At 63.4% G+C, this 114,895-nt stretch carries 98 protein-coding genes and 2 pseudogenes (1 of these 100 cut by a window edge); 57 read left to right on the forward strand and 43 right to left on the reverse strand.

What is annotated here, in order from left to right; genetic code table 11:
* Positions 1 to 281, reverse strand: a 281-nt coding sequence (locus LB545_RS22870) for an alcohol dehydrogenase catalytic domain-containing protein (protein WP_224681744.1), incomplete at its 3' end; no start/stop codon positions are given.
* 202 nt (positions 282 to 483) lie between these two features.
* Between LB545_RS22870 and LB545_RS22875 the strand changes: the two genes are divergently transcribed.
* The 3 genes from LB545_RS22875 to LB545_RS22885 all read left to right on the forward strand — a co-directional run bounded on the left by LB545_RS22875 (position 484) and on the right by LB545_RS22885 (position 7,008).
* Positions 484 to 2,496, forward strand: a complete 2,013-nt coding sequence (locus tag LB545_RS22875; protein ID WP_224705888.1) for an acetyl/propionyl/methylcrotonyl-CoA carboxylase subunit alpha — start codon at positions 484 to 486, stop codon at positions 2,494 to 2,496.
* Positions 2,497 to 2,609: 113 nt separating this feature from the next.
* A complete protein-coding gene (gene dnaE / locus LB545_RS22880) occupies positions 2,610 to 6,137 on the forward strand; it encodes a DNA polymerase III subunit alpha (RefSeq protein WP_224705889.1) in 3,528 nt (1,175 codons plus the stop codon).
* Between the two features lie 67 nt (positions 6,138 to 6,204).
* Complete coding sequence (locus LB545_RS22885) at positions 6,205 to 7,008, forward strand: potassium channel family protein (RefSeq protein ID WP_140501525.1); 804 nt, start codon at positions 6,205 to 6,207, stop codon at positions 7,006 to 7,008.
* Between the two features lie 17 nt (positions 7,009 to 7,025).
* Here the strand turns inward: LB545_RS22885 and LB545_RS22890 are convergent, their stop codons facing one another.
* On the reverse strand, positions 7,026 to 7,907 hold the full coding sequence (locus LB545_RS22890) for a DMT family transporter (RefSeq protein ID WP_140562437.1): 882 nt from the start codon (positions 7,905 to 7,907) through the stop codon (positions 7,026 to 7,028).
* Between the two features lie 179 nt (positions 7,908 to 8,086).
* Between LB545_RS22890 and LB545_RS22895 the strand changes: the two genes are divergently transcribed.
* Complete coding sequence (locus tag LB545_RS22895) at positions 8,087 to 8,593, forward strand: hypothetical protein (RefSeq protein WP_140501529.1); 507 nt, start codon at positions 8,087 to 8,089, stop codon at positions 8,591 to 8,593.
* Between the two features lie 23 nt (positions 8,594 to 8,616).
* Here the strand turns inward: LB545_RS22895 and LB545_RS22900 are convergent, their stop codons facing one another.
* On the reverse strand, positions 8,617 to 9,945 hold the full coding sequence (locus tag LB545_RS22900) for a DNA polymerase IV (RefSeq protein ID WP_140579690.1): 1,329 nt from the start codon (positions 9,943 to 9,945) through the stop codon (positions 8,617 to 8,619).
* A 65-nt stretch (positions 9,946 to 10,010) separates the two neighbouring features.
* On the opposite strand from LB545_RS22900, the gene LB545_RS22905 reads away from it, so the two are divergent.
* Both LB545_RS22905 and LB545_RS22910 read left to right on the forward strand, forming a co-directional pair.
* Entirely contained in the window at positions 10,011 to 10,598 is a 588-nt protein-coding gene (locus tag LB545_RS22905) for a GNAT family N-acetyltransferase (protein WP_140518294.1), read from the forward strand.
* 94 nt (positions 10,599 to 10,692) lie between these two features.
* The gene (locus LB545_RS22910) at positions 10,693 to 12,195 is read left to right on the forward strand and encodes a hypothetical protein (RefSeq protein ID WP_224705914.1); all 1,503 of its coding nucleotides are present in this window, start codon (positions 10,693 to 10,695) and stop codon (positions 12,193 to 12,195) included.
* Positions 12,196 to 12,341: 146 nt separating this feature from the next.
* Here the strand turns inward: LB545_RS22910 and LB545_RS22915 are convergent, their stop codons facing one another.
* Positions 12,342 to 12,641 (reverse strand): DUF3572 domain-containing protein, encoded by a 300-nt coding sequence (locus LB545_RS22915; protein WP_140501536.1) that lies wholly within the window; start codon positions 12,639 to 12,641, stop codon positions 12,342 to 12,344.
* A 236-nt stretch (positions 12,642 to 12,877) separates the two neighbouring features.
* Here LB545_RS22915 and LB545_RS22920 point away from each other — a divergent pair, with 236 nt between their 5' ends.
* From LB545_RS22920 to LB545_RS22965, 10 genes are all read left to right on the forward strand, one after another.
* Positions 12,878 to 13,249, forward strand: coding sequence for a response regulator (locus LB545_RS22920; protein ID WP_140501538.1), 372 nt, complete (start codon positions 12,878 to 12,880; stop codon positions 13,247 to 13,249).
* 33 nt (positions 13,250 to 13,282) lie between these two features.
* Complete coding sequence (locus LB545_RS22925) at positions 13,283 to 14,656, forward strand: PleD family two-component system response regulator (protein ID WP_140562440.1); 1,374 nt, start codon at positions 13,283 to 13,285, stop codon at positions 14,654 to 14,656.
* Positions 14,657 to 15,184: 528 nt separating this feature from the next.
* Entirely contained in the window at positions 15,185 to 16,678 is a 1,494-nt protein-coding gene (locus tag LB545_RS22930; protein WP_224705890.1) for an FAD-dependent monooxygenase, read from the forward strand.
* Between the two features lie 150 nt (positions 16,679 to 16,828).
* Positions 16,829 to 17,563, forward strand: coding sequence for a FadR/GntR family transcriptional regulator (locus LB545_RS22935; RefSeq protein WP_140501544.1), 735 nt, complete (start codon positions 16,829 to 16,831; stop codon positions 17,561 to 17,563).
* On the forward strand, positions 17,560 to 18,747 hold the full coding sequence (locus LB545_RS22940) for a PLP-dependent transferase (protein WP_140672723.1): 1,188 nt from the start codon (positions 17,560 to 17,562) through the stop codon (positions 18,745 to 18,747). The genes LB545_RS22935 and LB545_RS22940 overlap by 4 nt, the downstream gene beginning before the upstream one ends.
* Before the next feature lie 29 nt (positions 18,748 to 18,776).
* Entirely contained in the window at positions 18,777 to 20,054 is a 1,278-nt protein-coding gene (locus LB545_RS22945) for an ABC transporter substrate-binding protein (protein ID WP_140672724.1), read from the forward strand.
* Between the two features lie 182 nt (positions 20,055 to 20,236).
* Positions 20,237 to 21,160 (forward strand): carbohydrate ABC transporter permease, encoded by a 924-nt coding sequence (locus tag LB545_RS22950; RefSeq protein ID WP_140518289.1) that lies wholly within the window; start codon positions 20,237 to 20,239, stop codon positions 21,158 to 21,160.
* Positions 21,160 to 22,008 carry a carbohydrate ABC transporter permease gene (locus LB545_RS22955; RefSeq protein ID WP_140501552.1) on the forward strand — a complete coding sequence of 283 codons (849 nt, stop codon included), beginning with the start codon at positions 21,160 to 21,162 and terminating at the stop codon, positions 22,006 to 22,008. Before LB545_RS22950 ends, LB545_RS22955 begins: the two co-directional genes overlap by 1 nt.
* Positions 22,009 to 22,011: 3 nt before the next feature.
* Positions 22,012 to 23,079 (forward strand): ABC transporter ATP-binding protein, encoded by a 1,068-nt coding sequence (locus tag LB545_RS22960; RefSeq protein WP_140501554.1) that lies wholly within the window; start codon positions 22,012 to 22,014, stop codon positions 23,077 to 23,079.
* A 572-nt stretch (positions 23,080 to 23,651) separates the two neighbouring features.
* Positions 23,652 to 24,791 (forward strand): hypothetical protein, encoded by a 1,140-nt coding sequence (locus LB545_RS22965; protein WP_224705891.1) that lies wholly within the window; start codon positions 23,652 to 23,654, stop codon positions 24,789 to 24,791.
* A gap of 288 nt (positions 24,792 to 25,079) precedes the next feature.
* Here the strand turns inward: LB545_RS22965 and rpmG are convergent, their stop codons facing one another.
* From rpmG to LB545_RS23005, 8 genes are all read right to left on the reverse strand, one after another.
* Complete coding sequence (gene rpmG / locus LB545_RS22970; RefSeq protein ID WP_006201775.1) at positions 25,080 to 25,247, reverse strand: 50S ribosomal protein L33; 168 nt, start codon at positions 25,245 to 25,247, stop codon at positions 25,080 to 25,082.
* 152 nt (positions 25,248 to 25,399) lie between these two features.
* Positions 25,400 to 25,858 (reverse strand): hypothetical protein, encoded by a 459-nt coding sequence (locus LB545_RS22975; RefSeq protein WP_140656407.1) that lies wholly within the window; start codon positions 25,856 to 25,858, stop codon positions 25,400 to 25,402.
* A gap of 149 nt (positions 25,859 to 26,007) precedes the next feature.
* Positions 26,008 to 27,183, reverse strand: coding sequence for an MFS transporter (locus LB545_RS22980; protein WP_140501562.1), 1,176 nt, complete (start codon positions 27,181 to 27,183; stop codon positions 26,008 to 26,010).
* Between the two features lie 23 nt (positions 27,184 to 27,206).
* Complete coding sequence (locus LB545_RS22985; protein WP_140501564.1) at positions 27,207 to 27,947, reverse strand: NUDIX hydrolase; 741 nt, start codon at positions 27,945 to 27,947, stop codon at positions 27,207 to 27,209.
* A 73-nt stretch (positions 27,948 to 28,020) separates the two neighbouring features.
* The gene (locus LB545_RS22990) at positions 28,021 to 28,467 is read right to left on the reverse strand and encodes a DUF983 domain-containing protein (protein ID WP_140525403.1); all 447 of its coding nucleotides are present in this window, start codon (positions 28,465 to 28,467) and stop codon (positions 28,021 to 28,023) included.
* Positions 28,467 to 30,785 (reverse strand): ribonuclease R, encoded by a 2,319-nt coding sequence (gene rnr, locus LB545_RS22995; protein WP_140665038.1) that lies wholly within the window; start codon positions 30,783 to 30,785, stop codon positions 28,467 to 28,469. Before rnr ends, LB545_RS22990 begins: the two co-directional genes overlap by 1 nt.
* A 6-nt stretch (positions 30,786 to 30,791) precedes the next feature.
* A complete protein-coding gene (topA, locus tag LB545_RS23000; protein WP_224705892.1) occupies positions 30,792 to 33,413 on the reverse strand; it encodes a type I DNA topoisomerase in 2,622 nt (873 codons plus the stop codon).
* A 345-nt stretch (positions 33,414 to 33,758) separates the two neighbouring features.
* On the reverse strand, positions 33,759 to 34,136 hold the full coding sequence (locus LB545_RS23005; RefSeq protein WP_224705893.1) for a hypothetical protein: 378 nt from the start codon (positions 34,134 to 34,136) through the stop codon (positions 33,759 to 33,761).
* A gap of 156 nt (positions 34,137 to 34,292) precedes the next feature.
* Between LB545_RS23005 and LB545_RS23010 the strand changes: the two genes are divergently transcribed.
* The 4 genes from LB545_RS23010 to LB545_RS23025 all read left to right on the forward strand — a co-directional run bounded on the left by LB545_RS23010 (position 34,293) and on the right by LB545_RS23025 (position 39,400).
* Complete coding sequence (locus LB545_RS23010) at positions 34,293 to 35,039, forward strand: cytochrome c biogenesis CcdA family protein (RefSeq protein WP_140498969.1); 747 nt, start codon at positions 34,293 to 34,295, stop codon at positions 35,037 to 35,039.
* 157 nt (positions 35,040 to 35,196) lie between these two features.
* A complete protein-coding gene (glmU, locus tag LB545_RS23015) occupies positions 35,197 to 36,555 on the forward strand; it encodes a bifunctional UDP-N-acetylglucosamine diphosphorylase/glucosamine-1-phosphate N-acetyltransferase GlmU (protein ID WP_140525399.1) in 1,359 nt (452 codons plus the stop codon).
* Between the two features lie 174 nt (positions 36,556 to 36,729).
* Positions 36,730 to 38,553: a glutamine--fructose-6-phosphate transaminase (isomerizing) gene (glmS, locus tag LB545_RS23020; protein ID WP_224705894.1), complete on the forward strand. Its 1,824-nt coding sequence runs from the start codon at positions 36,730 to 36,732 to the stop codon at positions 38,551 to 38,553.
* 94 nt (positions 38,554 to 38,647) lie between these two features.
* Positions 38,648 to 39,400 (forward strand): DUF502 domain-containing protein, encoded by a 753-nt coding sequence (locus LB545_RS23025; protein ID WP_224705895.1) that lies wholly within the window; start codon positions 38,648 to 38,650, stop codon positions 39,398 to 39,400.
* On the opposite strand, the gene recG is transcribed toward LB545_RS23025, so the two are convergent.
* Positions 39,352 to 41,460 carry an ATP-dependent DNA helicase RecG gene (gene recG, locus LB545_RS23030; protein ID WP_224705896.1) on the reverse strand — a complete coding sequence of 703 codons (2,109 nt, stop codon included), beginning with the start codon at positions 41,458 to 41,460 and terminating at the stop codon, positions 39,352 to 39,354. The two genes, LB545_RS23025 and recG, sit on opposite strands and share 49 nt — an antisense overlap.
* Positions 41,461 to 41,552: 92 nt before the next feature.
* Between recG and LB545_RS23035 the strand changes: the two genes are divergently transcribed.
* The 3 genes from LB545_RS23035 (at position 41,553) to LB545_RS23045 (ending at position 46,859) form a co-directional block, all read left to right on the forward strand.
* The gene (locus tag LB545_RS23035; protein WP_140498959.1) at positions 41,553 to 41,840 is read left to right on the forward strand and encodes a succinate dehydrogenase assembly factor 2; all 288 of its coding nucleotides are present in this window, start codon (positions 41,553 to 41,555) and stop codon (positions 41,838 to 41,840) included.
* A gap of 11 nt (positions 41,841 to 41,851) precedes the next feature.
* Positions 41,852 to 45,349, forward strand: coding sequence for a transcription-repair coupling factor (gene mfd / locus LB545_RS23040; protein ID WP_224705897.1), 3,498 nt, complete (start codon positions 41,852 to 41,854; stop codon positions 45,347 to 45,349).
* A gap of 136 nt (positions 45,350 to 45,485) precedes the next feature.
* On the forward strand, positions 45,486 to 46,859 hold the full coding sequence (locus tag LB545_RS23045) for a class II 3-deoxy-7-phosphoheptulonate synthase (protein ID WP_140515265.1): 1,374 nt from the start codon (positions 45,486 to 45,488) through the stop codon (positions 46,857 to 46,859).
* A 44-nt stretch (positions 46,860 to 46,903) separates the two neighbouring features.
* Here LB545_RS23045 and LB545_RS23050 read toward each other — a convergent pair whose 3' ends face one another.
* Complete coding sequence (locus LB545_RS23050; RefSeq protein ID WP_140564471.1) at positions 46,904 to 47,974, reverse strand: GGDEF domain-containing protein; 1,071 nt, start codon at positions 47,972 to 47,974, stop codon at positions 46,904 to 46,906.
* Between the two features lie 326 nt (positions 47,975 to 48,300).
* Here LB545_RS23050 and LB545_RS23055 point away from each other — a divergent pair, with 326 nt between their 5' ends.
* Together LB545_RS23055 and LB545_RS23060 are read left to right on the forward strand one after the other, a co-directional pair.
* Entirely contained in the window at positions 48,301 to 48,720 is a 420-nt protein-coding gene (locus tag LB545_RS23055; protein ID WP_140560904.1) for a GFA family protein, read from the forward strand.
* A gap of 77 nt (positions 48,721 to 48,797) precedes the next feature.
* A complete protein-coding gene (locus LB545_RS23060) occupies positions 48,798 to 49,157 on the forward strand; it encodes a diacylglycerol kinase (RefSeq protein ID WP_140557810.1) in 360 nt (119 codons plus the stop codon).
* A 22-nt stretch (positions 49,158 to 49,179) separates the two neighbouring features.
* Here LB545_RS23060 and LB545_RS23065 read toward each other — a convergent pair whose 3' ends face one another.
* Positions 49,180 to 49,767 (reverse strand): DedA family protein, encoded by a 588-nt coding sequence (locus tag LB545_RS23065; protein WP_140498949.1) that lies wholly within the window; start codon positions 49,765 to 49,767, stop codon positions 49,180 to 49,182.
* Positions 49,764 to 50,324, reverse strand: a complete 561-nt coding sequence (locus LB545_RS23070) for a DUF1003 domain-containing protein (RefSeq protein ID WP_140498947.1) — start codon at positions 50,322 to 50,324, stop codon at positions 49,764 to 49,766. Before LB545_RS23070 ends, LB545_RS23065 begins: the two co-directional genes overlap by 4 nt.
* An 89-nt stretch (positions 50,325 to 50,413) precedes the next feature.
* Here LB545_RS23070 and LB545_RS23075 point away from each other — a divergent pair, with 89 nt between their 5' ends.
* From LB545_RS23075 to LB545_RS23085, 3 genes are all read left to right on the forward strand, one after another.
* Positions 50,414 to 51,130, forward strand: coding sequence for a DNA-3-methyladenine glycosylase I (locus LB545_RS23075; protein WP_140560905.1), 717 nt, complete (start codon positions 50,414 to 50,416; stop codon positions 51,128 to 51,130).
* 62 nt (positions 51,131 to 51,192) lie between these two features.
* Complete coding sequence (locus LB545_RS23080; protein ID WP_140525390.1) at positions 51,193 to 52,869, forward strand: NAD+ synthase; 1,677 nt, start codon at positions 51,193 to 51,195, stop codon at positions 52,867 to 52,869.
* Positions 52,870 to 52,918: 49 nt separating this feature from the next.
* Complete coding sequence (locus tag LB545_RS23085; protein ID WP_140525389.1) at positions 52,919 to 53,332, forward strand: GNAT family N-acetyltransferase; 414 nt, start codon at positions 52,919 to 52,921, stop codon at positions 53,330 to 53,332.
* Between the two features lie 328 nt (positions 53,333 to 53,660).
* On the opposite strand, the gene LB545_RS23090 is transcribed toward LB545_RS23085, so the two are convergent.
* A complete protein-coding gene (locus LB545_RS23090; RefSeq protein WP_224518946.1) occupies positions 53,661 to 53,813 on the reverse strand; it encodes a hypothetical protein in 153 nt (50 codons plus the stop codon).
* Between LB545_RS23090 and LB545_RS23095 the strand changes: the two genes are divergently transcribed.
* Both LB545_RS23095 and gltX read left to right on the forward strand, forming a co-directional pair.
* On the forward strand, positions 53,812 to 55,515 hold the full coding sequence (locus tag LB545_RS23095) for an ABC transporter ATP-binding protein (protein WP_224518947.1): 1,704 nt from the start codon (positions 53,812 to 53,814) through the stop codon (positions 55,513 to 55,515). The genes LB545_RS23090 and LB545_RS23095 overlap by 2 nt on opposite strands.
* Positions 55,516 to 55,714: 199 nt before the next feature.
* The gene (gltX, locus tag LB545_RS23100; RefSeq protein WP_140525387.1) at positions 55,715 to 57,088 is read left to right on the forward strand and encodes a glutamate--tRNA ligase; all 1,374 of its coding nucleotides are present in this window, start codon (positions 55,715 to 55,717) and stop codon (positions 57,086 to 57,088) included.
* Here gltX and LB545_RS23105 read toward each other — a convergent pair.
* The 3 genes from LB545_RS23105 to LB545_RS23115 form a co-directional block, all read right to left on the reverse strand.
* The gene (locus LB545_RS23105; protein WP_140525386.1) at positions 57,006 to 58,202 is read right to left on the reverse strand and encodes a DUF2865 domain-containing protein; all 1,197 of its coding nucleotides are present in this window, start codon (positions 58,200 to 58,202) and stop codon (positions 57,006 to 57,008) included. The genes gltX and LB545_RS23105 overlap by 83 nt on opposite strands.
* A 77-nt stretch (positions 58,203 to 58,279) precedes the next feature.
* A complete protein-coding gene (locus tag LB545_RS23110) occupies positions 58,280 to 60,604 on the reverse strand; it encodes an NADP-dependent malic enzyme (protein ID WP_224705898.1) in 2,325 nt (774 codons plus the stop codon).
* 160 nt (positions 60,605 to 60,764) lie between these two features.
* Positions 60,765 to 61,544 (reverse strand): SDR family oxidoreductase, encoded by a 780-nt coding sequence (locus LB545_RS23115; protein ID WP_140560907.1) that lies wholly within the window; start codon positions 61,542 to 61,544, stop codon positions 60,765 to 60,767.
* A 150-nt stretch (positions 61,545 to 61,694) separates the two neighbouring features.
* Here LB545_RS23115 and LB545_RS23120 point away from each other — a divergent pair, with 150 nt between their 5' ends.
* Together LB545_RS23120 and LB545_RS23125 are read left to right on the forward strand one after the other, a co-directional pair.
* Positions 61,695 to 62,477: a UDP-2,3-diacylglucosamine diphosphatase gene (locus LB545_RS23120; RefSeq protein ID WP_181169947.1), complete on the forward strand. Its 783-nt coding sequence runs from the start codon at positions 61,695 to 61,697 to the stop codon at positions 62,475 to 62,477.
* A 129-nt stretch (positions 62,478 to 62,606) separates the two neighbouring features.
* The gene (locus LB545_RS23125) at positions 62,607 to 63,821 is read left to right on the forward strand and encodes an MFS transporter (RefSeq protein ID WP_140498927.1); all 1,215 of its coding nucleotides are present in this window, start codon (positions 62,607 to 62,609) and stop codon (positions 63,819 to 63,821) included.
* Here the strand turns inward: LB545_RS23125 and dgcA are convergent.
* A complete protein-coding gene (gene dgcA, locus LB545_RS23130) occupies positions 63,792 to 64,775 on the reverse strand; it encodes an N-acetyl-D-Glu racemase DgcA (RefSeq protein WP_140498926.1) in 984 nt (327 codons plus the stop codon). The genes LB545_RS23125 and dgcA overlap by 30 nt on opposite strands.
* A 77-nt stretch (positions 64,776 to 64,852) precedes the next feature.
* Between dgcA and LB545_RS23135 the strand changes: the two genes are divergently transcribed.
* The 4 genes from LB545_RS23135 to LB545_RS23150 all read left to right on the forward strand — a co-directional run bounded on the left by LB545_RS23135 (position 64,853) and on the right by LB545_RS23150 (position 68,942).
* Entirely contained in the window at positions 64,853 to 66,040 is a 1,188-nt protein-coding gene (locus tag LB545_RS23135) for an ABC transporter permease (protein ID WP_140525381.1), read from the forward strand.
* 1 nt (position 66,041) lies between these two features.
* Entirely contained in the window at positions 66,042 to 66,860 is an 819-nt protein-coding gene (locus LB545_RS23140; RefSeq protein ID WP_140498922.1) for an ABC transporter ATP-binding protein, read from the forward strand.
* 14 nt (positions 66,861 to 66,874) lie between these two features.
* On the forward strand, positions 66,875 to 68,248 hold the full coding sequence (locus LB545_RS23145; protein WP_140498920.1) for an MCE family protein: 1,374 nt from the start codon (positions 66,875 to 66,877) through the stop codon (positions 68,246 to 68,248).
* Positions 68,249 to 68,342: 94 nt separating this feature from the next.
* Complete coding sequence (locus LB545_RS23150) at positions 68,343 to 68,942, forward strand: ABC-type transport auxiliary lipoprotein family protein (protein ID WP_224705899.1); 600 nt, start codon at positions 68,343 to 68,345, stop codon at positions 68,940 to 68,942.
* A 32-nt stretch (positions 68,943 to 68,974) separates the two neighbouring features.
* Here the strand turns inward: LB545_RS23150 and LB545_RS23155 are convergent.
* Positions 68,975 to 69,581: pseudogene (locus LB545_RS23155) on the reverse strand (3'-5' exonuclease).
* Between the two features lie 97 nt (positions 69,582 to 69,678).
* Positions 69,679 to 75,816 carry a kinesin gene (locus tag LB545_RS23160; protein WP_224705900.1) on the reverse strand — a complete coding sequence of 2,046 codons (6,138 nt, stop codon included), beginning with the start codon at positions 75,814 to 75,816 and terminating at the stop codon, positions 69,679 to 69,681.
* Between the two features lie 272 nt (positions 75,817 to 76,088).
* Between LB545_RS23160 and LB545_RS23165 the strand changes: the two genes are divergently transcribed.
* The 3 genes from LB545_RS23165 (at position 76,089) to LB545_RS23175 (ending at position 78,244) form a co-directional block, all read left to right on the forward strand.
* Positions 76,089 to 76,457, forward strand: a complete 369-nt coding sequence (locus LB545_RS23165) for an Hpt domain-containing protein (protein WP_224705901.1) — start codon at positions 76,089 to 76,091, stop codon at positions 76,455 to 76,457.
* 98 nt (positions 76,458 to 76,555) lie between these two features.
* Entirely contained in the window at positions 76,556 to 76,876 is a 321-nt protein-coding gene (locus tag LB545_RS23170; RefSeq protein WP_137931040.1) for a 2Fe-2S iron-sulfur cluster-binding protein, read from the forward strand.
* Between the two features lie 333 nt (positions 76,877 to 77,209).
* A complete protein-coding gene (locus LB545_RS23175) occupies positions 77,210 to 78,244 on the forward strand; it encodes an NAD(P)/FAD-dependent oxidoreductase (protein ID WP_140633137.1) in 1,035 nt (344 codons plus the stop codon).
* 11 nt (positions 78,245 to 78,255) lie between these two features.
* On the opposite strand, the gene LB545_RS23180 is transcribed toward LB545_RS23175, so the two are convergent.
* Positions 78,256 to 79,731, reverse strand: a complete 1,476-nt coding sequence (locus tag LB545_RS23180; RefSeq protein WP_224705902.1) for an MDR family MFS transporter — start codon at positions 79,729 to 79,731, stop codon at positions 78,256 to 78,258.
* Positions 79,732 to 79,972: 241 nt separating this feature from the next.
* The gene (locus LB545_RS23185) at positions 79,973 to 80,590 is read right to left on the reverse strand and encodes a DUF922 domain-containing Zn-dependent protease (protein ID WP_224705903.1); all 618 of its coding nucleotides are present in this window, start codon (positions 80,588 to 80,590) and stop codon (positions 79,973 to 79,975) included.
* A 135-nt stretch (positions 80,591 to 80,725) separates the two neighbouring features.
* On the opposite strand from LB545_RS23185, the gene folP reads away from it, so the two are divergent.
* The 3 genes from folP to folK are packed head-to-tail and all read left to right on the forward strand — an operon-like array spanning position 80,726 to position 82,451.
* Positions 80,726 to 81,577, forward strand: coding sequence for a dihydropteroate synthase (gene folP / locus LB545_RS23190; protein WP_224705904.1), 852 nt, complete (start codon positions 80,726 to 80,728; stop codon positions 81,575 to 81,577).
* Between the two features lie 3 nt (positions 81,578 to 81,580).
* Entirely contained in the window at positions 81,581 to 81,940 is a 360-nt protein-coding gene (gene folB / locus LB545_RS23195; protein ID WP_140498905.1) for a dihydroneopterin aldolase, read from the forward strand.
* Positions 81,924 to 82,451: a 2-amino-4-hydroxy-6-hydroxymethyldihydropteridine diphosphokinase gene (gene folK, locus LB545_RS23200; protein WP_140498903.1), complete on the forward strand. Its 528-nt coding sequence runs from the start codon at positions 81,924 to 81,926 to the stop codon at positions 82,449 to 82,451. The genes folB and folK overlap by 17 nt, the downstream gene beginning before the upstream one ends.
* Here folK and LB545_RS23205 read toward each other — a convergent pair.
* Positions 82,443 to 82,988, reverse strand: coding sequence for a DUF924 family protein (locus LB545_RS23205; RefSeq protein WP_224705905.1), 546 nt, complete (start codon positions 82,986 to 82,988; stop codon positions 82,443 to 82,445). The two genes, folK and LB545_RS23205, sit on opposite strands and share 9 nt — an antisense overlap.
* Before the next feature lie 12 nt (positions 82,989 to 83,000).
* The gene (locus tag LB545_RS23210) at positions 83,001 to 84,836 is read right to left on the reverse strand and encodes a monovalent cation:proton antiporter-2 (CPA2) family protein (RefSeq protein WP_140515288.1); all 1,836 of its coding nucleotides are present in this window, start codon (positions 84,834 to 84,836) and stop codon (positions 83,001 to 83,003) included.
* Positions 84,837 to 85,099: 263 nt separating this feature from the next.
* On the opposite strand from LB545_RS23210, the gene LB545_RS23215 reads away from it, so the two are divergent.
* The gene (locus LB545_RS23215; RefSeq protein ID WP_140547541.1) at positions 85,100 to 85,366 is read left to right on the forward strand and encodes a hypothetical protein; all 267 of its coding nucleotides are present in this window, start codon (positions 85,100 to 85,102) and stop codon (positions 85,364 to 85,366) included.
* 86 nt (positions 85,367 to 85,452) lie between these two features.
* Here the strand turns inward: LB545_RS23215 and LB545_RS23220 are convergent, their stop codons facing one another.
* From LB545_RS23220 to LB545_RS23235, 4 genes are all read right to left on the reverse strand, one after another.
* Positions 85,453 to 86,004 carry a hypothetical protein gene (locus tag LB545_RS23220; protein WP_140498896.1) on the reverse strand — a complete coding sequence of 184 codons (552 nt, stop codon included), beginning with the start codon at positions 86,002 to 86,004 and terminating at the stop codon, positions 85,453 to 85,455.
* A 90-nt stretch (positions 86,005 to 86,094) separates the two neighbouring features.
* Positions 86,095 to 87,216: a YcjF family protein gene (locus LB545_RS23225; protein WP_140498894.1), complete on the reverse strand. Its 1,122-nt coding sequence runs from the start codon at positions 87,214 to 87,216 to the stop codon at positions 86,095 to 86,097.
* The gene (locus LB545_RS23230; RefSeq protein WP_224705906.1) at positions 87,213 to 88,691 is read right to left on the reverse strand and encodes a YcjX family protein; all 1,479 of its coding nucleotides are present in this window, start codon (positions 88,689 to 88,691) and stop codon (positions 87,213 to 87,215) included. The genes LB545_RS23225 and LB545_RS23230 overlap by 4 nt, the downstream gene beginning before the upstream one ends.
* Positions 88,692 to 88,753: 62 nt before the next feature.
* Positions 88,754 to 89,257, reverse strand: a complete 504-nt coding sequence (locus LB545_RS23235; RefSeq protein WP_140498890.1) for a SixA phosphatase family protein — start codon at positions 89,255 to 89,257, stop codon at positions 88,754 to 88,756.
* 271 nt (positions 89,258 to 89,528) lie between these two features.
* Between LB545_RS23235 and dksA the strand changes: the two genes are divergently transcribed.
* Entirely contained in the window at positions 89,529 to 89,945 is a 417-nt protein-coding gene (gene dksA, locus LB545_RS23240) for an RNA polymerase-binding protein DksA (RefSeq protein ID WP_140498888.1), read from the forward strand.
* Between the two features lie 135 nt (positions 89,946 to 90,080).
* On the opposite strand, the gene LB545_RS23245 is transcribed toward dksA, so the two are convergent.
* Positions 90,081 to 90,818, reverse strand: coding sequence for a flagellar biosynthetic protein FliO (locus tag LB545_RS23245; RefSeq protein WP_181167579.1), 738 nt, complete (start codon positions 90,816 to 90,818; stop codon positions 90,081 to 90,083).
* Between the two features lie 244 nt (positions 90,819 to 91,062).
* Between LB545_RS23245 and cckA the strand changes: the two genes are divergently transcribed.
* Entirely contained in the window at positions 91,063 to 93,639 is a 2,577-nt protein-coding gene (cckA, locus tag LB545_RS23250; RefSeq protein ID WP_140557782.1) for a cell cycle histidine kinase CckA, read from the forward strand.
* Positions 93,640 to 93,694: 55 nt separating this feature from the next.
* Here cckA and LB545_RS23255 read toward each other — a convergent pair whose 3' ends face one another.
* On the reverse strand, positions 93,695 to 94,321 hold the full coding sequence (locus LB545_RS23255; RefSeq protein WP_140498884.1) for a TetR/AcrR family transcriptional regulator: 627 nt from the start codon (positions 94,319 to 94,321) through the stop codon (positions 93,695 to 93,697).
* Between the two features lie 49 nt (positions 94,322 to 94,370).
* Here LB545_RS23255 and LB545_RS23260 point away from each other — a divergent pair, with 49 nt between their 5' ends.
* The 3 genes and pseudogenes from LB545_RS23260 to LB545_RS23270 all read left to right on the forward strand — a co-directional run bounded on the left by LB545_RS23260 (position 94,371) and on the right by LB545_RS23270 (position 96,294).
* The gene (locus tag LB545_RS23260; RefSeq protein WP_140498882.1) at positions 94,371 to 95,213 is read left to right on the forward strand and encodes an oxidoreductase; all 843 of its coding nucleotides are present in this window, start codon (positions 94,371 to 94,373) and stop codon (positions 95,211 to 95,213) included.
* Positions 95,214 to 95,298: 85 nt separating this feature from the next.
* Positions 95,299 to 95,415, forward strand: a pseudogene (locus LB545_RS23265) (IS5/IS1182 family transposase); the annotation flags it as partial.
* Positions 95,416 to 95,571: 156 nt separating this feature from the next.
* Positions 95,572 to 96,294, forward strand: a complete 723-nt coding sequence (locus tag LB545_RS23270) for a DeoD-type purine-nucleoside phosphorylase (RefSeq protein ID WP_140498880.1) — start codon at positions 95,572 to 95,574, stop codon at positions 96,292 to 96,294.
* A 70-nt stretch (positions 96,295 to 96,364) separates the two neighbouring features.
* On the opposite strand, the gene LB545_RS23275 is transcribed toward LB545_RS23270, so the two are convergent.
* On the reverse strand, positions 96,365 to 96,670 hold the full coding sequence (locus tag LB545_RS23275) for a ribbon-helix-helix domain-containing protein (protein ID WP_140498878.1): 306 nt from the start codon (positions 96,668 to 96,670) through the stop codon (positions 96,365 to 96,367).
* A 246-nt stretch (positions 96,671 to 96,916) separates the two neighbouring features.
* Between LB545_RS23275 and LB545_RS23280 the strand changes: the two genes are divergently transcribed.
* From LB545_RS23280 to LB545_RS23290, 3 genes are all read left to right on the forward strand, one after another.
* A complete protein-coding gene (locus LB545_RS23280) occupies positions 96,917 to 97,312 on the forward strand; it encodes a VOC family protein (protein ID WP_140498876.1) in 396 nt (131 codons plus the stop codon).
* Positions 97,313 to 97,384: 72 nt separating this feature from the next.
* On the forward strand, positions 97,385 to 97,915 hold the full coding sequence (locus tag LB545_RS23285) for a gluconate 2-dehydrogenase subunit 3 family protein (RefSeq protein ID WP_224705907.1): 531 nt from the start codon (positions 97,385 to 97,387) through the stop codon (positions 97,913 to 97,915).
* Between the two features lie 48 nt (positions 97,916 to 97,963).
* On the forward strand, positions 97,964 to 99,535 hold the full coding sequence (locus tag LB545_RS23290; RefSeq protein ID WP_224705908.1) for a GMC family oxidoreductase: 1,572 nt from the start codon (positions 97,964 to 97,966) through the stop codon (positions 99,533 to 99,535).
* Positions 99,536 to 99,601: 66 nt separating this feature from the next.
* On the opposite strand, the gene LB545_RS23295 is transcribed toward LB545_RS23290, so the two are convergent.
* A complete protein-coding gene (locus LB545_RS23295; RefSeq protein ID WP_140498872.1) occupies positions 99,602 to 100,000 on the reverse strand; it encodes a hypothetical protein in 399 nt (132 codons plus the stop codon).
* Between the two features lie 314 nt (positions 100,001 to 100,314).
* Here LB545_RS23295 and urtA point away from each other — a divergent pair, with 314 nt between their 5' ends.
* From urtA to LB545_RS23325, 6 genes are all read left to right on the forward strand, one after another.
* The gene (urtA, locus tag LB545_RS23300; protein ID WP_140729213.1) at positions 100,315 to 101,625 is read left to right on the forward strand and encodes an urea ABC transporter substrate-binding protein; all 1,311 of its coding nucleotides are present in this window, start codon (positions 100,315 to 100,317) and stop codon (positions 101,623 to 101,625) included.
* Positions 101,626 to 101,731: 106 nt separating this feature from the next.
* Positions 101,732 to 103,348 (forward strand): urea ABC transporter permease subunit UrtB, encoded by a 1,617-nt coding sequence (urtB, locus tag LB545_RS23305; protein WP_224705909.1) that lies wholly within the window; start codon positions 101,732 to 101,734, stop codon positions 103,346 to 103,348.
* On the forward strand, positions 103,345 to 104,574 hold the full coding sequence (gene urtC, locus LB545_RS23310; RefSeq protein ID WP_224705910.1) for an urea ABC transporter permease subunit UrtC: 1,230 nt from the start codon (positions 103,345 to 103,347) through the stop codon (positions 104,572 to 104,574). The genes urtB and urtC overlap by 4 nt, the downstream gene beginning before the upstream one ends.
* 6 nt (positions 104,575 to 104,580) lie before the next feature.
* A complete protein-coding gene (gene urtD / locus LB545_RS23315) occupies positions 104,581 to 105,327 on the forward strand; it encodes an urea ABC transporter ATP-binding protein UrtD (RefSeq protein WP_140498864.1) in 747 nt (248 codons plus the stop codon).
* 69 nt (positions 105,328 to 105,396) lie between these two features.
* Positions 105,397 to 106,092 (forward strand): urea ABC transporter ATP-binding subunit UrtE, encoded by a 696-nt coding sequence (gene urtE / locus LB545_RS23320; RefSeq protein ID WP_224705911.1) that lies wholly within the window; start codon positions 105,397 to 105,399, stop codon positions 106,090 to 106,092.
* Between the two features lie 230 nt (positions 106,093 to 106,322).
* Positions 106,323 to 106,499 carry a hypothetical protein gene (locus tag LB545_RS23325; protein ID WP_140498860.1) on the forward strand — a complete coding sequence of 59 codons (177 nt, stop codon included), beginning with the start codon at positions 106,323 to 106,325 and terminating at the stop codon, positions 106,497 to 106,499.
* A gap of 51 nt (positions 106,500 to 106,550) precedes the next feature.
* Here the strand turns inward: LB545_RS23325 and LB545_RS23330 are convergent, their stop codons facing one another.
* From LB545_RS23330 to LB545_RS23370, 8 genes are all read right to left on the reverse strand, one after another.
* A complete protein-coding gene (locus LB545_RS23330) occupies positions 106,551 to 107,702 on the reverse strand; it encodes a GGDEF domain-containing protein (RefSeq protein ID WP_140557766.1) in 1,152 nt (383 codons plus the stop codon).
* A 508-nt stretch (positions 107,703 to 108,210) separates the two neighbouring features.
* Complete coding sequence (locus tag LB545_RS23340; protein ID WP_224705912.1) at positions 108,211 to 109,023, reverse strand: DUF72 domain-containing protein; 813 nt, start codon at positions 109,021 to 109,023, stop codon at positions 108,211 to 108,213.
* 42 nt (positions 109,024 to 109,065) lie between these two features.
* Complete coding sequence (locus tag LB545_RS23345) at positions 109,066 to 109,536, reverse strand: GNAT family N-acetyltransferase (RefSeq protein ID WP_140515304.1); 471 nt, start codon at positions 109,534 to 109,536, stop codon at positions 109,066 to 109,068.
* Positions 109,537 to 109,564: 28 nt separating this feature from the next.
* A complete protein-coding gene (uvrA, locus tag LB545_RS23350) occupies positions 109,565 to 112,486 on the reverse strand; it encodes an excinuclease ABC subunit UvrA (protein WP_140515305.1) in 2,922 nt (973 codons plus the stop codon).
* Positions 112,487 to 113,194: 708 nt separating this feature from the next.
* The gene (locus tag LB545_RS23355; RefSeq protein WP_140560963.1) at positions 113,195 to 113,476 is read right to left on the reverse strand and encodes a hypothetical protein; all 282 of its coding nucleotides are present in this window, start codon (positions 113,474 to 113,476) and stop codon (positions 113,195 to 113,197) included.
* Between the two features lie 96 nt (positions 113,477 to 113,572).
* On the reverse strand, positions 113,573 to 114,178 hold the full coding sequence (locus LB545_RS23360) for an ATP-dependent Clp protease proteolytic subunit (RefSeq protein ID WP_140498846.1): 606 nt from the start codon (positions 114,176 to 114,178) through the stop codon (positions 113,573 to 113,575).
* A 31-nt stretch (positions 114,179 to 114,209) separates the two neighbouring features.
* Positions 114,210 to 114,713 carry an SRPBCC family protein gene (locus LB545_RS23365; RefSeq protein WP_140761798.1) on the reverse strand — a complete coding sequence of 168 codons (504 nt, stop codon included), beginning with the start codon at positions 114,711 to 114,713 and terminating at the stop codon, positions 114,210 to 114,212.
* Positions 114,710 to 114,895, reverse strand: the 3' portion of a protein-coding gene (locus tag LB545_RS23370; RefSeq protein ID WP_140656346.1) for an ArsR/SmtB family transcription factor. Its footprint extends 129 nt past the window's final position; the window shows 186 of its 315 coding nt (coding positions 130-315); the start codon falls outside the window, past its right edge; the stop codon is at positions 114,710 to 114,712. The genes LB545_RS23365 and LB545_RS23370 overlap by 4 nt, the downstream gene beginning before the upstream one ends.

Here is a 114,895-nt window from a genome sequence, read left to right on the forward strand (position 1 = left end):
TGCCGGCATTCGGGCGTATAGAGCGGGATCACATGGTCGCCCTTTTTGACCGAGGTGACGCCCTTGCCGACATCGACTACCACGCCGGCGCCCTCATGGCCGAGAATGGCGGGAAACAGGCCCTCGGGATCGGCACCCGACAGCGTGAACTCGTCGGTGTGGCAGATGCCGGTCGCCTTGATCTCGACCAGCACCTCGCCCTCGCGCGGACCGTCAAGGTCGACCTCCATGATCTCAAGCGGCTTTCCGGCAGCAACGGCAACGGCGGCGCGGGTTTTCATCTGGCAATCCTCCAACGCAATTTTGCGCTCAGGCTTTCAGGTTTTGGCCTGCTCATCAACCGCCAGATGAGACGAAATATCGGCTTTCTTGACGCAGGTAGCACACCCTTGACCGCAGGCGTTCGCGCCACGCACACGGTACTTGAGACATGGCGACATAATCCATAGAACTGGACCGTCCGCCGGAGGGGAATTTGCCCGCATGTTCACCAAAATCCTGATCGCCAACCGTGGCGAGATAGCCTGCCGCGTCATCAAGACCGCGCGCAAGATGGGCATCGCCACGGTCGCTGTCTATTCCGACGCCGATCGCGATGCCGCGCATGTCGAGATGGCCGACGAGGCGGTGCATATCGGACCGTCGCCAGCCGCGCAGAGCTATCTCGTGCCCGAGAAAATCATCGCGGCGTGCAAGGCGACCGGCGCTCAGGCCGTGCATCCCGGCTATGGCTTCCTGTCCGAGCGCGCATCCTTCTGCGAGGCGCTGGAGAAGGAGGGCATCGTCTTCATCGGGCCGAAGCCGAAAGCCATCAAGGCGATGGGCGACAAAATCGAATCGAAGAAATTCGCCAACGCCGCCAATGTTTCGACGGTTCCCGGCTGGCTCGGCGTCATCGAGAACGCCGACCACGCGGAGAAGATCGCCGGCGAGATCGGCTATCCCGTGATGATCAAGGCCTCGGCCGGTGGCGGCGGCAAGGGCATGCGCATCGCCTGGAACCAGGCCGAGGTGCGCGACGGCTTCGACCGGGCGCGCTCGGAGGCCAAGAGCTCGTTCGGCGACGACCGCGTGTTCATCGAGAAGTTCATCGTCGATCCACGCCACATCGAGATCCAGGTGCTGGCCGACGCGCATGGCAACGCACTCTATCTCGGCGAGCGCGAATGCTCGATCCAGCGCCGCAACCAGAAGGTGGCCGAGGAGGCGCCATCGCCTTTCCTCGATGCCAGGACGCGCAAGGCCATGGGCGAGCAGTCGGTGGCGCTGGCCAGGGCCGTCGACTACCAGAGCGCCGGCACGGTGGAATTCATCGTCGACGCTGAGAAAAACTTCTACTTCCTTGAAATGAATACACGATTGCAGGTCGAGCATCCGGTGACGGAGCTTGTCATCGGTGTCGATCTGGTCGAGCAGATGATCCGTGTGGCCGCCGGCGAGAAGCTCGCCTTGAAGCAAAGCGACGTGAAACTGAATGGCTGGGCGGTGGAGAGCCGGCTCTATGCCGAGGATCCGTATCGCAACTTCCTGCCGTCGATCGGCCGCCTGACGCGCTATCGACCGCCACAGGAAGGGCAAGTCGGCGACGTCGTCATTCGCAACGACACCGGCGTCACCGAGGGATCGGAGATTTCGATGTTCTACGACCCGATGATTGCCAAGCTGTGCACCTGGGCGCCGACCCGGCTGGAGGCAATCGACGCGATGTCCGAAGCGTTGGACAGTTTTGTCGTCGACGGCATCGAGCACAACATCCCGTTCCTGGCGGCGCTCATGCAGCATCCGCGCTGGCGGGAAGGGCGGATTTCGACCGGATTCATCGCGGAGGAATATCCCGACGGCTTTGCGCCGATCCTGCCCGATCATGACGACAAGGCCGTGTTGGCGGCGGTCGCCACCGTGGTCGAATTGCTGCGCCGCGACCGGCTCGACCGGCTGGGCGGGCGCTTGGCGCCGCATTCGGGAGCACTCAAGCGCGACTGGGTGGTGAAGATCGGCAAGGATTATCTGTCCGCGTCCATCCTGGAGGGCATGATCTCCATTCCGATGGAAGTCGACTTGTCCATCGAGGGCGGCAAGCCGCTGACGGTTTCGTCGGCCTGGCGGCCGGGCGAACTGGTCTGGCGCGGCAGCGTCGGCGGGCACGAAATGGTGGCGCAACTGCGCCCCGCGCCGAACGGCCTTCGCATCGCCTGGAAAGGGCTTTCGGTGACGGCGCGCGCCATGCTGCCGCGCATTGCCGCGCTGGAAAGGCTGATGCCGGAAAAGCTGGCGCCCGACACCTCCAACCTGCTGCTATGTCCCATGCCCGGCCTCGTCGTGTCGATCGCCGTCGCCGAGGGTCAGGAGGTCAAGGCCGGCGAGACGCTGGCCGTCGTCGAGGCGATGAAGATGGAGAACGTGCTGCGCGCCGAGCGCGATCTCGTGGTGGCGAAACTCAACGTCAAGCCGGGCGACAGCCTGGCCGTCGACGCGGTGATCATGGAATTCGCCTGAAGCGGGGGCGGCCGGAAGCCTGTGGCCGATGTTCGTTTGTGCTGGACTGGCACAGCCCGGTGCCGGACAATACATCTTGATCGACTCAAGTCCTTCGGAAAACGCGAAAAACCATGGCGGATGACAGACTTCCACGCGACCCCTTGCTGCGCGAAGCGGCCGTGAAGGCGGCGGCGCCCGAAGCGCCGGCGCGTCCTTTCGTGCATCTTCGCGTGCATTCGGCCTATTCGCTGCTGGAAGGCGCGCTCCAGCTCGGCAAGATCATCGGCCATGCGGTCAAGGATGAGTGCCCGGCTATCGCGGTCACCGACACCAACAATCTGTTCGGTGCGCTCGAATTCGCGCAGAAGGCGGTGAAGGACGGCATCCAGCCGATCATCGGCTGCCAGATCGCGCTCGCCTTTTCCGGCGAGAACGTTGACGGCCAGCGCGACCGCCGGCGGCAAGGGCCCGAGATGCGGCCAGTCGTGCTTATCGCGGCGACCGAAGCCGGCTATTCCAATCTGGTCAGGCTGGTAAGCCGCGTCTATCTGGAGACGCCGCCCGGCGAAGCGGTGCATCTGATCAGCGAGATGCTGGAGGGCCAGACCGACGGGTTGATCTGCCTCAGCGGCGGTCCCCGCGGCCCTATCGGCGCGGCTCTGAAGGAGGATCGACGCGATCTCGCGGAGACCCGGCTGTCGACCCTGAAAGCCCTGTTCGGCGATCGGCTCTATGTCGAACTGGAACGAGTTTCCGGTTACGACCGGCTGATAGAACATTCCACGATCGATCTCGCCTATGCCCACGAATTACCGCTCGTCGCCACCAACGAGGCGTTCTTCTCCTCGCGCGACGATTATGACGCGCATGATGCGCTGATCGCCATAGCGGAGGGCTCGGTCGTCGCCGTGGACAATCGCCGCCGGCTTTCACCGGATAACTTCCTGCGTAGCCAGGCTGAGATGGCAGCGTTGTTCGCCGATCTGCCGGAAGCGATCGACAACACGGTCGAGATCGCGTTGCGCTGCTCCTACTATCCGAAAACCCGCAGCCCGATCCTGCCGCGCTTTACCGGCGGCGACGCGTCGGACAAGGACGCAGCCGAGAAGGCCGAGGCCGCCGAACTTGCCCGCCAGGCGCGTGAAGGGCTGGAGGCCCGGCTTGCCGCGCACGGACCGACGCCGGGCTATACGGTCGAGCAATACCGCGAGAGGCTCGAATTCGAGCTCGGCATCATCGAGAAGATGAAATTCCCAGGCTACTTCCTGATCGTTGCCGACTTCATCAAATGGGCCAAGTCGCAAGGCATTCCAGTCGGGCCGGGGCGCGGCTCGGGTGCAGGCTCGCTGGTCGCCTATTCCACCACCATCACCGACATCGATCCGCTGCGTTTCTCGCTGCTGTTCGAGCGCTTCCTCAATCCGGACCGCGTGTCGATGCCCGATTTCGACATCGACTTCTGCCAGGACCGCCGCGAAGAGGTGATCCGCTATGTCCAGCAGAAATATGGACGCGACCAGGTCGGCCAGATCATCACCTTTGGAACGCTGCAAGCCCGCGCCGTGCTGCGCGACGTCGGCCGCGTGCTGCAGATGCCTTACGGCCAGGTCGACAAGCTGTCCAAGATGGTGCCGCAGAACCCGGCCAATCCGGTGAAACTGGCGGACGCCATCGCCAACGAGCCGCGTTTTGCCGAGGAGGCCGAAAAGGAGCCGATCGTCCAGACGCTGCTCGACATGGCACAGAAGCTGGAAGGGCTTTATCGCCATGCGTCGACGCACGCCGCCGGCATCGTCATCGGCGACCGGCCGCTGTCGGAGCTGGTGCCGATGTACCGCGATCCTCGTTCGGACATGCCGGTCACCCAGTTCAACATGAAATATGTCGAGCAGGCCGGGCTGGTGAAGTTCGACTTTCTCGGCCTGAAGACGCTGACCGTGCTGGAGACGGCGGTGAAGCTGATACGCCGCCGCGGCGTCGACATCGACCTTGCGACGATCCCGCTCGACGATCCCGAAACCTATGCCATGCTGTCGCGCGGCGAAGTGGTCGGCGTGTTCCAGGTGGAAAGTGCCGGCATGCGCAAGGCGCTGATCGGCATGCGGCCCGACTGCATCGAGGACATCATCGCGCTGGTGGCGCTGTACCGGCCGGGGCCGATGGAGAACATCCCGACCTACAACGCCAGGAAGCACGGCGAGGAGGAGATGGCGTCGATCCATCCCAAGATCGACCATCTGGTGAAGGAGACGCAAGGCGTCATCGTCTACCAGGAACAGGTGATGCAGATCGCGCAGGAATTGTCCGGCTATTCGCTGGGCGAAGCCGATCTTTTGCGCCGCGCCATGGGCAAGAAGATCCGGGCCGAGATGGACAAGCAGCGTGAGCGCTTCGTCTCGGGCGCGGTCGAGCGCGGCGTGGCCAAGCCGCAGGCCGACTTCATCTTCGACCTGCTTGCCAAGTTCGCCGACTACGGCTTCAACAAGTCGCACGCGGCCGCATACGCCGTCGTCTCGTACCAGACCGCCTATCTCAAGGCGCATTATCCGGTCGAGTTCCTGGCGGCGTCGATGACGCTCGACATGGGAAACACCGACAAGCTCGCGGATTTCCGCCAGGATGCGCTGCGCCTCGGCATCGAGGTGGTGGCACCGTCGGTGATATCAAGCTTTCGTCCCTTCGAGGTCGGCGAGAACCGCATCTACTATTCGATGGCCGCGCTCAAGGGAGTCGGCGACGCGGCGGTGGAGCATATCGTCGCCATGCGCGGCGAGAAGCCGTTCAAGAGCCTGGCCGATTTCTGCGAGAGGGTCGATCCGAAAATCGTCGGCAAGCGCGTCTTCGAAAGCCTGATCATGGCCGGAGCGCTAGACTGTTTCGGCCATGACCGCGCCGCGATGATGGCTGGCGTCGAGCGGATGATGGGGCTGGCGTCACTGGCGCAGCAGAACGCCGTCTCAGGCCAGGCCGACATTTTCGGCGCGTCTCTAGGGGCACAGTCGCAGGCGCTCAACTTGCCCGTGATCGAACCGTGGCTCGCCGCCGACCGCCTGCACCGCGAATTCCAGGTGGTCGGTTTCTATCTCTCCGCCCATCCGCTGGACGAGTACAAGGCGGCGCTGCAGAAGATGCGGGTGCAGAACTGGGCGGAGTTTTCGGCCGCGGTCAAGCGCGGTGCCACCGCAGGGCGCCTCGCCGGCACCGTGACCACCAAGCAGGAGCGCAAGACGCGGACCGGCAACAAGATGGGCGTGGTGCAGTTCTCGGACACGTCCGGCCAGTATGAGGCGGTGCTGTTTTCCGAAGGATTGGCGCAGTATCGCGACATGCTGGAGCCGGGCCGCTCCGTGGTCATCACCGTGGCGGCGGAGGACAGGCCGGAGGGCGTCAACCTGCGCATCCAGACAGTGCAGTCGCTTGAGGACGAGGCCAGCCGCATCCAGAAGGCACTGCGCATCTTCGTCAGAAACGATGCGCCTGCCTCGATCATTCAATCGCAGCTTACCCAGCGTGGCGAAAGTCAGGTGAGCATCATCGTTATCAAGGAAGAAGCGCAGGGCGAGGTGGAGATTGCCCTGCAGGGGGGCTACCGCGTCTCGCCGCAAATCGCCTCGGCGATGCGCGCCGTGCCAGGCGTGGTCGAAGTGGAGCTGGTGTGATCGCCCCTTCCGGGGACTGGTGGCAATCCGCCGGGCGGCATCCGCCGCTCAAGTCACCGCAATTGCCATGAAGACGAAAGACAGCGACGGATTGCAGGACCGTTCCACAATGGCGTGGCTGCGCGACACGCTGCGCAAGCTCTACCACGGCCGCACGCCGGCGGCTTTTCGGTTTCAGCTGGTTGCGGTCATCATCGACCTGGCCATCATTGCCTTCTTCATCGCCACGCCCGTCATCCAGCAGTCGGCCTCATTCCTGTGGCTCGACTATGCGGTGGCGGCTCTGGTCGCCGCCGACCTGGTTGCCAGGCTGCTTGCCTCGAACGACATGCTGCGGCTGATGAAGCAGCCGACCTCCTGGGTGGACATTTTCATCCTTTTGACGCTGCTGATGCCGACGGCGCTCGCCAATCTCGGCTTTCTGCGCATCCTGCGGCTGTGGTCGCTGTCACGCAGCGGTTCGCTCTGGCGGCATTTCGAGATGCAGGGCCTGCGGCCCTGGCGCGAAGCGAGCCACGCGGTGATCAACCTCTTGACGTTCCTCTTCGTGATCACCGGTTTCGTTTACACTTTCTTCTTCCGCAGCGGAGCGGGGCTGGAAAGCTACATCGACGCGCTTTACTTCACCGTCGCGACGGTGACCACGACCGGGTTCGGCGACATCGTGCTGCCGGGAATGGCGGGGAAACTGACGGCGATCGTGACCATGATCATCGGCATATCGCTGTTCGTCAGGCTGGCGCAGGCGATCTTCCGACCGGCCAAGGTGTTCTTTCCCTGTCCGCAATGCGGCCTGCAACGGCACGAGCCGGACGCCGTTCACTGCAAGGCCTGCGGCCACCTCCTCAACATACCCGACAGCGGTGATTGAGGGGCGATTGAGGCGCGCTACGATGCCGCCGCTTGCGCCGGCTTTGGCTGCCGGCGCTGCAGGTTGAGCATATTGCCCATCAGGATCAGCAATGCCCCGCCTGCGGTGAAGGCGTCGATCTGCTCCTGGTAGAGCAGCCAGCCGATCAATGCCGACAGCGGCACGCGCAGGAAATCCATCGGAGAAATGACGGTGGCATCGGCGTAGCTCAGCGCCCAGGCCATGCAGAAATGTGACGACATGCCAGTGAAGGCGATCAGCAGGATCCACGGCCACAGCTCGAGCGACGGGTTGCGCCATTCGTAGAGCGCCGGGATCAGGCCGAGCACCGACTGGATGATCAGCATCCAGAAGATGATTCGCACAACGCTGTCGGTCCGCGTCAGCGACTTGACCAGGACCAGCGAGATGCCGAAGCACATTGCCGCGCCCAGCACGACCAGATGTCCCGGATCGACCGAGCCGACGCCTGGGCGCACAATGATCACAACACCGATCAGCCCGAGCGCCACGGCCCCGAGCTTCGGCCGGGTGAGCCTTTCGCCGAGAAAGGTGACCGCAAGGATCGCCGTCCAGATCGGCGTCGTGAATTCGATCGAGATCAGCACCGCCAAAGGGATCAGCGTCAGGGCGTAGAGCCACGCCGCCTGGCCGGTATAGTGAACCACGTTGCGCGTGACATGGGCGAGGGGGCGCCCAGTGCGCATGGCGGCAAAGCCGCCATTTTGCATGACCAGCGGCAGCAGGATGAAAAAGCCGATCACCGAGCGCAGCTCCAGCACCTGGAAAACGTTGAGCTCGGCCGTGGTGGCGCGGCCCGCGACCGACATCGCCAGGAACGAGGCGATCGACAGCGCCATCCAGAACGCGGCCTTGGGGATGGAAGGGGTGGGTGCCATTTCCGCTATGTCGCAGGCCGTGGCTTTTGCCGCAACCGCTAGCAGCCGCATTCTTCTGGGCCAGCCGGATGTTGCAAAACAGTCATGTTGAAGGCGGAACCTGGCACGGCAGGGGGCGTTGAGTTCCGAATATCGGAAGTGCTTCGCAGGTGCCTTTCAATGTCGATAGGAGAATTTCGATGAGATCATTTGCGCAATTTGCGCTTGCTGGCTGCCTGTTGGTCACGGCAGGCGCGGCACATGCCGACGAGTCCAGATTTCTCCAGTCGTTCAAGGGCAATTTCACCGGCAAGGGCATCGTCAAGGTGACTACCGACGCGCCGACGGTGAATGTGTCCTGCACGTTCAGGTCAAACGCGACGTCGACCTCATTGTCGCTCGATGGCAATTGCCGAGGGCTTATCGTGGTGACGCGCGCCATCAGCGCGGACCTGAGGACTGCCGGAGCGAAATATAGCGGCACTTATGTCGGGTCTCGTACCGGGCCTGCGCAATTGAACGGCACCCGTTCGGGCAACGCGATCAATCTCGGCATCCGTTGGGCCAAGGAGGTCAATGGTGACCGAAAGGCGCAGATGAAGGTCGAGAAACGAGGCGAGAACGGCATGCGGCTGACGGTGATCGACACTGATCCGAAAACCGGCAAGAGCATGGTGACAAGCAGGATCGATCTGCAGCGCACCTAAATCTCGACAGCTGATATCCATTATCAGTCTTCCAGCGGCTCTGGCGGGTGGGTGTCGCGGCCCTTGCCGAACGTATAGCCGGTTTCCACCGCCTTGCGGCCGAACTTGTCGCGCAGCGCGTCGATGGCGCCTTCGGCCATGGCCCGCTTGCGCGACTGGATATCGACCAGATCGGGCGGATCGGCCTTGTCATCGGCGGAAAGATCGCTGACGCCTACGCCGAGCAGCCGGTATTTGGTGCCGTCGGTTTCCTTGCGCAGCAGCTCGACCCCGGTCGAAAAGATGCGGTCGGCGAGCCGGGTCGGGTCGCCGAGCTGGCGGTTGCGGGTGCGGATCTTGAAATCCTGCGTCTTCAGCTTGAGCACCACCGTGCGCCCGGCGATGCCGGATTTCTTCAATCGGGCCGAGACCTTTTCCGAAAGGCCCCGCAGCACCGAGACCAGCTCGTCCAGCGAAGCGATATCGGTGTCGAAAGTGGTTTCGGCCGATACGCTCTTGGCGTCCTGGTCGGGATCGACGCGGCGGACGTCCTCGCCGCGCGAGAGCCGGTAGAGCCGGTCGCCCATCACGCCATAGCGGCGCATGAGGTCGCCGCGGTCCATCTTTTGGAGCTGGCCGATGGTGCGGATGCCGTCCTGTTCGAGCGTGGCGTTGAATGCCTTGCCGACACCCCAGATCATGCTCACCGGCTGTGCGGCGAGGAAGCCCAAGGCTTCCGCTTCGCCGATGACCGAGAAGCCGCGCGGCTTGCGGAAATCCGACGCCACCTTGGCCAGGAACTTACAGTAGGACAGACCTGACGAAACGGTGATGCCGATCTCCTTCTCGACGGCCAGCGCGAAACGAGCCAGCACCACCGCCGGCGGCAGGCCGTGCAGCCGTTCGGTTCCGGCAAGGTCGAGAAACGCCTCGTCGATCGAGAGCGGCTCGACCAGCGGCGTCAGCGCCTGCATCATGGCGCGCACCTCGCGCCCGACGGGCACGTATTTTTCCATGTTGGGCGGGATAACCACCGCTTCGGGGCAAGCCTCGAGCGCCTTGAACATGGGCATGGCGGAACGCACGCCCCTTATTCGGGCGATGTAGCAGGCGGTGGAGACGACGCCGCGCTTGCCGCCGCCGATGATCAGCGGCTTGTCCTTCAGCGCCGGGTTGTCGCGTTTTTCGATTGCCGCATAGAAAGCGTCGCAGTCGATATGGGCCAGATGCAGCCGGTACAGCTCGGGATGACGGGCAAGCCTGGGGCTGCCGCATCGCTCGCAGCGCCTGGCGTCGCTGCGCTGAAAGGCCAGGCAGTCGCGGCAGAAACCGTGATCAGGATTATTGACAGGAGCCGCCATCGCTGCGAACATAAAGAGAACAAACACAATGGTACGACAGTGCAAGGCTAGCGACAAGCTTGGCCTGGGGAGAACGCATGAGCACGACCATAGTGCCGCTGGCGCCTGAGCTCTGGCCTGAATTCGAAGATCTCTTCGGCAAGCAGGGCGCCTGCTACGGCTGCTGGTGCACGCATTTCCGGCTGGCGCCGGCGGCTCGTCGCGAAAGCAGCCGCGAACGCAACAAAGACCACATCAGGGCGCGCATCGAAGCAGGCCCGCCACCGGGCATGCTGGCGTTCGAGGACGGCAAGGCAGTCGGCTGGATGCAGATCGGGCCGCGCGCCGACGTGCCCGAGTGGAACAACCGGGGCCGGGGCTCGGCTCCGGTCGATCCCGCGGACGCATCGGATCCGAGCGTCTGGGCAATTTCCTGTTTCTTCATCCGCGCCAAGGCACGGGGCCGGGGCATCAGCCATCGCCTGGTCGAAGGCGGCATCGATTTCGCCCGCAGGAACGGCGCGCGAATGGTGGAAGCCTGCCCGATAGACCTGTCGAAGGATTCACGCTCCATCGGGCTGTTCGTGGGCTCGTCGCGCGTGTTCGAGAAGGCCGGGTTCGAGCGGCTCCTGGAACGCAAGGCGGGCCGGCCGTTGATGCGGCTGGTGCTGGAGCCGAGCGCCTGAACTTCGCCGTCTTGCAGTTGTGACGGTCTTTCCCTACCAGAAGTAGGAGACAATTTTGCCTTTTCGACCAAACGGAGAATTCTACGTGAACCGGATGTTGCCAATCGCCTTTACCGCGCTTCTGCTCAGCGCGCCCGCTTTCGGCCAGAGCGTCGACAGCCAGGGTGCGAAGCAGCTATCCGAGAACCTGTCCCGCTATGTCGGCAAACAGGCCCTCGACAAGGGCATCCTGAAGGTCTCGGTCGAAGGCGGCGCCTACAAGATCATGTTCGATTTCAAGGCGCTCGCCGGCACCTTGCCCGACCAGAAGCTGTTGAAATTCGACTTTGCGCCCTACGCCCTGCTGGTCAAGCCGCGCAGCGACGGGACCTGGGATGTCTCGATGGATCTTTCGCACAGCGCCTCCTTCGAGTTCAACGGGCCGCAGGGGCTGCAGAGCACGCAATTTTCTATCAAGGACGGCAAGGGTTCCGGTGTCTACGACCCCAATCTGGCGGCCTTTACCAGCGGCACCAGTTCGATGGCGGGCATGACGATGGTGTCGCAAGATGCCAAGCAGCACATGGAAGTCAGCGCCGACGGCGGCACCGCGACCATGGCCACCACCAAGGCTGCCAATGGCGGGGTCGATTTCGCGTTGTCGCAAAAAGTGTCGAACTTTGTCGAGGCGATCAAATTCGACGATCCCGAAAGCGGACTGAAATTCCCGGTCACCGTCAAATCACCGGAACTGTCGGCGGATGCCAAAGGCAAGGGCGTGCAGACCAAGCCGCTGCTCGATCTCCTGGCATTTGCCGTCGCCAATGAGAACGAAGCCACGCTGAAAGCCAACCAGGCGCAGCTCAAATCGCTTCTGCTCGCCGCGCTTCCTGTGTGGGAACGCATCGACGGGACATACGGGTTCAAGAATTTCGCGGTCGAGAGCCCGGTCGGCACGTTCGGTGCGGCGCAGCTCAGCACCGCCTTCGGAATGGATGGCGTCGCCCAGAGCGGTACGATCGGCTACGGGATCAAGGCATCTGGGTTGACCGTGCCGCAGCAGCTTCTGCCGAACTGGAGCATGGCGCTGCTGCCGACCGATATCGACCTGAACTTCGGCGGCGCCAATATCGATCTCGACAGCATGGCGAAGAAGGCAATCGAAGCCTTTGATCTTAACAAGAACCCGCCGCTGTCGGCCGAATTCGGAGAGCAGCTCAAAACCGACTTCATGGCCAAGACGCCGAAGGTCGTCATTGGCCATAGCACCATCAAGAACAAGGATACCGAAATTGCCTTGGAAGGCGAAATGACTTTTCCTGGCGAGAAGCCGGAAGCCAATGTGACGGTGGACGTGGCCGGCTTCGACAAGATCGTCGAGGGCTTGCAGGAAGCGGCGAAATCGGAACCGGAGGTGGCGCAGTACGTGCCTGTGGCCCTGATGGTGAAAGGGTTCGGCAAGACGTTGACGGACGGCCGCATGGAATGGGTCGTCAACGCCAAGCCGGACGGTTCGGTCATTGTCAATGGCGTCATGCTGAAGCCGGCCGATCCTGCCGAGGACGACAGCATTGACGATGGCGGCGACGAGACGGACCAGGCGGATCCGACACCGTAGCCACTCGGCTCACCAAAGCGCGTCGCCTTCGAACGGATTGGCGCGACGCGCCTCAAGCCTTCGTTTTATGCTTGTCGCTCAAACCGGGCGACAAGAGTCAGACTTCGCTCGACCTGGCGATCGGGGCGCCGCCTTGGGATCGTCACTCATATGGAATGCTCGTGGTTATCGTCGCCCAGCGGCAGCGCGCGCAACGCCTTGCCGACGGAGGCCGGTGGCGTGCCGGTTTCCTCGGCAAAACGCAGCAATGTGGGTTCGTGGGCGAGAACGAACTGCAGCACACCGGCCAGAAATCCCGGCTCGCCGGCAGCTTTGCGGATCGAATGCGCCTCGATGCCGGTGATCGCCAGGAAGCGAGGCAGCAGTTCGGGATCAGAGGCGACGAAGGCCAGAGCCTTCACGGCAATGGTTTCGGCCTCTTCGCGCATTGACGCTGCGTTTGCCATCATTACCTTTCAGGGTATGCGGAATGTGAGTCTCTTCCGCAGTAATGGCAAGCGTCGCTTGCGGCAAGTCGTTACCTCTTCAGTGCGGGACCCGAGGTGGAAACGGAGCAGCTTTTCTCGCCGCAGGTTTCCGTTTCGTCAATCATATTGCCGTAGAGTCGACTAGGGTTTGGTGCGTCCCGGAAGGGCGCATAACGGCCGCCTTCGAGCGGAACAGCGGCCGGGACGGGATATCGATGCCTAAGAAGGTCATGATCGTCGAGGACAATGAGCTCAACATGAAGCTCTTTCGGGACCTCATCGAAGCAAGCGGTTACGAGACAGTTCGCACCCGCAACGGTCTGGAAGCGCTCGATCTGGCGCGTCAGCACCGGCCGGATCTCATTTTGATGGACATCCAGTTGCCTGAAGTGTCTGGGCTGGAGGTGACGAAATGGCTGAAGGAAGACGACGACCTGCACGTCATCCCGGTCATTGCCGTCACCGCCTTCGCGATGAAGGGCGACGAGGAGCGCATCCGCCAGGGCGGCTGCGAGGCTTATATCTCCAAGCCGATCTCGGTGCCGCGCTTCATCGAAACCATCAAGTCTTACCTGGGTGATTCCTGATGCACCTTGCCGCCAAAGCCGGAGCCTTGTGAAATGACCGCTCGGATTCTCGTCGTCGACGACATCCCTGCCAATGTCAGGCTGCTGGAGGTTCGGCTGCTGGCCGAATATTTCGAGGTGTTGACCGCCACCAACGGCCCGGATGCGATCGAGACCTGCGAGAACGGTAAGGTCGACGTCGTGCTGCTCGACGTCATGATGCCGGACATGGACGGCTTCGAGGTCTGCCGCCGCCTGAAGAGCGATCCGGCGACGTCGCATATTCCAGTGGTAATGATCACCGCACTCGACCAGGTTTCCGACAGGGTGCGCGGGCTTGAGGTCGGCGCCGACGATTTCCTGACCAAACCCGTCAACGACCTGCAACTGATGACGCGCGTCAAGAGCCTCGTCAGGCTGAAGTCGCTGACCGACGAGTTGCGGCTGCGCGCTTCGACCACGCGCAACATCGGCATCGAAGAGTTGCTCAGCCGCAATTTCGCCTCCGAGGACACGACGCCGAAAGTGCTTCTGATCGATGAGCGCAAATCGTCGATCGAGCGCGTCCAGAAGATGCTGCGCGACTGTGCTGACCTGGATGTCGCCAGCGATCCGCATGCCGGCTTCTTCCAGGCGGCGGAGACGCCCTATGAATGCGTGATGATCTCGACGAGCTTCGCCGATTTCGATCCGCTTCGGCTCTGCTCGCAACTGCGCTCGCTCGATCGCACACGCTTCCTGCCGATCATCCTGCTGGCGGAGGAGGGCGAGGAGGAGCGCATCATCCGTGGTCTCGAACTCGGCATCAACGACTATCTGATGCGGCCTATCGACCAGCAGGAACTGACGGCGCGGTTGCGCACCCAGGTGCGCCGCAAGCGCTACAACGACCAATTGCGCGCCAGCGTGACGCAGACGATCGAAATGGCGGTGACCGACGGGCTGACCGGGCTGCACAACCGCCGCTATCTCGACAGCCATCTCCAGACGCTGTTCGACCGCGCCGTGGCGCGGCGTCGGCCGCTGTCGGTGATGATCACCGACCTCGATCGCTTCAAGTCGATTAACGACACGCACGGCCATGACGGTGGCGACGAGGTGCTGCGGGAATTCGCGCGGCGGCTGCGCAAGAACGTGCGCGGCATCGATCTGGCCTGCCGGTTCGGCGGTGAGGAGTTCGTAGTGGTCATGCCTGACACCGATGGAGCGATCGCCGAAAAGGTGGCCGAACGCATCCGCGCCGAAATCGCCCAGATGCCGTTCGTCATCGGGCCTGACGGCAAGGCCATCGAGGTCACCGTCAGCGTCGGCGTGTCGTCGGTGCTGAAGGGGGTGGATACGGTGGCGGCGCTGATGAAACGCGCCGATCTGGCGCTCTATGAAGCCAAGAGCGGTGGCCGCAACCGCGTCGTCGCCAAGGCTGCCTGACGGACCGGGTAAGAGTATCCGTCAATCCGGCAAGGTTACCCATTTACCTTAATCCAAGCGATTCACGAGGCTTGGTTAAGAAACTGTTGATTTTCATAAGCTCTTGCGCAAATGTGCGGCCACAGACAGAGCGACGCCGGCACGAGGACAGACAGCCGGGTCGATCAAAAAATACCCCATGATGCTCAGGTCCGCCGCATCTCCTGGGTCCGTGGGGTCGGCCGGCCGGCGCTGGCACATAGTGGCCTCCTCGTACCGCTGCCAAACGCCGACCGGCCCCCTTTCAAAATAGCATCAGGATTCTGCGCCAAGCTCCGGATATCAGGAGCTTTTTGCGCACAGGATATCGACAGCATTTGGGCTGTAAAAGGCGAGCCACGATGTGAAGAGCTGCGGCGCACGCTCTCTTGCCATCCGGCGGAGGGCGTTGCTCCTCACTTCATACATATGGCGCCCAAGGGGCTTGCTTCAAGCCCGGGTTCCTCCCGTAAAACCGCGGCCCTAGCCAATGGGAGCGGAGTGACGGGAATGCGTGCACCGACAGATGGATCGCGTCGAAATCATGCGGTGATTGTCGCCGGGGGCGGCCCGACAGGATTGATGCTGGCAGGCGAACTCGCATTGGCGGGCATCGACGTCGCCATTGTCGAGCGGCGCCCGACCCAGCAGCTGATTGGCTTGCGCGCGGGTGGCCTGCACGCACGCACAATCGAGGTGCTCGACCAGCGCGGGATCGCCGACCGGTTCCTCTCCCAGGGGCAATGCTTCCCGACCGTCGGCTTCCACATGATCCGTTTGGACATCAGCGACTTTCCCAGCCGGCACAACTATCTGCTGGCGCTGCGGCAAAACCACATCGAGCGGATATTGGCCGACTGGATCAGCGAATTGGGGGTGCCGATCCATCGCGGACAGGAAGTCACGGATTTCATGCAGGACGACAGTGGCGTGGATGTGGGGCTTTCCGATGGCCGACGGATGAAGGCGCAGTACCTCGTCGGATGCGACGGTGGACGCAGCACGATCCGCAAGGCGGCGGGCATCGAATTCGCTGGATGGGATCCGACGATGAGCTGGATGATCGCCGAGGTCGAGATGTCGGAAGAACCGCCATTGGGCTTTCGCAGCGACGCCCACGGAACCCATGCGATAGGCAAGATCGAGGACGGCGACCGGTTGGGCATCGTGCTGACCGAGAAACGACTGATCATCGGTGGTGAACCGACATTGGACGATCTCCGCGAGGCGCTCACCGTTATCTATGGCACCGATTTCGGCGTCCACAGTCCGACCTGGCTCTCTCGTTTCACCGATATGACGCGCCAGGCTGCCGCTTACCGCGACAGACGTGTCCTGCTGGCCGGCGACGCTGCGCATATCCATCCCCCAATGGGCGGACAGGGCCTCAACATCGGCGTGCAGGACGCGGTCAACCTGGGATGGAAGCTGGCCCAGGTCGTCAAACGGGCATCACCGGACAGCCTGCTCGACAGCTACCATGCCGAGCGCCATCCGGTCGCCGCCCGCGTGTTGCGCAACACGATGGCGCAGGTCGCGCTTCGCCGCATGGATGACCGCACCAAAGCCCTGGGCGACACCATCGCCGAACTGCTCGCCATGGATGAACCACGCAAACGAATCGCCGCAGAGATGTCCGGCCTGGGTGTCCACTACGACCTCGGGGAGGGGCACGCGCTGCTTGGGCGGCGAATACCCGACCTCGATCTGCTCACCGCCAGCGGGCCGGTGCGGCTGTTTACCTTGCTGCACCATGCCCGGCCGGTGCTGATCAACCTCGGCACGCCCGGCAGACTTGACATCAAGCCGTGGGCGGATCGGGTCCAGCAGGTCGACGCCGTGTACGACGGCGACTGGGAGCTGCCAGTTCTCGGGGCCGTCGCCGGGCCCGACGCGGTGCTGATCCGCCCCGACGGGTACGTGGCATGGGTTGGTTCCGGAAGCCAACAGGGACTGGCCGATGCGCTGACCATCTGGTTCGGGCCGCCCGCTGCTGTGGCGTAGCAGGGTCGAGGCCGGCCTGGCGCATCGCCCGCAAACGCGTGCTTGTCATGCGTTGCGAGCTTTTACGGTGCTAGGTCTCCTGACATCCCGTTGACAGGAGGTACCATCTGTGCAGAAATTGGTTGGACCATTGGACCACTTGGAACGCGCGTGGATCAAAACAGCCTGCCACCTATTCAGACGACGGCGCGTGACGACGCCGTGCTGAAGGCGTTGGTAGGCTTTGTTCGTGCCGAGGCCCTCCAGCCGGGCGAGCGGCTGCCAACGGAACGCATCCTGGCCGAGCGGCTGAAGGTCAGCCGCAACACGGTGCGCGAGGCGCTGACGCGCTGGGAAGGGCTCGGGCTGGTCGAGCGCCGGCAAGGCAGCGGCACCTATCTCAAGGCAGCCGTTTCGCCGGACATGTTGCATCTGCCGCTGACGCTTGCGGGCGGCAACGACTTCACCAGCCTGATGCAGACGCTTGAAATCCGTCGCGCGCTGGAGGCGGAAGCCGCCGCCCTTTGCGCCGAACGCGCGAGCCAGACCGATATCGCCGAAATCGAGCGCAAGCTCGACATCATGGAGCAGGCGTTCCGCACGCGCGAGGGCATGTCTTCAGAAGAGGACTGGGAGTTCCACCAGGCGATCTACAGGGTTTCCGGCAACCCGCTGTTCGAACAGATCATCGCCGCCATGCACGAATTGTTCCACCGCTTCTGGGAGCATCCGCTGGGCGTGCGCGATTTCGGCCACGCCAGTTTTCCCTATCATCGGACCATTTACGAGCGCATCGCCGCGCGCGACCCGCACGGCGCCCGCGCCGAGGCGCTCAAGCTGATCGCCACCGTCGAGGACGATCTGAAGCGCGGCGCCGCCAAACTCAAACTTTCGAGCCAGACATGAACGAGCATCCCTCAGGTTTCGATCACGACTATCTTGCCGAGGCGGCGACGCTTCTGGCGCATGACGAACCTTTCCCCGGTGGGGCGGTGGTGCCGCCGATCTACCAGACATCGCTGTTCACCTTCGCCAACTATGCCGAGATGGCGGATACTTTTGCCGGCAAACGGAAGCAGCCGATCTATTCGCGCGGCGACAATCCGACGGTGATGGAGTTCGAGGCACGCGTCGCCGCGCTCGAGGGCGCCGAGGCCGCGCGCGGCTTTTCCAGCGGCATGGCGGCGATCAGCGCCACGGTGCTCGCCTTCGTCGGCGCCGGCGAGCGCATCGTTGCGGTGCGCAATTGCTATGGTGATGCCTATCGGCTGTTCGAGCGGCTTTTGCCGCGGCTCAACATCAGGGTCGACTATGTCGACGGCTCCGATCCGGATGCGGTGGCGGCGGCCCTTCCGGGCGCCAGGCTGCTCTATCTGGAGAGCCCGACCTCGATGATGTTCGAGTTGCAGGACTTGGCTCACCTGACCCGGCTGGCGAAGGAGCAGGGCATCGTCACCACGATCGACAATTCCTGGGCGACACCGGTGTTCCAGAAGCCGATCACGCATGGCGTCGATCTGGTGCTGCATTCGGCTTCGAAATATCTCGGCGGCCATAGCGATACGGTCGCCGGCGTGGTGGCAGGCTCGGCCGCCCACATCAAGCACATCAACGAGCAGACCTATTCCTATCTCGGCGGCAAGCTTTCGCCCTTCGAGGCCTGGCTCTTGCTGCGCGGGCTGCGCACGCTGCCGCTGCGCCTGCCGCATCACATGAAGAGCGGGCTTACCATCGCCGAGCGGCTGAAGGCGCATGGCAATGTCGAGCGCGTGAACCACCCCGCCTATTCGAACCATCCGGGCAAGGCGACGCTTGCTGGTTACGCGGGGTTGTTCTCCTTCGAGGTCACCGAGGATATCGACATCCCCGTCTTCGTCGATGCGTTAAAATATTTCCGCATCGGCGTGAGCTGGGGCGGCCATGAGAGCCTGGTCGTGCCGGCCAAGGCGTCGCTGGAGCAGACGCCGGGACTGAATTCGATGGCGCGCTTCGGCGTCAGCCCCCGAACAATCCGCTTCAATGTCGGATTGGAAAGTGTCGAGGACCTGTGGGCCGACGTGGCGCAGGCCTTCGAAAAAGCCAGAAAATAACAAGCCGCTTCAAAATGGGAGTCTTGAAGATGAAAAAACTGACCGTCATGCTTGCCACAGCCGCGGGATTGGCGATTTCCGCCGGAAACGCGCTGGCCGATTCGACCCTGAAAATGGTCGAAGTCATCACCAGCCCGCCGCGCACGGAGTTCCTGAAGAAGCAGATCGCCGAATTCGAAAAGGCCAATCCCGGCATCAAGGTCGAGCTGATCTCGCTGCCCTGGGGGCAGGCTTTCGAAAAGTTCCTGACCATGGTGCAGGCCGGCGATACGCCCGACGTGGTCGAGATGCCGGAACGTTGGATGGGCCTCTACGCCAACAACGCCCAGCTCGAGGATCTCGGCCCGTACATGGCCAAGTGGGACGACGCCAAGACGCTCGGGGAGCGCGCCAAGCAGTTCGGCTCGACCGTCAACAACACCCAGTTCATGATCCCTTACGGCTACTATGTGAACGCGCTGTTCTGGAACAAGAAGCTGTTCAGGGAAGCCGGCCTCGACGGCCCGCCGGCCACGCTCGACGAGTTCGTCGCCGATTCCAAGAAGATCTCGGCGTTGCCCGGCAAATACGGCTACTGCCTGCGTGGCGGACCCGGCGCCTTCAACGGCATGCACATGTTCATGAACATCGCCGCCGGCAAGGGCGGCTACTTCAACGAAGACGGCACCTCGACCATAAACGAGGAGGGCTCGGTCAAGGGCCTGCAGATGCTGGCAGACATGTACAAGCAGGGCCTGGCGCCCAAGGACGCGGTGAGCTGGGGTTTCAACGAAACCGTCACCGGCTTCTATTCCGGCACCTGCGCCATGCTCAACCAGGATCCGGATGCGCTGCTGGGCATCGCCGACAAGATGAGCGCAGACGACTTCGCCGTGGCGCCGCTGCCGGTCGGGCCGAGCGGCAAGTCCTATCCGACGCTCGGCTATGCCGGCTGGGCAATGTTCGCCAATTCGCAGCACAAGGACGACGCCTGGAAGCTGATGGCGACGCTGCTCTCGCCCAAGGACAATCTGGAATGGGCCAAGGAAGTCGGCGTCGTCCCGATCCACAACGGCGCCGACCAGGATCCGCATTTCAAGACCGAGCAGTTCAAGGGTTGGTTCACGGAGCTCAGCGACAGCGCCAAATATGAAATGGTGACGCCCCCGACGCATCTGGAGAACCTCGGCAATTTCGTCGACCAGGTGGCGATCAAGAACTTCCAGGAAGTATTGCTTGGCCAAAAGGCGGCCAAGGAGGTTGCCGACCAATGGGCCGCCTTCCTGACCAAGGAACAGCAGGACTGGATGGCGAAGAACAAGAAGTAGTTTTTTCTTCCTTCTCCCCGTTCACGGGGAGAAGGTGGCCCGATAGGGCCGGATGAGGGGCGGCGCTACGTTCTGTCAGCCTGGCGCTGCCCCTCATCTGCCTGCCGGCATCTTCTCCCCGTAAGCGGGGGAGAAGGGTGCTGTCGCCTTCGCCGGCACCCACTCACCACTGTTGAGCCCAAATGACCTATGCCGTTTCCGAAATACGACCCGCCGGGAGGCCGCGCCGCAAGCGGCTGACGCACGCTGCCACCGAACCCTGGCTTTATCTCAGCCCGGCGATCATCCTGCTGGTCGTGGTACTTTTGGTGCCGCTGGTCATCGGCATCAGCTATTCGTTCCGTAAGTTTTCGGCCTTCAAGTCGGAATATGTCGGGCTCGGCCAGTACCAGGCGATGCTGTCGGATGCCGTGCTCGGCCAGGCGCTGGTCAATACGTTGTGGTGGACGCTCTCCAGCCTGTTCTTCCAGTTCTTCCTCGGCCTTGGCCTGGCGCTGCTGCTCGACAAGCCGTTTCGGGGCCGCAAGGTGGTGCAGGCGCTGGTGTTCCTGCCCTGGGCGGTGCCGTCCTTCCTGTCGGGCCTGACATGGGCATGGCTGTTCAATCCGATCATCGGGCCGCTGCCGCACTGGCTGTTCGCGCTGGGGCTGAAGGCCGAGCCGACCAACGTTCTCTCCGATCCCTCGACCGCCATGTGGGGGCCGATCGTCGCCAATGTCTGGTTCGGCATCCCGTTCTTTGCCATCACGTTGCTGGCGGCACTGAAATCCATTCCCTCGGAACTGCATGAGGCGGCAGCGATCGACGGCGCCTCGCCCTGGCAACGCTTCACCAAGGTGACGCTGCCGTTCCTGGCGCCGACCATCGCCATCACGGTGATGCTGCGTACCATCTGGATCGCCACTTTCGCCGACCTAATCTTCGTCATGACCGAGGGCGGGCCGGCCGGGTCGACCAACACGGTGCCGGTCTACATCTATGTCAGCGCCTTCAAGTCGCTGGACAAGGGCTACGCATCGGCGGTTGCCGTGCTGCTGCTCGTCCTGCTCATTGCCTATGCGATCGCGCTGATCGCCATCCGCCGCTCCCTGGTGAGGCACGTCTGATGATTGCGGGACGCTCATCTTCGCAGCGCTTCTTCGGCGGCGTCGGGCTCTATGCGGCCATCGCGGCCTATGTGATCTTCGCCCTGTTCCCGATCTTCTGGACGCTGAAGATATCGGTTACGCCGGAACGGCTTCTCTATTCCGAAGGCATCACCTTCTGGCCGTCGCAGATGACGTTGCAGAACTTCGTCACCGTGCTCGAGGCGACCGACTTTCCGCGCTATTTCCTCAACAGCGTCATCGTCTCGGTTTCGACGGCTGCACTGGTGACTGTCATCGCGACGCTTGCCGGCTATGCCATGTCGCGCTTCACCTTTCGCGGCAAGGCGGCACTGGCGCTGATGCTGCTTTTGACCCAGACTTTCCCGCTAGTCATGGTCATTCCACCGATCTATCGCGTGATGGGCCAGATCGGCCTGATCAACAGCCTGACCGGGCTGATCATCATCTACACCGCCTTCAATACCGCGTTTGCAACCTTCCTGATGCAGTCCTTCTTCGACGGCATACCGAAGGACCTGGAGGAGGCGGCGATGATCGACGGCTGCACACGCGCGCAGGCGATGCGCCGGGTGATCGTGCCGCTGACGCTACCCGGCATGGGCGCCACGCTCGGCTTTGTCTTCACCGCTGCCTGGAGCGAACTCCTGTTCGCGTTGATGCTGATCTCCAGCGATGACAAGAAGACCTTCGCCGTCGGCCTGCTCACCTTCATCGGCAAGTTCGCCGTCGACTGGGGGCAGATGATGGCGGCGTCGATCCTGGCGCTGATCCCGGTCTGCATCTTCTTCGGCTTCCTGCAACGCTATCTCGTCACCGGCCTCACCGCCGGCGCCGTGAAGGGATAATCGATGGCTTCCGTTACGCTGGAAAAAGTCCGCAAAGACTATGGCGCCGTGCGTGTGCTGCACGCGGTCGACCTCGACATCGCCGACGGCGAGTTCGTCGTCCTCGTCGGTCCGTCCGGCTGCGGGAAATCGACGCTTCTGCGCATGATCGCCGGTCTGGAGGAGGTTTCCGATGGCGAGATCCGTATCGGCGAGCGGCTGGTCAACGACGTCGCGCCGAAGGACCGCGACATCGCCATGGTATTCCAGTCCTACGCGCTCTATCCGCATATGGACGTGTCGAAGAATATGGGCTTCAGCCTGATGCTGAGGAAGGCAGAAAAGCAGGCGATCGACGCGCGGGTCGACGGCGCCGCCAGGCGGCTTGGGCTGGACAATTTTCTGCAACGCCTGCCGCGCCAGCTTTCCGGCGGCCAGCGCCAGCGCGTCGCCATGGGCCGGGCCATCGTGCGCGATCCCAAGGTCTTTCTTTTCGACGAACCGCTTTCGAACCTCGACGCCAAGCTGCGCGTGCACATGCGCGCCGAGATCAAGGCGCTTCACCAGCAACTGAAGACCACATCGGTGTATGTCACGCATGACCAGATCGAAGCCATGACCATGGCCGATCGCATCGTCGTGATGCATGACGGCGTCGTCCAGCAGGTCGGCGCGCCGCTCGACCTCTATGACCGGCCGGCCAACATGTTCGTCGCCGGATTCATTGGCTCGCCCGGCATGAATTTCCTGCCGGCGAGTGTTGAGAAGGGCGGCAAGGCGGATGCAGTGCTGTCCGATGGCCAGAAACTGCGATTGCCGGATGGCCTGCCACTCAGGGAAGGCGATGCGGTTACCGTCGGTTTGCGGCCGGAGCATATAAGGCTGGCGGATGACGGCCCGCTGCAAGGCGAAGTGGTGGTGGTCGAGCCGCTCGGCCTCTCGACGCAGTTCTACGTCAAGCTGGCCGGCCAGCAGCTTTGCGTGTTCGCCATGGGCCGCGCCGGCGTGAAGCCTGGCGAGACGGTGCGGCTATCGGCCGATCCGGCGGCGCTGCATGTTTTCGACCCGAAAAGCGCCGACCGGATAGGGTAGGGGCGCGGCCGCCGAGCGGCCACTCTGTTGCCCGCTGGGCATATTCTAACCATACGGCCTTTTGGCGAGTCGAAACTTGCTTGACCCGGGCCAACCGCTTTGCGGAGCCACATTAATAGAAACCTCCTCCTGCCGCCATCATGTGGCGTCCTTTCATCAATCAGTTTGGTTCTTGAATCGCCGCAACGCGGCGGGGGGAGATTTATAATGCCTGCGAATAACAACTCCGCCGACGCTCGTATCACTGAACCATGCCGCGAGAATGACCAGCCTAGGCCGGTGAACCGGTATGTCAGAAGACGGCTTCCGTCTGCCATCACGCTCGGAGACCGGAGAATTGCTTTCATACGCAGCGAAATCACGGAACAGATTCAGTCGCGAATTGACGCCTAGCGGACAGCGAGGGCAGCAGTATCAAGCCACGCTCTATCCCAGGGCGGCCGGCAAAGCAGCCTAAATCTCTTTGAACTCCACCGTCCGCGGCGGGATATGAGCTAGGCTCAGCCGTTTGGTATTCTTGATTTCTGGTCAACTGCCGCCCTACTTTGGGCCATCATCAGGGACCTAGACGAATGATCTCGGTTTGCGGATACATCGGGGCGGTGATCGGTTGGAAGGCGCTCGAAAATGCCGGCGACATCCTAGATAAGATCGGCGAGACGCTGTTTGGCGGACGTTATAAAGCGATCTACGAGGACGTCGCATCCAAGCTGCGCGCTCATACAGGCGCGGTTCCAGCAAACCACGATTTGGAGCACGCCATTCGACTCAGTGAACTCACCTCTTCACTCGTGATGGTGCGCATGTATGTCGATACGCAAGAGGCCGACCAGTTGCGGCTTGGCGGACGGCCGCCGGAGCGTCGCGCGAGGATTCAGTTCGCTAGTGCCGCGCGCCGCTATCTGCATAAGCAGATCGGATTGGGCGGGCCATTCAAGCTAGAATCCAACAAGGACGTTGTCGATGAAATAGAGACAAACTTGGACGGCGCGCTATCGGCTCGCGACTTTGCAGCGGTCCAGGCGAGTCTGGATGCAGCGTGCAAGCGCGTTCTGCGCGATCTCATCGCTGGAACGGAGCAGGGAAAGGACCAACTGGCCGTTCCTGCCGATTTCGCGTCATTTTTTCGTGGAAAGGCGACAGATGATGAGCCGGGCTGGGCTCTTATTTTCCTTGCCTTCATGCGGGAGGCATTGAAGCAAAATCACAAAGCGGAGGTCGCCTTCATCGCGTCTCGCCTTGGGTATTTGCGCAATTCGCTACCGAAACTCGAAGCCAAATTTGACCAATTTTTGCAGATAGCGAATTCGATAAAGAACGACACATCTGATATTAAAGATGATATATCTAAAATCCTAGCGATAGTTCAGAGACGTGAGTCTTATGTGATTGGAGGAATTCATTTTGAATTCCCCATTAAAATTGAAATAGCGATAAATGATCGTGGAGAGCTTATCATTTTCCACAATCGGCCATTTAACAATGATTTATCTAAACTAGAATTCAATATTGAAGAAAGTCGACTCTCTCTAATAATGATTAAAGGATTCTCTTGTAATATACCAATACGATCTGAGTTATCTGTGTTTATGAGAAAGTCTACTCAGGCTCTAATGGTGCTTGTGAGCGAGGAAGGTGGAAATCTAGTCGAGGGTGACTATGTGCCATTGCATGTCATGAAAAGGTACTTGGAACCATTTTCTTCTGGCTAGGGCAAAGCTGCATAGAGACAAATTCTCTGGATCCTTGCTGAGGCGCCGTGACTTTTGTCGTAGAGATTTATGCGGTGACGACGCGCACGCCTTTCGCGGTTTATGGGAGCCGCTCGACAAGGCCCCTGCCTCGCGCGGGCTTTGTGACTATAGCAGCCCTATCGGCAGCGCGATCCACTACGTTGGCCGTTATGCTGGATTTGACTGCCAACCAATGAAATCAATGTTTTAGGAACAAAAAACGCCGCCCGATGGGCGGCGTTTCGGCATTTTCTCGGAAAAACCAGATTACTTGATCTTGGTTTCCTTGAACTCGACGTGCTTCTTGGCGACCGGGTCGTATTTGCGGAACGACAGCTTGTCCGTCTTGGTGCGGCTGTTTTTGCTGGTCACGTAGAAGAAACCGGTGTCGGCGGTCGACAGAAGCTTGATCTTGATGTTTGCGGCTTTGGCCATGGTATCAGTCCGTTTGTTCGTGGGGTTTTGGCCGCTGGAGCACGGGAAAACACCCGGACGCGGGAAACTTGCCGCGACACATAAAGAACGCGCCCGGAAAGTCAAGCCCGACGCGCCTTGCGGCCGTCACGGACGCCAATGCCTGTCGGCATTCATACGTGTTCCGCCTCCAGAACGATGGTTTTCTTCCAATCTTCCGTGGTGTTCCACCAGCGATTCGGATTGGCGCGGTCGTCCAGTCCCTTGGAACGGCTGGCAAGGACCGGCTGAATGCGGATCACCGGTTCCTGGTAGCTGTGCGCCTGAAAGATCGCTTCTACGACGCGCGCCGCCAATTCCTGGTCATCGGGCAGTTCGAACGAAACCTCGACCGTGCCGGGGCGGCGCCGCAATTCGGTCTCGGCGCCGGCGGCTGCGCCGTCAAGTGGTCGGTAGCGTTCGATGCCATGTGCCGACTGGTAGGCGTTGCGGTCATAATTACCCATGGCCAGCGGCGCCAGCGCCACCACCGCGTCCATGATGCGGTCGACATCCGCGGCCGGCGCCTGGAAAGTGACAAGCAGGAGCAGCGTCATCCGCAATGATGTGGTTTCAAAGCCGCTGTCGATCATCGGAGTCTCCTCAACTTCAAGTGTTTTGAGGTCTCCGTATAAACCCTGCCTACTGACACGGTTCTGTCAGCAGCCAGTCATCCGGGGTGGCCAGTTATGGGCCAGCCGGTAGTGGGCGATCGTGAATTTCGGTTTGCGCCGGTGGCGCCTTACAGGATCTTGCGGACCAGCCTGACGCTGGCAAGAACCATGTAGGCGGCGAAGAACAGGCCGAGCGACCAGCCGAAGCCAGAAGGGCCGAACGCATCCATGCCGATGCCTATCGCCTGCGGGCCCAGCACCATGCCGACACCATAGCACAGCACGAAGGCGGCATTGGCCGAAGCCAGTTCATGGCCCGAAAGCTGCGAGCCGAGATGGGCGAGGCCGATCGTGTACATGGCCGCGACCACGCCGCCCCAGACGAACAGGAGGCCCGCCATCAGGTGCCAGTTGCCGGCCAGATGCGGCATGAAGATCGTGCCGGCGAGGCCGACAGTGGCGCAGGCCAGAAGCAGATAGCGGCGGTCCGAGACGCGATCGCTGATCATGCCGATCGGGATCTGCAAGAGCACGTTGCCGAGGCCGATCATGGTGAGCAGCAAGGCTGCGTCGGCTTCGGAATAGCCGATGCGGTTGCCATAGACCGGAAACAGGGCGAAACCGCCGGTTTCGACAGCGCCGAACACCAGAACGGCGGCGGTCGCGGTCGGCACCAGCCAGATGTAGCGCAGGAAATTGCTGGTTTCGCCGTCGGATACGATCGTCGGGCTCTCGTTGCGCGCCGCCAGCACCGGGATCGCGGCCAGCGCCACCAATGCGATGATGACTCCGAACGGCCTGAAGCCGGAGCTGCCGAGATGGGCGAACAGCCACGGCCCCGCGGCAAAGCCGAGCGACAGCACGGTGGCGTAGATGCCGAGCACAAGACCTCGCCGATGCGGCGGCGCCGAGGTGCTGATCCAGAACTCCGACAGGATGAACAGCACCGTCAGCGCGATGTGCAGCACGACGCGCAGCGGAAACCACATCCAGAAATCGGGTGCGAAGTGGAAGCCGACGAAGGCCAGCGCACCGGCGGCAATCATGGCGATCATCGTCCAGGCAACGCCGAAGCGCATGGCGAGCGGCGTGGCCAGAGGGGCGCCGGCGATCGAGGCCAGGCCGGCGACTGCCGTGTTGAGGCCGATCATCGAGGCCGAATGCCCACGCGTTTCCAGGATGACGCTGAGCAGCGGCATGCCCAAGCCTATGGCAATGCCGACGACGCTGATCGACGAGATCGCCGCCACCATCGGCAGCCAGTGTACGCGCTCGTCGCCCTTTGGTTGGGTATCGACCGTCATGTTATGTCTGAATACTCGATGTTCTACAGAATTTCGCGGGTGAAGCGGTTGCGGACAAGCCGGTAGAAGGGCACGGGACCGCCCGGACGCAACAGCGGATCATGGGCGAGGCGGCTTTCCAGCTCGTCCAGGATCATCCGGGTGATGTCGGGAATGTCGGCTTCCCTGGCCTTGGCAAGCGGCAGCCAGACCAGCTCCTCGAGTTCGTTGGTCGGACCGCCGCCCGTCAGTTCGACGGCGACATCATCGCGCCAGGCGCAGAAGAAGCGGGTGTCGAAGCGGCGCACCCGGTTGGGCGGCGTGATGGCGCGCGCAATGAAGCGCAGCATGTCCAGGGCAGGTTGCACCCCATGTTCGGCAAAGCCTTGCCAATCAGACCTTGTCGTGGCGAAGGCGCCTTTGCGACCAATCAGCAGCCCGGCTTCCTCATAGGTCTCGCGGATGGCCGACAAGGCGATGGCGCGGGCACGCGCCTCGCTCGTGCGGCCGGGACCGGCGATGAGCTTTGCTTCCTGCTCGGGATGCAGCGCGGTGGCGGTGGGGATGCGGCTGTCCGCCGGGTCGGTACGGCCGCCGGGAAAAACGAACTTGCCTGGCATGAAGGCGTGACCGGCATGACGGCGACCCATCAGGACCCGCAAGTCGTTGGCCTTGCCGTCGAGCAGGATCAGGGTCGCGGCATCACGTGGACGAATCGCCCGGCCGCCATGCGTGGCCAGACCCTTGTCGATCCTGTCGACGTCCGCCTTGGTCATTCCTTCCATGCGCGGGACCTAGCGGAAACGTCTTGCATGCGAAAGTAGCCTTGACGGTTGGCATGTTGCGCCAGGCAGCACCTCAGGCACCGGGATGGGGTTCAGCCACGTCGTGTTCGCCAGCAAAACCGTGCATATAGAATGCCCATTGCAATCCGATGACGGCACCTTTCACCGGCTGCAGCAGGGCAACCGACAGCAGGATCGTCAAGGGTACCCAGATGGCGATGTGCTGCCAGGTGGAAAGGGTCGACGTCGCCTCCACGCCCATGAAGGCGCCGAGCACGATGTGGCCGACGATGACGATGACCAGATAGGCGGGCAGATCGTCGGCGCGGTGATGGTGTATCTCCTCGCCGCAGACGCTGCATGTCTCGACGGTCTTGGTGAAGCCGCGAAACAGCTTGCCTTCGCCGCAATGCGGGCAGCGGCCGAGCATGCCGCGCTTCATCGCCGTCCACAGCGGACGCGCGACCCGGCCCGAGTGATGTTCACCGCCGAAAACCTGTTCTTCCGTGCCTCTTGCCATCATCGTCTCCTGCCACGCGAGCCTGGGCGCGATTGTGACGCACGGGCGCGGCCTTTTGCCTTGTGAAACGACCTGACGGAGCCAGGCAGGGGCTTCGGGTCGGTCAACATCTCAAAGCGCATCGCGCCGGCCATCGGCGCCACTTCGACGAGACGGACCTCGACACGGTCCGCCAGCTGATAACCCTTGCCCGAGCGTTCTCCGTAGAGCGAGCGGGCCGTTTCGTCATATATATAGTAATCGCCGCCCAGAGTTGACACGGGGATGAAACCATCCGCGCCATACTGCGGCAATTGGACAAATAGTCCCGATTTGGTGACGCCGGAAATGCGGGCGTCGAAACGGTCGTCGATGCGCTCGGCGAGATAAGCGGCGATCAGCCGGTCGACCGTGTCGCGTTCGGCCGCCATTGCACGGCGTTCTGTGCCGGAAATCAGCACCGAAACATCCTCGAGCCGCGCTTCCTCCTCCTGCGTCAGGCCCCCTGGGCCTAGGCCGAGTGCGGCGATAAGCCCGCGGTGCACGATGAGGTCGGCGTAACGGCGGATCGGCGAGGTGAAATGCGCATAACGGTTCAGGTTGAGGCCGAAATGGCCGATGTTCTTGGGTGAATATTCGGCCTGGCTCTGCGAGCGCAGCACCACCTCGTTGACCAGACCTTCATTGTCGGCGCCGCGCACGCGCTCGAGAATGCCGTTGAACTGGGCGGGCCGCATCTGCGCACCGCGCGCCAGCGACAGGCCCAGGGTTTGCAGAAATTCGCGCAGCGATTCCTGCTTGGCCAGCGAGGGCGCGTCGTGGGTGCGGTACACCAGCGCCTGCTTCTTCGCCTCGAGTGTCTCGGCGGCGGCGACATTGGCCTGGATCATGAATTCTTCGATGAGTTTATGGGCATCGAGCCGTTCCGGCACGACGACGCGATCGACAGTGCCGTCGGGCTTCAGCAGGATCTTGCGCTCGGGCAGGTCGAGTTCGAGCGGCTGGCGGCCATCGCGTCCGCGCTTGAGGACCGCATAGGCATCCCATAGCGGCTTCAGCACTGCGTCGAGGATCGGCCCGGTCTTGTCGTCCGGCACGCCGTCGATCGCCGCCTGCGCCTGCGGGTAGGCGAGCTTGGCCGCCGATTTCATCATGATGCGGTGGAAGGAATGCCTGACCTTGCGCCCGTCCGCCGAGAAGGTCATGCGCACTGCCAGTGCCGGGCGATCCTGGCCTTCGCGCAGCGAGCAGAGATCGTTGGAGATGCGCTCGGGCAGCATCGGCACGACGCGGTCGGGGAAATAGACCGAGTTGCCGCGCTTCAGCGCTTCGCGGTCGAGTGCCGTGCCGTAGCGGACGTAAGCAGCCACGTCGGCGATGGCGACCGTGATGACCACGCCGCCGGGGTTCTTCTCATCGAGATCGGGCGTAGCGAACACCGCGTCGTCGTGGTCCTTGGCGTCGGCCGGGTCGATGGTGACCAGCGGCAGTTCGCGCCAGTCCTCGCGGTTGGCCATCGTCGCAGGCTTGACGGCTTCGGCTTCGGCGATGACGTCGGCCGGGAAGACATGCGGAATGTCATGTGCGTGGATGGCGATCATCGAGACCGCCTTTTCGCTGGTCAGCGAGCCCAGCACGTTGAGCACTTTTGCTCTCGGCAAGCCATAGCGCGAGGCCCGGGCGGGCTCGACCTCGACGAGATCGCCGTTCTTGGCTCCGTTCTGGAATTCCTTGTCGACGATCAGTTCGGGTTGCCGGCGCTCCACCGGCTCGATGCGGAAGCTGCCGTCCTGAAGCACCCGAAAGACGCCGAGAACGGCATCCGTGCGCTTCTCGAATATCTTCATCACCCGCCCTGTGTAGGCCGGGCCGCCCAAGGCGACATTCGTGTCGTCGGCGGGAAAGGTCTTGGCCAGCACGCGATCGCCAATGCCAGGCGCCGGTCCGCCGCCACTGCGCGACAGGCGGATGGAAACGATGGGGGGCGGTCCATTGGCGGTGTGTTCGGTGGGACGCGCCAGCAGCACGCCGTCGGCGTCGCGGTCGAAAATGTCGAGCACTGTGACATGGGGCAGGGCGCCAACGCGGGCCAGGCGCTTACGCTCCTTGGTCAGGACGCCTTCGTCCTGCAGGTCGCGCAGGAGATCCTTCAGCCAAATGCGGTCCGGGCCGCGCAGCGCGAACGCCTTGGCGATGTCGCGTTTTCCAGCGCGATCCGGATTTTCGGCGATGTAGCGCAGGATTTCGTCACGCGAGGGCCTGTAATCGCCCTTGACCTTGGCCGTTGTGTCGGCGGTGCGCGGGTCGCCGTGGGTTGTTGCGGAGATCCTGCGCGCCACGCCGTTCTATCCCTTTTTCCTGGCGGCAGGCTTCTTGGCCGCCGTCTTCTTGGTAGCGGGCGCCTTGGCCGCCGCCGCTTTGCGGAAAGGCTTCTTGCCGCCGCCGCCCTTGGCTTCCTTCTCGGCGATCAGCGCCAGCGCATCCTCCATCGTCACCGATTGCGGATCCTTGCCCTTGGGCAGCGTGGCATTGACCTTGCCGAAATTGACGTAAGGCCCGTACTTGCCGTCGCGCACGACGATCTTGCCGCCGCCGTCGGGATGATCGCCAAGCTCCTTGAGGGCTGCCGCAGTGCCGCCATTGCGGCCGCCCTTGCCCTTCAACTGCTTCTCGGCGATCACCGAAACGGCGCGGTTGAGGCCGATCGAGAACACATCCTCGATGCTGTCGAGATTGGCGTAGGTGCCGTCATGCAGCACGAAAGGCCCGTAGCGGCCAAGCCCGGCCGAGATCATCTTGCCGGTTTCCGGATGCTTGCCGACATCGCGCGGCAGGGAAAGCAGGGCAAGCGCCTTCTCATGGTCGATCGAATCGGGCGTCCAGCCCTTGGGCAAGCTGGAACGCTTGGCTTCCTTGCCGTCGCCACGCTGGATGTAGGGGCCAAAGCGGCCGCTGCGCAGCGTGATCTCCTCAGCCGTGTAGGGATCCTTGCCGAGCACCTTGGTGCCGTCCTCGCCGCCGCCATTCTCGCCATTGGGATTGGCCGCGTCGCCGAGCTGGCGGGTGAAGGAGCATTCGGGATAGTTCGAGCAGCCGACGAAGGCGCCGAACTTGCCGAGCTTGAGCGACAAATTGCCGGTGCCGCATTTGGGGCAGATGCGCGGATTGGAGCCGTCCTCCCGGGCAGGGAAAACCAGCGGCGCCAGTTCCTCGTTCAGCGCATCGAGCACATCGGTGACGCGTAGTTCCTTGATGTCGGCCACGGCGCCGGAAAAATCCTTCCAGAAATCGCGCAGAACGTCCTTCCAGGCGAGCTTGCCGTCGGAGATCTCGTCGAGCTTTTCCTCAAGCGATGCGGTAAAGTCATATTCGACATAACGCTCGAAGAAGCTTTCCAGGAAGGCCGACAGCAGCCGGCCCTTTGCCTGCGGCACAAGCCGGCGCTTGTCGATGGTGACGTAGTCGCGGTCCTCGAGCGTCTTCAGGATCGCCGTGTAGGTCGACGGCCGGCCGATGCCGAGCTCCTCCAGCTTCTTGATCAGCGAAGCTTCGGAATAACGCGGCGGCGGTTCGGTCGTGTGCTGGGTGGCGTTGATCGCCTGGCGGGCAAGCTGCTCGCCGGCGCGGATTTCGGGCAGGCGGCGGTTTTCCTCGTCCTCGGAATCATCGTCCTTCTGGTCGGTATAGGCGGCGATGAAACCGTCGAAACGCACGACTGAACCGACGGCGCGCAACTCGGCCCTGCGCGCGCCGTTGACCGCCTCGATCTCGACCGTGGTGCGTTCGATCTCCGCCGGCTGCATCTGGCTGGCGATGGCGCGCTTCCAGATCAATTCATAGAGCCGCATCTGGTCGGCATCGAGATATTGCCTAACCGATGCCGGCGTGCGCATGAAGTCGGTCGGGCGGATCGCTTCGTGCGCTTCCTGGGCGTTCTTGGCCTTGGTCGTGTACAGGCGCGGCTTTTCCGGCAGGTATTTGGGGCCGAATTCCTTGGCGATGGCATCGCGTGCCGCGTCGATCGCCTCGGGCGCCATCTGCACGCCGTCGGTTCGCATATAGGTGATCAGGCCGGTGGTCTCGCCGCCGATCTCCATTCCCTCATAGAGGCGCTGCGCCACCTGCATCGTGCGGTTGGCCGAAAAGCCGAGGCCCGACGAGGCGGCCTGCTGCAATGTCGAGGTGGTGAAGGGCGGGCCTGGATTGCGCTTGGTGGGTTTTGCCTCGACGGACAGCGCCTTGAAGGCCGCGCCCTCGAGCATGGCCTTGATGTCGTCGGCCTGCGCCTTGTTGGCGATGTCGAGCTTTTGCAATTTCTTGCGCTCGAAAGCGGTCAGGCGCGCCTCGAAATTTTCGTTGCGCGGCGTGCCGAGGATGGCAGCGATCTGCCAGTATTCCTCGCGGATGAAGCGTTCGATCTCGGATTCGCGGTCGCAGACCAGCCGCAAGGCGACCGACTGCACGCGGCCGGCGGAACGGGCTCCGGGGAGCTTGCGCCACAGTACCGGCGAGAGAGTGAAGCCGACGAGATAGTCGAGCGCCCGGCGGGCGAGATAGGCGTCGACCAGCGGCGCATCGATCTGGCGCGGATTGGCCATCGCCTCGAGCACCGAGCTCTTGGTGATGGCGTTGAAGACGACGCGGCTGACCGGCTTGTCCTTCAGCGCGCGCTTCTGCCGCAAGACTTCCAGAACGTGCCAGGAAATGGCCTCGCCCTCGCGGTCCGGGTCGGTGGCGAGAATCAGGCCGTCGGCGTCCTTGACCGCCTTGGCGATGTCGGCGAGGCGCTTGCCGGATGCCGTGTCGACCGCCCAGGACATGGCGAAATCCTCGTCCGGTCGCACCGAGCCATCCTTGGCCGGCAAATCACGGACATGGCCGAACGAGGCCAGGACCTTGTAGTTCTTGCCGAGGTATTTGTTGATTGTCTTCGCCTTGGCCGGCGATTCGACGACGACGACGTCCATGAGGGCTCATATCAGCTGTGATGCGGCAGAAGAATTCCGCTGCGCGCGACGAAATCTCGGTTCTGTTCGTCGCTCACATGGCCGCGCTTTTGCATCCGGTCAAGGGGAAGCGGCCAAATTGCAAGAGTGCCGGCAGCAATACACTCTAAGAGTGTATGGAGAAGATCACATTGTTGAGGGGTAACTAAGACAAATGGCTGGAGCGGTGAGGAGCGGCTCAAATTGGCGCCGATGAGTCGCCGGCGACCCTGTGTATTGAGCCAAATGCCGCGCCAGCGCGTCTGGTGCGGGCTGCCAGGCGTTGGAGGCACGCCCGGCAGCAACGTCGAAGTTAAGGTGGCAGCCTTAGTCGGCCTTGACGATATGCCAGACGCCGCCGACGCCATCACCCGACACATCGCCGGCCTTCTTGTCCTTGATGAATGTGTAGACGGGCTTGCCGTCATAGGCCCACATCTTGATGCCGTCGGTACGGTCGACTACGGTCCATTCATCGTCCGCCTTGGCGCCGGCCTCGGCCTTCAGCGGCGGCCAGTTTGTGGCGCATTTGTCATAGCAGTTGGTCTTGCCCTTCTCGTCCTTGTCATAGGTATAGAGCGTCATGCCGTTGGCATCGGTGTAGATCTTGGTGCCGCCGACCTCGGCCTCCTTCCAGGCCTCTGCTGCGAAAGACGCGGCGGTGCTGAGCAAAAGCGCGGCCAACCCTAGTGTCACGGTTTTCATCGAAATCTCCCTGCTGATCCGAGGATGCGCGGCAATCGCGGCCTCGCTCGATCAACGCGCAGGTACCGACGTTTATTCCCGGGCATGCCAACACAATGGTGATTGGCAGAGGGGCCCGGGCGTCGCTATATCGGCCCGTAAAGTCGGAGTTCTGGAATGGCACTGGATATAGGCTATGTCAGCGCGGTCGGGGCAGGGGCGATCTCGTTCCTGTCGCCTTGCGTGCTGCCGCTGGTGCCGCCCTATCTCTGCTACATGGCCGGCGTGTCGGTCGACGATTTTCGCGGCAATGCCGGGGCAGCCGCCAAAGCCGGCGCCCGTACCGCGCTGCTTTATTCCTCGATTGCCTTCGTGCTCGGCTTCTCGACCGTGTTCGTCGCGCTGGGCGCCGGCGCCTCGAGCATCGGCCGCCTCCTGCGCGTCTGGCAGGAGCCGCTGGCAATGGGCGCCGGCGTGCTGATCATCCTGATGGGGCTGAATTTCCTCGGCATCCTGCGCATTCCGCTTTTATCGCGCGAGGCGCGTTTCCAGTCGCAGGGCAAACCGGCAAGCGCGGTCGCGGCCTATGTCATGGGACTGGCCTTCGCCTTCGGCTGGACGCCGTGCATCGGCCCGGTGCTGGGGCCGATCCTGACGCTGGCCGGCGGCCGCGAGACAGTGGGCGAAGGCGCATTGCTGCTCGCCGCCTATTCGCTCGGCCTCGGTATCCCATTCCTGATCGCGGCACTGTTTTCCGGCGCCTTCATGCGTTTCCTCGGCAAATTCCGCGTTCATCTCGGCCGCGTCGAGAAGGCGATCGGCGCATTGCTGGTCGTCGCCGGCGTGTTTTTCCTCACCGGCGGGGTGCAGGCCGTGTCGTATTGGCTGCTGGAGAATTTTCCGCTGCTGGGCCGGCTGGGATAAGGCTGTCGGTATCGGGTGCGCACAAGATTGAACCTGTGACCCGCTGATTAAGAGTCGGCTGCTCACCATCTCACCGGAATTTAACCGCATTGGTGCAGCATGGCGCCCACTGCTAGCATGATTTGATTCCCAACGCTTTTCCTATGGTTGTCCTTCCATGAACCAGAGAACATGCCTATCCGTCATCCTCGCCGCCGGCGAAGGCACGCGCATGAAGAGCGCGCTGCCCAAGGTGCTGCACCAGATCGCCGGGCTGCCGATGGTCGCGCATGTGGTCAAGGCGGCCGAGGCAGCGGGCGCCGGCGATCTTGCGCTGGTGATCGGCCACGGCGCCGAGGAGATGCGCAAGGCGGCGCAGAAATTCGCGCCGAAGGCAGAGGCTTTCGTGCAGGAAAAGCGCCTCGGCACCGCGCATGCGGTGCTTGCCGCGCGCGCTGCTATATCAAAAGGTTACGACGATATCCTCGTCATGTTCGGCGATACGCCGCTGATCGATCCGGACGCCCTCACGGCCGCGCGCCTGAAGCTGGCGCAAGGTGCTGCCGTCGTGGTCATCGGCTTCCGCACGGCGAACCCCACCGGCTATGGCCGCCTGATCGAAAAAGGTGGCAAGTTCGTCGCCATCCGCGAGGAAAAGGACTGCTCCGACGAGGAGAAGAAGATCACCTTCTGCAATGGCGGGCTGATGGCGATTGCCGGCAGCCAGGCGCTGAAACTGCTCGATGCCGTCGGCAACAAGAACGCCAAGGGCGAATACTATCTCACCGATATCGTCGAGCTTGCCAGCAACCAGGGCCTCGATGTCGTCGCCACGGAAGCCAGCTTCGAGAATGCGCTCGGCATCAACAACCGCGCCGAGTTGGCGCAGGCCGAAGGCATCTGGCAGGCACGCCGCCGGCAGGAAGCGATGCTTTCGGGCGTGACGCTGATCGCACCAGAAACGGTGTATTTCTCGCACGATACCGAGATCGGCGCCGATACTATTGTCGAGCCGAACGTCTGGTTCGGGCCGGGTGTGAAGATTGCAGGCGGCGCCAGGATTCACGCCTTCAGCCATATCGAAGGCGCCATCGTCGCCGCTCATTGCGATGTCGGCCCCTTCGCGCGGCTGCGGCCGGGCGCCGATCTCAAACAGAAAGCCAAGGTCGGCAATTTCTGCGAGGTCAAGCAGGCCGTCATCGAGGAGGGCGCCAAGGTCAACCATTTGACCTATATCGGCGACGCGCGGGTGGGCGCCGGGGCCAACATCGGCGCCGGCACGATCACCTGCAATTATGACGGCTATCTGAAGCACTTCACCGATATCGGCGAGGGCGCCTTTGTCGGATCGAATTCCTCGCTTGTCGCGCCGGTCACCATCGGCAAGGGCGGCTATATCGCCTCGGGCAGCGTCATCACCGAAAGCGTGCCCGACGATGCGCTGGCCTTCGGGCGTGCCCGCCAGAAGACGATCCCCGGCAAAGGCAAGGAATTGCGCGAGCGCTTCGCGTCGGCCGCGGTTGCCAAAAAGAGGTAAAACCGGTCTTCAAAAACTGAACGATTGCAGTAACTGGATTGCAAGTGCGCTGTGTCATGATGCATGCGTACGAGACTGTTCCCATTACACGGAACGAAACGCAAAGTAACTTTCGCGAGAGCCCGGCAATCCGTAGATAGCGCCGGGTTCTGCCGGGGATTGGGGACTGTCTGCATGTGCGGTATCGTTGGAATTGTCGGCCATTCGCAGGTTGCGCCGCTCATCGTCGATGCGCTGAAGCGGCTTGAATATCGAGGCTACGATTCGGCCGGCGTCGCCACCATAGAGAAGGGGGCGCTTGGCCGCCGCCGCGCCGAAGGCAAGCTGGTCAATCTCGAGCGCAGGCTGAAGGACGAGCCGCTCGACGGCACGATCGGCATCGGTCACACCCGCTGGGCCACGCATGGCGTGCCGAACGAGACCAACGCGCATCCGCATTTTTCCAATGGCGTCGCCATCGTCCACAACGGCATCATCGAAAATTTCGCCGAGCTGCGCGACGAACTGATCCGCGACGGCTATTCCTTCTCGTCGCAGACCGACACCGAGGTCGTCGCGCATCTGGTGGCGCGGGAAGTCGCCAAAGGCTTGAAGCCGGTAGATGCCGCGCACAAGGCGCTCAAGCGGCTGGAAGGCGCCTTTGCGCTGGCGATCATGTTCACGGGCGACGAGGACCTCATCGTCGGCGCCCGCAACGGCCCGCCGCTGGCGGTCGGCCATGGCGACGGCGAGATGTTCCTGGGCTCCGACGCCATCGCGCTTGCCCCGTTCACCAATTCGATCACCTATCTGGAAGACGGCGACTGGGCGGTGGTGCGCCGCAGCGGTGTCGCCATCTTCGACATTGACGGCGAAAAGGTCGACCGCAAGCGCCAGCAGTCGCTCTCGACCAGCTTCATGGTCGACAAGGGCAATCGCCGCCACTTCATGGAGAAGGAAATCCATGAGCAGCCGGAGGTGATCTCGCACACGCTGGCCCATTACGTCGATTTTGTTTCCGGCGTCTCCAAGCCGCTCGACCTGCCATTCGATTTTGCTATGATTAACCGGCTGGCGATTTCGGCCTGCGGCACTGCCTATCTCGCCGGGCTGATCAGCAAATACTGGTTCGAGCGCTACGCTCGGCTCCCGGTCGACATCGATGTCGCCTCCGAATTTCGCTACCGCGAAATGCCGCTGTCGAAGAACGACGCCGCCTTCTTCATCTCGCAATCGGGCGAGACCGCTGACACGCTGGCCTCGCTGCGCTATTGCCGCAAGGCCGGCATGAAGATCGGCGCCGTCGTCAACGTGCGGGAATCGACCATGGCGCGCGAATCCGACGTCATCTTGCCGACGCTGGCCGGGCCGGAGATCGGTGTCGCCTCGACCAAGGCCTTCACCTGCCAGTTGTCGGTGCTGGCCTCGCTCGCCGTCCGGGCGGGCGTGGCGCGCGGTACGATTTCGCGGGACGAGGAAAAGTCGCTGGTGCGGGCGCTTTCCGAGGCGCCGCGCTATGCCAACCAGGTGCTCAAACTCGAAGAGCAGATCGAACGGATCGCGCGGGACCTGTCGCGCTACAAGGACGTGCTCTATCTCGGACGCGACACCAATTTCCCGCTCGCCATGGAAGGCGCGCTGAAGCTCAAGGAGATCTCCTACATCCACGCCGAAGGCTATGCCGCGGGCGAGTTGAAGCACGGGCCGATCGCGCTTATCGACGAGAACATGCCGGTCATCGTCATCGCGCCGCATGACCGCATCTTCGAGAAGACTGTGTCCAACATGCAGGAGGTGGCGGCGCGCGGCGGCAAGATCATCCTGATCACCGACGCCAAGGGCGCCGCGCAGGCGAGCGTGAAGACGATGGAGACGATCATCCTTCCGGACGTGCCGGAAATCATCTCGCCGATCATCTACGCGCTGCCGATCCAGATGCTGGCCTATTTCGCCGCCGTTTTCATGGGCACCGATGTCGACCAGCCGCGCAATCTGGCGAAATCGGTGACGGTGGAGTAGGCGTTTTTTAAACAGGTGCTTTAAAAACTTCACAGTTCCAAAGCGCCTTCCGGTTCACTAATGTTTGCGCTGCAACTCGCGCCCCGGTGAACCCATGTCAGATGCTCTCAAGACCTCCGGCATGACCCGGCTGAGGAACTATTTCCTCACAGGCTTCGTCGTCTGCGCGCCGCTGGCGATCACCGCCTATATCGCGTGGTCCTTCATCGGTTGGGTGGATTCCTGGGTCAAACCCTATATTCCGGCACGCTACAGTCCCGATACCTATCTGCCGTTCCCGGTTCCGGGGTTCGGGCTGATCGTGGCGCTTGTCCTGATCACGCTGATCGGGTTCATGACCGCCAATATCGTCGGCCGCGCCATCGTCAATTTCGGCGAGCGCCTGCTTGGCCGAATGCCGCTGGTGCGGGGCATCTATCGCTCGCTGAAGCAGATTTTCGAAACCGTGCTGTCGAACAAAGGTGACATGTTCCGCCAGGTCGGCTTGGTCGAATATCCGCGCAAGGGGGTGTGGTCGCTGGTGTTCGTGGCCAGCGAGAAGGAAACCGAGATCAACCAGAAGCTTGACCAGGAAGGCGATCCGCTGACCGCTGTCTTCATGCCTTGTACGCCCAATCCGACGACGGGCTTCCTGATGTATGTGCCGAAGTCGGACATCGTGCTGCTCGACATGACGATCGAGGATGGCGCCAAGCTGATCGTCTCGGCCGGCCTGGTGGCGCCGGAGGTGAAAACGAAGCTGGTGACACTGAATGGCGAGCCGATCACCGGCACCCTGGCCAATCCGCCGCTCGGGCCTTATCCCGCCCGCAAGAGCCGCACCGCCTCGTCGCGGCCGAACAAGTAGAGCAGCAGGCGCAGCGCTTCGCCGCGCTCGGTCTGCAGGTCCGGATCCTGTGACAGGATCAGCCTTGCGTCATCGCGGGCCGCTTCGAGCAGGTCCGCATGCGCCTCGATGCGCGCGACCTGGAAGCCCGGCGTGCCGGACTGACGGGTGCCAAGCAATTCGCCTTCGCCGCGCAGCTTCAGGTCCTCCTCGGCGATCACGAAGCCATCCTCGGTCTCGCGCATCACCGACAGGCGCCGCTTGGCCGTTTCGCCGAGCGGATCCTTGTAGAGCAATACACAGGACGAAGGCTTGTCGCCGCGCCCGACGCGGCCGCGCAACTGGTGCAGCTGGGCGAGGCCGAAACGTTCGGCGTGTTCGACGACCATGATGGTCGCGTCCGGCACGTCGACGCCGACCTCGATGACGGTTGTGGCAATCAGGATACGTGTCTCGCCCTGCTTGAAGGCGCGCATCGCTTCGTCCTTCTCGGCGCCCTTCATGCGGCCGTGGACGAGGCCGATCCGGTCGCCGAACAGCGGCTTCAGGGAAGCAAAGCGGTCCTCGGCCGACATCAGCTTTATCTCTTCGGATTCTTCCACAAGCGGGCATATCCAGTAGATTTTCTGGCCGCCGGCCACCGCTTCCACCATGCGATCGACGAGTTCGTCCAGCCGCTCAAGCGGCAGCGTGACGGTGCGGATCGGCTGCCGGCCGGCCGGCTTTTCCGTCAGCTTGGAGACGTCCATGTCGCCGAAGGCGGTCAGCACCAGCGTGCGCGGAATGGGGGTTGCCGTCATCACCAGCATGTCTGGCGCGTCGCCCTTGGCGGTGATGGCAAGCCGCTGGTGAACGCCGAAGCGATGCTGCTCGTCCACGACGGCAAGGACAAGATCGTGGAACGCCACCGTTTCCTGGAACAGCGCGTGCGTGCCGATGACGATGTCGATCTCGCCGCCGGCCAGTCCCGCCAGCGTTTCGGCGCGTTCGCGGCCCTTTTCGCGACCGGTGAGGATGGCCGTGCGCATGCCTGCCCGTTCCGCCAAAGGGGCGATCGTCGCCAGATGCTGGCGCGCCAGGATTTCGGTCGGCGCCATTAGGGCAGCCTGGCCGCCAGCCTCGACGGCACGCGCCATGGCCAGGAGCGCAACGACCGTCTTGCCGGAGCCGACGTCGCCTTGCAGGAGGCGCAGCATGCGCTCGGGGTCGGCGAGGTCTGCATTGATTTCGGCGAGCGCGAATTCCTGGGACGCGGTCAATGTGTAGGGCAGGGCCGCGCGCAGCTTGTCGACGATCCGGCTGTCGCCGGTGAGCGGCCGGCCGGACAGCCTGCGGACCCTCGACCGGACCAGGGCGAGTGACACCTGGCCCGCCAGCAACTCGTCATAGGCGAGGCGCCGCCATGCGGCGCCTTCGATGGCGACATCGATCGGGTCCGCGGGATGATGGATGCGGGCCAGCGCGTCACCGAAAGACGGGAAACTCTGGCGGCGCATGAAAGCACCATCCTGCCACTCAGGCAGTTCCGGCAGACGGCCGAGCGCCTGGCCGATGGCGCGGCGCAGCACCTTGGCGGACAGCCCCGCCGTGAGCGGATAGACCGGCTCGACCAGCGGCAGGTTTTCGGCGTCGCCGGCCAAGGCGATATGATCCGGGTGGACCATGGTCGGGCGCCCGTTGAACCATTCCATGCGTCCGGAGACCACGACATGCTCGCCCACAGGCATCGATTTTTCCAGATAGGCAGCATGGGCGTGGAAGAAGGTCAGCGCCACTTCGCCGGTATCGTCATGGGCGTAGACCCGGTAAGGCACCGACCTGTTGCCGCGCGGCGGCGGCTGGTGGCGGTCGATGCGCAGGTCGAGCGTGACAATGGCGCCTTCGGCCGAGCCGGCAATGCCCGGCCGGTTGCGGCGGTCGATGACGGTATGCGGCAGCACGAACAGAAGATCGCCGGCGCGCGCCGCTCGGTCGCCGAGATCGGCCGCTACGACTTTTTCGATCAGCGCACCGACCTTCGGCCCGACACCGGCGAGCGACGTGATCGGGACGAAAAGCGGGTCAAGGATGGAAGGACGCATGATGTCAGCTTATGTCGCGACGGCTGCAGCGCAAGGCTGACAGCCTCTTCTATCCACGCTATATGCGCCGCAGCAAGCGAGGATGCGGCACAATGACGGGAACGAAACGATCAAGCGAGGGGCTCGACGCCCGCCGCCGCAAGCTCTTGTTTCGCTCCTGGCACCGCGGCATGCGCGAGATGGACCTTATCCTTGGCACCTTCGCCGATGCTGAGATCGGCGCCTTGACCGGCGATGAAATCGACCAATATGAAAAGCTCCTCGATATTCCCGACACCGAGTTCCTGCCCTTGATCACCGGCGAACGTCCTGTTCCCGCCGAAATTGATTGTGCGGTCCTGCAAAAAATCATGGCTTCACGCCGGACAATGACCTTTTGAAGAACGCTTCCATGAGCCTCATTCCCACCATCGGCTTGCCGAAAGGCCGTGCCGGCCAGTTCATCGTCGACGGCGTCGCCGACGGCTATGAAGCCTTCGCGCTGGTGCAGGCGGCGCGCGAGATCGCGCCCGACAAGCCGGTGCTGTTCGTGGCGCGCGACGGGCAGCGCCTGCCGGCAATCACAGAGGCGCTGGCCTTTGCCGCTCCCGGCCTGCCCGTGCTGGAACTGCCCGCCTGGGACTGCCTGCCCTATGACCGCGTCTCGCTCGGCTCGGATGCGGCCGCCCGGCGGCTCGACGCGCTCGCCGCCATGATCGCGCTGGCGAGGAAGCCGCATCGCGCCGTCATTCTCACCACCGCCAATGCGCTGCTCCAGCGCATTCCGCCCGCGGATCTCATCGAGGCGCAGACCTTTCACGCCAAACCTGGCAACCAGATCGATATGAACGCGCTGGTGTCGCGGCTGGAGACATCGGGCTTCGAGCGGGTGCCGACGGTGCGCGGCATCGGCGAGTTCGCCGTGCGCGGCGGCATCCTTGACCTGTTCGCGCCTGGCTGGACCGAGGCGCTGAGGCTGGATTTTTTCGGCGATACGCTGGAATCGATCCGCGTCTTCGACGTGGCCACGCAGCGCACCACCGGGCAGCGCAAGTCCATGGCGCTGCAGGCGATGAGCGAGGTGGCGCTGACGCCCGAGACGATCAGCCGCTTCCGCCGCGCCTATATCGAAGCGTTCGGCGCGCCGTCGCGGGACGATGGGCTTTACGCCGCGGTCAGCGAAGGCCGGCGCTTCGCGGGCATGGAACATTGGCTGCCGTTCTTCTACGAGCGGTTGGAGACCGTGTTCGACTATCTGCCGGACACGCCTGTCGTTTTCGACCATCTGGCGCATGAAGCGCTTGCCGAACGCCACACGCTGATCCTCGATCACTACGAGGCGCGCAAAAAGCAGGCCGAAGGTGCGCTGAAGGACGCGGTGCCCTACAAGCCGGTGGCGCCGGACCTGCTTTACCTCTCGCCGGAAAATCTCGTCGCTTCTCTCGGACCGCGCGAAGCGATCGACTTCACCGCCTTCGACGCACCGGATGCGGGAGCAAGAAAGGTCTTCCACGCCGGCTCGCGCCATGGCCGCAGCTTCGCGGAAGAGCGCGCCGACCCCAACGTCAATGTCTTCGACGTGGCGGTGAAGCACATCGCCGACGAACGCGCGGCACGCCGCCGCGTCATTGTCGCCGGCTGGACCGAGGGCTCGCTCGACCGGCTCGGCCAAATTCTCGCCGAACATCGTCTGGGCAATCTTGCGCCGGTGGCGACCTTGGCGGAGGCGGAGAAACTCGAGCCGGGGCAGGCGGCATTGGCCGTGCTGCCGCTGGAATCCGGTTTCGAGACCGAAAGACTGGTCGTCGTCGCCGAACAGGACATTTTGGGCGACCGGCTGATCCGGCGCTCCAAGCGCAAGAAGCGCGCGTCCGACTTCATTGCCGAAGCCTCGGCCCTGTCGGCTGGCGACATCGTCGTCCATGCCGACCACGGCATTGGCCGCTTCATCGGCCTGCGCACAATCGAAGCCGTCGGGGCGCCGCATGATTGCCTGGAAATCCACTATGCCGGCGACGACCGGCTGTTCCTGCCGGTGGAAAACATCGAGCTCCTGTCGCGCTACGGTTCCGATACAGCCGAGGCGACACTCGACAAACTCGGCGGCGGCGCCTGGCAATCGCGCAAGGCGCGGCTGAAGAAACGCCTGCTCGACATGGCCGGGCAGTTGATCCGCATCGCCGCCGAACGGCAGATGCGCGCTGCACCCCCGCTGGTGCCGGCGGAAGGCCTCTATGGCGAGTTCGCCGCGCGCTTCCCTTATGAGGAGACCGATGACCAGCAGACGGCGATCGATTCCGTCAGGGACGATCTGGCGGCCGGCAAGCCGATGGACCGGCTGATCTGCGGCGATGTCGGTTTCGGCAAGACCGAGGTGGCGCTGCGCGCCGCCTTCATCGCGGCGATGGAAGGGTTCCAGGTGGCGGTCGTCGTGCCGACAACCCTGTTGTCCCGCCAGCATTTCAAGACCTTCTCGCAGCGCTTTTCCGGCCTGCCGATCCGCGTCGCCCAGGCATCGCGGCTGGTCGGCGCAAAGGATCTGGCAGAGACCAAGAAGGGCATTGCCGAAGGGACGGTGGATATCGTGGTCGGCACCCACGCGCTGCTCGGCAGCGCGATCTCGTTCAAGAATCTCGGCCTACTGATCATCGATGAAGAGCAGCATTTTGGCGTCAAGCACAAGGAACGGCTGAAGGACCTGAAGACCGACGTCCACGTGCTGACGCTGTCGGCGACGCCTATCCCGCGCACGCTGCAACTGGCATTGACCGGCGTGCGCGAACTGTCGCTGATCGCCACGCCGCCGGTCGACCGCATGGCGGTGCGCACCTTCATCTCGCCCTTCGATCCGCTGGTCATTCGCGAGACGTTGTTGCGCGAGCGTTATCGCGGCGGCCATTCCTTCTATGTCGTGCCGCGCATCAGCGATCTGGCGGAAATCCATGATTTCCTGAACCAATCCGTGCCGGAACTGAAGGTGGCGGTGGCCCATGGCCAGATGCCGCCGGGCGAACTCGACGACATCATGAACGCCTTCTACGACGGCCAGTACGACGTTCTCTTGTCGACCACCATCGTCGAATCCGGCCTCGACATCCCGACCGCCAACACGCTGATCGTCCATCGCGCCGACATGTTCGGCCTGTCGCAGCTCTATCAGTTGCGCGGCCGTGTCGGGCGCTCGAAGGTGCGCGCCTACGCACTGTTCACACTGCCGGCCAACCGCAAGCTGACCGACACCGCCGAACGTCGGCTGAAAGTGCTGCAGTCGCTCGACACGCTGGGCGCCGGCTTCCAGCTCGCCAGCCACGACCTCGACATCAGAGGCGCAGGCAATCTGCTCGGCGAAGAGCAATCCGGCCACATCAAGGAAGTCGGCTTCGAGCTCTACCAGCAGATGCTGGAGGAGGCGGTCGCGGAGGTGAAGGATTCCGGCGAGGTGCTGGATGGCGGCTGGTCGCCGCAGATCGCCGTCGGCACGGCGGTGATGATCCCGGAGAGCTATGTGCCGGACCTGCAGCTCAGGCTGGCGCTCTATCGGCGCCTCGGCGACCTCGAGAGCACCGAGGAAATCGATGCTTTCGGCGCCGAGCTGATCGACCGTTTCGGCCCGCTGCCGGAGGAGGTGAAGCATCTGCTCAAGATCGTCTTCATCAAAGCCCTCTGCCGCAAGGCCAATGTCGAGAAGCTCGATGCCGGGCCGAAGGGCGTGGTCATCCATTTCCGCAAGCGCGAGTTTTCCAACCCGGTCGGACTGGTCAAATTTATCGGCGAGCAAGGCTCGCTGGCAAAGATCCGGCCGGACCAAAGTGTCGTCTTCACCCGCGACTGGCCAACGGCGGAAAAGCGTTTGGCGGGCTCGGCTGTCGTCATGACGCAACTGGCGCGGCTGGTAGAGAAGGCGGCGTAGCCAGCCCGGCCCATTCGCCAGCGCTGAAATTCCGGTCTAGAATAGGAAATCGGCTTCGTGTATGGAGCCGCCACCCCACATGGGGGCTGGAAATGGCGGGCGAGGGTGCTTGCCGGAAAGAGCGTTGGGTGCAGCGATGACGAAATGGTCGCCGAATTCGTGGAGGGCAAAGCCGATCAAGCAGGTCCCTGCTTATCCGGACCTTGCCGCGCTGAAGAACACGGAGGCCCAGCTCGCCACCTTTCCGCCGCTGGTTTTTGCCGGCGAGGCGCGCAAGCTGAAGAAGCAACTGGCCAGCGTCGCTGCCGGCGAGGCATTCCTGCTCCAGGGCGGCGATTGCGCCGAAAGCTTTGCCGAACATGGCGCGGACAACATCCGCGACTTCTTCCGCGTGTTCCTGCAAATGTCGGTGGTGCTGACCTTCGCCGGTGCGCAGCCGGTGGTGAAGATCGGCCGCGTTGCGGGCCAGTTCGCCAAGCCGCGCTCGTCCGACAACGAGACCAAGGGCGAGGTGACGCTGCCGAGCTATCGCGGCGACATCATCAATGGCATCGAATTCGACCTCAAGTCGCGCATTCCCGATCCTGCCCGCCAGGAAATGGCGTACCGTCAGTCGGCGGCAACGCTCAATCTTTTGCGCGCCTTCGCGCAGGGCGGCTACGCCAGCCTGGAGAATGTGCATCGCTGGATGCTCGGTTTCGTCTCCGACAGCCCGCAGGCCGAAAAATACGAGTCGCTCGCCAATCGCATCACCGAGACGATGGATTTCATGCGCGCGGTCGGCATCACCTCCGAAACCAATTTCGCGCTGCGCGAGACTGATTTCTATACCAGCCATGAGGCGCTGCTGCTCGGCTATGAGGAAGCGCTGACGCGTGTCGATTCCACCTCCGGCGACTGGTACGCGACGTCTGGCCACATGATCTGGATCGGCGACCGCACCCGCCAGCCGGACCATGCGCATGTCGAATATTGCCGCGGCATCAAGAACCCGCTCGGCCTGAAATGCGGCCCGTCGCTGACGCCGGACGGCTTGCTGGAACTGATCGACCTGCTCAACCCCGAGAACGAGCCAGGCAGGCTGACGCTGATCGCGCGCTTCGGTTCCGACAAGGTCGCCGAGCATCTGCCGAAGCTGGTGCGGGCGGTGCAGAAGGAAGGCCGCAGCGTCGTCTGGTCGTCAGACCCGATGCACGGCAACACGATCGAGGCGGCCGGCTACAAGACGCGGCCGTTCGACCGCATCCTGAAGGAGGTGCAGACGTTCTTCGAGGTGCACCGCGCCGAAGGCACGCATCCGGGCGGCATCCATGTCGAGATGACCGGCAAGAACGTGACTGAATGCACCGGCGGCGCCCGCGCCATCACCGCCGAGGAATTGCAGGACCGCTATCACACCCATTGCGACCCGCGCCTCAATGCCGACCAGGCCATCGAACTGGCGTTCCTGGTGTCGGACCTGCTCAAGAAAAGCCACCCGGTGCAACACAAGCAGGTCGCCAACGGCTGACCCGTCCAAAGCAGTTCACAGGAAAAGCGCTTCCTGCCGAAAAATCAGTCTTGCTTGTAGAGCAGCCAGCTCTTGCCGGCGCGGCCCGCCATTGCCGAATGCCTGGTCACGCGGTTACGGCCGCTGACCTTTGAGCGGTAAAGCGCCCGGTCTGCCTTGCTGTAGAGGTCTTCAGGGCCCTCGGCTTCGGATGCCATGCAGATTCCCATCGAGACGGTGACGGTGCCGTAATTCATGCCGGTCTGGCTGCTGGTGAAAGGCGACTGCTCGATCAGCGCGCGAATGCGTTCGGCGATTTCGTAGGTGGCGTCCTCGCTTGCGCCCTCGACGATCAGCGCGAATTCCTCGCCGCCGGTGCGGGCGACGAACATGTCGGCGCGAATGCTGGTCTGGAATATATCGGCGATGATCTGGAGGATCTTGTCGCCGACGGGATGGCCGTACCTGTCGTTGATGTCCTTGAACCGATCGATGTCGGCGAGGATCAATGCATTGAACAGGATGCCTTTGTTGCTGTTGTAGATCCTGGTGATTTCCTTGTCGAAGGCGCGACGGTTCCAGATTTGCGTCAGGGGGTCGGTGTCGGCCAGGCGCTTGTATTCCTCGAGCTTCGACTTGACGCTTTCCAGTTCCGCGGTCTTGTCGCTGAGCGTCGAGGCAACTTGCCGGCCATGATCGATCGTCGAATGGGTGGCGACCGCCATGGCGTTGACGATCTTCTGCAGAACATCCGGCGACAGCAGGCTGTTTCTGCCGAGTCCGCTCGACGTTTCGTTGAGGATCCTGCCGTATTTCTCGATGTGGCTGCGCTCGCTCCTCAGCAGCGAAGCGATGTCCTCGAGTTCGTTGGCGATGACTTCCCTGGCATGCTCGACGATGCCGGAGCCATGGTTCTGGGCAAAGAAGGCGCGTCCGATCTGGTCGATGTCGTCCTGTGTCGGTCGGCCGCTCAGCGACACGACGGCAAGGCTGAGCTCGCGATTGGATCCGCTCAAGGCCTCGTAGAAGATCTCGTAGTTGCGTGGCAGGCCGAGCACGCCGAGCTGGCGCATTGTGGCCAGGACAGTGCTCGCAATATCGGTGCTTCGTTCGCTCTGGGCGGCTGCCGGCTGCATGTTCTGTTCACTCTTCCCCGGGAACACGCTGCGGCATTCGCAGGCATCCAATGTCGCCGACCTGGGGAACGCTGGCCATTCCAGTCCATCTTGCGAAGAAGGCGCGTCCCCACTCACGACTTTCGCTTGCGAGGATCATAGATGCAGCAGCGCTAAAGTTTCCTTAATCCGCTGAATCCGGCCTGTTTTTCGCTGATTCCGGCTTTACACGCCTTCATCCGTGAACAAACAATTCCCGAGCGCGCCAAATGCATGTCGCATTTTCTTGCGCGCAGCCACCGAAAAGCTGGGATCCTGTCAGCAGCGATTTCTTTTGGGATGGTGCGATGAGTGAAAATCATACGGGATCGTGTCTCTGCGGAGCGGTTCGCTTCAGGACACGAGGGCCGTTGCGCGGCGTCATCTATTGCCATTGCTCGCAATGTCGCAAGCAGAGTGGACATTTCTATGCCGCAACCAATGTCCCGGACGCCAATATCGATATCGACGGCGCCGACAACATCACCTGGTATGAGGCGTCCGCCTTCGCCGGGCGCGGTTTTTGCAAGACATGCGGATCGCTGCTTTTCTGGAAACCGCGGGACGACGCCTATGTTTCGGTTCTGGCGGGATCGTTCGATGAACCGACAGGCCTCAAGGGCCAATGCCACATATTCGTGGGTGACAAGGGCGATTATTATTCGATCGACGACGCGCTGCCTCAATTCGAGAAGTCGACCCCATCGGTGAAGGTCGCCGACGAATGAATTTTGGGCGAGCCAGCTTATTCCATTGATCGGGCCATTGCTTTATCCCGTGCCGGTGATTCGCAAAGGGGTTTGGCATGCAGCGGCTGATCGACGCTTATTTCAACTCGCTGCGGGCGTTCCGCAAGCTGGCTGCAACTGAAAAAGCTTTCCAGCAGGAGCTGGCGCTGCTCGCCCTTGCCCTTCCGATCGGCTGGTTCGTTTCGGTGTCGTGGCGCGGCTACGCGCTGCTGATCGGCGCGGTGCTGCTCCTGATCATGGTCGAGGTGCTGAACACCGGCATCGAAGCGGCCTGCGATGCCTTTAGCCGCGAATTCAATGTCGACATCCAGCTGGCCAAGGACTGCGGTTCGCTGGCGGTACTGATCTCCGTGGCGATCGTCGCCGGCGTCTGGGGCATCGCGATCATCGAGCGTATCGTCGGGCTGCCGATCTGAGCTTTCGACCGCCGGCCGGCGGTCAGTTTTCCCTGGCACGTTCCTTTCGGGCGAAATGGCGGGCGATGAGCCAGGCGAGTACGGCCACGGCCAGGCCGATAGCCAGGCCCACCAATATCCGCTCATGGCGAAGCAGCGCCTGGCCGATGAAATGCTCGGCGCCCAACCCGAAGACATAGCCGATGGTGCTGAACAGCACCGCCCAGACCGCCGAGGAAATGGCGTTCAAGACGATGAAGCGGGGTGCTGCGATGTTCGACAGGCCGGCCGCGATGCCACCGACCAGGCGCATGCCATAGACGTAGCGGTTCGACAGCACGAAGATGTTGGGATGGGTGTTGAGCAGACGATAGGCGCGGCGGAAGCCGGGCCGCTTGCGCAACCCGACGACATAGCGATGGTCCGCGAAACTTCTCCCCAGGATGAAGAAGCAGGTGTCGCCGGCGAAGGCCCCAAGCGCTGCCACGACGACAGTCTGCCAGAGGACGAAGATATGCTGATGGGCGAAGAAGCCGCCGAGTATGGCGGCACTCTCGCCCTCGGCGACACAGCCCAGAAAAACGGCGATCAGCCCGTATTGTTCGATGAAATGATGGATCGCGTCGCTCATGACGGCGATTGCTGCGACAGCCTCTCGTCGATCCGCTTGACCAGTTCGGTCAGCCGCACGATCTCGTCGCGCATGCCGATGATCTGGCCGTGGCGCATTTCGTCCAGCTTTTCATGCAGCGCCATGATCTCGATCTCGGCCTTCAGATTGACCTCGTAGTCGTGGGCGGCATCGATGCGGTCGCGCTCGGTCTGGCGGTTCTGCGCCATCATGATCACCGGCGCCTGCAGCGCCGCGACCATGGACAGGACGAGATTGAGGAAGATGAACGGGTAGGGGTCGAAGGCGTCGCGCGCCAGAAGCCAGGCATTGGCTGATGTCCAGACGATCAGGAAGGCAATGAAGCCAAGGATGAACGACCAGGAACCGCCAATGCGGGCGATGCTATCGGCAAGGCGGTCGCCAAAGGTCTGGTGGAAGGCGACGGCCTTGTTGGTGTCCCTGGAGATCGTTGTGCGCTCGAGCGTCGACTGCAGCACCCGGTTCTCCAGGGCGCTGAGACCGTCCGGCTTTCGTCTCAGCCAGCGGTTCGCCAGATCGTCGATTGTCTTGTTCATGGCCGTCTCCAAGGGCTTGGCTGGCGATAGACGTAGAGGCTGCCGGCCCGCGCGGGAAGTGCTAGATTTGATGGGAACCGGAGGGACTTATGGTCGACTTCATGAAAATTCGCGCTCGCGCCGCAAAGCGCAAGGGCGGCGAGGAGGAACTGGTCTCGCTGCTCGGGCCGATTCCCGACAACGCCGCCGTGGCCGACATCGGCGATGACCGTATCCTGTCGACGATGGCCGAGCGCGTCTTCGCCGCCGGTTTCGTCTGGCGCGTCATCGAGCAGAAATGGCCCGGATTCGAAGAGGCGTTCCTGCGCTTCGAGCCGAAGCGGTTGCTGTTCCAGCCTGACGATTTCTGGCATGAACTGGCATCCGACCAGCGCATCGTGCGCAATCCGCAGAAGATCAAATCCGTTCGCGACAACGCTGCCTTCGTCGAGCGCGTGTCAAAAGAGCATGGCGGCTTCGGCACATTCCTCGCCGAGTGGCCCGCCGACGACCAGGTCGGGCTGATGGCCTATCTCGGCAAGCATGGCAGCCGGCTCGGCGGCAATACCGGCCAGTATTTCCTGCGCTGGCTGGGTTGGGACGCCTTCGTCATTTCGGCCGACATGGCGGCCGCCCTTCGCGATGCCGGGCTCGATATCGCCGAAAGCCCGACGTCGAAGAAGGATCTCGACAAGATCCAGGCCCAGGTCAACCGTTGGGTTGCGGATACCGGCCTGCCGCGCCGGCACATTTCGCGCATCCTGGCGATGTCGATCGGGGAGAACCATTCGCCGCAGGCGCTGCGCGACTATATGGGCAACGACTGATGTCGAAATTGGCCCAAGCAAACGCCATTGCGGGGCGAATTTTGCCGCGCTAAGTCAGCAGCATGACCAAGAAGCCCGACATACTGCGCATCGCCGTTGCCCAGCTCAATCCGACAGTCGGCGACGTTGCCGGCAATCTCGCCAAGGCCCGCGAGGCGAGGGCGGATGCCGCGCGTCAAGGCGCCGATCTCGTGCTCTACACCGAGCTTTTCCTCGCCGGCTATCCGCCTGAGGATCTGGTGCTGAAGCCGGCCTTCCTGAAGGCCTGCGAGCGGGCCGCGCAGGAGATTGCCGCCGACACCGCCGATGGCGGTCCCGGCGTCATCATCGGCACGCCGCTGAAGCGCAAGACCGGCACCCACAACTCGATCGTCTTCGCCGATGGCGGCAAGATCATCACCGAGCGCTATAAGGTCGATCTGCCGAATTATGGCGAGTTCGACGAGAAGCGCGTCTTCCAGGCCGGACCGGAGATCCAGGGGCCCGTCAATTTCCGCGGCGTGCGTCTGGGAATCCCGATCTGCGAGGACATCTGGGGCGACATCGGCGTCTGCGAGACGCTGGCCGAGAGCGGCGCGGAAATCCTGCTGGTGCCGAACGGCTCGCCCTATTACCGCGCCAAGATCGATGTGCGCCACCAGGTCGTCATCCGCCAGGTTATCGAATGCGGGCTGCCGATGATCTATGCAAACCAGCTCGGCGGCCAGGACGAGCTGATCTTCGACGGCGCGTCGTTTGCCATAGGTGCCGACAAGCGGCTTGCTTTCCAGATGAGCCAGTTCGAGGAGGCGGTCGACATCACCACCTGGAGGAGACAAGGCGAAAACTGGGTCTGTTCGGAAGGACCGATGTCGAAGATCCCCGAACGGGAGGAGGCCGACTACCGCGCCTGCATGCTGGGCTTGCGCGACTACGTCAACAAGAACGGTTTCAAGAACGTCGTGCTCGGCCTGTCGGGCGGCATCGATTCGGCCATCTGCGCGGCCCTTGCCGTCGATGCGCTGGGCGAGGAGCGGCTGCGCGCGGTGATGATGCCTTACCGCTATACGTCGAAGGATTCGCTTAAGGATGCTGAAGACTGTGCCCGCGCACTCGGCTGCCGCTATGACATCGTGCCGATCTTCGAGCCGGTCGAAGGTTTCCTTCATGCGCTGACGCAGCTTTTCGAAGGCACCAAGGAAGGCATCACCGAGGAGAACTTGCAGAGCCGCGCGCGCGGCACCATCCTGATGGCGATTTCCAACAAATTCGGCTCGATGGTGGTTACGACAGGCAATAAGAGCGAGATGTCGGTCGGCTATGCCACGCTCTATGGCGACATGAATGGGGGCTTCAATCCGATCAAGGACCTGTACAAGATGCAGGTCTATGCACTGTCGCGCTGGCGCAACAGCCACGTGCCGCCGGGCGCGCTCGGACCGTCGGGCGAGGTGATCCCGAAGAACATCATCGACAAGGCGCCGTCGGCGGAACTGCGCGAGAACCAGACCGATCAGGATTCGCTGCCGCCCTATCCGGTGCTGGACGACATCCTCGAATGCCTGGTCGAGAACGAGATGGGCGTCGACGACATCGTCGCGCGCGGCCATGACCGGGCGACGGTGACGCGCATCGAGCACCTGCTCTACGTCGCCGAATACAAGCGCCGGCAGGCGGCGCCCGGCGTGAAGATCACCAGGAAGAATTTCGGCCGCGACCGTCGCTATCCCATCACCAACCGGTTCAGGGATCGCGGCTAGACACCGTACCGACCGAAAATTCGCGTCATGCCGCAGGCGAGGGGTAGCGATGCCCGAGTGTGAAATCAGCTTCGACCTGTCACGGATCGACTTCAGGGCGACATCCGACCTGTTGATGGCAAGCTATTGGGGCGGCGGGCGCAGTGACGAGACCCACCGCCGCGCCTTCGCGAATTCGCTCTGCGTCGGCGCTTATGTCGAAGGCAAACAGGTCGGCTTCGGCCGGGCGATCACCGACCGCACGGTGTTCGCCTATCTGGCCGATATCATCGTCTGGCCGCAGCATCGCGGGCAGGGCATCGGCTCGCGGCTGGTGCAGGCACTGATCGATCACCCCGAGCTCCGCACCGTTTCGCACTGGAGCCTATCGACCAGCGACGCGCATGGGGTTTATGAAAGACTGGGATTCAAGGCATCGACCGATGGCCGGTACATGCGCCTCGATCGTAAGCCGATCCGCTGACCAAGCGCCTTTGCCGTTGTTGCAAATTTATCCCAGTGCTTGGACCAGATGCCGTTTTTGGTGACCGCCAGCCTTGGCGATGCGATGAGGCATCTCTATAAGGGCCTCTCCGCGATTCCCTTTAGGGAGGACCGAATGCCAGGATTTGACATCGTTATGCGAGGCCGCGAAGCCTAGGTCCCGACCGGCGCGCCGCAGGGTTTTCACCCTCGGAACGGAGCCGGATCGAGAACAGGCCTTTGCCGATGCCGGTCGCCGCCTTCGGGCAAGTGGCCATTCATAACCGAACCTCCGCATTCCCGGGCATTGAGCCCCTTGCGCGGTTTTTTCAATTTTCGACCTTACCGGGATCGGGCTTTTTGCGCCCGAATGACATCATGGCTCGTTTTCGAATCGATTTGCGCGCAAGCGCCTTTCGCAGCGTTCTTGGCTTTACTTTCACCCACTGGCGGCGCCAGCCCTGGCGGCTTTCGCTGATCATGGCTGGTTTCCTGCTGTCGACGCTGGCCGATGTGCTGACGCCGCTCTATTCCGGCCGGCTGGTCGATGCCGTCGCCAGCAGCGCCGGCGCCGACGAGATCGCCTGGAATGCCGCGATGACCGCGTTTTCCATGCTGATGGCGTTGGCGCTGGCGGGTGTCGTCCTGCGCAATTTGGCCTTCATGGGGATCGTCGAACTGACGCTGAAGATGATGGCCGACATCGCCGCCGCCGCCTTCCACCGTGTCCAGCGCTTTTCCACCGACTGGCACGCCAACAGCTTCGCCGGATCGACCGTGCGCAAGGTGACGCGCGGCATGTGGGCGTTGGACCTGCTCAACGACACGATCCTGATCGCGCTGCTGCCGTCGATCGTCATGCTCGTCGGCTCGACGCTGCTGCTGGGCTGGTTCTGGCCGCTGATGGGAGCGGTTGTCGCCGCCGGCTCGGTGCTGTTCATCGCTGTCACGGCGATGCTGTCGCTTGGTTATGTCGCGCCGGCGGCCAGGCTCGCCAACACCTGGGACACGCGCCTTGGCGGCTCGCTGGCCGACGCGGTGAGCTGCAACGCCGTGGTCAAGGGGTTTGGCGCCGAGGAGCGCGAGGAGAACCGGCTTGCGAAGGTCGTCGCCAAATGGCGTGCCCGCACGCGGCGCACCTGGGTGCGCGGCACCATCAACGGTACCACGCAAGGGGTGCTGCTGCTGGTGATGAGAGCGGCGGTCATCGGCCTGGCGCTGATGCTGTGGTCGTGGGGGCAGGCAACGGCCGGCGACGTCGCCTTCGTGCTGACTTCTTTCTTCGTCCTGCAAGGCTATCTCAGGGATATCGGAACGCATATCCGCAACCTGCAGCGCTCGATCAACGACATGGAGGAACTGGTCGATTTCCAGTCCGAACCGCTCGGCATCGAGGATCGGCCCGGCGCCGGACCGATCCGCATCACGCAAGGGGGCATCGCCTTCGACGACGTCACCTTCCATTATGGCAGTCACCGTTCGCCGCTCTATCGCGATTTCTCGGTCGATATCGCGCCGGGCGAGCGGGTCGGGCTGGTCGGCCATTCCGGGTCGGGCAAGACGACTTTCGTCAAGCTGATCCAGAGGCTCTATGACGTGAACGCCGGCCGGATCCTGATCGACGGCCAGGACATTTCGGAGGTGACGCAGGCGTCGCTGCGCGCGCAGATCGCCATCGTGCAGCAGGAGCCGATCCTGTTCCACCGCTCGCTGGCCGAAAACATCGCCTATGCCCGGCCTGGCGCCACGCAGGCCGAGATCGAGCACGCCGCGAAGCTGGCGAGCGCGCACGACTTCATCGCCAACCTGCCGAAGGGCTACGGCACGCTCGTCGGCGAGCGCGGCGTGAAGCTGTCGGGCGGCGAGCGCCAGCGCGTGGCGATCGCGCGCGCGTTCCTCGCCGATGCGCGCATCCTGATCCTGGACGAGGCGACGTCGAGCCTCGATTCAGAATCGGAGGTGCTGATCCAGCAGGCGATGGAGCGGCTGATGGTCGGCCGCACCACGCTGGTCATCGCGCACCGGCTTTCGACGGTGCGGGCGCTCGACAGGCTGTTGGTCTTCGATCGCGGCAAGATCGCCGAGGAAGGCTCGCATGACGCGCTGATCCGGCTGCCGGGCGGCATCTACCGCCGCCTGTTCGAGCGCCAGGCGCTCGAATTGACCAAGGGACTTGTCACCTGATCGGGGATGGCCTCCGGCTCTGGCCCGGAGGCCATCCCATCAGGCGCCGGCGGCTTGACGGGCGGGCGGCGCGGGACATGTGATCGCGGGCGGAGCCGCGTCCGCCAAGTCTTTTCATTGCTTGCGCCATGTTCTATGTCTGCGGCACGGCACGGGGGCGCGTCTTGTCAATCACAAAAGCATCCGGTACGCCCCGCTCATGACAGTTACCGTTCGTTTCGCCCCTTCACCGACAGGCCGCATCCATATCGGCAATGCGCGCACCGCCCTGTTCAACTGGCTGTTCGCCATGAACCATAAGGGGCGCTTCATCCAGCGCTTCGACGACACCGATGTCGCGCGCTCGAAGCAGGAATTTTCCGACGCCATCCTTTACGACCTGCATTGGCTTGGCATCTTTCCCGACACCACCGAATACCAGTCGCGTCGCTTCGAGATCTATGACGCGGCGGTCGAGCGGCTGAAGGCGGCGGGCGTTCTCTATGCCTGCTATGAAACACCGGAGGAGCTCGACCTCAGGCGCAAGGTGCGCCGTACGCGCGGCCTGCCGCCGGTCTATGGCCGCGAAGCGCTGACGCTGACGTCGGAACAGATCGCCGAATATCAGGCCGATGGCCGCCGGCCGCACTGGCGCTTCCTGCTGCCCAATTTCACCGGCGATCCGCAGCAGCCGGAGCGCACCGAAATCCATTGGAACGACCTGGTGCGCGGGCAGGAAACCGTCGATCTCGCCTCGCTGTCGGACCCGGTGCTGGTGCGCGAGGACGGCACCTATCTCTATACGCTGCCATCCGTCGTCGACGATATCGAGATGGGCGTCAGCCATGTCATCCGCGGCGACGACCACGTCACCAACACCGGCGTGCAGATCGCGCTGTTCCGGGCGCTGGGTGCCGAGCCGCCGGAATTCGGCCACCACAATCTGCTGACCACCGTTTCGGGCGAGGGGCTGTCGAAGCGCACCGGCGCACTCTCCATCGAAAGCCTGCGCGAGGACGGCATCGAGCCGATGGCGGTCGCATCGCTGGCCGTGCTCGTCGGCACGTCGGAGAATGTCGCCGCCGCGCACGACCTGGCCGAACTCGCCAGCCGTTTCGACCCGGCTGCGACTTCGAAGTCGGCGGCAAAGTTCGACCCGGACGAGCTTTTCGTGCTCAACCGGACGCTGCTGCACCAAATGCCGTTCTCCGAAGCGCAGAATCGGCTGGTGGTGCTCGGCATATCGGGCGAGCAGGCGGAACCGTTCTGGCTGGCTGTGCGCGGTAATCTCGACAGGCTGGCCGATGCTGTCGGCTGGTGGCGCATCCTGCGCGAAGGGCCGCAGGAGAAGCCGGAATTTTCCGACGCCGATCGAGATTTTCTTCACCAGGCCATCGATCTGCTGCCCGAGGAGCCTTGGAACGGGACCGTCTGGAAGGACTGGACGGCCAAGATCAGGGAAGCGACCGGCCGCAAGGGCAAGGCGCTGTTCATGCCGCTGAGGCTCGCCCTTACCGGACTGACTTCGGGACCGGAGCTTGCAGATCTATTGCCGCTGATGGGTCGGGAAGGAACGTTGGCCCGACGACCCTGACCTTCCGCTGTTCCGGCGGCAGCGTCGAGACCGGCGATGCGACCGGTTTGACCGCAAGCCGCTTGATGGCGTCGCGGTCCAGCCCGCCTGCGGCGTTTGCCAGCGTCTCGGGATCGGCACCTGGATCGGGTTTGGAGGCAGGCACCGGAATGAACGGGGCGCCCTCCGTTTGCGGCCGCGACTGTTGCTGGCTTGGCGGATTGCCGCCGATGATCTGGAAGTTCTGCGCGGCGTTGCAGCCGCAGGCCGGCGGCCGCGACAGGTTGGGCTGCTTGTAAAGATAGGCCGTCGGCAGTTCGCTGTAGGGTCGGCCGGTGACCGACGATGTCATGTCGGCTGAATCGTCGCCCATGCCGCGCGAATAGAAGACCTGGATCTCGGTGCCGGGACAGCTCGATTCGCAGTTCTTCTGGTCGCGCTCGAAATCGCCGACCGAGGCGGCATTCGACATCGGAAAGAAGTAGCCGTCGCAGGTGCGCACGCAGGTGGTACGGAACTCGCCGCCGACGCCCGGAAAATCCGGTATGCCGGACCGGCCCGGCACGCGGCGGATATTGCGCTCCTCGTCGGGATCGTCAGACTGGTCGAGCGTATCGAGCCGGCGTGTGTCGCCGCCGAACAGCTGGTCGAACAGATTGCCGTTGCCTTGTTCCCGTTTCGCTTCGCGCAAGAGTTCGCGGCGGGGCGCCACCGCGTCCTCGCGGCAGCCATTGGTGTCGAGCGCGGCCAGGATGCGTGCGCGATCGCGCCGCGAACCGCCGCCGGCGAGGCGGGCGCGCTTGGCCTGCAAGCTATCGAGATTGGCGTTCATGCGCTCGATGGTGGCGTTGAACCCAGCGCATTGGCTGACATTGCGGCTGAATAGAGAGAAGCCGCAGCCGGCGCTGCTGGACTGGCCGCGCGCCTTTGAAATCTGCTCGCGTTGCCGGTCGATCGCGGCGTCATATTTCCGGATCAGGGCCGGACCGCCACTGCCGCGCGAGGTCGCGGCAAGATCGGTCTCGAGCTGGCGGCAGACACGCGAGGCGGCCTGCGGCTCGGAGACGGCGGCGCCCGAAAGCAGCAGGCCAAGCAGCACGGCGAGATGCGCCTGCTTCCACCCTTTGCCCATCATCCGCCGAAACCCTGCTTGGTTGTTCGCCGCACGCTACGTGCTCGTGGTTAAACCGCAGTTTACCCCCGAATTGGTGTTCAGCCCAGATCGACGACAGCTTGCGCCTTGTGGGCGGCCTCGACCACCGCCAGCGCTGTCATGTTGACGACGCCGCGCGAAGTCACCGAGGGCGTCAGGATATGCGCCGGCTTGTCGGTGCCGAGCAGGATCGGGCCGACATGCAGGGCATCCATCATGGTCCTGAGCGCTGTCAGCGTGATGTTGGCGGAATCGAGGTTGGGGAACACCAGGAGATTGGCTTCGCCCTTCAGACGCGAATGCGGATAGACGCGCTGGCGCAGATGTTCCGACAGCGCGGAATCGGCATGCATCTCGCCGTCGCATTGCAGCTCGGGCGCGATGCGCGCCAGGATCGCCGCCGCCTGCCGCATCTTGAGCGCACTCGGCGAATCGCGCGAGCCGAAATCCGAATGCGACAGCAGCGCCGCCTTGGGCTCGATGCCGAAGCGCTGGATCTCCTCGGCCGCCAGCACGGTCATTTCGGCGATCTCGTCGGCGGTGGGGTCGACAGAAACATGGGTGTCGGTCAGGAAGATGATGCCGCGTTGCGAGATCAGCATGGACAGCGTCGACAGATCCCGGTCCTTGATGCCGGTTCGTGGCCCGATGATCAGCGTGACGTTGCGCAGGTGCCGCTCGAAACGCCCTTCGAGGCCGCAGACCATGGCGTCGGCGTCGCCGCGCTTCAATGCGAGGGCCGCGATCACCGTGTTGTCGGTGCGCACCATGGTGCGCGCGGCCTCCGTCGTCACGCCGCGCCGGCCGGCCAGCTCGATCAGGAGGTCGACGTAATGGCGGTAGCGCGGATCGTCCTCCGGGTTGATCAGGCCGAAGTCGACGCCGGGCTTGATGCGCAGTCCGTAGCGCTTCAATCGCACCTCGATGACGTGCGGACGGCCGATCAGGATCGGCTCGGCGATGCCTTCCTCCAAAACCACCTGCGCGGCGCGCAGCACGCGCTCGTCCTCGCCGTCGGCATAGATGACGCGCTTGGCGCTCGACGCCTTGGCCGACGAGAACACCGGCTTCATCACCAGGCCGGAGCGGAAGACGAAGCGGTTGAGCTTGTCGATATAGGCGGAGAAGTCGCTGATCGGCCTTGTCGCGACACCGGTGTCGCAGGCCGCCTTGGCGACGGCCGGGGCGATGCGCAGGATGAGCCGCGGATCGAAGGGCGAGGGGATCAGGAATTCGGGTCCGAACACCGGCGTCTCGCCGGAATAGGCGCGCGCGGCGACATCCGAAGGTTCTTCGCGGGCAAGGGCGGCGATGGCCCGCACCGCGGCCATCTTCATCTCCTCATTGATGGCGCTGGCGCCACAGTCCAGCGCGCCGCGGAAGATGTAAGGAAAACACAGTACGTTGTTGACCTGATTTGGAAAATCGGACCGGCCCGTGCAGATCATCGCGTCGGGGCGCGCCGCCCGCGCCACTTCCGGCATGACTTCCGGATTGGGATTGGCCAGCGCCAGGATCAAAGGCTTCGGCGCCATGTGCTGGAGCAATTCCGGTTTCAGCACGCCGGCGGCCGAAAGCCCGAGGAACACGTCGGCGCCCGATATGACGTCGGCAAGCGTGCGTGCCTCCGTGTCCTTCACATAAGGATCTTTCCAGCGGTCCATCTCGTCGGTGCGGCCCTTGTAGGCAACGCCGAACCGGTCGGTGACCCAGATGTTCTCGACCTTGGCGCCGAGCGAGACCAGCAGGTTGAGGCAGGCCAATGCCGCCGCGCCGGCGCCCGAAGTGACGATCTTGATGTCGGCAATGGTTTTGCCGGCGAATTCCAGGCCGTTGAGCACTGCGGCGGCGACGATGATGGCGGTGCCGTGCTGGTCGTCATGGAAAACCGGTATGCCCATCCGGGCCTTCAGTCGCTCTTCGACCTCGAAGCATTCCGGCGCCTTAATGTCCTCGAGGTTGATGCCGCCGAAGGTCGGTTCCAGCGCCGCCACCGTTTCGACCATGCGCTCGATCTCGGGCGCGTCGATCTCGATGTCGAAGACGTCGATGCCGGCGAATTTCTTGAACAGGACCGCCTTGCCTTCCATGACCGGCTTCGAAGCGAGCGGGCCGATATTGCCCAGGCCGAGCACGGCCGAGCCGTTGGAAACGACGCCGACCAGATTGGCGCGCGCCGTGTAGTCGGCCGCGGTCGCCGGATCGTCGCGGATTTCGAGGCAAGGGGCCGCCACGCCCGGCGAATAGGCGAGCGCCAGGTCGCGCTGGTTGCCGAGCGGCTTGGTGGCCTGGATTTCGAGCTTGCCCGGCGTCGGGTGCTTGTGGAAGTAGAGCGCGGCTTCGTCGAGGTCCGAACGTGCCGTTTTCTTGCTCTCGCCGTTCATTCCGGGCCTCCCTGCGATCCTGCGTGCCGCCTTCTTAGCATGCGGCCAAGGTTTTTCGCGACGCCAAATGACGCAATCGCCATTCACGTTGACGAAGCAGGGATAATCAATCTGTTTCAACAGCTTGGCGGAATTCCTTCGACGCCGGCGCTACCGGGTCTCAGAAGGCGCTGACATAGAGGCCGCCGTCCACCGGTATGTTCTGGCCGGTCAGGTAGCCGGCATGGACCGAGCACAGGAAGGCACAGATCTGGCCGAATTCCTCCGGCGTGCCGAGCCGCTTGGCCGGCACGTCGGCACTGATGCGCGCCTTGCGGGCGGCTGCCGCGGCCGGGTCTTCAACGCTGCCGGCCTCGTGCGGACCGCGCAGCCGGTCGGTATCCAGCTTGCCGGGCAGCAGGCTATTGATGGTCACGTTGCGGTCGACCACCGTGCGCGCCACGCCGGCAAGAAAGGAGGTCAGGCCGGCGCGCGCGCCGGACGACAGATCAAGGCCGGGGATGGGGACATAGACCGATAGCGAAGTGATGTTGACGATGCGGCCAAAACCGCGCACGGCCATGCCGTCGATCACTGCCTGCACCAGCTCGATCGGCGTCACCATGTTCTGGGTCACGCCTTCGAGCATCTTGGCACGATCGAGCTCGCGGAAATCGCGCAGCGGCGGGCCGCCATTATTGTTGACCAGTATGTCGGGTTCGGGGCAAGCGGCGAGAAGCGCCTTCTGCACCTCGGGCTTCGATACGTCGCCGACGACTTCCGTGACGGTCACGCCGTAACGCTCGCGCAGCTCCGCAGCGGTTTTGGCCACCAGCTCGGCGTTGCGCCCGTTGACGACGACGTCGCAACCAGCCTCGGCCAGCGCCATGGCGCAGCCTTTTCCGAGCCCCTTGCTCGAAGCGCAGACGATGGCCTTCTTTCCGCGGATGCCGAGATCCATGACGATTTCTCCTGTGATTCGCCGGCAGGCTAGCTCTTGGGCTGGACCAATCGCAACCGTCATACGGTTGTTGCATGAATCGGGGCATAGGCTCGCGAAAGCAACGGTGAATTCGCGATGTCCGGCCAAGAGCCCCGCACGTTCCGCAGCATGTTCATCTCCGACGTCCATCTCGGGTCGAAGGCGGCAAAGGCCGATTTCCTGATCGATTTCCTTAGACATCACGATGCCGACATCATTTATCTCGTCGGCGATATCGTCGATGGCTGGCGCCTGAGGCGCAGTTGGCACTGGCCGCAGAGCCACAATGACGTCGTGCAGAAATTGCTGCGCAAGGCGCGCAAGGGCGCCACCATCACCTACATCGCCGGCAACCACGACGAATTCGCTCGCCAGTTCCAGGGCGTGCATTTCGGCGGCATCGTCGTAGCCGACCGCGCCATTCACGAAACCGCCGACGGCAGGCGGCTGCTCGTTATTCATGGCGACCAGTTCGACACGGTCGTGCACAATCAGCGCTGGCTCGCCTATCTCGGCGACCATGCCTACGACGCCGCCATGCAGGTCAACCGTGTGATCACCCGGCTGCGCCAGCTGCTCGGCCTGCCTTACTGGTCGTTTTCGTCCTGGGCCAAGGTCAAGGTCAAGAAGGCGGTGAATTTCATCGGCTCGTTCCAGACGGTACTCAGCGACGAGGCGCGGCGCTCGCATGTCGACGGCGTCATATGCGGCCATATCCATCATGCCGCGATCGAAAGCTATGGCGACGTTCAGTACATCAACACCGGCGACTGGGTGGAAAGCTGCACGGCGGTGGTCGAACATTTCGACGGCCGGATGGAAATCCTGACCTGGGCGCATGTCTTGCCCGAGGCGCCGGACGAACCATTCATCCCGATGCTGATCGAGGACCGGGTGGTGCAGGCCGCCTGACTGCGGGTGCCAGGCACAGATTCCGGTGTTAATCGATTAGGCCAATCGGTTTCGTCCGGTTTTTCCTCATGTTAAGGGTCAATCCACACTGCTCGCCGTTCGTGGACGGCAGCGTTATTGGATCGATTCATGCCGCTGCCGCCGCTTTCACCCGAACAGCTCGTCAAGCCTCGCCATTTCGAACTGCGCATGAGCCTGATCTTCGCGACATTGTTCGTGTCGCAGGGCACGCATCTGCCCTACTTCCCGCTGTGGCTGCAGGCGAAAGGTTTTCACGCCGAGCAGATCGCCGTCATCCTGGCGGCTCCGATGTTCCTGCGCGTCGTGACGACGCCGCTGCTCACCGCGCTCGCGGACCGGGCGAGGGACCGCGCCGACGTCTATATCGCGCTCGTCGCGGCATCGATGATCATTTCCGCCGGCTATTTTCTGCCGGCCTCCTACGCCGTCGTGCTTGCGGTGTCGCTGGCGCTGACGATCGTATGGACACCGCATTCGCCGATGGCCGATTCGCTCGCGCTTTCGGGCGTGCGCCGCTTCGGCTCCAACTACACCAGCATGCGCAAGTGGGGTTCGATCTCGTATCTCTGCGCCAACGTGGCCGGTGGTTTCATCCTGACCGCGGCAGGGGCGCAAGCCGTCCCGGCGATCATTTTCGCGGCACTGGGTGCCGCGCTCTTTGCCGCGCTGCTTGCGCCGCGTCTTGGCCGGCCGCGCCTTGCCTCACCGCTTTCGGCCGCGGAGATCCAGCACTCGGCACCAAGTCTCTTCAATGCCTATTTCGTCTATTTCACCCTGGGTGTCGGCATCCTCACCGCCAGCCACGCCTTCCTTTACGGCTTCGTGTCGATCTACTGGAAGTCGATCGGCATCGGCGACACCGTCGTCGGGCTTCTGTGGGCGTGGGGCGTGGTGGCCGAAGTCTGCATGTTCGTGTTTTTCAACCGCATATTCGCCTCCGTGTCGGTCGTCAGGGTGATGGTGATTGCCGGCATCGGCGCGGTCGTGCGCTGGATCGCCTTTCCGCTGATCTGGCCGCTTGGCCTCGGCGTCGCCGGGTTTTTCGGCGTCCAGACCCTGCATTCGGTGTCGGTGGCCATGGTGCTGATCGGCCTGCAGAAAATGATCGGCGAAACGGTCTCGGAAGAGCGCACCGGTGCCGCACAGGGCGTCGCCTATTTCTTCAACGGCTTCTTCATGGCCGCCGTGACGCTCGCCTCCGGCCCGCTCTACGACCGTTTCGGGGTCGACGGCTTCCTGGCCATGATCCCGATCGCGATCATCGGCCTGGTGCTGGTCGGACTCGCGGCGCGCTCAGCCCCAAAGCGCCGGATCGGGCGGTGAAACCAAGGATCCCTCATAGGCGAGGCCGGGCACACGATCCCGCGCAAGCAGCAGCGGTCCGTCGAGGTCGACGAAATCGGCGTCCTGGGCGAGCAGCACCGCCGGCGCCATCGCCAGCGACGTGCCGACCATGCAGCCGACCATGACGCCGAAACCCAGTTCGCGGGCGCGGTCGCGCAGCACGAGCGCCGCCGTCAGCCCGCCCGACTTGTCGAGCTTGATGTTGACGGCATCGTAGAGACCGGCGAGCGCGGCCAGATCCCCCGCCTCATGCACGCTCTCGTCCGCGCAGATCGGCACCGGATGCGCGATGTGGCGCAGGATGCCGTCATGGCCCGCCGGCAGCGGCTGTTCGATAAGCGCGATGCCTTGCTCGGCGGCAAAGGCGAGGTTCGCGGCGATGGTGTCGTCGTTCCAGCCCTCGTTGGCGTCGAGGATGATGCGGCTGCCGGGCGCGGCCTGCCGGACCGCGCGGATGCGCGCAATGTCGTTGTCGCCGCCGATCTTGACTTTGAGCAGCGGGCGCGCCGCGTTGGCACGGGCCTGCGCCGCCATCGCCTCGGGTTCGCCCAGCGACAGCGTGTAGGCCGTCTCGAGCTGATGCAAAGGAGCCGGCCAGACTACGTCCGCCACCGCCTTGCCGCTGATCTTGGCTTCCAGGTCCCACAAGGCGCAATCGATGGCGTTGCGCGCCGCGCCTGCCGGCATGGCGCCGAGCAGGGCTGTCCGGTCCATGCCAGCAGAGATTTGCCCGCGCATGGCCTCTATCGCGGCGCGAACCCCGTCCATGGTCTCGCCATAGCGTTTGTACGGCACGCATTCGCCACGGCCCGTGTAATCGCCTTCGCTGATCGTGCAGGTGATCACTTCGGCTTCGGTCTTCGAACCACGCGAAATGGTGAAGGTGCCGGCGATTGGAAAACGCTCGGCCTCGACCGAAATGACACGCGCCATAATTTTCTGCTCCGGCTGTGCGAGAAGGGTCGTCGGCAAATCGACAAGGCCGGACCCGTCAGGCTAAACAGGACGCCATGTTGACCATCGGCAAGCGCGACGCAAGCGGCAAGACCGCCTCGGAGGCTGACCACGAACCGCGCGTGTCGGTCGGTGAGGAAGCAGGCGTTCTCGGCTGCGCCTTCTCGGGAATCTGGACGACGCGCACCGTGGCCGCGATCGACGCAGAGATGCGCAAAATCGAGAAACGGAGCGGTTTCAAGACTTTGGCGCTCGATCTTTCGCACATCGAGAAGATCGACACCGCCGGCGCCTGGCTGATCGACCGCCTGGTCAGCGCTTTCGAGAAGAAAGGTGTCGAGGTCAGGCTGCAGGGCCAGAGCGACGTCGCCTCGATCCTGCTCGGCGCGGTCGGCGATGCGGTGCGGCGCGAGCCCGAATCGGGGCCGGTCGGGCCGCCCAACATCGTCATTCGCACGCTGGAGGCGGTCGGCCGCCGCGTCTACGAAATGCGCGACGATTTTCTCGCCTCGATGAACATACTGGGCGCCACGATCCGTGGCGCGCAGATGAAGCTCGGCCGCGGCCATGCCGTCAATCCGGCGGCGATCTTCAACCAGATCGACCGCATGGGCGTCGGAGCCATTCCGGTGGTGGTGCTGATGTCGGCGATCGTCGGCGCCATCGTTGCCCAGCAGGGCGCCTACCAGCTCAGCTATTTCGGCGCCGACATCTTCGTCGTCGACCTCGTCGGCGTGCTGATCCTGCGCGAACTCGGCGTGCTGATGACGGCAATCATGATCGCCGGCCGCTCGGGCAGCGCCATCACCGCCGAAATTGGCTCGATGAAGATGCGCGAGGAAGTGGATGCGCTGAAGGTCATCGGGCTCAACCCCATCGGCGTGCTGGTCTTTCCGCGCCTGGTTGCGCTGGTGATCGCCCTGCCTTGCCTGACCATCATCGCCAATTTTGCCGCACTCGGTGGCGGTATTCTCGCGGCTTGGCTCTATTCCGACATCGCACCCGCCGCCTTCATCGACCGGCTGCGCGTCGCCATCGACCTCAGCACCATTTTCGCCGGCCTGATCAAGGCGCCGTTCATGGCCATGATCATCGGCACCATCGCCTCGGTCGAGGGCATGAAGGTCGGCGGCAGCGCCGAATCGCTTGGTCAGCACGTGACCGCCTCGGTGGTGAAATCGATCTTCGTCGTCATCATCCTCGACGGGCTTTTCGCCATGTTCTATGCAGCGATCGAGTTCTGAAATGGCGATGGGAAACGGCATCGAGACCAGGGCCAAGGAGGGCGCGGATGACAGCGAGGTCGTGCTTTCGGCGCATGACATCACCGTTTCCTTCGGCGACAACCTGATCCTCGACAAACTGTCGCTCGATATCTGGCGCGGCGAGATCCTCGGTTTCGTCGGCGCTTCGGGCGCCGGCAAATCAGTTCTGCTGCGCACCATCCTTGGTTTGACGCGCAAGCAGTCCGGCACGATCAAGCTGTTCGGCGTGGATATCGAAAAGGCCGACGATGCCGAACGGCTGCGCATCGACATGCGCCTTGGGGTGCTGTTCCAGCACGGCGCGCTGTTCTCGGCGCTGACGGTGCTGGAAAACGTCCAGGTGCCGATGCGCGAATATCTCGACCTGCCGCGCAAGCTGATGGACGAACTGGCGATGCTCAAGGTCGAACTGGTCGGGCTGCCGCCGGACGCGGCGCAGAAATTCCCGTCCGAGCTGTCGGGCGGCATGATCAAGCGCGCGGCACTGGCTCGCGCGCTGGCGCTCGATCCCGACATCGTCTTCCTCGACGAGCCGACCTCGGGCCTCGATCCGATCAGCGCGGCGGAATTCGACGAGCTGGTGGTCAAGCTGCGGGATACGATGGACCTGACCGTCTACATGGTGACCCACGATCTCGACACGCTTTTCACCGCCTGCGACCGCGTCGCCGTGCTCGGCAAGAAGAAAGTGCTGGTCGAAGGCACCATCGACGACATGCTGAAGAGTGAAGAACCGTGGGTAAAATCGTATTTCCGCGGAAAACGAGCCCGGCAACTTGATCTTGCCGCGCGCGCATAGCCATAAGTGAAGCAATGGAAACCAGAGCCAACTACGTTATTGTCGGCATCTTCACGCTGGTGGCGATCCTGGCGGCGTTCGGCTTCGTCTATTGGACGGCGGCGATCGGCGACAAAGGCGAGACCACGTTGTTGCGCGTGCGTATCCCGGGCTCGGCTTCCGGACTTGGCCGCGGCAGCTTCGTGCTGTTCAACGGCGTCAAGGTCGGCGACGTCAGGCGCGTCTATATCGATGTCGACAATCCGACGGTCGCCATCGCCGACACCGAGATCGACCGCATGACGCCGATCACCAAATCGACGCAGGCCGATATCGGCCTGGCCGGACTGACCGGACAGGCCAATATCGAACTCAAAGGGGCCGACCCCAAGGAAGTAAAACTTCTCGACCAGGCCGAAAAGGAAGGCAAGGTCGCCGAGATCGTGGCCAACCCGTCGGCGGTGACCAATCTTTTGCAGACGGCGCAGAACATCTTCACGCGCGCCGACACGGTGCTGACGCAGCTGGAGGGGTTCACCAAGGATGTGCGCGGGCCGCTGACGCAGACCGTGCAGAATGTGCAGACGTTCTCCGACGCGCTGGCCAGGAATTCCGATGGCGTCGACAAGTTCCTGTCCGCGGTCAGCGCGCTGTCCGATGAGCTGAAGGGCGTCTCGGGCAAGCTCGACGGCACGCTGAAGGCGGCCGAAGGGCTGCTCAATGCCGTCGACAAGGACAAGATCAAGAGCATCGTCGCCAATGTCGATACGGTGACCGGCAACCTCAAGGAAACGTCCAAACAGCTCGATGGCGTGATCAGGAATGTCGATACGGCCGTGGGATCGGTCAATGATTTCGCCAAGCAGACGCAAGGTACGCTGGCCAAGGTCGACGGCGTGCTCGACGGCATCGATCCGGCGCAAGTGCGCACGGCTCTGGCCAACATCCAGAAGGCAAGCGAAAGCGCCGACAAGGCGGCCTCGGACATCGCCAAGGTGACCGGCAAATTCGCGAACAGGGCGGACGACATAGACGAGACGATCAAGGATGCGAGGCAGCTCGCGCAGCGGCTCAACGACGCCTCGGTGCGCGTCGACGGCATCCTGGCCAAGGTCGACAAGCTGCTCGGCTCGGGCCAGGCGGACGGCGTGATGGCGGACGCCAGGGACACGCTGAGGTCGTTCAAGCAGGTTGCCGATACGCTGAATTCGCGGCTTGGCGTCATCACAGACAATATAGCCCGGTTTTCCGGCCAGGGCCTTTCGAATGTCGAGGCGCTGGTTCAGGACAGCCGCCGTTCGATCAGCCGCATCGAGGAGGCGGTTACCGACCTCAGCCGCAATCCGCAGCGCATCCTGTCGGGCGGCGAGGGCGAGGTTCGGCAGTATGATGGCAGGGCGCGGCGTTGACTTCGGTCTCGGCTCGCCCCAGAAACAGTGTCTGCATCCGCGGGTTGTTTTTACAATCCAGGGATAGTGAGGCCGGGGACAGCAGGGATCGCGCGTGAAGTCGACGATTGTGTTCAGATCGGGCGTGGCCTTGCTTGCCTTGACCCTTGCCGGTTGTGCCGCGCTGCCGGGCGGCGGGCCTGCGCCGCTTGACACGTTCGAACTGTCGGCGCCGTCGGTCGAGGCGCATGGCCACAGCCGTCGCCAGATCCTGATCGCCCAGCCGTCCGCGCTCAAGGCGCTGGACAGCCAGAACATCGTCATAAAGCCGTCCCCACGCTCGATCCAGTACCTCAAGGGCGCGCAATGGGCGGACCGGCTGCCGCTGATCGTGCAGGCACGCCTGGCCGAGACGTTCCAGCGCTCGGGCAGCTTCGCCGGCGTGGGCAAGCCGGGCGAGGGGCTGGCGATCGACTACCAGGTCATCGTCGAGATCCGTTCGTTCGAAGTCCGTGTCGACGGCGGCGATCATGCCGAGGTCGACCTGTTCGTGCGCATCCTCAACGACCGCAACGGCGAGGTGCGTGCGTCCAAGAGCTTTACGGCGACCGCGCCCGTCTCGGGCAGCGGCAACCAAGGCTATGTCGACGCGCTCGATGCTGCCTTCGGCGACGCGGCCAAACAGATCGTGCGCTGGACCGATTCGGCGGTCTGAGCGGCGATCCCGGGCGGGCGCCAGCCACCAGGCTACAAGCGGTCGAAGGCGTCCGGCCGCAGCTTTCCGGCCTTCATCAGGTGCTGCAGGGTGTAGGTTACGGACAGCGCGTCATCGAGCGCATCGTGTCCCTGCAATGGCGGGTGTTGAACGCCATAATAGTCGGCAAGCTTGTTGCTCGGCGTCCTTGCCAGGTCCTCGATCGGCATCCCGGCCGAGATCAGCAGCTTTACGGCATTGTCAAAACGGGCGGCCGGGATGGAAGCGGGGATGCCTGCAGCTGATGGCTATCATGTTCAGTTCGTCCTTGCCCCAGGACCAAAATCGCGCCCCATTGGAGAAACGATCGACGTCAACAAGGGCTTCTCCTAGCGCGACCCCCTCGATCTCCAGCTTTTCTTCTGTGATGCCAGTCAGTTCGGTGAAGAAAGGGTCGAGCGCGTATCTCCTGCCAAACCGGTCGATCGGTCTGACATAGGCCTTGTGCGTGCCCAGGACGGGAAAGTCGTCTTCGAGCCCAAGCCTGACCGCGCCGATCTGCGCGATGACCGGGTCGGGATCGTGGGCCGCGCACCAGAATCTGCGTTGCGAGCCCTCAAGGCAAAGAAACTCGCAGTCGAATATGATCGCCGACTTCACAAGTCAGAGATCCAGTTCCGGATGCGACGTCCACCCTTCCAAGCCAAAAGGCGGGAGACAAGTCCCCCGCCTTTTTTCATTGGCTGTCTGCCGCTGCCTAGTGCAGGCGGCCGCTGGCGTGGGCCAGCATGGTGTAGACCTTGCCTGTATCCGAGGTCAGGTAGGTCTGCGCCATGATGTTGTCGCGGTCGTTGCGCGACACGTCCTTCAGCAGCTTCTCGAAATCATCGCAATAGCGGTCGACGGCGGCGCGGAACTCTGCCTCCGTCTGGTACTTGCGACGGATCTCGTCGAACGTCTGCTGCCCCTTCAGCGTATAGAGCCGCCGCGTGAACACGTCACGCTCGCCGCGCCGGTACCGGTTCCACAGTTCGATCGACGCATCGTGATCGATGGCCCGTGCGATGTCGACGGACAGCGAGTTCAGCGATTCCACGACGTGAAGCGGCGAACGCTGGGCAGGGGCGGCGCGCGGTGCTTCGGCGGGTGTTGCAGGCTTGGCTTCGTCCTCGCGTGACGCCCCGCTCAGGAGATCGCGCACCCAGCCGCCCTGTTGCGTGCGGGCGCCGGCGTCGGAACGCTGGCGCGGCGCCGTGTCGGCGGGGCGCTCCAGGTCAAGCGTGCCGCGTAGCGAGGTGCCGCCCGACGGCGCCTGCGGCGCGCGAAGTTCCGGCTGTGGCGCGGGAGCGCGGCGCGGCGGCTCTGCCGGGGCTTGCGGCGCCGGGCGCAAATTGCGAGATTCCGAGGGCTCTCCACCACTGCGGCCGGACTTCGCAACGATGTCCGAAAGCTCCTTCAGGGCGTTGATCTGCTCGGAAACCGCGCGGCGGATGGCCGATGTCGATTCCTTGGCCTCTTCCGGCATCTCGATGACGCCTTTCTTGAGCTCGGCGCGGGTGAGGTCGAGCTCGCTCTTGATGGCGCCGGCGGTGCGGCGCATCTCCTCGGTCGCGTCGGAGAAGCGCTTGGTTGCCGAATCGACGACGTCGGTGATGGCGTTGCGGATCTTGTCGGCCGATTCCAGCGTCCTGCCTTCCGCATTTTGCAGCGTCTGGCCGACCAGATTCTCGAACGAGCGCATGACCCTTTCGAGATCCTCCGACTTCTTGACCAGGCCGACAGCGAGATCCTCGAGTGAAGACTGCCTTTCTAGCGTGTGTTCGAGGTTGCTCTGGGCCGAGCTCAGGAGGTCCGAAGCACCGGCGAGCAGGCGGCTGTGTTCATCGAACTTGGTGGCGATCGACGCGACCTCGCGCAAGGTCGACGACGACAGTTCCGTCAGCCTTGTCGTGTTCGAATCGACCAGCCTTGCCGAGCTGGCGAAGGTCTGCGCCGCTTTCTCGGTGGTTGCCGCGAAGCTTTGCGTGCTGCCGGTCAGGCGTTCGTCGACCTGGCCGAGATTGGCCGCGGCCTGTTCGATCAGCTGACCGAGCTGCGCGCTCGACGTGGTCATTCGGCCGATCAGGTCGGCGACACTGTCGGATAGCGACGAGCGGGCACCTTCGACCGCCGAAAGGGTCTCGGCGGTGCGGCTGGCGAGCGCGTTGACGAGGGCTGCGTTTTCGCTGCGCAGCTTCTCGGCGGCACGTTCGGTGACCTCTTCCATGCTCTTTTGCAGTTCCGAGCCGCCCTGGGCGAAACGCTCGACCAGCGGCCGCGCGGTCTCGTCGAGGATCTTCGACATCTCCGCCGACCGTGCCGCAAGCATGGTGTTGAGCTCGCGGGTGTTGGCGCCGATCGTCTTGGCGGCGTCGTTGGTGCTCTGGCCGATATGCTGGCCGACCGCGGTAAAGGTCTCCGCGATGACATTGGCGCGCGACACGAGTTGCGCCTCGGCGCTCGACACCTGCTCGTTGAGCTTCTGGCCCATCGTCTCGGCGGTATGGGCGAGCCGGTTCTCGACGCTGGCGATCTGCTCTTCGACGCGGGCAGCAGCCGTTGCCGCGGTCGATGCGAGCCGCTCGTCGGCGCCGGCGAGCGCCTGCTCGATTTCACGGGCATGCGCGGCCAGCTCCTGGCCGGTCTGGCGCGCACGGTCGGCGACCCTCTGCTCTGTGCTGGTGAAGGCGCCGACGATGCTCTCAGCATGTTCGCCGATGGTCGAGGTGCTGGCGGCGATGCGGGAAACCAGTCGGTTGTCCGCATCATCGAAGATGCGGGCGATTTCGGAGGCGCGGCCTGACAGCGCTTCCGAACCTTCGGCGATGCGCGAGACCAGGTGCTGGTCGGCGGCATCGAAGATGCGGCCGAGATCCGCTGCACGCGCGGCAAGAGCTTCGGCCGATTCGCCGATGCGCATGCCGAGCCGCTGATCGGCGCCTTCGAAATTGCGCAGGATATCGCCGGCGCGCGCGGCCAGCGACTGTGCCGTTTCGACGGCCCGGGCAACCAGCTTCTGGTCGGCCGCGTCGAAGGTGCCGGCAATCTCGCTCACCCGAGCCGCCAACTGGTCGGCGGTCTCCTGGGCGCGGGCGGCCAGCTTCTGGTCGGCCGCGTCGAACGTGCCGGCGATTTCGCTCGCACGGGCGGCAAGCTGATCGGCGGTTTCATGGGCTCGCGCCAGCAAGGAACTGGACGCATCGTCCGCGCGGGCAAGCAAGGCGCTCGACGTGTCTTCCGCACGGGCGTGGAGACGGCGATCCGCCTCCTCGAAGGTGCGGGCGATGTCTTCGGCCCGGGCCAGCAGGGCAGCCGAGGTCTGCTCGGCGCGCTCGGCGATCTTGCGATCCGCATCGGAGAAGGCTTGGCCCGCCTGCTCATGCAGGACGCTGGTGACTTCCAGGACCTTCTCGCGCAAGGCGCCGGCCACGAAGACGGCGCTCTTCTCGAGCACGTTGCGCACATTGTCGACGCCTGTCGACAGCGCACGCTCCATGGTGCCCGCACGCTCCTCGATGATGCCGGTCTGGCGACTGAACGCCTGCTCGATCTTGTCCACGTCGGCGGCGATCGCAGCGGAGATGTCGGTGCTCCTGGCCGCGATCTGGTCGATGTGACCCGACAGCGAACGATCGATGTCCTTGCGGGTCTCGGCGAGCCTGCCGAGATCGTCTTCCAGCGCGCGGCTCAGCACGTCGCGGCCTTCGGCCAGCTTGCCGACATGTCCGGCGATGATGCCGTCGAGATCGCCACGGCTCTCCGACAGCCTCTGCAGATCGGCCTCCAGCGCGCGCTTGAGGATGTCGCGGCCTTCGGCCAGCTTCTCGACCTGGCCGGCGACAAGGCCGTCGATGCTCGAGCGGCTTTCGGCCAGCTTGGCGAGATCGTCTTCGAGTGCCTTCGACAGCACCGAACGCTCCTGGACAAGCCGCTCGGAGTGGCTATTGACCAGTCCGTTGACGTTTTCCAGATCGTCTTCGAGTGCCTTCGACAGCGCCGAACGATCCTGGACAAGCCTTTCGGAGTGGCTGTTGACGAGACTGTTGACGTTTTCGAGGTCGGCTTCGAGCGCCCGGGCGAATTGTCCCCGATCTTCGACCAGTTTCTGGGACTGATCGGCGACGGTGCTCTTGATCGTGTTGAGATCGGCTTCCAGCGCACGGCGCAGGATGTCGCGGCCTTCGGCCAGCTTCTCGACCTGGCCGGCCACCAGCCCGTCGATGCTCGAACGGCTTTCGGCCAGCTTGGCGAGATCCTCCTCAAGCGCTTTCGACAAGGTCGAACGGTCCTGGACCAGCTTGTTCATGTGGTCGGCAATGACGCTGTTCACGTTCTGCAAGTCCGCCTCGAGAACCCGCGACAGCTGCCCGCGGTCCTCGGCCAGCCTCTCGGACTGGCTCGATATGACGCCCTTGATCGCGTTGAGGTCGGATTCCAGCGCCCGCCTGAGAATATCGCGGCCTTCGGCCAGTTTCTCGACCTGACCGGCGACCAGGCCGTCGATGCTCGAGCGGCTCTCGGCGAGCTTGGCAAGGTCGGCTTCAAGGGTCTGCGACAGCAGGCTGCGATCCTCGGCCAGGCGGCCCGAATGGTCTTCGATCAGCCCGCGTATGCTGGACAGATCGTCCTCCAGCGAACGGCCGAGCTGCGAGCGGTCTTCCGCCAGTTTGGCCGAATGCGCCTCGATGAGGTCCTTGATGCCGGCGATGTCGTTCTCCAGCGCCTTGGCGAGTACCGCGCGGCCCTCGGCGATCTTCTCGACCTGACCGGCGACAAGGCCATCAATGTCGGCGCGCGTGTCCACGAGCTTGCCGAGGTCGGTTTCGAGCGCGCGCGAGAGAATGTTGCGGCCCTCGGCCAGCTTGCCAACATGTCCAGCAACCATTTCGTCAATGATTGTACGGGCTTGCACCAGCTTTCCGGAGTCTTCGTTGAGAGCCTGGGAGAGCCGGTTGCGGCCTTCTTCCAGCCTTTCGAGGTGGCTGCCGAGCGAAGCGTCGATGGCAGCGCGCGATTCGTTGACCTTGCGCAGATCTTCTTCGAGAGCGCGCGCGATCAGGCTGCGGCCTTCGGCCAGCTTCTGCACCTGGTCGGTTACCGCAGCATCGATGCCGGCACGGCTCTCGGCGAACTTGGCCAGATCGGCCTGCATCGCGGCCGCCATGCGCTCGCGGCTCTCGGAAAGGCTGCGGCTGTGATTTTCGACCGCTTCCTCTATGCCCACGCGGGCATCGGCAAGCCGCTGGATATCGGCATCGAACGAGCGCGAGACGACGTGGCGCGCCGCTTCCATGCGTCCGGCGAAATCGCTGGCGCGCGCTTCGAGCATGGACGAGGTCGATGTGACGATATCGGCCATGTCGGCGCCGATCTGGGTCTTGCCCTGGTCGATCATCGCCGTCAGCGTGTCCTTGCTCTCGGCGAAGGTGTGGGCGATTTCGCGCGCGCGTTCGACCAGCGTTTCGTTGATCTGCCGGGCACGGGCTTCGAGTGCTGCGTTGAGCTTCTGCGTGCCGGTGTCGAGAGCCTCGGCGCGGGTCTGGAACTCGCTGATCAGCGCCTGGCCGCGCTCGGCGAGCGTGCGCTCGATGCCGTTGAGGCTGGCCTCGAATTCCGAATTGAGTGTGCGCGCGGCGCCACCAAGCAGCGACACCATGCCGTTGGTGCGATCGTCGAGCAGGTCGGTCAACGACCGGGTCAGGCCGTCTGTCGTGTCCGTCAGCTTGGCGATGCGCGTGTCGAGCAGGCTGGCGAAAGCCTCGCCGGAAGTCGAAAGCTTGTCGGTTATGGTGTCGAGCCGTCCTTCCACCGAATCGAAGATCGACAGCGAACTTTCGTTGATGCGGTCGATAAGCGTGTCGCCGGAATTGGTGATGGTCATCGACAGTTTGGTCGATGCATTGAGAATGCTGTCGCGGATGAGGTCGCTGGCAGCGCCGATTTCGTCCTTGAGGGTGTCGTGCGCGCCGGCGATCGAAGCGCGAACCCGCTCCGCATGGCTGACGACCGCCTCGCGCTCGCTGCCGAGCCCGTCGACGAGCGAGCGGATGCGGGTTTCGTTTTCCGAATAGGAGCGCTCGATCTGGTTGACCTCGCTGTGGACCAGCGTTTCCAGTTCGACGGCGCGGGCCAGCGTGCGTTCGATGCCTTCGCCCATGGCGGCCACCTCGCGGCGGACGGCCTGGCCGATCATCATGACGCGATCCTGGGCCATGTTTTCCGGCTCGGTGAGGCGGAAGGCCACTTCCGTCATCGACTGGGCGGCGATGCGCATGTCCTGCGCGCGGCGAATCATGGCGGCGAAGGCCCAGAACAGGATGACCGGCACGATGGCCGCGACAGCAAGGCCGATCAGTTCGGGACGGGCGAAGAACTGGTCGAGCGTGCGGATCCTCCAGATGCTCGGCCCGAAGAGGAGGTTGGCCAATCCGCCCGCGCCGGCGATCCAGGCCAGCGAAACGAAGGCGATAACCCAGTAGATCGTGTTCGAGGCGCGTCGGTTGAGGCTGTGCAGAAGCGTCTTGTAATCCTTCTGACGATCGTCATTGGCCGGCGAGAAGCCGGCGGGCTGACCGCCATTGCGTGTTTCGACGGGGCGCAGTTCGGCGGGTCTGGTCTTTGGCGCGGGATTCGCGGCCTGGGCTTGGTTGACGACGGGTGCCTGCGTCTGATTGCGTCCCTCGCGCGCCAATTCGTCGGCGGCCTGGGATATCTGCGCTTCCAGATCTTCCATCGAGGCCGCTATATCGAGGTCGCCGCTGCCGGTGTCGCCGCTGAGGTCGAGATCGAGTGCCTTCTCGAGTTCCCTGGCCACATCGTTGTCCAGAGATCTGGTCGTCGTTGTTTTCTTCGCCATGCCTTCGCTACCCTGTACTAGCTGCCGCGGGCTTATGATTTTGGTTGTCGCACCCACGCGCAGGAGGCTGAAAATGGACCCCTCGTATCGTAATGACACAGGGGGGTAAAGAAAACATGCATTCCGCGGGATACGTAAAACTTTAAATATAAGGTTAACGGAAGCGTGATTCCGGCGCCGCTTTCGCAACATTTTTTCCGGCCATCCATTAACCCGTTGTCCATTGGATTCGCCTAGTTTTTCAGGCGGCCGAAGAAGCGGAGTTCGAGTTCATGCGTGGCGAAAGCGGCATTGCCTTCTCAATGCCCGGGGGCGATGTATCGGGAACGAGGCGGTCCCGACCGATCGATTTGGCACACCTTGCGCGGCAGACGATGGGCGACCGCGGCCTCGAACAGGAGGTGCTGGCGCTCTTTGTACAACAGGCGCTGTCGGTGCGCGACAGGATAATCGATGCGGACATCAAGGACCGGCTGCTCCTGGCGCACGGCCTGAAGGGTTCGGCGCGTGGTGTCGGGGCCTTTGCCATTGCCGATTGCGCCACCGAGATAGAACGGCAGCCGGAAGACAGCCAGACGCTTACGCGGCTCGGCAAACTGATCGACGAAGTGCGCGATTTCATCGCCGCCATCAACCGCTAGACCCGTTTGCGGAAAAACGTCACCGAGCGGCGCTTTCTCGCCGCAGTTGACTTGTGTGCCCGAGTGATTATCTCGGCGGAAACTCCCTCAGGTGACAAATGACCAAACTGACCTTCATTGCCCATGACGGCACACATTTCGACGTGGATGCCGAGAACGGCTCGACGGTCATGGAAAACGCCATCCGCAATGCCGTGCCGGGTATCGAAGCGGAGTGCGGCGGCGCCTGCGCCTGTGCAACCTGCCACGTCTATGTCGACGAGGCCTGGACGGCGGAAGTCGGCGAGCCGGAAGCAATGGAAGAGGACATGCTGGACTTTGCCTACGACGTCCAGCCGAATTCGCGGCTATCGTGCCAGATCAAGGTGCGCGACGCGCTCGACGGACTGGTGGTGCGGGTGCCCGAGCGCCAAGGCTAAAAGCCGATTTTTGCCCGAGGCAATGAATCCGGGCAGGGGGTTCCTTGGGGGCCGGCTGTTGACGTCGCCTTGAATGGAAAACCCGCCTGTGCGGCGGGCCTCCGGCGCAACTCAGCACCATAACCAAATATCTACCATAGTTGCGGGCACCCCGTCAAGAAAAAATTCCTATCGTGAGAAGCTGCCCTGCCATGAAAAGGTGGCGGGGCAGCCGGACTGGCAGTCGTCCATCCCTTGCAACCCGAGTTCGCAGCTCTGATTTTTGCGGCTGCCGCTTGGCAGCAAGCCGGAGGTCATGCAGTCTCACGCCAATCCAGCAGCGAGGCGCGCACCATGACCGGCATCACCAGGACAGACGTACTCATTGTCGGGGCAGGGCCGGTCGGCCTGTTCGCCGTGTTCGAGCTCGGCCTGTTCGACATGAAGTGCCACCTGATCGACATCCTCGACCGGCCCGGCGGCCAATGCGCGGAACTCTATCCGGAAAAGCCGATCTATGACATTCCCGGCTGGCCGTCGATCTCGGCGCAAGGGCTGGTCGACAAGCTGCTCGAGCAGATCGCGCCGTTCAAGCCTGATTTCACCTACAATCGCATGGTCTCCAGCCTGGAGAGGTTGGAGGACGGCGGCTTTCGCGTCACCACCGACGAGAACGAGGTGTTCGAGGCCAAGGTGGTGGTGATCGCCGCCGGCGGCGGCTCGTTCCAGCCGAAACGCCCGCCCATCCCGGGCATCGAACCCTATGAGGGCAAGAGCGTCTTCTATTCGGTGCGCCGGATGGAAGACTTTCGCGGCCACGACCTCGTTATCGTTGGCGGCGGCGATTCGGCGCTGGACTGGACGCTCAATTTGCAGCCGGTGGCAAAAAGCGTGACCCTGGTCCACCGGCGCCCGGAGTTCCGCGCCGCCCCCGACAGCGTCAACAAGATGTACGCCATGCAGGAGATGAAGCAGCTGGATTTCCAGGTCGGGCAAGTGACCGGCTTGACCGGCGCCGCCGGCCAACTGTCGTCCGCCCTGATCAAGGGGCCGGAGGGCGACATCGAAATTCCTTGCACGCGGATGCTGCCCTTCTTCGGCCTGACCATGAAGCTCGGACCGATTGCGGAATGGGGGATCAACCTTCACGAGAACCTGATTCCGGTCGACACCGAGAAGTTCCAGACGTCGGTCCCGGGCATCTTCGCGGTCGGCGACATCAATTGGTATCCCGGCAAGCTGAAGCTCATCCTGTCGGGCTTTCACGAGGTCGCGCTGATGGCCCAGGCCGCCAAGCGCATCGTCAGCCCGGGCGAACGCATCGTCTTCCAATACACGACCTCCTCCTCCAGCCTGCAGAAGAAGCTCGGTGTGGTGGATGCCTCCTGACGCGTATCGCTTCAGTCCGCCAGCACGGGGGCCTCGGGATGGCCGCGCAGCGGTTTTTCGGGCATCAGGCTGAGCGTCAGCAGCGCCATGACCAACATCACCACGGCGGCGACGAAGATCAGCCCGAAGGCGGCAGCTTCGGCACCGGCGCCGGTCGCCTGCGCGCCTTCGCCCGCCAGCGGCAGCCCGTTGCCCAGGGCGACCGCACCGAGGATAGCAACGCCGAGCGCGCTGCCCAGCGAGCGCAGGAACGTCAGCACGCCGGTGGCGACGCCAAGGTGCCTGGGGTCGACGGCGTTCTGGACAGACACCGTGGCCACCGGAAAGGTGGTTCCGCTGCCGAGCCCGACGCACGTCGTCAGGATCTCGACAACCAGCAGCGAGGCGTGCCCCGCCACCAGGCTGAGGACGCCGAGGCATAGAACGGCGAAGGCCAATCCGAAGATGGCGATCCGCTTGTAATGGACGAAACGCGGAATGGTGCGCCCGCTGAATGTCGCGCCGGCCACCGTGCCAAGCATCAGCCCCAGGAGGGCGGTGCCGGATTCGCTTGCCGACAGGCCGATGACCGACTGGAGATAGACCGGCAAGTAGACAGACAGGCCGATATTGGCCGCCTGCAGAAGGAACATGGAGAGCGTGCCGGCAAGGACGATCGGGTTGCTCAGTACCTCGAGCGAAATCAGCGGCTCGGTTGCGCGCAGCAGCCGCAGCGCAAAGGCGCCCCACAGGACCAGGGAACTGGCGATCAGCCCGAGGATCTCCGTCGACAGCCAGGGGTATTCGCTGCCGCCCCAGTTCAACGCCAGAAGCAGCAGGGCCGTGGCGGCGACGAGAAGCAGCGCGCCGAGCCCGTCTATGCGGTGCCGTCTTGCCGCGACCGGCAGCTTGCGCAGCGGCTTGTTGATGATGGCCATGGCCAGGATGCCGAGCGGAATGTTGATCCAGAAGATCAGCGACCAATGGAGATGTTCGGCGAACGTGCCGCCGAGCAACGGCCCGGCGATGCTGGCGACTGCCCATGTGCCCGAGATCCAGGCCGCATAGCGTGCCCGCTCGCGTGGCGGCACAAGGTCGCCGATGACGGTCTGCGCCAGGGCAAAAAGCCCGCCGCCGCCGGCGCCCTGGATCGCGCGGCCGATCACCAGCACGAACATGTTGGGCGCCATCGCACTGACCAACGAGCCGGCGAGGAAGATGAGGATCGCGCCATAGACGGTCGGCCGGCGGCCGTAGACGTCGGAGATCTTGCCGTAGAGCGGCGCCATGGCGGTTGCGGTCAGGAGATATCCGGTCACTATCCAGGGCAGGTACTCGGCGTGGCCGAGCGCTCGCGCGATGGTCGGCATGGCCGGCGCCACAATGGTCTGGTCAAGTGCTGCCAGCAGCATCGACAGGAGAACGCCGCCGATAATGGCGTTCTTCTCGCTTTCCGTCAGCGGCGCGCTCGCGGCCGCCACGGCCTGCTTGTCGACAGCCTGGTCCATAGTCTTTCGTCCATATGCTTGCGCGCGCCGTCCGCTGCGTCGGCTGGGCTAGCCGGGTTGCATCCGCGGCGCGATCGGTCGTGATGCTCGTGTTTGAAAGGTCGTGCCCTTGCCAACCCCTGATATGTCGTCCCGTATAGGCCGATTTCGACCGTTGCCCGAAAATTTTTCGAAGCTGGCACTACGCTTCGGCCCGGTTGGCTCGCACCGCCGCCCCTTTAGGCGACATGCATCAGGACATTCAGGTCGGCGGCAACCGGCCGTTGCCGATGCGCTCGACGCGATAGCGCAGGAGCCGCAGGATGCGGCTTTCGAAATTGACGCTTTCGACACGATCGAACTGCACCTGGGCACGGTCGTGTCTGGCGAGAATGGCGGCGGTGATCTGGGCGGCCTTGGCCTTCGCCGCATCGCAGTCCTTCTGCGGATAGGCTGCTTTCAGCGCATCTTCCAGTTCGCGGGCGTGATTCTTGGCGATCTCGACATGGCGTTCCTCATGGCGCTTGATGTCGGCCGACAGCGTGTCCCAGAACAGCCGCACATCCGCGTCGGCCTTGCGTGGGCGGCTCCATTCGGGAAGGATGACCTTGACCTTGAGGGTCACGGCGGCGTCGGCGATCCGGCAGGAGCCGGACTGCCCGGCATAGCTGATGCGCGTGGTGAAGGCCATCTGTGTGGCGCCGGGATGCCGCGAGCCCGTGCTCTTCACCTGCGGACCGCGTTTGGAAAGCTGCGCCTCGATGTCTTCTAGCGTCCTGCCGCCAACCGCGAAGTAGCTGTATGTCTTGACGAGATTGGCCGCGCCCGCCGGAACGGCGGTGGCGGCAAGCAGCAATGCGCAAAGCAGGGTTCGTTTCATCTGGTTGCCTCTCGCCCTACCTTGCTTTACGGCCATTGCCGGCGCAACGGAATTGATCTGGTGCGGATCACACATGGTTGATGAGCCACATGGTTGATGAGCCACACGGTTGATGAGCCCCATGGTTGATGAGCAATGACGGCGAGGCGATGGCAGTTGGCGCACGGACGCCATCTCGACCTTGGCGACAAGGCCGTGGTGGTCGGCATTCTCAATGTCACGCCCGACAGTTTTTCCGACGGCGGTCTGTTCGATGCCGCCGAGAACGCGCTGGTCCAGGCGCGCCGCATGCTGGGCGAAGGCGCCCTGGTCGTCGATGTCGGCGGTGAATCGACCAGGCCGGGCGCGTCCGCGATCACGGCAGGCGAGGAGCAGGCGCGCATCCTGCCGGTGATCGAGGCGCTGGCGGGTTCCGGCGAGGTGCTGATTTCGGTCGACACCTATCGCGCCGAGACCGCGCGGCTTGCCGTCGCGGCCGGGGCGCATATCGTCAACGACGTCTGGGGCTTGCAGCGCGAGCCGGACATTGCGCGTATCGCAGCCGAAACCGGCGCGGGGCTCATCATCATGCATACCGGGCGGGATCGCCGGAAACTGCCCGACGTCATCGCCGACCAGTTCGCGTTCCTCGAAAAATCGCTTGAAATCGCCCGCCGACACGGCATCGCCGACGATCATATCGTTCTCGATGCCGGCTTCGGCTTCGCCAAGGAGACGGCCGAGGATAACCTCGACCTGATGGCGCGGTTTTCCGAGCTCAACGCCCTCGGATTTCCGCTGATGGCCGGAACCTCGCGAAAACGCTTCATCGGCACCGTCACGGGCCGCGATGCCGCCGAAAGAGGGGCTGGGACTGCGGCGACGAGCGTCATACTGAGATTGAAGGGCGCCGACCTGTTTCGCGTCCACGATGTCGCAATCAACGTGGACGCGCTGGCCGTGGCGGATGCTATGCTGGCGCGCGAAACCGCCGCTTCGGAACGCTGAACCATGTATGTCATCCGCCTGAAGAATTGCGCCTTCTTTGCCCGGCACGGGGTGCTGGACGAGGAGGAGGCGCTCGGCCAGCGCTTCTATGTCGACGCCTCGCTCACCGTGGAGCCCGGGCGCGCGCTGGTCGACGATGCCATCGGGGAAACCGTCAACTACGGCGTTGCCTTCACGGTGATCGAGGAGATCATCACCGGACACAGGCGCTTCCTGATCGAGGCGCTGGCCCTGGAAGTCGCAAAAGCCCTGACGGAACGCTTCCCGCAGATCAGGAAAGCCGAAATCACGGTCCGCAAGCCGAATGCGCCGGTGCCCGGCGTGCTCGATTACGTCGAGGTGACCGTTGTCTGGCCGCAGTAACACCGTCTATCTCAGCCTTGGCGGCAATCTCGGCGATCCGGCGAGTTCGATGGCGGCGGCGCTGCGCCTGCTCGACGCCGATGCCGCCACTCGCGTGGCCGCGGTGTCCTCGCTCTACCGCACGCCGCCCTGGGGCAAGCTCGACCAGCCCGACTTCCTGAACGCCGCCGCGGAACTCTCGACACGGCTCTCGCCGCGGGCATTGCTCGACCTGTGCCTCGATGCAGAGCGCAAGCTGAAGCGCGTGCGCGAGGAGCGCTGGGGGCCGCGCCTGATCGATATCGACATCCTGGTTTTCGGCGACCGCGTCATCCACGAAACCGGCTTGGAAGTGCCGCATCCGCGCATGCTTGAACGTGCCTTCGTGCTGGCGCCGCTGGCCGAGATCGCGCCCGATCTTGCGGTAAGCGGGCGAAGCGTCTCGGAGCGGCTGGCCGCCGTCGATGCGGCCGGTATCGAACGCCTGCCGTCGGGCCGCGACTGGTGGCTGGATAGACCAGCGTCAGCCTGAGAACCCGCCATCGTCCAGAAAGGTTTTTTCCTCCGGCGTGGTTTCCCGGCCGAGCATCTTGTTGCGGTGCGGAAAACGGCCGAAGCGCCGGATGATGTCGAGGTGTTCTTCGGCGTATTTGAGGTAGTCCGGCGCGTTGGCCGCGGTGAGCTCGACCGACCGTTCCTGGTCGGCGAGCAATTCCGAATGTTCGAACGGCAGATACAGGAACACCCGCACTTCCGGTTCGAGCGCCAGGTCCTGGCCGGCCGTCACAGCTTTTTGGGCGAAATGCTTCGCCAGCGGGTCCGTGGCGTACATGTGGCCGGTGCCGCGAAAGCAGTTGCGCGGAAACTGATCGAGCAGGATCATCAACGCCAGCGAGCCTTCGGCATGCTCCGACCAGCCGTCGCATTCGCGCCGTGCGGCCGCGTAATGCAGCTCAAGAAAGCGGTTGCGGAAATCGCCGTCGAAAACATCGCTTTTCTCGAACCATGCGTCCGCTCCGGCATCACGCCAGAATCTGGTGACCGACAGGGCTCCGCTGTCCAAATCCATGCTTTTCTCCTATCAATCCGCCGGCTCGGACTTGTGCAGAACGCCGGCCGTTTCCTCGTTGAGCGCCTGGCCGGGGCGGCGCGGCGTGGAGAGCGGCGTCGGGATCGGCGTGCCGATATTGCCCTTCAGGAAGCGCTGTCCGGAGCGGATGCCTTCGGCGAGTTGCGTCTCGAAGCGGGCGGTGTCGCGGCGGCGGACATCTTCGACCACCTCGGCGACGTCTTCCGGGTCGACGCCCAGGGCCTCCAGCGTCGAACCGCCAAAAACCAGCGCCGATTCGAATGTTTCACGCAGCTGATAGTCGACGCCTGTGCGGATGAGCTGTAGCGCGGTGCCTCGGTCGAAGGCGCGCGCCAGCACGGTGAGCAAGGGAAACTCGGCTTTGACGAGCTCGGCGATGCGTACGGCGGCATCGGGTTTGTCGACGCAGATGAGCACGGCGCGTGCGCGCCCGGCACCGGCAGCGTGCAGGATGTCCAGCCGCGTGCCGTCGCCGTAGTAGACCTTGAAGCCGAAATCGGCCGCCGCCTGGATCATCTCGACATCGTTGTCGATGATCGACACGTCGATGCCGCGCAGCAGCAATGGCTGGCTGGCGATCTGGCCGAAGCGGCCGAATCCGATGATCAGCACGCTGCCGGTCAGCCCTTCGGCGACGTCGACGCCATCCAGCGACAGCTCGTCGCGCGGCGTCAGATACCGCAACGCGACGATCGCCAGCGGCGTCAGCACCATGGAGATGATGACGATGGCCGTCAGCGTCGCGTTGGCCTGGCCGTCGATGATGCCGACGGAAGCGGCGGCCGAATAGAGGACGAAGGCGAATTCGCCGCCTTGCGCCATGAAGACGGCGCGTTCCAGCGCCTCGCGATGGCCCGACTTCAGGATGCGGGCGACGATGTAGATGCCGAGCGCCTTCATGACCATGTAGGCAACGACATAGACGGCGATCAGCCGCCAGTTCTGAACCACCACATGCAGGTCGAGCGACATGCCCACGGCGAGAAAGAACAGACCGAGCAGGATGCCGCGAAACGGTTCGATATCGGCTTCGAGCTGGTGGCGGAAGGTCGATTCGGACAGCAGCACGCCGGCCAGGAACGCGCCCATCGCCATCGACAGGCCGCTGAGCTGCATGGCAAGGGCGGATCCGAGAACGACCAGAAGGGCGGCCGCCGTCATCACCTCGCGAGCGCGGGCATCCGCCAGGATACGGAAGAAAGGGTTGAGCAGAAAACGTCCGGCCAGCACCAGGCCGATGATCGCGGCAAGGCCGATACCGACCTCGGCCAGCCGCTCCGACAGGCTGGTGTCGGTGCCGCCTGGCGCCAGGAACGCGATCAGGGCCAGCAGCGGCACGATCGCCAGATCCTCCAGCAGCAGGATGGAGACGATGCGCTGGCCCTTGGGCGAGGCGATTTCGCCGCGCTCTTCCAGAAGCTGCATGACGATCGCCGTCGAGGTCAGCACGAAGCCGGCTCCGGCGACGAAGGATTGCGCGATGGAAAAGCCTCCGGCTATTCCCACACCGGTCAGCAAGACCGCGCAGACCCCGACCTGAAGCGCGCCCAGGCCGAAGATCTCGCGGCGCAAGCCCCAGAGCCGCGACGGCTGCATCTCCAGCCCGATAATGAACAGGAACATCACGACGCCGAGCTCGGCGACGTGGAGGATGGCTCCCGATTCGGAAAACACACCGATGCCGAACGGGCCGATCACCACGCCCGCGGCCAGATAGCCGAGAATCGAACCCAGGCCCATACGTTTGAAGATCGGAACGGCGACAACACCCGCGGCGAGCAGCGCCACCACCTGAACAAGCTCGCTGCCCGCTGCCTCTGCCGCCATTCCCGCCATTCCGCTCGTTTGAGGACCGCAGCCTGTGCGGTCGGGTCAAGACGCCTCGGATCAGGCGCCAGCGCCCCAAGGATAGGGGCTTCGGCGGGCATGTAACAGCCCGAATCCTGCGGCGGGCAATGTTGCAGGCACGTTACACAAGTTGAGCGCGAGGCCGCGTTGCGTCTGGCTGCAATCGGAGGTTAAGCACGCTCGGCTTCGGCCAGTGGAGGGTGTGGCGATCAAGCCGCGCCCTTTTTGAGGAGATGACTGACATGAAGAAGTTTTTGCTCGTTGCCGTCGGCCTGGCGGTGCTCGCCGGCTCGGCTTGCTCCAAGGCGCCTGAGTGCACGGCCGAGGTCGCCACCAAGAAGGCGCAGGACATGGCCGCCGCGCTGCAGGAGGCGGTTACCAAGGATCCGTCCAAGGCGGCCGATCTGACGGCCAAGGTGCAAGAGGTGACGACCAAATATCAGGGCACCACGACCCTGGCCGACGCCTGCAAGGCCTATGATGAGGTGACGGCGGCGATCAAGGGCTGATCGTTCCTATCGACGTCTTCAAAAGGAGGCGGTGGCGATGGGCCGCCGTCTCTTTTTGTGTTTGGTTACAGGCGGTTGATACGCGCTCAGTTCGGCGCGATGGAGCCGACTTCGATCGCGTCGACCCGCTTCAGGCTCATGCCGATCACCGGCACCAGCTGGTCCGCGACGCGCACTGCAACCGTCACCGTCATCGAATTGTCGTCGGGGATGCGTGCCTGCATGACGCCGCGCAGCTGGTTGCGGTTGATGGTGAACACCACCTTGCGGGCATCGACCACATTGCCGCCGATGATATCGAGGCCGGCACCGGCCGCGCCGCCCATGAAGGAGCCCTTGTAATCGCGCCCCTTGCGCTCGATCTTGGCCGACATCGGCTGGGTGAACATGCCCACACGGCAGCCGCCGTCGAGCGTCATGCCCATCTTGCCGTCGGGCGTCGAGCCGGTGAAGCTGCAATTGAACTTCGTGCCCTTGTATTTGCCGGCGACGATCTCGCCCGGGCCCACCCACTTGCCTTCGGCGGACCGGAAGAACTGCTTGTCCGGCTCCGCCGCGGACGCCTGTGCGGCAATGCCGGCGACAGTGGTGATCGCAACCGCCAGGGGCAACAGGCTGGACAGAATTACGCTTTTCATCGACGACACCCGGCAACAAAGAGGCTGTTTTGGAACCAGTGCGACCATGAACAAGATTGGTTAATGCTTCGTCACTGCCAAGGTTGTCGTTCACTTGCCAGGCGGGGTGTTCTCGCTTTCCTTCCTGCTTGCGAACGATGTCAGCGCGGAGAGGAAATCACCCAGTCCCGGCCGTTTTGCCGCACTGAAGGGCAGGGGGCGCGCCGTCTCCATCGCGGCGATGCCGATGCGCGCCGTCATCATGCCGTTGACGACGCCTTCGCCGAGCTTGGCGGAGAGGCGCGCAGCCAGGCCGTGGCCGACGATCTGCTGGACGAAACTGTCGCCGACGGCGATCGAACCGGTGACCGCCAGATGCGCCAGCACGCTGCGCGCCAGGCGAAAGAAACCCAGTGTTCCCGGCCGCCCGCCATAGAGTTCCGAAAGGCGCCGGATGAGGCGCCCGGCCTCGAACACGACATAGGCTACGTCGACGAGCGCACGCGGACTGACGGCCGTCACCAGCGACACGCGTTTGGCGGCTTCCAGGATCATGATCTTGGCCCTGGCGTCGAGAGGGCCAAGGATCTCCGCCTCAGCGAGACGCACCAGATTGGCGCCATCGATGATCTCGTCGCGCAGATCGGCCAGCGCGCGCCTGCCCGCGGCCGTTTCGGGTTTGGCCGCGACGAAGGCCGACAGCTCGTCGACCACCAATCGCGCCGCCTTGGGATCGTCGCGTGCAATCGCATCGAGCGCACGTTTCTGCAGCTTTTCGACCTCGGCAAGCCGGGCGATCGCCAGGAACTCGCGAATCAGGATCACCACCAGCGCCAGCACGGCGACGGCAGCCATGCCGGCGGCCAGCCAACCCAGCCACTCGGCGCGCGCGAACAGATCGCGAATGAGCTGATCGGTCCACAGGCCGATGGCCAGCGAAACCAGCACCCCGAACGCGCCGAAGAAGATGGAGCCAAGCAATGAACGTTTCCTGCGAGCGACCGCCGGCGGCGGTTCGGCAGCGACGATGTCCGGCTCGTCGAACACGTCGATCTCCGACGGGATGACCAGCGCGACATCGCTCTTCACCGCGCGGGGCTTGCGCTGTGTGTCGGTCTGGACACGGCGCGCCTCCGGCGCCCCGGCCTGGGCACGGCGCGCCTGCGCCGCGTCCTGCTGCGATGTGGCCTCCGGTTCGATGCGGAATGCCGCCGGCTTGCGGGGCGCGGTCATGCCAGATGGTCTCCGATCAGGAACTGCAAGGCACGGTCGAGCCGGATATGCGGCAGTGACAGCATGACGCCCTCGGCCGTGCGCTCGAGTTTTGGCGGGCGAAAACGCACGAAGCGGATCGCCGGGTCGGTATTGTCCTGCCTGTGCGCTCCCCCGGGAGCTTCGAAGACAGCATCAATTTTCTCCGGTAAATCACCGGGAAATATGGCCGTTTCAGCTTTCCCGTCAAAGGTGTCGCCATTGATTGTCTCGCCCGCGAGCGGTGTGCCGATGATGACCGGCAATGTCTCGCGGCCCTGTTTGACGGTGCCTTCCCGTGTTGCGCGCACCGCCGCCATGGCGACGACGTCGACGCCGGCGCCGGTGAAATTCGCCCGCGCCACGGCGCGGTCTGCCAGCCGCCGCACGATCGCCTGCAAGCGGTCATGGCTGTCGTGATGCAGGTGGTCGGCCTTGGTGGCGGCGATCAGGATACGATCGATGCGCCGCGAGAAAAGATCGGTGAGGAAGCTGCCGCGTCCAGGACGGAAACAGGCGAGGATCTCGGTCACCGCGCGCTCCAGGTCGGCCATGGCTCCGGGGCCGGCGTTCAGCGCCTGCATGGCGTCGATCAGCACGATCTGGCGGTCGAGCCGGGTGATGTATTCGCGGAAGAAGGGTTTGACGACATGGGTCTTGTAGGCCTCGTAGCGCCTTTCCATCATCGCATGCAGCGAGCCGCTGCGCGGGCGCTTGTCGCCCAGGCTGGCCAGAGGCGCGAAGGTCAATGCGGGCGAGCCTTCGAGATCGCCAGGCATCAGGAAACGGCCCGGCGGCAAAGTCGAAAGCGCCCGCTCGTCGAGCTTGCAGGCTTTGAGATAGGCGGCGAAATCCTCGGCCAGGCGGCGCGCCGTCATCTCCTCGGCATCGGCGTTCGGGTCGATCTCGGCCGATAGCGCCCGCCAGGCGCGCGACAGATCCTCGCGCACCGGCAACGCAGCCATTTCAAGGGCTTCGCGCGAAAAATCGGCGAAGGACTTGCCGAGCAGCGGCAGGTCGAGCAGCCATTCGCCGGGATAGTCGACGATGTCGACCGACAGTTTTCCGGAGGAAAACATCCTGTTCCAGCCGGAAGCCGATTCATATTCGATGGTCAGCCGCAATTCGGAGATGGCGCGTGTCGAATCGGGCCAGACGCGGTCGTTCACCAAGGCGGCGATATGGTCCTCGTACTGGAATCGCGGCACCGCGTCGTCGGGCTGCTCTTCGAGGAAAGCGCGCGCGATGCGCCCGGATTTCTGCGCCTCGAACAGCGGCAGGCGCCCGCCGTGAATAAGGTTGTGGACCAGCGCCGAGATGAAAACCGTCTTGCCCGCCCTGGAAAGACCCGTGACGCCCAGCCGCAGCGACGGCGAAAATAGCCCGCTGGCGCGGCCCGAAAGCGTGTCGAGCGCAATTCTCGCCTCGTCGGTGAAAGTGGTCAGCGATGACGCCAAAATTGTCTCTCGATGCTGCGACAGGTCCGATATAGGCGTTGCCGTGCTGGTTTGAAATGGCGTCAGAGGTCAGCCGGCGTCAGGAATGCCTCGAGATAGCCGGCACCCTGGGCGGCCCCGGCAAGATCGCCGCTGAAGCGCACGACCGCCAGGCCCGAGGTCGGGAAACCATGATTGAGCATGGCGCGGGCGCTTTCCTCGCCATCGCCGGACACCGCCATGGCGAGATCCTCCGTCATCGGATTGTGGCCGACGAGCAGCATCGAACCCACCCCACCATTGTCCCGGATGAGGCTGAGGTACGCGGCCGCGTCCTCGCTGTAGAGCGCGTCGACGAACAGAACCCGGCCGGTGTCGGCCCGACCGGCCACGCCTTCCAGCGTCTCCTTCGCGCGCCGGGCTGTGGAGCAAAGCGTCAGATCGGGCACATAGGAGCGCGACCGCATGGCGATGCCCATCGCCTCCGCATCAGCGCGGCCGGACGCATCGAGAGGGCGATCGAAATCACGCATGCCGGGCAGCGCCCATCCGGCTTTGGCGTGCCTCAACAGATAAAGCCTGCTCACCCAACCTCCACCGTGCCAACAGCCCGAACCGTGCTGTGATTAGCCATAAGAACGGCGTGGCGCACAATGGCAGTCGTTTTTCAGACATGACGAATCATCAGCCGGCGGCCGCCAGTTCGAAGGATCCGGTACCTAAGACCAGCCCGAATCACCTCAATCGCGCTCATCGAGGCAGATTAACAATTGCGTGAATCGGTAATCGATTGCGCTTGTGCAGGCGTTTGACCGCGAATATATAGGCGCCAAATTTGGGGCTGTTTGGGTGAGTCGAATGAACGATGCCGTTACCGCCGATTACGTACCCTCCGAAGACGAGCCGTTCATGAACGAGCGGCAGAAATCCTACTTCCGCTCAAAGCTCGTCACCTGGAAGAATGACATATTGCGCGAAGCGCGCGAAACCCTCGAAATCCTACAGCAGGAAAACGCCAATCATCCCGATCTAGCCGACCGCGCCTCTTCGGAAACCGACCGCGCCATCGAACTCAGGGCGCGCGACCGCCAGCGGAAACTCATCGCAAAGATCGATTCGGCCTTGCAGCGCATCGAGGAAGGCACTTACGGCTATTGCGAGGAGACCGGCGAACCGATCGCGCTGAAGCGGCTGGATGCCCGCCCGATTGCAACCTTGTCGATCGAAGCGCAGGAGCGGCACGAGCGCCGCGAGAAGGTCTATCGCGACGATTAGCCTGCGGTCTGCATTCAAGAAGATTTCAGCGATATCGCTCTCGAAATGGCCGGTTTTCCGGCCATTTCTTTTTTCAGAACCCGGGCGATGCGCGCAAAACCCCGATCGGTTTTTCGGACCGGGCGCAAGCGCTGCTCATCTTTTCTGGCTGGAGAGTTCGCCCAGAAGCCTGGTCATCTCATCGTCGAGCGACGGCGGTGTTTTTGCCACCGGCTTGGTCGCCGGACTGCTCGAGCGGGGCTGGTCGAGCGAAACCTCGAGTTCCTTCATCAGCGTTTCATCGATGCTTTCCTGCCCCGGCGGTGGTGAAGCCGGCGGCGGGGCATGCCGGACGGCATTGACGTTTGCGGAGCCGTAGGAAGGCAGCGGCGTGACATTGGTCGGCTGATAACCCTGCGCCGCCGGCTTCGGCACCGGCTCCGGAGCGCGCTGGCGGGCGGGTGGCGCTGCACTCACCGGCTGCGGAGCAGGTGCCTGTCTCGCCGGCGCCGGGGTGGGCTGAGGCGCACGCGGCTTTGCCACCGCGACAGGCTGCTGCGAACCGCCATCTCCGGTCAGCGCGGGACGGCGTGGCGCAGAAAGGCGGATGTCACGCTCGACGACGACATCGGTCGGGCCGCCGATCAAAAGCAGATGCTCGATGTCGTCGCGGCGCACCAGCACCAGGCGGCGATGGCTGTCGACGGCGGTGGCGTCCATGACCGCAAGCCGCGTCTTGCGGTTCCGGCCGCCCGCGACAAAGGTGCCGAAGGTCAGGTTGCGAACGAGTTTGACGATGATGAGGACGATAACCAGCAGGACCAGCGCCGCGAAGGTCCACAGCAGTGCCGCTACATAGCCGGGGCCCGCTACGCTATCCAGCCATTGCAGCATTGGTTCCCCCTGATCGGTTTGGAAGTGACGCGACACTAGACCGTTGCGGCGGGCTGCCGCAAGTTGCCTTTCACGCTTCATGAACAGCTTGAAACACTGGAGGGCCGGCCGACATCATTTTTATCTGACATTTGCCGCCCGGGCCTTTTCGGGACCAGGAGAATATGATTCAACCCGACAGGGGCGGGCGTCGGCACACATTGCGGCGAGTATCGGAACACCGGACTTCAAGAGCAGGGGGCACATGGCCAAGGAAACGCGCGGCGATTTCTATCCGGTACCGATCGTCGATCAGAACACGCGGCCGGGCGCCGTCACCCGGCTCGTCATCTTCATTGCCGTCCTGACGGGGGCCGCGATCGTTTTCGGCCTGTTTCGCGAGCGGCTCGGCGACCCTTTCCTGCTGGGCATGCTCGGCGTGCTGGCGATGATCGGCGTCGGCTTCCTATTCGCCACGGCAATTGGCTTCGTGCAGATCACGCCACGCTCGACGGGCGACGAACTGTCGAAAGCATTCGTCGATTCGATGTCGCAGGGCCTTCTGGTCACGGACACCAAGGGCCGCGTGGTCTATGCCAACCGCGCCTATGCCGACATGACCGGAGCCTCTTCCGCGGCCGACCTGAAGACGGTCGAAGGGCTGCTTTCGGATGTTCCGGAAGCTTCGGTCACCATCTACCGACTGGCCTCCGGCCTGCGTGACGGCCAGCCGGGCGACGGCGAGTTCCGGCTCGCGCAGTCGATCAAGCCTGGCGCTGAGCCAGGCGCGCGCTGGTATCGCGCCCGCGCCCGCGCTTTCAGCGTGCCGGGCCAGCGGCCGCCGATGCTCGCCTGGCAACTTGCCGACATTTCGCAGGAACGCGCCGAGCAGGAGCGTTTCTTCCTGGACCTGCAGAAGGCGATCGATCATCTCGACCACGCGCCCGCCGGCTTCTTTTCCGCCGACCAGGAAGGCCGCGTCACCTATATCAACGCCACGCTCGCCGAATGGCTGGGCATCGACCTTGCCAGCTTCACGCCCGGCGCCGTCTCCCTGCCGGAGATCGTCGCCGGCGACGGCATGGCGCTGGTGCGCTCGGTCAAGGCCGACCCCGGTACGACGCGCAACGCGGTCATCGATCTCGACCTCACGACAATGACGGGCGAGGCGCTGCCGGTGCGCTTCATGCATCGCGTTTCAGCCAGCCGCGAAGGCCTCAACGGTCCGACGCGCACGATCGTGCTCAACCGCACGCAAGGCGAGGACGCCTCGGCGGACCTGCGCGCTTCGGAAGTGCGGTTCACCCGCTTCTTCAACTCGACGCCGATGGCGATCGCCGGCGTCGACGCCAGCGGGCGCATCCTGCGCACCAATGCGCCGTTCCTTTCGCTGTTTTCATCGGTCGTCGACCGGGACGCCGTCGATCGCCGCATGCGGCTCGACACCGTCATCCACGAACGTGACCGCCCGGCCTTTGCCGCGGCCTTCGAAAAGGCAAGGCAGCGGCAGGCCGATATCGAGCCGATCGACACGCTTCTGCCCGGCAATGAGGAGCGCCACATCCGTTTTTACGTCAATGCGGTCGCCGACGGCACAGGCGGCGAGGGGGCCGAGGAGTCGGCCATCGTCTACGCCGTCGAGACGACGGAGCAGAAGGCGCTCGAAGGGCAGATGGCGCAAAGCCAGAAGATGCAGGCGGTCGGCCAGCTTGCCGGCGGCATCGCGCACGACTTCAACAATGTGCTGACCGCCATCATCATGGCGTCTGATCTGCTTCTGACCAACCATCGGCCGTCGGACCCATCCTTCCCCGACATCATGAACATCAAGCAGAATGCCAACCGGGCAGCCTCGCTGGTGCGGCAGTTGCTGGCCTTTTCGCGCAAGCAGACGCTGCGGCCGGAAGTGCTGAACCTCACCGACGTGCTCGCCGATCTCAGGATGTTGCTCGCCCGTCTGGTCGGCAACGACATCAAGCTGAAGATCGATCACGGTCGCGATCTTTGGCCGGTCAAGGTCGATATCGGCCAGTTCGAGCAGGTGGTGGTCAACCTGGCGGTCAACGCGCGCGATGCAATGCCGGCGGGCGGCGACCTCACGGTGCGCACCCGCAATGTGACCGCCGACGAGTGCAAGACTTTTCCCTACCGGGAACTCACTCCGGCGGACTATGTGGTGGCCGAGGTCGAGGACACCGGCAGCGGCATCGCGCCCGACGTGCTGAAGAAGATATTCGAACCGTTCTTCACCACCAAGGAAGTCGGCAAGGGCACCGGCCTTGGCCTGTCCATGGTCTACGGCATCATCAAGCAGACCGGCGGCTTTATCTTCTGCGATTCCGAGGTCGGCAAGGGTTCGGTCTTCCGCATCTTCCTGCCGCGCCACATCGCCGAGGCAAAGAAGGCAGGCGAACCCGGGGAAGCACCGGCAGCGGTGCCTGCCAAGTCGGCCGAGACAGGCAAGGATTTGTCCGGCTCGGCCACGGTGCTGCTGGTCGAGGACGAGGATGCGGTGCGCATGGGCGGCATGCGGGCACTGACCTCGCGCGGCTATACCGTGCACGAAGCGTCCTCCGGAGTCGAGGCGCTGGAAGTGTTCGAAGCGCTCGGCGGCAAGGTCGACATCGTGGTTTCGGATGTGGTGATGCCGGAGATGGACGGGCCGACGCTGCTCGGCGAACTGCGCAAGCGCCAGCCGGACATCAAGTTCGTCTTCGTGTCCGGCTATGCCGAGGATGCATTCGCCAGGAACCTGCCGGCGGACGCGCATTTCGGATTCCTGCCGAAACCGTTTTCGCTCAAGCAGTTGGCAACGATCGTCAAGGACATGCTGGAGTCTTAGGCCGTGAACCCATAAATCGGGAAATGGCCGAGATTGGTGGTTCCCGGAGGGCAGCTTAGGAGGCGGAATCGCCGAATAGCGGCCGTTCAGCAAATCCGAGCAGCAAGGTTTTTGCGATCTCTCGCGCCTTCGAGGCAAGCGCCTCATCCGGCAGTTCGCCGGCGGTCCAGAATGACAGGACCCCACGAAAGGCAAATGCGAGCTGCTCCGGCAAACTGCGCAGCGCCTCCTGCCTGCCGGCCGCGATCAAGCCTTCGCCCGCTCCAAGGGCCAGCGACCACAAGGTTGTGGAGTGCGCTAGGACCTTTCCGGGGGACGGGCCGGCCGTGCCGATCCATCCCATCACGGCCCGGTTTATCTCCGGCTCCTCCAGCATCACCTCGACCGCGGTATCGATGGCCAACAGCACGCGGCCTGCGGCATCGGCAGGCGGTGACATCCCGGCAAAGCGCTGGGCCATCGTATCGATCCGCCGCCGCGAAAGGGCATGCATGATCGCGGCCTTGCTCCCGAACTGATTGAACGGCGTCGCGAAACTGACTCCGGCCTCGGTGGCGAGGTCGCGCATCGAGAAATCGGCCTTACCCTGTCGGAGCAGTCGCTCCGCCGCATCGATCACACGCCGGCGAAGCGGCTCACCCCGCGTGGCGGTCGGAGCAACCTTGGTCTTGTTTGGTGTCATGCTGTTATCTATATCATGATATAGTTTCAATCATAGCCCGGAGTGAACCATGACTTCCACCCCTAAGACATTCCTCATCACCGGTGTCAGCTCCGGGCTGGGGCGAGCATTTGCAAGAGGCGCGCTTGAAGCGGGCCATCGGGTGATCGGCACCGTGCGGCGGGAAGCCGACGCCGAGATCTTCGCCGCGCTCGCGCCCGATCGCGCCCACCCGCTCTTGCTGGACGTGACCGATTTCGAGACGGTCCCGGCGGCTGTCACCGCGGCGGAACGGCAGGCGGGTCTAATCGACGTGCTGGTGAACAACGCCGGTTACGGCCATGAGGGCGTGCTGGAGGAGTCCTCCATGGACGATCTCCAGCGCCAGTTCGCCGCCAACGTCTTCGGGCCCGTCGCGATGATCAAGGCGGTGCTGCCGGGCATGCGCGAGCGGCGTCGCGGCCATATCATCAACGTCACGTCCATGGGCGGCTTCATCACCATGCCCGGGATCACCTTCTATTGCGGAAGCAAATTCGCGCTCGAAGGCATTTCCGAAGCGCTCGGCAAGGAAGTGGCAGGCTTTGGAATTCGGGTGACGGCGCTCGCTCCCGGCCAATTCCGCACGGATTGGGCCGGACGCTCGATGGATCGCACGCCGCGCAGCATTGCCGACTATGACGCGGTCATGGACCCGATCCGCGCCGCGCGACAGGCCAAGAGCGGCAACCAACCGGGCGATCCGGCCAAGGCCGCGCAGGCGTTGCTCGTGCTGGTCGATGCCGCGAACCCGCCGGTACGGCTGTTCCTGGGCGACGACGCGCTGGGGCTGGTCGACCAGAAGCTCGACGCGATGCGGGGCGAAATCAGCGCGTGGGAGGAGCTTTCGCGCTCAACCAGCTTCGCATCATGAGCGCTTGGAGCGCGTCGGCTGATGAAGACGCGCCGCGCGTCTTCATCAGCCTGCAATTGGTGCGGCTCGGCCTGACCGCCGGCCGAACATCCCGCCGAAGAGCAACCAAGTGAAGCCTTGCTTCAGCGGGCGGCTCTATCGCGAGCGCAACCTGATCGAGCGGTTCTCCTCCAAGCTGAAGCACTTCCGGCGTGTCGCCACCGCTACGACTTTGATAGAGTCGCCGGCCGCTTTAACTCTTTGTTTTCGTGATATTGTCGTCCTGAAACGAAGTTTCCGTGTATTAGCGTTCCCGAATGCCTCTTGCGCAATACCGCGACAAGGCCATGATTGTGGATGAAACGGCAGGGACGAGCTGTTGACGCCACACATCGAAGCCAGCAAGGGTGACTACGCCGACATTGTGCTGTTGCCGGGCGACCCCCAGCGCGCCGAATGGATGGCCATGACATTCCTGGAGGCCCCGCGCTGCATCAACCGCCGGCGCGGGGCCCTTGGCTTCACTGGCCTGTTTCGTGGTCAGCCAATCAGCATCCAGGCGACCGGCATCGGCGGGTCCTCCTTTCTGATCTATGCGCATGAACTGCTGGACGGCTATGGCGTGCGGACCTTGATCCGTACTGGCACCTGCGGCGGGCTGACCGCTGACGTAAAACTGCGCAGCCTCGTCATCTCGCAATCGGTGCGGCCCGAAAGCGCCCGAAGCGGTCAGGTTTTCGGCCTCTATGACGCAGCAGCCGGGCCGGACCCGGCGCTGTTTGCTCGCGCATTGGCGAAGGCGGCCGAACTCGGCATCGACCATCGTGCCGGGTTGACGGCATGCAGCGACGTCTTCCACCATCCGGAGGGACGCGCCCGTTTTGCCGATGCGCAGGCAGCCGGCGCGCTGGCCGTGGACATGGAGACCAGTGCGCTCTATCGCATTTCCAGGCATTTCGGGGCCCGTGCGCTATCGATCTGCACGGTGGTCGACGATATCGACAGCGGCGAACAGACCCAATATGCAGAGCGCCAGGATCTTTTTACCGACATGACGCGGCTGGCGCTGGAAATCGCCGCCGCCGATCGGCCCGGTGCGTGATAGGCCCGCCGAGCCGCCCCAGTTCCTGATGCATTCCGAACACAAAGCCGGGGGGCACTTTTCTGGATCTTCAGGCGGCTTCCCATTTCGGCGGCATCTGGTCTTCCATGCCCGGCCGGTGGCTGCGCAGATAGAGCGCGCAGGTGGTGCGCAGCATGGAGGCGAAGTTGGGAATCTCGCCATTGATCTCGATGGCCTCGTCATAGAGTTTCGAGATGAATTTCGGCGTCGTCAGGTCCTGGCTTTCGGCGATTTCGTCGAGCAGTGCCCAAAACGTCGCCTCAAGCTGGATGCTGGTCGAATATCCGTCGATGCGGATCGACCGGTTGATCTGGCGATAACCTTCGGGGTCCTGGGCCGCAAATACCCTGCACATCCGACAACCTCCCACGTTCGTTGATTTTTGGCGTTGATTTTGGGTGGACAGATGCTTTTGCCGCCAGAGGCGACGCGGCCTTTGTCCCCAACAGCATTCTCCGGCAAAATCGGCTGAACAGCAATCGGACTTTCGTCCTTGCGATTGTCAGGCGAGTCGATCTTCGAAGCGTGGTAACCGGCTGCCACCATCTTTTGCCGTCGCCGCGCATAATCATCTTCGAAGCATCGAGTGGCGAGGACTGATTTGGCGAAGGCAATTCACACCATGATCCGGGTTCTCGACGAGACCCGCTCCGTCGATTTCTACAGAAATGCCTTCGGCCTCGATGTCGCCGAAAGGCTGGATTTCGACACGTTCACGCTCATCTACCTCAGCAATGCCGAGACGCAATTCGAAGTCGAACTGACCGTGAACAAGGGTCGGCAGGAGCCTTATGCGCTTGGCGATGGCTACGGCCATCTCGCGGTTTCGGTCGTCGATCTCGACGGCGAGCACGACCGGCTCGGCGCGCTCGGCCTCAACCCGAAGAAGATCGTCGAATTCAACCGTGACGGTTCGCTGATCGCACGCTTCTTCTTCATCGAGGATCCGGACGGCTACAGGATCGAGGTTCTGCAACGAGGAGGCAGGTTCCAGTAGAGATCGCGGCCGCGTGTGCGCGGCGCCAGCCAAGGCATCCCATGGATGCAACCAGCAAGCAGGGAGGAAAATATGGTCACGATCTATGAAAGCAGGCCCGGGCTTTCGCGGCGCGAGCTTCTGAAGCGCAGCGGCGTCGGAGCCTTGCTCGTCATTTCCGGCAGCGCGGTCATCAGCCCGGAACATGCCTGGGGCCTCGAAACATCGGCGCTGAAGCCGGAGACGATGGCGACGCTGATCCAGATGGCGCGGGACGTCTACCCGCACGATCAGCTTCCCGACAAATATTACGCCGTCGCGGTCAAGAGCCATGACGAGCAGGCCGGCAAGGATGCCGCACATAGGGATCTCATCGAGAACGGCATCGCCGATCTCGACAAGAGGTCCGGCAAGGGCGGCTACCGGAACCTTGGTTGGGAGGATCAGCGTGTCGCAGTGCTGAAGCAGGTCGAAGCCACGCCTTTCTTCCAGGCGGTGCGCGGGGGCCTCGTCGTCAGCCTCTACAACCAGAAGGAGGTCTGGCCGGTCTTTGGCTATGAGGGCGAATCCTATTCCAAGGGCGGCTATATCGCGCGCGGCTTCAACGACATCGAGTGGCTCTGAGCCGGCTCCTCTCGCCACCCAGCAAAATCGAAATCATGGGAGGAAACCATGGCAGCAGCATTTGATCTGAAAAACGACAATTTGGTCGTCATCATCGGCTCGGGGGCCGGCGGCGGCACGCTCGGCAATGAACTCGCCCAGAAGGGCATCGACGTCGTCATCCTGGAGGCCGGCGCACGCCACGAATTCGACGACTTCATCAATGACGAGTGGGACTCCTTTGCCCAACTCGCCTGGAAAGACAAGCGCACGACTTCGGGCGACTGGCGCGTAGCCAAGGATTTTCCGAACCTGCCGGCCTGGATCGTGAAATCGGTCGGCGGCTCGACCACGCACTGGGCCGGCGCTTCGCTGCGCTTCCAGGAGCATGAGTTCAAGACCGCCTCGACCTACGGCAAGGTGGAGGGCGCGAACCTGCTCGATTGGCCGGTGACACTGGCCGAGATGGAGCCCTACTACGCCAAGGCCGAAGCCAAGATGGGCGTCACCGGCACCAATGACTGGCCGAGGCTGCCGGGCAACAATAATTTCAAGCTGTTGAAGGCTGGCGCCGACAAGCTCGGCTACAAGGAATGCCACACCGGCAACATGGCGATCAATTCGGTCGAGCGTGACGACCGGACGTCCTGCCAGCAGACCGGCTTCTGCTTCCAGGGCTGCAAATGGGGCGCCAAATGGTCGACGCTCTACACCGAGATCCCGAAAGGCGAAGCGACAGGCCATCTCGAGGTGAGGCCGAACGCCATGGCCGTCAAGATCAACCATGACGCCTCGGGAAAGGTGACCGGCGTCGTCTATGCCGACAAGGACGGCAAGCTGCAGGAGCAGAAGGCCCGCGTCGTCGCCGTCGCCGGCAACTCGATTGAAAGCCCGCGCCTGCTGCTCAATTCGGCTTCGAGCAAGTTCCCTGACGGGCTCGCCAATTCATCGGGGCAGGTGGGCAAGAACTACATGCGCCACACCACCGGCTCGGTCTATGCCATCTTCGACAAACCGGTGCACATGTATCGCGGCACCACCATGGCCGGCATCATCCGCGACGAGGCGCGGCATGATCCATCGCGCGGTTTCGTCGGCGGCTACGAATTCGAGACGCTTTCGCTCGGCCTGCCGTTTATGGCGGCCTTCCTCGATCCCGGCGCTTGGGGCCGCTCCTTCACCACCGCGCTCGACCACTACGACCACATGGCAGGGCTGTGGATCGTCGGCGAGGACATGCCGCGCGAAGAAAACCGCATCACGCTGCATGCCGACGAAAAGGACGAGCACGGCATGCCGATCGCCGATGTGCATTTCGACGATCATCCCAACGATACGGCGATGCGCGATCATGCCTATAAACAGGCCATGGCGCTCTACGACGCGGTTGGAGCGACGCGGACTTTCCCGACGCCGCCCTATCCTTCCACCCATAATCTCGGCACAAACCGGATGAGCGAGAAGGCGGCCGACGGCGTCGTCAACAAGCACGGCCAGACGCACGACATCAAGAACCTGTTCGTTTCCGACGGCAGCCAGTTCACGACAGGCGCGGCCGAGAACCCGACGCTGACGATCGTCTCGCTGGCGATCCGGCAGGCCGATTACATCGCCAGCCAAATGTCAGCGAGAAGCATCTAGTTCCACCTCCCGACTGCCTGCTGGCGCGGAGCCCCGACCGGGGTTCCGCGCCATTTTTCTCGACTTTCAGCCCTTGGTGCAGGTCGAGGCGGTGAAGGCGCCGTCGGGCTGTCTCATGATGATGTCGAATGAGGGCGGGCCCTGGCCATCCAGAGTCGCCTGAGTGAGGGACAACGAGTTGCCGCCGGCGGTGTAGCCGCCGAGTGGTCCCAGCCAGGAGATTACCCCATTTGCGTCCATCTGGTAATTGTAGCCCTGCTGGGCGGTCCCGAAGGTGACTGGGCCGGTATAGACGTTTCCCTTGATGGTGATGTCGCCGAGGTTGAGGAACATGCCGAGCAGGTAGACCTCGCAATGATAAATGCCGTCGGGCATCTTGCCGTCGCTGAAGTCGGCTCGCGCCGCCCCGGTCGCCGCCGCCAGAAACAATAGGCCGGTAGAGATGCGTGAAATTCCGGATGCCATGACGTCGCTCGGTTGAGGGGCGAACTTGCCCCATTTGTGTGCCGTACCGCAATATTTGTCGCGTGCGGCCCGCGTCCGGAGATCAAAATCCAGGCATTTGGAGAAATTGGACGAAAATTAGGCAAAAACCGTGTGCGCTGCGCAAATTTCTCTCAACCAATTTTTAACCGGGCGCTCACGATTTCTCTAAGTACGATACATCAAGCCGCTGATAACATTGAGCATTAACTCCTCCCGCGAGACCGCCTCGGCGGTTGGCATGGGGGTTGCTTCGTAGTGTTGCGTTGCAATCAATCAGCTTGGGAGTGTCAGGCATGAGGGGTAATTTCTCGACAATAACAAAAATGTTTTCGGCGGGCGTGGTCGCTGCCGGCCTGTCGATGTCGGCGCCCGCGAAGGCGGCCGACGACACGATCAAGGTCGGCATCCTCCATTCGCTGTCCGGCACGATGGCGATTTCGGAGACGACGCTGAAGGATGCCATGCTGATGCTCATCGACGAGCAGAATGCCAAGGGCGGCCTGCTCGGCAGGAAGCTCGAAGCGGTCGTCGTCGATCCGGCGTCCAACTGGCCGCTCTTCGCCGAGAAGGCGCGCGAGCTGATCTCCAAGGACAAGGTCGCGGCGGTGTTCGGCTGCTGGACCTCGGTGTCGCGCAAATCGGTGCTGCCGGTGTTCTCGGAACTCGACAACATCCTGTTCTATCCCGTCCAGTATGAGGGCGAGGAGAGCGAGCGCAACGTGTTCTATACGGGCGCGGCGCCGAACCAGCAGGCCATTCCGGCCGTCGACTATCTGATGAGCGAGGATGGCGGCTCGGTGAAGCGATGGGTGCTGGAAGGCACCGACTATGTCTATCCCCGCACCACCAACAAGATCCTCGAGGCCTATCTGAAGGCCAAGGGCGTCGCGGCGGAAGACATCATGGTCAACTACACGCCGTTCGGTTTCTCGGACTGGCAGACCGAAGTCTCGGCAATCAAGAAGTTCGGTTCGGCCGGCAAGAAGACCGCCGTCGTCTCCACCGTCAACGGCGACGCCAACGTGCCGTTCTACAAGGAACTGGGCAACCAGGGCATCAAGGCCGAGGACATCCCGGTCATGGCCTTCTCGGTCGGCGAGGAGGAGCTTGCCGGTCTCGACACGGCGCCGCTGGTCGGCCATCTCGCCGCCTGGAACTACTTCGAGAGCGTCGACACGCCCGAGAACAAGAAGTTCATCGCCGACTGGCACAAGTTCATCAAGAACGACAAGCGCACCACCAACGACCCGATGGAGGCCCACTATATCGGCTTCAACATGTGGGTGAAGGCGGTCGAGAAGGCCGGCACCACCGATCCGGACAAGGTGATTGACGCCATGGTCGGCGTCTCGGTGCCGAACCTGACCGGCGGCTATTCGACGATGATGCCGAACCATCACATCACCAAGCCGGTGCTGATCGGTGAAATCCAGGCCGACGGCCAGTTCGAGACGGTCTCGCGCACGCCGGGGCTGGTGATGGGCGACGAGTGGTCGGATTACCTGCCCGACTCCAAGGACTTGATCTCCGATTGGCGGGCGCCTCTGTCCTGCGGCAACTTCAATGTCGCCACCGGCAAATGCGGCGGCAAGGGCACAAACTGATCCTCCCGGGCTGGACCTTCAGGTCCATGCCCATGACCGCGAGCGTCCGGACGGTTCCTTCGCCGTCCGGACCTCCAACTCAACCCTGAAGAGTCGCCTGACGCCGATGAACCTTTTCCGCGCACTTGGCCTGACACTGCTGTTCTTGCTGGCGACGCTGTCGTCATCGGGCGCCGGCGAAGCCGATCTGCGTGGCATCATCGCCAAGTTCGCCGCCGCCAAGGGTTTTTCGGAGACGGGAGCTGTCGTTCACGACCTGGCGGCGACCGGCGATCCGGCAGTGGAGCGGCCTCTTGCGGCACTCGCCGATGGCAATCTTTACATCCGCAAGATCGATTCCCTGGTCTTCGTCGGCAAGGAAGGCGGCGAACGGGTCCAGCTTTTCGACCCGCTGAGCGGTGAGCCATCCGGTGAAGCGGCCAGGGACGACATCACCAAGATCAAGGTCAACAACACGCTGCGCCGCACCATCCGCGATGCGCTGGGCACGCTGACGCTTGGCGCCAAGGATCCGGCCGTGCGGCTCGCCGCCGCCGACACCATGTTCAAGACGCCCGATTCCGCAAACATCGAGCCGCTCGACGCTGCGATCGCCAATGAGACGGTCGCCAGTGTCAAGACCTTGCTGGAACAGGCTCGTGCCGCGTCGATTCTGAGCTCGGATCGGCCTGATGCCGACAAGCTCGCGGCAATCGCCCTGATCGGCGCGCGCGGCGACCGCGATGCGGTATCGCTGCTCACCTCGGCAGGGGCCAATGCCTTGGGCGCAGTGCAGGAAGCCGCGACGGCGGCTATCGCCAACATCAATTCGACGCTGGCCCTGTGGGACGCCGGACAGAACATCTGGTATGGCATTTCGCTGGGCTCGGTGCTGCTGCTGGCAGCGATCGGGCTTGCCATCACCTTCGGCGTCATGGGCGTCATCAACATGGCGCATGGCGAGATGGTGATGCTCGGCGCCTACACGACCTTCGTCGTCCAGCAGGTGATCCGCACGTCGTTTCCCGGCCTGTTCGACTGGTCGCTGGTCATCGCGCTGCCACTTGCCTTCCTGGTCGCGGGGCTTGTCGGCCTCGCCATCGAGCGCGGCATTATCCGCTTCCTCTACGGCCGGCCGCTGGAGACGCTGCTGGCGACATGGGGCGTTTCGCTGATCCTGCAGCAGGCAGTGCGCTCGATCTTCGGGCCAACCAACCAGGAGGTCGGCAATCCCTCCTGGATGTCGGGTTCGTTCGATGTCGGCCAGCTTGCCATCACCTGGAACCGGCTCTGGATCCTGGTCTTCGCGCTTAGCGTCTTTGCCGTGCTGCTCTATGTGATGAAGCGCACCCCCTGGGGCCTACAGATGCGCGCCGTCACCGCCAACCGCCGCATGGCCGCCTCCATGGGCATCAGGACGCCATGGGTCGACGCGCTGACCTTCGCGCTCGGCTCCGGCATTGCCGGCATTGCCGGCGTGGCGCTCAGCCAGATCGACAATGTCTCGCCCAATCTCGGCCGTGGCTACATCATCGACAGTTTCATGGTCGTCGTCTTCGGCGGCGTCGGCAATCTGTGGGGCACGCTGGTCGGCGCCTTTTCGCTGGGCATCGTCAACAAGTTCCTGGAACCCTATGCCGGCGCCGTGCTCGGCAAGATCGTCGTGCTGGTGCTGATCATCCTGTTCATCCAGAAGCGCCCGCGCGGCCTGTTCGCGCTCAAGGGCAGGGCGGTGGAAGCATGATGTCGGGACGCTTCTTCGCCGCGGGCGCGGACCGCCGCATCGCCATCACCATTTTCATCCTGCTCGCGGCCGCGATCGTCGGCCCTCTGCTCAATCTTGCTGTGTCACCGACGAGCGCCTTCTACGTCCCGCCCTATATCGTGGCGCTGACCGGCAAATATCTCTGCTACGCGCTGCTTGCCTTGGCGCTCGATCTTGTCTGGGGCTATTGCGGCATCCTTTCGCTCGGCCACGGCGCCTTCTTCGCGCTCGGCGGCTACGCGATGGGCATGTATCTGATGCGCCAGATCGGCTCGCGCGGCGTCTATGGCAACCCGATCCTGCCTGATTTCATGGTATTCCTGAACTACAAGGAGCTGCCCTGGTTCTGGACCGGCTTCGACCATTTCTGGTTCGCCGGCCTCATGGTGCTCGCGGTGCCCGGCCTGCTCGCCTTCGTCTTCGGCTGGTTCGCCTTCCGCAGCCGCGTCACAGGCGTCTATCTCTCGATCATCACACAGGCGATGACCTATGCGCTGCTGCTCGCCTTCTTCCGCAACGACATGGGCTTCGGCGGCAACAACGGCCTGACCGATTTCAAGGACATTCTGGGCTTCAACGTCCAGGCCGACGTGACCCGCTCGGCGCTGTTCGCGGCCAGCGCGGTGATGCTTGCGCTCGGCGTCTTCGTCACCTGGGCGATCGTCGGCTCCAAATACGGCAAGCTGCTGATGGCGGTGCGCGATGCCGAAAGCCGCACCCGCTTCCTCGGCTGGCGGGCTGAGAATGTGAAGTTGTTCGCCTTCACGGTTTCAGCTGTCATGGCCGGCGTCGCGGGCGCGCTTTACGTGCCGCAGGTCGGCATCATCAATCCGGGCGAATTCGAACCCTCCAATTCGATCGAGGTGGTGATCTGGGCCGCGGTCGGCGGGCGCGGCACCATCATCGGGCCGATCATCGGTGCGCTGCTGGTCAACGCCGGAAAATCCTGGTTCACCGGCGTGCTGCCTGAACTGTGGCTGTTCGCACTCGGCGGCGTGTTCGTCGCCGTGACGCTGCTCTTGCCGAAAGGCATCATCGGCATGTGGGATAGCTGGCGCGGCAACGCCAAGGCACTGCGCGCGGCATCGTTGGCCGAGGAGGCCGGCGCCGATGGTGAAATCGCGCCGTCCAAAGTCGTGCAGGCGGCGGCCAGAACACCCGGCGAATGGTCCTCGTCCAGCCTCGAACCACAGCCGGCGGAGTAACGAGCGATGTCGAAGTCGAACACCATTCTCTATCTCGACGGCGTCTCGGTTTCCTTCGACGGCTTTCGCGCCATCAACAATCTGTCGCTGGTGCTCGACAAGGGCGAGATGCGCGCCATCATCGGCCCCAACGGCGCCGGCAAGACCACGATGATGGACATCGTGACCGGCAAGACACGGCCCGACGAGGGCGAGGTGTTCTTCGACGGCCAGGTCGATCTCACCAGGCATGACGAGGCCGAGATCGCCATGATGGGCATCGGCCGCAAATTCCAGAAGCCGACGGTTTTCGAAAGCCATACGATCGAGGAAAATTTGATGCTGGCGCTGAAGGGGCCGCGCTCGATCTTCCCGGCGCTGTTCCATCGACGCTCGCCCGCCGAGACGCGGCGGATCGATGACATCCTCGGGACCATCCGGCTCGGCGACAAACGCGACGAGCTCGCCGCCAATCTCAGCCATGGGCAGAAGCAGTGGCTGGAGATCGGCATGCTCCTGGCGCAGGACCCGAAGCTGCTGCTGGTCGACGAGCCGGTCGCCGGCATGACCGACGCCGAAACCGAGGAAACCGCGCGCCTGCTCAAGGAGATCGCCCGCGACCATTCAGTGATCGTCGTCGAGCATGACATGCATTTCGTGCGCGAGCTCGGCGTCAAGGTCACCTGCCTGCATGAGGGCTCGGTGCTTTCAGAAGGCACGCTCGATTTCGTATCTGCCGATGAACGCGTCGTCGAAGTCTATCTGGGGAGATGAGCATGGTTTGGCGGGTGCAATTCCATCGCTTCGATCTTGCCTTCCTTCGGTTCTGGAGAAGGCGCTGACATGCTCGAAATTTCCGATGCCACGCTCCACTACGGCGCCGCCCAGGCGCTGCGCGGCGTGTCGCTGAGGGCGGGCGCCGGCAAGATCACTTGCGTGCTCGGCCGCAATGGCGTCGGCAAGACCAGTTTGATGAGATCGATCGTCGGCCACCACAGGCTGACGAGCGGAAGCGTTGCCTTCGAGGGGAAGGCGCTCGACCGGAGCGCGGCGTATGACCGCGCCCGGTCGGGCATCGCATTCGTGCCGCAGGGCAGGGAGATCTTTCCGCTGCTCAGCGTGCGGGAAAACCTTGAATCGGGATTCTCGCCCCTGAAACGGGCCGACCGCAACGTGCCGGCGCATGTCTTCGAATTGTTTCCGGTGCTCAAGCAGATGCTTGGCCGCCGCGGCGGCGATCTCTCCGGCGGCCAGCAGCAGCAGCTCGCCATCGGCAGGGCGCTGGTGATGCGGCCCAAGCTTCTGGTGCTCGATGAGCCGACGGAAGGTATCCAGCCGTCCGTTATCAAGGACATCGGCCGCGCCATCCGCTATTTGCGCGACCAGGTCGGCATTGCGGTTCTTCTCGTGGAGCAATATCTCGACTTCTGCCGCGAACTCGCCGACGAGGTCAACATCATGGACCGCGGCCAGATCGTCCATACTGGTCCTGCGGAAGATCTCGACCGGGCGGATGTCAGGAAGTTCCTGACGGTGTAAATCCATCTCCTGATGAAAGTTTGCTCAATCTTTCTTCAACACCCGCTGGCACGCTCAATACTACATGCTAGTCTTCTGATGGCTTTGTGAGTCGGCCGCTTCCGTATCAGTCTGGTTTGTCGCAGATCGAGGTGGGCGACGGGCAAGTTCCGCGCAAGCATGCGTTCCTAGCATCCTCCCTGCGATCTCTGTCGTTCAACGCGTTTGGGCATACAGGCCAAGGGGCAGCCATGGAACGTTACGTCGAGGACTACCAGAAGCGGCGGCTCACAGAGCGCGTCGACATCATCACAGCCATCAACATTCTGAAGTCCCAGGGCTATGACCACGACGAGCTGATCGAGGAGATCACCAAGGTCTTCTATGTCGACCTCGATGCCTTCAATGAAATTGTCATGGCGGCGTAAAAGCCGCATTCGGCCATTCAACAATGATGGGCACGGCATTGATGCGCTTGGTCAGCTAGCGCGCCGGAATGGAGAGGCGGTGACGCGGTTGCGGCCGCCGCGCTTGGCGGCATAGAGCGCCTTGTCGGCGGCGCTGAGCACCTTGTCGAAGCTCAGGCCCTCTTTGGTGCCGAAAGCAAAGCCGGCGCTGACGGTGCACGTCAGGGGACCGTTCTCGGTGTCGATGCGGCGCGCGGCGAACGAGGTTCGTATCGCCTCGGCCGTGTTTTCCACTGTTTCGGGCAAAGTCCGCTTCAGCACCACCGCGAACTCCTCGCCCCCCATGCGCGCGGCGACATCGGTCGGGCGAAGGTTGCCGGCAAGCTCCTTGGCGAACACTTTCAGCACCTCATCGCCCGTCGCGTGGCCGAACTGGTCGTTGATGGCCTTGAAGCTATCGAGGTCGAACACGACCACGGCGGTAAAGGCGCCGACGGGAGAATCGCCAAAGAGGTCGAACAGCGCGCGGCGGTTGAGCAGGCCGGTCAGCTGATCCGTCAGCGCGTTGCGGCGGTGATGCCCCGCCAGACGCCCCTGGTTGAGGGCCAGCGACAAGGCGCCGATGCCGGTCATGCTGGCGATGACGACGATGAGGCTGAGATCCTCGGCCCAGTTCCTTGGCGCATGGCTCAGGATCAGCTTGCCGTCCCATGCCAAAACCGTCGCGCAGAGCAGGAAGGACATGGCGGTCGCCGAATAGAGTGCGGCGGCGCCGATGGTAAGCGCTGGGGCCTCGGCGCGGCCCTTCCAGTATTCGGCGGCGGTTGCGAACAGGAGCAGGGCCGCGAACAGGTTCTCGAACATGAAGCCGAGCCCGTCATAGCCGAGAGCCATGGGCGGCAGCGCCACCGCCAGCGAAATGCCGCTGCCGATTAAAATCCTGGAGACCGGCGAGCCGCCGCTTCTGAATTGGTAGGCGGCGCCCAGCATCATGGAGAAGCCGACCAGCAGCAAGGTGAAGGTGGCGATGCCGAGGCCGCGCCTGGGCGCGTCGATATAGGCGTCATAGGTGAAGACCTCGCCCACCACCAGCAAGGCGCTGAGCGCCCAGGTGAGCAGGAACTTGTCGGTGCGGGCGGTGAGCCATGTGCCGAACAGCGTCAGGCTCAGGCAGGCAGCGGAGAAACCGACCGCCAGCAGAAGTGAGTTGTAGTCGAGCGACATGCCCCTCGTTCCTTGCCCGCGACGACCCTGCAGCCTGACGTTGCTGGAGTCATGACGCAAGGAAGTGTCGATAAGGTTACGATCGCGGCGAAAAAGCCAAGCTTGCACGGCGTTAGAGGACTACCGCCGACAGGAGCAGAACCGCACCGACCGCCATCATCAGCAGACCCGGCCAATTCTGTGACACGCCTAGGAAACCGAGGCCGCGCCGGCGTGGCTCAAGCGTCGGGGCCTGCCTTGCGAGATTTGGCATCCGTCGATCCGAAGCTGCAGGTGCCGGATCGCTGAGCCGTCCACGCCTGAGAGCTGCGCCCGCCATATACACAACGCCGGCGACGATGAGAAACGCACCGATAAGGATGACAGCCATCCTTCCTCGCTTTTCTGCTGGTTTTCCCGCGCGGGAACCCGCCACCAAGGCAAAACGACGATGACGCCTTGAGGTTCCGACAGAGGCTGTTGACGCCGGCAATTCATGCAAATGGAAATAGCCGCAGAGGCTTGCCGCTTAGCTGGTTTCTGTCACTCGCTTCATCAGCGCCATGGCGCCGAAGGGCGCGCGCACCTTGCCCTCGGTGATGAAGTAGACGAACACGTCGCGCGGTTGCACCGGCGCGTCGGTAGCAGGGTCGGCGCGCCGCAAATCGGCCGGCTGCTTGCCTTCCGCCCAGACCTTGGCCCGCGCCGCCCATTCATCGAGGCCTTTTGGCGTGTAGCAGTCGGGATTGTCATCCGAGCCGGTCTGCAGCCGCGCATAGATGAAATCGCCGGTGATATCGGCGATATCAGGATATTTTGCGTGATCGGCATAGACGATGGCCGCCTTGTATTTGCGCGCGAGCGCCGGGAATTCCGGCACGATGAAACTGTCGTTGCGAACTTCAAGCGCGTGGCGCAACGCGACACCGTCTTGGCTTCCCGGCAACAACTTCAGAAAAGCCTCGAAATCGTCGGGATCGAATTTCTTTGTCGGCGCGAACTGCCAAAGGATCGGCCCAAGCTTATCGCCGAGCGCGGCGACGCCGGAGCCAAGGAAACGCATCATCGATTCACCGGCTTCGCCCAGCACGCGGCGGTTGGTGACGAAGCGGTTGCCCTTCAGCGAGTAGACGAAACCGTCGGGGGCCTCATTGGCCCATTTGACGAAGGTCGGTTCCTTGAAGCTGGAATAGTAGGTGCCGTTGACCTCGATGCTCGGTACCTGCCGGCTGGCGTATTGCAACTGCTTGGCCTTGGGGAGTTTTTCCGGGTAGAAGGACGTGTCCCACGGCTCGAAGGTCCAGCCGCCCATGCCGGCGCGGATTGTTCCCGATTTGCTCATTGTCGTCCTCCCGTTTCAGAAATCTGGCCGCGTTCAGAAAAATCAGGCCGCCGTGACCTCGTCGACCGGCTTGGCCATGTCGACGAGCACCCATCCTGGCCGGTAGGGATTGGGCCGACGACTCGTTTCGCGATAGCCGTAGGCCAAATAGAGCGCGATGTTGCGCTCCATTTTCGCATTGGTGTAGAGACGCACCTCCGGCACGCCCCACAGACGCGCCTGCTGATCCGCATGTTTCAACAATGCGATGCCGAAGCCCTTGCCCTGAAATCCTGGCGCCACCGCGACGGAGAAGATCATCGCGTGGTCTTCGTGCCGCTCCTGGACGATCAGCCCGGCCAGGTCATCGCCGCTCTCCAGCAGCCAGACCTCGCCGCGCGCGATGCGCGGTGCATAGTCTTCCGTGACCGGGATCGGCGGCCCGCCCAACAGCGCGGTGTAGGACGCGTAGGCATCCGTGGTCAGAGTCATGACGGCGGTGACATCCGGGGCGAGGGCTTTCCTGATCTTCATTTCGAGGATTCCCAACGCCAGCCCGCTATCACTCCGCCGCTTCGCGCTTGCCTCCGGGGCGTCGCTCCAGCAATTCCTTGAGGAATTGGCCGGTGTAGCTGCGTTTTTCGCGCACGATCGCTTCCGGCGTGCCGGAGGCGACCAGCTCGCCGCCGCCATCGCCACCCTCGGGGCCGAGGTCGAGCACCCAGTCGGCGGTCTTGATCACTTCGAGATTGTGCTCGATGACCACCACCGTGTTTCCCTGGTCGACCAGTTCGTGCAGCACTTCCAGCAGCTTGGCGACATCGTGGAAGTGCAGGCCGGTTGTCGGCTCGTCGAGAATGTAGAGCGTCTTGCCGGTCGCCTTGCGCGACAGCTCCTTGGCGAGTTTTATCCGCTGCGCCTCGCCGCCCGACAACGTGGTTGCCTGCTGGCCGATATGGATGTAGCCGAGGCCGACCTGCTTCAGCGTGTCGAGCTTGTCGCGCACACCGGGCACCGCGGCGAAGAAATCAACGCCTTCCTCGACTGTCATGTCGAGCACGTCGGCGATCGACTTGCCCTTGAACAGCACGTCGAGCGTCTCTCTGTTATAGCGCTTGCCGTGGCAGACGTCGCAGGTGACGTAGACGTCGGGCAGGAAGTGCATCTCGATCTTGATGACGCCGTCGCCCTGGCAGGCCTCGCAGCGGCCGCCCTTGACGTTGAAGGAGAAGCGGCCCGGTTGGTAGCCGCGCGCCTTGGCTTCCGGCAGGCCCGCGAACCAGTCGCGGATCGGCGTGAAGGCGCCGGTATAGGTGGCGGGGTTGGAGCGCGGGGTCCGTCCGATCGGCGACTGGTCGATGTCGATGACCTTGTCGAGGAACTCCAGGCCCTCGATGCGGTCGTGCTCGGCCGGATGCTCGCGCGAGCCCATGATGCGGCGCGAGGCCGCCTTGAACAGCGTTTCGATCAGGAAGGTCGATTTGCCGCCGCCCGATACGCCTGTGACGGCGGTGAAGGTGCCGAGCGGAATTTCGGCGGTGACGTTCTTCAGATTGTTGCCGCGTGCGCCGACGACTTTCAGGCGGCGGTTCTTCTTCGCCTCGCGGCGAACCGCAGGTGTCGCCACTTCGAGCTCGCCCGAAAGGTATTTGCCGGTGATCGAATTCGGGTTGGCCATCACCTGCTGAGGCGTGCCCTGGGCAATGATTTCGCCGCCATGGATGCCGGCGGCCGGGCCGATGTCGACGACGTAGTCGGCATGCAGGATGGCGTCCTCGTCATGCTCGACCACGATGACCGTGTTACCGATGTCGCGCAGGTGCTTCAGCGTGTCGAGCAGGCGCGCATTATCGCGCTGGTGCAGGCCGATCGACGGTTCGTCCAGCACGTAGAGCACGCCGGTGAGGCCGGAGCCGATCTGCGATGCCAGCCGGATGCGCTGGCTCTCGCCGCCCGACAGCGTGCCGGAATTGCGCGACAAAGTGAGATAATCGAGGCCGACGTCGTTGAGGAAGCGCAGCCGCTCGCGGATTTCCTTGAGCACGCGCACGGCGATCTCGTTCTGCTTGTCGTTGAGCTGCGCCGGCAGGTCGGTGAACCACTGGTCGGCCTTGCGGATCGACTGTTCGGTCACTTCGCCGATGTGCTTGCCGGCGATCTTCACCGCCAGCGCTTCCGGCTTCAGCCTGTAGCCACGACAGGCCGGGCAGGGGGTGGCCGACATGAAGCGCTCGATTTCCTCGCGCATCCAGGCGGATTCGGTCTCTTTCCAGCGCCGCTCGAGGTTGGGGATGACGCCCTCGAAGGTCTTGGTCGTTTTGTAGGAGCGCAGGCCGTCATCATACTGGAAGGTGATCTCGCGCTCGCCTGTGCCGCGCAGGATGGCTTCCTGGGCTTCCCCGGTCAAATCCTTGAACTTGTCGCCGAGCTTGAAGCCGTAAGCCTTGCCGAGAGCCTCCAGCGTCTGCACGTAGTAGGGTGAAGTCGATTTCGCCCATGGGCTGACGGCGCCGTCGCGCAGCGAGACGTTCTCGTCGGGGACGACCAGATTGGGATCGATGGCGCGCTGGCTGCCCAGCCCGTCGCAGGTCGGGCAGGCGCCGAACGGGTTGTTGAACGAGAACAGCCTGGGCTCGATCTCGGGAATGGTGAAGCCGGAGACCGGACAGGCGAATTTTTCCGAGAACAGGATGCGCTCATGCGTCTCGTTCTTCGACTTGTTGACCGAATCCTCGCCCGTCTGACTGGCATCGAGCGGCTTATCGGCGAACTCCGCCACCGCCAGCCCCTCCGCGAGCTTCAGCGCGGTCTCCATGGAATCGGCAAGGCGCGTTGCGAGGTCGCCACGCACGACGATGCGGTCCACGACCACGTCGATGTCGTGCTTGTATTTCTTGTCGAGTGGCGGCACATCAGCGATCTCATAGAAGACGCCGTCGACCTTGACGCGCTGAAATCCCTTTTTCTGCAGCTCGAGCAATTCCTTGCGGTACTCGCCTTTGCGGCCGCGCACGATCGGCGCCAGGATGAACAGGCGCGTGCCTTCCTCGACCGCCAGCACGCGATCGACCATCTGCGACACCGTCTGGCTCTCGATCGGCAGTCCGGTGGCGGGCGAATAGGGTACGCCGACACGCGCGAACAGAAGCCGCATGTAGTCGTATATCTCGGTGACGGTGCCGACCGTCGAGCGCGGGTTCTTCGAAGTGGTCTTCTGCTCGATGGAGATGGCCGGCGAAAGGCCGTCGATCTGGTCGACATCCGGCTTCTGCATCATTTCGAGGAATTGCCGCGCATAGGCGGACAGGCTCTCGACATAGCGGCGCTGGCCTTCGGCATAGATGGTGTCGAAGGCAAGCGACGATTTGCCGGAGCCCGACAGGCCCGTCATGACGATCAGGCTGTCACGCGGCAGGTCGAGATCGACATTCTTCAGATTGTGTTCGCGCGCCCCGCGAATGGAAAGATATTTATGGTCGGCCATTGCCGGTCGCCGCCTCAGATCTGGAATTTGTGGGATCGGCGGGTTTTCCCCGGCCGTCCCCTATGTAGGTATTTTTGCCGCCGCGTCGAGAGACGCCACAATTCTCGACCAAGTCGTTTAACCGTCTTTCGGGCGGACGGGCAAGCGGAAAGAACAAAGACCGAACACGCTCCTGACAAAAGCGGTGGAGCAGGCGGCGTGGTTCCCATCAGGGGATATGTCGCTCGATCACATTTTTTCCGATCGGACATCGAGCGGTTGACGTCCCCGGCTGAGGGGAGCAGACTCCACACGTCAATGAAGCCGGCTGTCTTTCGATGGCCTCGTCGCCCAAAGGCGGCCTGCGAGACGCCGCGGACTATTGCGATCAGTGCTTCTGACGACGATTGTCGCAATGGACACAGGAGTGGAGCATGACGCCACCGGACAGTCCCTTGAGGCTCCAGCAGTGACTGGAGCCGCGGCAGGCATGAATGCCAGGGAGACGCGAGCGCCTTCCGGCGTGACCCTGCCGGATGCACCAAAATCAGAGACTACTGGTCGGATCGTCGGCTGAACGCCGCGAAGCATCCGAAATCGAAAGCCGGTAAAACATTCCCGGCGAAAGATTGGATTATAGATCCAGAAAAGCCCCGTCCGTTTGCTAAAAGCACGGCGGGGCTGCTCTTTTGGGGGAACGCGGAGGTAATGACGGCCCCGACATGTCAGCTACCGCGGCGGTTTGATCCCGCCGGCGCCGACATCGACCGTGATGCTGCCGGAAATCCTGACATCGGTATCGCCGATCTTGAACCGGCCGTTGCCGTTGGCGGGGAAGGCGTCATCGGGTTCGGGCTGCGGGGCCGGCTTGGCGATGCGATAATCGCCGGCCACACCGGGCAGGCTGCCTTTCTGGCTGTCGTTGGCAAAGGCGCCGCCGGCCAGCATGAGCGCACCGGCGAAAATAGTGACGGCAAGACGCCAAGGTTGGAATAAGCGGCTGTCGATCATCGGCCGGTTATAGCGCCGCCCCGCCGAGGTGGCCAGACCGGCGGTCATCAAATCGCCGGACGGCGGGGCCGTCGCAATTCATCGTGCTTGTGCCGGTCACGCCGCCTTTTTGCGGGTGTCGTAGACATGATCGACGAGACCCCATGCCTTCGCTTCCTCGGCGGTCATGAAATAGTCCCGGTCGAGCGTGCGCTCGACCTCTTCATAGGTGCGGCCGCAATGGCGCGCATAGAGCTCGGTCATCTGCCGCTTGGTGCGCAGAATGCCTTCGGCGTGACGCTGGATGTCCGATGCCTGACCCTGGAAGCCGCCCAGCGGCTGGTGCAGGACGAGGCTGGCGTTGGGCAGCGCGATGCGCCGTCCCGGCGTGCCAGCCATCAGCAGGAACGAAGCCATCGAGGCGGCAAAGCCCATGCACACCGTCGACACCGGACAGCTGACATATTGCATGGTGTCGTAGATGGCGAAGCCGCTGGTCACCACGCCGCCAGGCGAGTTGATGTAAAGCGAGATCTCCTTGTCGGGATTATCCGATTCCAGCGACAGAAGCTGGGCGCAGACCAGCGCCGACATGCCGTCGTTGATCTCGCCGTTGATAAAGACGATGCGCTCGCGCAGCAGCCGCGAGAAAATGTCGAAGGCGCGCTCGCCGCGGCTCGACTGCTCGATCACCATCGGCACCAGATTGGCAAAACCGGTCATCGTCTCTCTCCGTTTTTCATGTGTCGGCCACTCAAGCGGCGCGCTGCAGAAGGCAAAATGAATTGGCTGCGGGGCGGCGGCCGGAGGCACGCGCAGCGAATGAAAGCCGGCAGCCGGCGCCTGCCATGGTCACCATGGGCCTGGCGGCGGATGTCGCCGCACGGGCAAAGCCTTCATGTATAATATGCAGATGCGTGCCGCCCGAAACGGTGCGGGCGAGCGTGAAGGTGACGATGCTGTCGAGCGGGTTCCGTTCCTCGTCGGGCCGCGGCTGTTGCCGCCAGGAATAGCGAAGCCTTTTTCCGGGCTCGGCATCGAGGATCTCGCATTCGATCGGCGCATCCGGCCCGGCAAAGGCGAAATTGCTGCCGATCTCAGGATTGATGTCGTTGGGCATCATCCAGGCCGCAAGCAATTCGGGCACGGTCAGCGCCCGCCATACCTTTTCCGGCGGCTCGGGGAGATCGCACTCGAACTCGATCGCGTCGGGGGCGGTCCGCGCAGGGCTTTCGTCGGTCACTGGTGCGTGCGTCATTGGTCCATATCCTTGAGAACCGTCCTTAGTTTTTCGATGCGCTCGGGCCAGAACGTCCGGTAGCGTTCGATCCAGCCAAGCAGCGGGTCGAGCCCTTGCGGATCGGCGCGGTAATAGGCGTTGCGGCCCGCCCGCCGCTCGACCACCAGGCCTGCGCTGCGCAGCACCGCCAGGTGCTGCGA

It is taken from the genome of Mesorhizobium sp. BR1-1-6, assembly GCF_020165355.1.
Taxonomy (GTDB): domain Bacteria; phylum Pseudomonadota; class Alphaproteobacteria; order Rhizobiales; family Rhizobiaceae; genus Mesorhizobium.

Excerpts from the sequence above, each read along its gene's own strand:
- LB545_RS22875 (WP_224705888.1), top strand. The coding sequence starts at position 484 with ATGTTCACCAAAATCCTGATCGCCAACCGTGGCGAGATAGCCTGCCGC.
- dnaE (WP_224705889.1), top strand. The coding sequence starts at position 2,610 with ATGGCGGATGACAGACTTCCACGCGACCCCTTGCTGCGCGAAGCGGCC.
- LB545_RS22885 (WP_140501525.1), top strand. The coding sequence starts at position 6,205 with ATGAAGACGAAAGACAGCGACGGATTGCAGGACCGTTCCACAATGGCG.
- LB545_RS22890 (WP_140562437.1), bottom strand. The coding sequence starts at position 7,907 with ATGGCACCCACCCCTTCCATCCCCAAGGCCGCGTTCTGGATGGCGCTG.
- LB545_RS22895 (WP_140501529.1), top strand. The coding sequence starts at position 8,087 with ATGAGATCATTTGCGCAATTTGCGCTTGCTGGCTGCCTGTTGGTCACG.
- LB545_RS22900 (WP_140579690.1), bottom strand. The coding sequence starts at position 9,945 with ATGTTCGCAGCGATGGCGGCTCCTGTCAATAATCCTGATCACGGTTTC.
- LB545_RS22905 (WP_140518294.1), top strand. The coding sequence starts at position 10,011 with ATGAGCACGACCATAGTGCCGCTGGCGCCTGAGCTCTGGCCTGAATTC.
- LB545_RS22910 (WP_224705914.1), top strand. The coding sequence starts at position 10,693 with ATGTTGCCAATCGCCTTTACCGCGCTTCTGCTCAGCGCGCCCGCTTTC.
- LB545_RS22915 (WP_140501536.1), bottom strand. The coding sequence starts at position 12,641 with ATGGCAAACGCAGCGTCAATGCGCGAAGAGGCCGAAACCATTGCCGTG.
- LB545_RS22920 (WP_140501538.1), top strand. The coding sequence starts at position 12,878 with ATGCCTAAGAAGGTCATGATCGTCGAGGACAATGAGCTCAACATGAAG.
- LB545_RS22925 (WP_140562440.1), top strand. The coding sequence starts at position 13,283 with ATGACCGCTCGGATTCTCGTCGTCGACGACATCCCTGCCAATGTCAGG.
- LB545_RS22930 (WP_224705890.1), top strand. The coding sequence starts at position 15,185 with ATGCGTGCACCGACAGATGGATCGCGTCGAAATCATGCGGTGATTGTC.
- LB545_RS22940 (WP_140672723.1), top strand. The coding sequence starts at position 17,560 with ATGAACGAGCATCCCTCAGGTTTCGATCACGACTATCTTGCCGAGGCG.
- LB545_RS22945 (WP_140672724.1), top strand. The coding sequence starts at position 18,777 with ATGAAAAAACTGACCGTCATGCTTGCCACAGCCGCGGGATTGGCGATT.
- LB545_RS22950 (WP_140518289.1), top strand. The coding sequence starts at position 20,237 with ATGACCTATGCCGTTTCCGAAATACGACCCGCCGGGAGGCCGCGCCGC.
- LB545_RS22955 (WP_140501552.1), top strand. The coding sequence starts at position 21,160 with ATGATTGCGGGACGCTCATCTTCGCAGCGCTTCTTCGGCGGCGTCGGG.
- LB545_RS22960 (WP_140501554.1), top strand. The coding sequence starts at position 22,012 with ATGGCTTCCGTTACGCTGGAAAAAGTCCGCAAAGACTATGGCGCCGTG.
- LB545_RS22965 (WP_224705891.1), top strand. The coding sequence starts at position 23,652 with ATGATCTCGGTTTGCGGATACATCGGGGCGGTGATCGGTTGGAAGGCG.
- rpmG (WP_006201775.1), bottom strand. The coding sequence starts at position 25,247 with ATGGCCAAAGCCGCAAACATCAAGATCAAGCTTCTGTCGACCGCCGAC.
- LB545_RS22975 (WP_140656407.1), bottom strand. The coding sequence starts at position 25,858 with ATGATCGACAGCGGCTTTGAAACCACATCATTGCGGATGACGCTGCTC.
- LB545_RS22980 (WP_140501562.1), bottom strand. The coding sequence starts at position 27,183 with ATGACGGTCGATACCCAACCAAAGGGCGACGAGCGCGTACACTGGCTG.
- LB545_RS22985 (WP_140501564.1), bottom strand. The coding sequence starts at position 27,947 with ATGGAAGGAATGACCAAGGCGGACGTCGACAGGATCGACAAGGGTCTG.
- LB545_RS22990 (WP_140525403.1), bottom strand. The coding sequence starts at position 28,467 with ATGGCAAGAGGCACGGAAGAACAGGTTTTCGGCGGTGAACATCACTCG.
- topA (WP_224705892.1), bottom strand. The coding sequence starts at position 33,413 with ATGGACGTCGTCGTCGTCGAATCGCCGGCCAAGGCGAAGACAATCAAC.
- LB545_RS23005 (WP_224705893.1), bottom strand. The coding sequence starts at position 34,136 with ATGAAAACCGTGACACTAGGGTTGGCCGCGCTTTTGCTCAGCACCGCC.
- LB545_RS23010 (WP_140498969.1), top strand. The coding sequence starts at position 34,293 with ATGGCACTGGATATAGGCTATGTCAGCGCGGTCGGGGCAGGGGCGATC.
- glmU (WP_140525399.1), top strand. The coding sequence starts at position 35,197 with ATGAACCAGAGAACATGCCTATCCGTCATCCTCGCCGCCGGCGAAGGC.
- glmS (WP_224705894.1), top strand. The coding sequence starts at position 36,730 with ATGTGCGGTATCGTTGGAATTGTCGGCCATTCGCAGGTTGCGCCGCTC.
- LB545_RS23025 (WP_224705895.1), top strand. The coding sequence starts at position 38,648 with ATGTCAGATGCTCTCAAGACCTCCGGCATGACCCGGCTGAGGAACTAT.
- recG (WP_224705896.1), bottom strand. The coding sequence starts at position 41,460 with ATGCGTCCTTCCATCCTTGACCCGCTTTTCGTCCCGATCACGTCGCTC.
- LB545_RS23035 (WP_140498959.1), top strand. The coding sequence starts at position 41,553 with ATGACGGGAACGAAACGATCAAGCGAGGGGCTCGACGCCCGCCGCCGC.
- mfd (WP_224705897.1), top strand. The coding sequence starts at position 41,852 with ATGAGCCTCATTCCCACCATCGGCTTGCCGAAAGGCCGTGCCGGCCAG.
- LB545_RS23045 (WP_140515265.1), top strand. The coding sequence starts at position 45,486 with ATGACGAAATGGTCGCCGAATTCGTGGAGGGCAAAGCCGATCAAGCAG.
- LB545_RS23050 (WP_140564471.1), bottom strand. The coding sequence starts at position 47,974 with ATGCAGCCGGCAGCCGCCCAGAGCGAACGAAGCACCGATATTGCGAGC.
- LB545_RS23055 (WP_140560904.1), top strand. The coding sequence starts at position 48,301 with ATGAGTGAAAATCATACGGGATCGTGTCTCTGCGGAGCGGTTCGCTTC.
- LB545_RS23060 (WP_140557810.1), top strand. The coding sequence starts at position 48,798 with ATGCAGCGGCTGATCGACGCTTATTTCAACTCGCTGCGGGCGTTCCGC.
- LB545_RS23065 (WP_140498949.1), bottom strand. The coding sequence starts at position 49,767 with ATGAGCGACGCGATCCATCATTTCATCGAACAATACGGGCTGATCGCC.
- LB545_RS23070 (WP_140498947.1), bottom strand. The coding sequence starts at position 50,324 with ATGAACAAGACAATCGACGATCTGGCGAACCGCTGGCTGAGACGAAAG.
- LB545_RS23075 (WP_140560905.1), top strand. The coding sequence starts at position 50,414 with ATGGTCGACTTCATGAAAATTCGCGCTCGCGCCGCAAAGCGCAAGGGC.
- LB545_RS23080 (WP_140525390.1), top strand. The coding sequence starts at position 51,193 with ATGACCAAGAAGCCCGACATACTGCGCATCGCCGTTGCCCAGCTCAAT.
- LB545_RS23085 (WP_140525389.1), top strand. The coding sequence starts at position 52,919 with ATGCCCGAGTGTGAAATCAGCTTCGACCTGTCACGGATCGACTTCAGG.
- LB545_RS23095 (WP_224518947.1), top strand. The coding sequence starts at position 53,812 with ATGGCTGGTTTCCTGCTGTCGACGCTGGCCGATGTGCTGACGCCGCTC.
- LB545_RS23090 (WP_224518946.1), bottom strand. The coding sequence starts at position 53,813 with ATGATCAGCGAAAGCCGCCAGGGCTGGCGCCGCCAGTGGGTGAAAGTA.
- gltX (WP_140525387.1), top strand. The coding sequence starts at position 55,715 with ATGACAGTTACCGTTCGTTTCGCCCCTTCACCGACAGGCCGCATCCAT.
- LB545_RS23105 (WP_140525386.1), bottom strand. The coding sequence starts at position 58,202 with ATGATGGGCAAAGGGTGGAAGCAGGCGCATCTCGCCGTGCTGCTTGGC.
- LB545_RS23110 (WP_224705898.1), bottom strand. The coding sequence starts at position 60,604 with ATGAACGGCGAGAGCAAGAAAACGGCACGTTCGGACCTCGACGAAGCC.
- LB545_RS23115 (WP_140560907.1), bottom strand. The coding sequence starts at position 61,544 with ATGGATCTCGGCATCCGCGGAAAGAAGGCCATCGTCTGCGCTTCGAGC.
- LB545_RS23120 (WP_181169947.1), top strand. The coding sequence starts at position 61,695 with ATGTTCATCTCCGACGTCCATCTCGGGTCGAAGGCGGCAAAGGCCGAT.
- LB545_RS23125 (WP_140498927.1), top strand. The coding sequence starts at position 62,607 with ATGCCGCTGCCGCCGCTTTCACCCGAACAGCTCGTCAAGCCTCGCCAT.
- dgcA (WP_140498926.1), bottom strand. The coding sequence starts at position 64,775 with ATGGCGCGTGTCATTTCGGTCGAGGCCGAGCGTTTTCCAATCGCCGGC.
- LB545_RS23135 (WP_140525381.1), top strand. The coding sequence starts at position 64,853 with ATGTTGACCATCGGCAAGCGCGACGCAAGCGGCAAGACCGCCTCGGAG.
- LB545_RS23140 (WP_140498922.1), top strand. The coding sequence starts at position 66,042 with ATGGCGATGGGAAACGGCATCGAGACCAGGGCCAAGGAGGGCGCGGAT.
- LB545_RS23145 (WP_140498920.1), top strand. The coding sequence starts at position 66,875 with ATGGAAACCAGAGCCAACTACGTTATTGTCGGCATCTTCACGCTGGTG.
- LB545_RS23160 (WP_224705900.1), bottom strand. The coding sequence starts at position 75,816 with ATGGCGAAGAAAACAACGACGACCAGATCTCTGGACAACGATGTGGCC.
- LB545_RS23165 (WP_224705901.1), top strand. The coding sequence starts at position 76,089 with ATGCGTGGCGAAAGCGGCATTGCCTTCTCAATGCCCGGGGGCGATGTA.
- LB545_RS23170 (WP_137931040.1), top strand. The coding sequence starts at position 76,556 with ATGACCAAACTGACCTTCATTGCCCATGACGGCACACATTTCGACGTG.
- LB545_RS23175 (WP_140633137.1), top strand. The coding sequence starts at position 77,210 with ATGACCGGCATCACCAGGACAGACGTACTCATTGTCGGGGCAGGGCCG.
- LB545_RS23180 (WP_224705902.1), bottom strand. The coding sequence starts at position 79,731 with ATGGACCAGGCTGTCGACAAGCAGGCCGTGGCGGCCGCGAGCGCGCCG.
- LB545_RS23185 (WP_224705903.1), bottom strand. The coding sequence starts at position 80,590 with ATGAAACGAACCCTGCTTTGCGCATTGCTGCTTGCCGCCACCGCCGTT.
- folP (WP_224705904.1), top strand. The coding sequence starts at position 80,726 with ATGACGGCGAGGCGATGGCAGTTGGCGCACGGACGCCATCTCGACCTT.
- folB (WP_140498905.1), top strand. The coding sequence starts at position 81,581 with ATGTATGTCATCCGCCTGAAGAATTGCGCCTTCTTTGCCCGGCACGGG.
- LB545_RS23205 (WP_224705905.1), bottom strand. The coding sequence starts at position 82,988 with ATGGATTTGGACAGCGGAGCCCTGTCGGTCACCAGATTCTGGCGTGAT.
- LB545_RS23210 (WP_140515288.1), bottom strand. The coding sequence starts at position 84,836 with ATGGCGGCAGAGGCAGCGGGCAGCGAGCTTGTTCAGGTGGTGGCGCTG.
- LB545_RS23215 (WP_140547541.1), top strand. The coding sequence starts at position 85,100 with ATGAAGAAGTTTTTGCTCGTTGCCGTCGGCCTGGCGGTGCTCGCCGGC.
- LB545_RS23220 (WP_140498896.1), bottom strand. The coding sequence starts at position 86,004 with ATGAAAAGCGTAATTCTGTCCAGCCTGTTGCCCCTGGCGGTTGCGATC.
- LB545_RS23225 (WP_140498894.1), bottom strand. The coding sequence starts at position 87,216 with ATGACCGCGCCCCGCAAGCCGGCGGCATTCCGCATCGAACCGGAGGCC.
- dksA (WP_140498888.1), top strand. The coding sequence starts at position 89,529 with ATGAACGATGCCGTTACCGCCGATTACGTACCCTCCGAAGACGAGCCG.
- LB545_RS23245 (WP_181167579.1), bottom strand. The coding sequence starts at position 90,818 with ATGCTGCAATGGCTGGATAGCGTAGCGGGCCCCGGCTATGTAGCGGCA.
- cckA (WP_140557782.1), top strand. The coding sequence starts at position 91,063 with ATGGCCAAGGAAACGCGCGGCGATTTCTATCCGGTACCGATCGTCGAT.
- LB545_RS23255 (WP_140498884.1), bottom strand. The coding sequence starts at position 94,321 with ATGACACCAAACAAGACCAAGGTTGCTCCGACCGCCACGCGGGGTGAG.
- LB545_RS23260 (WP_140498882.1), top strand. The coding sequence starts at position 94,371 with ATGACTTCCACCCCTAAGACATTCCTCATCACCGGTGTCAGCTCCGGG.
- LB545_RS23275 (WP_140498878.1), bottom strand. The coding sequence starts at position 96,670 with ATGTGCAGGGTATTTGCGGCCCAGGACCCCGAAGGTTATCGCCAGATC.
- LB545_RS23285 (WP_224705907.1), top strand. The coding sequence starts at position 97,385 with ATGGTCACGATCTATGAAAGCAGGCCCGGGCTTTCGCGGCGCGAGCTT.
- LB545_RS23290 (WP_224705908.1), top strand. The coding sequence starts at position 97,964 with ATGGCAGCAGCATTTGATCTGAAAAACGACAATTTGGTCGTCATCATC.
- LB545_RS23295 (WP_140498872.1), bottom strand. The coding sequence starts at position 100,000 with ATGGCATCCGGAATTTCACGCATCTCTACCGGCCTATTGTTTCTGGCG.
- urtA (WP_140729213.1), top strand. The coding sequence starts at position 100,315 with ATGAGGGGTAATTTCTCGACAATAACAAAAATGTTTTCGGCGGGCGTG.
- urtB (WP_224705909.1), top strand. The coding sequence starts at position 101,732 with ATGAACCTTTTCCGCGCACTTGGCCTGACACTGCTGTTCTTGCTGGCG.
- urtC (WP_224705910.1), top strand. The coding sequence starts at position 103,345 with ATGATGTCGGGACGCTTCTTCGCCGCGGGCGCGGACCGCCGCATCGCC.
- urtD (WP_140498864.1), top strand. The coding sequence starts at position 104,581 with ATGTCGAAGTCGAACACCATTCTCTATCTCGACGGCGTCTCGGTTTCC.
- urtE (WP_224705911.1), top strand. The coding sequence starts at position 105,397 with ATGCTCGAAATTTCCGATGCCACGCTCCACTACGGCGCCGCCCAGGCG.
- LB545_RS23325 (WP_140498860.1), top strand. The coding sequence starts at position 106,323 with ATGGAACGTTACGTCGAGGACTACCAGAAGCGGCGGCTCACAGAGCGC.
- LB545_RS23330 (WP_140557766.1), bottom strand. The coding sequence starts at position 107,702 with ATGTCGCTCGACTACAACTCACTTCTGCTGGCGGTCGGTTTCTCCGCT.
- LB545_RS23340 (WP_224705912.1), bottom strand. The coding sequence starts at position 109,023 with ATGAGCAAATCGGGAACAATCCGCGCCGGCATGGGCGGCTGGACCTTC.
- LB545_RS23345 (WP_140515304.1), bottom strand. The coding sequence starts at position 109,536 with ATGAAGATCAGGAAAGCCCTCGCCCCGGATGTCACCGCCGTCATGACT.
- uvrA (WP_140515305.1), bottom strand. The coding sequence starts at position 112,486 with ATGGCCGACCATAAATATCTTTCCATTCGCGGGGCGCGCGAACACAAT.
- LB545_RS23355 (WP_140560963.1), bottom strand. The coding sequence starts at position 113,476 with ATGATCGACAGCCGCTTATTCCAACCTTGGCGTCTTGCCGTCACTATT.
- LB545_RS23360 (WP_140498846.1), bottom strand. The coding sequence starts at position 114,178 with ATGACCGGTTTTGCCAATCTGGTGCCGATGGTGATCGAGCAGTCGAGC.
- LB545_RS23365 (WP_140761798.1), bottom strand. The coding sequence starts at position 114,713 with ATGACGCACGCACCAGTGACCGACGAAAGCCCTGCGCGGACCGCCCCC.